The organism is Vibrio sp. 704 (assembly GCF_033339295.1).
Window position 1 is genome coordinate 344,887 of record NZ_JAWOUH010000002.1, and the last position, 115,343, is coordinate 460,229.

Annotated in this window: 109 protein-coding genes (2 of these 109 only partly in view); 55 read left to right on the plus strand and 54 right to left on the minus strand. The window is 45.0% G+C overall.

Translation table 11 applies throughout. From position 1 onward, the window contains the following. A protein-coding gene (locus tag R7R24_RS05405) for a bifunctional diguanylate cyclase/phosphodiesterase (protein WP_318119468.1) crosses the window boundary here: on the minus strand, window positions 1-890 show its start. 898 nt of this gene lie to the left of the window's left edge; the window shows 890 of its 1,788 coding nt (coding positions 1-890); its start codon is at window positions 888-890; its stop codon lies off the left edge, out of view. Between the two features lie 47 nt (window positions 891-937). Then, window positions 938-1,969 (minus strand): IS630 family transposase, encoded by a 1,032-nt coding sequence (locus tag R7R24_RS05410; RefSeq protein WP_213972059.1) that lies wholly within the window; start codon window positions 1,967-1,969, stop codon window positions 938-940. A gap of 75 nt (window positions 1,970-2,044) precedes the next feature. Between R7R24_RS05410 and R7R24_RS05415 the strand changes: the two genes are divergently transcribed. After that, window positions 2,045-3,427, plus strand: a complete 1,383-nt coding sequence (locus tag R7R24_RS05415; RefSeq protein WP_318119469.1) for an ATP-dependent RecD-like DNA helicase — start codon at window positions 2,045-2,047, stop codon at window positions 3,425-3,427. A 100-nt stretch (window positions 3,428-3,527) separates the two neighbouring features. Continuing rightward, window positions 3,528-5,267 (plus strand): LA2681 family HEPN domain-containing protein, encoded by a 1,740-nt coding sequence (locus tag R7R24_RS05420; RefSeq protein WP_318119470.1) that lies wholly within the window; start codon window positions 3,528-3,530, stop codon window positions 5,265-5,267. 365 nt (window positions 5,268-5,632) lie between these two features. On the opposite strand, the gene pdxH is transcribed toward R7R24_RS05420, so the two are convergent. Next, window positions 5,633-6,268, minus strand: a complete 636-nt coding sequence (gene pdxH / locus R7R24_RS05425; protein ID WP_005374570.1) for a pyridoxamine 5'-phosphate oxidase — start codon at window positions 6,266-6,268, stop codon at window positions 5,633-5,635. Between the two features lie 115 nt (window positions 6,269-6,383). Here pdxH and R7R24_RS05430 point away from each other — a divergent pair, with 115 nt between their 5' ends. The 8 genes from R7R24_RS05430 (at window position 6,384) to R7R24_RS05465 (ending at window position 17,693) form a co-directional block, all read left to right on the plus strand. Then, complete coding sequence (locus R7R24_RS05430; protein WP_054578584.1) at window positions 6,384-8,258, plus strand: sensor histidine kinase; 1,875 nt, start codon at window positions 6,384-6,386, stop codon at window positions 8,256-8,258. Further along, window positions 8,251-9,474 carry a sigma-54-dependent transcriptional regulator gene (locus R7R24_RS05435; RefSeq protein ID WP_017634536.1) on the plus strand — a complete coding sequence of 408 codons (1,224 nt, stop codon included), beginning with the start codon at window positions 8,251-8,253 and terminating at the stop codon, window positions 9,472-9,474. Before R7R24_RS05430 ends, R7R24_RS05435 begins: the two co-directional genes overlap by 8 nt. A gap of 173 nt (window positions 9,475-9,647) precedes the next feature. Beyond that, window positions 9,648-11,039 (plus strand): HlyD family type I secretion periplasmic adaptor subunit, encoded by a 1,392-nt coding sequence (locus tag R7R24_RS05440; RefSeq protein ID WP_005374562.1) that lies wholly within the window; start codon window positions 9,648-9,650, stop codon window positions 11,037-11,039. A gap of 114 nt (window positions 11,040-11,153) precedes the next feature. Further along, window positions 11,154-11,837, plus strand: a complete 684-nt coding sequence (locus tag R7R24_RS05445; protein WP_005374561.1) for a transglutaminase-like cysteine peptidase — start codon at window positions 11,154-11,156, stop codon at window positions 11,835-11,837. 5 nt (window positions 11,838-11,842) lie between these two features. After that, entirely contained in the window at window positions 11,843-13,756 is a 1,914-nt protein-coding gene (locus R7R24_RS05450) for an EAL domain-containing protein (RefSeq protein WP_005383568.1), read from the plus strand. Between the two features lie 15 nt (window positions 13,757-13,771). Then, the gene (locus R7R24_RS05455; RefSeq protein ID WP_005374556.1) at window positions 13,772-15,886 is read left to right on the plus strand and encodes a type I secretion system permease/ATPase; all 2,115 of its coding nucleotides are present in this window, start codon (window positions 13,772-13,774) and stop codon (window positions 15,884-15,886) included. A gap of 493 nt (window positions 15,887-16,379) precedes the next feature. Further along, entirely contained in the window at window positions 16,380-16,973 is a 594-nt protein-coding gene (locus R7R24_RS05460) for a mechanosensitive ion channel family protein (RefSeq protein WP_042522270.1), read from the plus strand. Window positions 16,974-17,108: 135 nt separating this feature from the next. Next, a complete protein-coding gene (locus R7R24_RS05465) occupies window positions 17,109-17,693 on the plus strand; it encodes a flavodoxin family protein (protein WP_053350133.1) in 585 nt (194 codons plus the stop codon). A gap of 63 nt (window positions 17,694-17,756) precedes the next feature. Here the strand turns inward: R7R24_RS05465 and R7R24_RS05470 are convergent, their stop codons facing one another. Continuing rightward, the gene (locus R7R24_RS05470; RefSeq protein WP_054578583.1) at window positions 17,757-19,382 is read right to left on the minus strand and encodes an ABC transporter substrate-binding protein; all 1,626 of its coding nucleotides are present in this window, start codon (window positions 19,380-19,382) and stop codon (window positions 17,757-17,759) included. Between the two features lie 141 nt (window positions 19,383-19,523). Here R7R24_RS05470 and mpaA point away from each other — a divergent pair, with 141 nt between their 5' ends. Beyond that, entirely contained in the window at window positions 19,524-20,234 is a 711-nt protein-coding gene (gene mpaA, locus R7R24_RS05475) for a murein tripeptide amidase MpaA (RefSeq protein WP_053350131.1), read from the plus strand. 19 nt (window positions 20,235-20,253) lie between these two features. Here mpaA and R7R24_RS05480 read toward each other — a convergent pair whose 3' ends face one another. Next, window positions 20,254-21,105 carry an SIS domain-containing protein gene (locus tag R7R24_RS05480; protein WP_005383578.1) on the minus strand — a complete coding sequence of 284 codons (852 nt, stop codon included), beginning with the start codon at window positions 21,103-21,105 and terminating at the stop codon, window positions 20,254-20,256. Window positions 21,106-21,347: 242 nt separating this feature from the next. On the opposite strand from R7R24_RS05480, the gene murQ reads away from it, so the two are divergent. The 3 genes from murQ to R7R24_RS05495 all read left to right on the plus strand — a co-directional run bounded on the left by murQ (window position 21,348) and on the right by R7R24_RS05495 (window position 24,937). After that, window positions 21,348-22,250: an N-acetylmuramic acid 6-phosphate etherase gene (gene murQ, locus R7R24_RS05485; RefSeq protein ID WP_054578582.1), complete on the plus strand. Its 903-nt coding sequence runs from the start codon at window positions 21,348-21,350 to the stop codon at window positions 22,248-22,250. A gap of 28 nt (window positions 22,251-22,278) precedes the next feature. Next, window positions 22,279-23,733 (plus strand): PTS N-acetylmuramic acid transporter subunit IIBC, encoded by a 1,455-nt coding sequence (gene murP / locus R7R24_RS05490; RefSeq protein WP_054578581.1) that lies wholly within the window; start codon window positions 22,279-22,281, stop codon window positions 23,731-23,733. 148 nt (window positions 23,734-23,881) lie between these two features. Continuing rightward, window positions 23,882-24,937: a porin gene (locus R7R24_RS05495; protein ID WP_054578580.1), complete on the plus strand. Its 1,056-nt coding sequence runs from the start codon at window positions 23,882-23,884 to the stop codon at window positions 24,935-24,937. An 89-nt stretch (window positions 24,938-25,026) separates the two neighbouring features. Here the strand turns inward: R7R24_RS05495 and R7R24_RS05500 are convergent, their stop codons facing one another. Further along, window positions 25,027-25,692: a peptidase E gene (locus tag R7R24_RS05500; protein WP_053350128.1), complete on the minus strand. Its 666-nt coding sequence runs from the start codon at window positions 25,690-25,692 to the stop codon at window positions 25,027-25,029. A gap of 37 nt (window positions 25,693-25,729) precedes the next feature. Continuing rightward, the gene (locus R7R24_RS05505; RefSeq protein ID WP_191116113.1) at window positions 25,730-26,632 is read right to left on the minus strand and encodes a LysR family transcriptional regulator; all 903 of its coding nucleotides are present in this window, start codon (window positions 26,630-26,632) and stop codon (window positions 25,730-25,732) included. Between the two features lie 88 nt (window positions 26,633-26,720). On the opposite strand from R7R24_RS05505, the gene catC reads away from it, so the two are divergent. Next, window positions 26,721-27,380, plus strand: a complete 660-nt coding sequence (gene catC, locus R7R24_RS05510) for a type C chloramphenicol O-acetyltransferase (protein ID WP_053350127.1) — start codon at window positions 26,721-26,723, stop codon at window positions 27,378-27,380. 56 nt (window positions 27,381-27,436) lie between these two features. Here the strand turns inward: catC and R7R24_RS05515 are convergent, their stop codons facing one another. From R7R24_RS05515 to R7R24_RS05530, 4 genes are all read right to left on the minus strand, one after another. Further along, window positions 27,437-29,116, minus strand: a complete 1,680-nt coding sequence (locus R7R24_RS05515) for a DUF342 domain-containing protein (protein ID WP_053350126.1) — start codon at window positions 29,114-29,116, stop codon at window positions 27,437-27,439. Window positions 29,117-29,367: 251 nt separating this feature from the next. Further along, window positions 29,368-31,395: a tRNA(Met) cytidine acetyltransferase TmcA gene (locus tag R7R24_RS05520; RefSeq protein WP_053350125.1), complete on the minus strand. Its 2,028-nt coding sequence runs from the start codon at window positions 31,393-31,395 to the stop codon at window positions 29,368-29,370. A 105-nt stretch (window positions 31,396-31,500) separates the two neighbouring features. Then, a complete protein-coding gene (locus R7R24_RS05525) occupies window positions 31,501-32,475 on the minus strand; it encodes a ParB/RepB/Spo0J family partition protein (RefSeq protein WP_005374504.1) in 975 nt (324 codons plus the stop codon). 7 nt (window positions 32,476-32,482) lie between these two features. Continuing rightward, window positions 32,483-33,700 carry an AAA family ATPase gene (locus R7R24_RS05530; protein ID WP_005374503.1) on the minus strand — a complete coding sequence of 406 codons (1,218 nt, stop codon included), beginning with the start codon at window positions 33,698-33,700 and terminating at the stop codon, window positions 32,483-32,485. 1,238 nt (window positions 33,701-34,938) lie between these two features. Between R7R24_RS05530 and R7R24_RS05535 the strand changes: the two genes are divergently transcribed. Beyond that, a complete protein-coding gene (locus tag R7R24_RS05535) occupies window positions 34,939-36,909 on the plus strand; it encodes a replication initiator protein RctB domain-containing protein (protein ID WP_017635223.1) in 1,971 nt (656 codons plus the stop codon). A 289-nt stretch (window positions 36,910-37,198) separates the two neighbouring features. On the opposite strand, the gene R7R24_RS05540 is transcribed toward R7R24_RS05535, so the two are convergent. Genes R7R24_RS05540 through R7R24_RS05550 form a run of 3 tightly spaced genes read right to left on the minus strand, consistent with a single transcriptional unit; the run spans window position 37,199 to window position 39,449 of the window. Next, complete coding sequence (locus R7R24_RS05540; protein WP_005374501.1) at window positions 37,199-37,666, minus strand: hypothetical protein; 468 nt, start codon at window positions 37,664-37,666, stop codon at window positions 37,199-37,201. Then, window positions 37,666-38,598: an ATP-binding cassette domain-containing protein gene (locus R7R24_RS05545; protein WP_054578579.1), complete on the minus strand. Its 933-nt coding sequence runs from the start codon at window positions 38,596-38,598 to the stop codon at window positions 37,666-37,668. Before R7R24_RS05545 ends, R7R24_RS05540 begins: the two co-directional genes overlap by 1 nt. 2 nt (window positions 38,599-38,600) lie before the next feature. Then, entirely contained in the window at window positions 38,601-39,449 is an 849-nt protein-coding gene (locus R7R24_RS05550) for an ABC transporter ATP-binding protein (protein WP_005374497.1), read from the minus strand. A gap of 361 nt (window positions 39,450-39,810) precedes the next feature. Here R7R24_RS05550 and R7R24_RS05555 point away from each other — a divergent pair, with 361 nt between their 5' ends. Together R7R24_RS05555 and ribA are read left to right on the plus strand one after the other, a co-directional pair. Further along, on the plus strand, window positions 39,811-40,008 hold the full coding sequence (locus R7R24_RS05555) for a PA3496 family putative envelope integrity protein (protein WP_005374493.1): 198 nt from the start codon (window positions 39,811-39,813) through the stop codon (window positions 40,006-40,008). Between the two features lie 238 nt (window positions 40,009-40,246). After that, window positions 40,247-41,308, plus strand: coding sequence for a GTP cyclohydrolase II (ribA, locus tag R7R24_RS05560; RefSeq protein WP_005374492.1), 1,062 nt, complete (start codon window positions 40,247-40,249; stop codon window positions 41,306-41,308). Window positions 41,309-41,376: 68 nt separating this feature from the next. Here ribA and R7R24_RS05565 read toward each other — a convergent pair whose 3' ends face one another. Beyond that, entirely contained in the window at window positions 41,377-42,132 is a 756-nt protein-coding gene (locus R7R24_RS05565; protein ID WP_064369544.1) for a substrate-binding periplasmic protein, read from the minus strand. A 68-nt stretch (window positions 42,133-42,200) separates the two neighbouring features. Between R7R24_RS05565 and R7R24_RS05570 the strand changes: the two genes are divergently transcribed. The 3 genes from R7R24_RS05570 (at window position 42,201) to R7R24_RS05580 (ending at window position 45,261) form a co-directional block, all read left to right on the plus strand. Beyond that, complete coding sequence (locus tag R7R24_RS05570) at window positions 42,201-44,099, plus strand: ATP-binding protein (RefSeq protein WP_042522309.1); 1,899 nt, start codon at window positions 42,201-42,203, stop codon at window positions 44,097-44,099. 100 nt (window positions 44,100-44,199) lie between these two features. Further along, entirely contained in the window at window positions 44,200-44,409 is a 210-nt protein-coding gene (locus tag R7R24_RS05575) for a DUF3283 family protein (protein ID WP_005374484.1), read from the plus strand. Between the two features lie 135 nt (window positions 44,410-44,544). Beyond that, entirely contained in the window at window positions 44,545-45,261 is a 717-nt protein-coding gene (locus R7R24_RS05580; protein ID WP_005374482.1) for a YebC/PmpR family DNA-binding transcriptional regulator, read from the plus strand. 72 nt (window positions 45,262-45,333) lie between these two features. Here the strand turns inward: R7R24_RS05580 and rodA are convergent, their stop codons facing one another. Continuing rightward, a complete protein-coding gene (gene rodA / locus R7R24_RS05585; RefSeq protein ID WP_137282927.1) occupies window positions 45,334-46,416 on the minus strand; it encodes a rod shape-determining protein RodA in 1,083 nt (360 codons plus the stop codon). Between the two features lie 393 nt (window positions 46,417-46,809). Between rodA and R7R24_RS05590 the strand changes: the two genes are divergently transcribed. Genes R7R24_RS05590 through R7R24_RS05620 form a run of 7 tightly spaced genes read left to right on the plus strand, consistent with a single transcriptional unit; the run spans window position 46,810 to window position 53,442 of the window. Beyond that, window positions 46,810-47,478: a hypothetical protein gene (locus R7R24_RS05590; protein WP_132936203.1), complete on the plus strand. Its 669-nt coding sequence runs from the start codon at window positions 46,810-46,812 to the stop codon at window positions 47,476-47,478. Between the two features lie 9 nt (window positions 47,479-47,487). Further along, on the plus strand, window positions 47,488-48,186 hold the full coding sequence (locus R7R24_RS05595) for an ABC transporter ATP-binding protein (RefSeq protein ID WP_115386886.1): 699 nt from the start codon (window positions 47,488-47,490) through the stop codon (window positions 48,184-48,186). Continuing rightward, window positions 48,174-49,442 (plus strand): ABC transporter permease, encoded by a 1,269-nt coding sequence (locus R7R24_RS05600; protein WP_206946697.1) that lies wholly within the window; start codon window positions 48,174-48,176, stop codon window positions 49,440-49,442. Before R7R24_RS05595 ends, R7R24_RS05600 begins: the two co-directional genes overlap by 13 nt. Then, window positions 49,435-50,220 (plus strand): outer membrane lipoprotein-sorting protein, encoded by a 786-nt coding sequence (locus tag R7R24_RS05605; RefSeq protein WP_085342431.1) that lies wholly within the window; start codon window positions 49,435-49,437, stop codon window positions 50,218-50,220. Before R7R24_RS05600 ends, R7R24_RS05605 begins: the two co-directional genes overlap by 8 nt. A gap of 45 nt (window positions 50,221-50,265) precedes the next feature. Next, on the plus strand, window positions 50,266-51,612 hold the full coding sequence (locus R7R24_RS05610) for a hypothetical protein (RefSeq protein WP_206946699.1): 1,347 nt from the start codon (window positions 50,266-50,268) through the stop codon (window positions 51,610-51,612). After that, on the plus strand, window positions 51,613-52,635 hold the full coding sequence (locus tag R7R24_RS05615) for a sensor histidine kinase (protein ID WP_206946701.1): 1,023 nt from the start codon (window positions 51,613-51,615) through the stop codon (window positions 52,633-52,635). It abuts the gene before it with no gap. A gap of 15 nt (window positions 52,636-52,650) precedes the next feature. Continuing rightward, window positions 52,651-53,442 carry a LytR/AlgR family response regulator transcription factor gene (locus R7R24_RS05620; protein ID WP_053303980.1) on the plus strand — a complete coding sequence of 264 codons (792 nt, stop codon included), beginning with the start codon at window positions 52,651-52,653 and terminating at the stop codon, window positions 53,440-53,442. A 139-nt stretch (window positions 53,443-53,581) separates the two neighbouring features. Here R7R24_RS05620 and R7R24_RS05625 read toward each other — a convergent pair whose 3' ends face one another. The 4 genes from R7R24_RS05625 to R7R24_RS05640 form a co-directional block, all read right to left on the minus strand. Then, window positions 53,582-54,076 (minus strand): peptidylprolyl isomerase, encoded by a 495-nt coding sequence (locus R7R24_RS05625; RefSeq protein ID WP_020195057.1) that lies wholly within the window; start codon window positions 54,074-54,076, stop codon window positions 53,582-53,584. A gap of 122 nt (window positions 54,077-54,198) precedes the next feature. Beyond that, a complete protein-coding gene (locus tag R7R24_RS05630) occupies window positions 54,199-55,860 on the minus strand; it encodes a methyl-accepting chemotaxis protein (RefSeq protein WP_171342397.1) in 1,662 nt (553 codons plus the stop codon). Between the two features lie 175 nt (window positions 55,861-56,035). Continuing rightward, window positions 56,036-56,422: a thiol-disulfide oxidoreductase DCC family protein gene (locus R7R24_RS05635; protein WP_025998548.1), complete on the minus strand. Its 387-nt coding sequence runs from the start codon at window positions 56,420-56,422 to the stop codon at window positions 56,036-56,038. Window positions 56,423-56,446: 24 nt separating this feature from the next. After that, window positions 56,447-57,241, minus strand: a complete 795-nt coding sequence (locus R7R24_RS05640) for a DUF4344 domain-containing metallopeptidase (RefSeq protein ID WP_104976353.1) — start codon at window positions 57,239-57,241, stop codon at window positions 56,447-56,449. 862 nt (window positions 57,242-58,103) lie between these two features. Between R7R24_RS05640 and gltS (R7R24_RS05645) the strand changes: the two genes are divergently transcribed. Further along, window positions 58,104-59,339, plus strand: a complete 1,236-nt coding sequence (gltS, locus tag R7R24_RS05645) for a sodium/glutamate symporter (RefSeq protein ID WP_005374448.1) — start codon at window positions 58,104-58,106, stop codon at window positions 59,337-59,339. A gap of 99 nt (window positions 59,340-59,438) precedes the next feature. On the opposite strand, the gene R7R24_RS05650 is transcribed toward gltS (R7R24_RS05645), so the two are convergent. From R7R24_RS05650 to R7R24_RS05660, 3 genes are read right to left on the minus strand one after another with little or no spacing between them, the layout of a single operon-like run. After that, the gene (locus R7R24_RS05650; protein WP_171342396.1) at window positions 59,439-60,269 is read right to left on the minus strand and encodes a hypothetical protein; all 831 of its coding nucleotides are present in this window, start codon (window positions 60,267-60,269) and stop codon (window positions 59,439-59,441) included. Beyond that, window positions 60,269-61,126, minus strand: a complete 858-nt coding sequence (locus R7R24_RS05655) for an ABC transporter ATP-binding protein (protein WP_005383221.1) — start codon at window positions 61,124-61,126, stop codon at window positions 60,269-60,271. Before R7R24_RS05655 ends, R7R24_RS05650 begins: the two co-directional genes overlap by 1 nt. Beyond that, window positions 61,123-61,494, minus strand: a complete 372-nt coding sequence (locus R7R24_RS05660; RefSeq protein WP_005374444.1) for a GntR family transcriptional regulator — start codon at window positions 61,492-61,494, stop codon at window positions 61,123-61,125. The genes R7R24_RS05655 and R7R24_RS05660 overlap by 4 nt, the downstream gene beginning before the upstream one ends. A gap of 413 nt (window positions 61,495-61,907) precedes the next feature. On the opposite strand from R7R24_RS05660, the gene gltS (R7R24_RS05665) reads away from it, so the two are divergent. Next, a complete protein-coding gene (gene gltS, locus R7R24_RS05665; RefSeq protein ID WP_191116170.1) occupies window positions 61,908-63,134 on the plus strand; it encodes a sodium/glutamate symporter in 1,227 nt (408 codons plus the stop codon). A gap of 154 nt (window positions 63,135-63,288) precedes the next feature. Next, a complete protein-coding gene (locus tag R7R24_RS05670; RefSeq protein WP_191116169.1) occupies window positions 63,289-64,155 on the plus strand; it encodes a glycerol kinase in 867 nt (288 codons plus the stop codon). A gap of 90 nt (window positions 64,156-64,245) precedes the next feature. Here R7R24_RS05670 and nagB read toward each other — a convergent pair whose 3' ends face one another. Then, window positions 64,246-65,046, minus strand: coding sequence for a glucosamine-6-phosphate deaminase (nagB, locus tag R7R24_RS05675; protein ID WP_005374441.1), 801 nt, complete (start codon window positions 65,044-65,046; stop codon window positions 64,246-64,248). A 374-nt stretch (window positions 65,047-65,420) separates the two neighbouring features. On the opposite strand from nagB, the gene R7R24_RS05680 reads away from it, so the two are divergent. Continuing rightward, a complete protein-coding gene (locus R7R24_RS05680; RefSeq protein WP_005374440.1) occupies window positions 65,421-65,672 on the plus strand; it encodes a DUF3081 domain-containing protein in 252 nt (83 codons plus the stop codon). A 147-nt stretch (window positions 65,673-65,819) separates the two neighbouring features. On the opposite strand, the gene R7R24_RS05685 is transcribed toward R7R24_RS05680, so the two are convergent. Next, complete coding sequence (locus R7R24_RS05685; RefSeq protein ID WP_005374439.1) at window positions 65,820-66,173, minus strand: DUF413 domain-containing protein; 354 nt, start codon at window positions 66,171-66,173, stop codon at window positions 65,820-65,822. A gap of 149 nt (window positions 66,174-66,322) precedes the next feature. On the opposite strand from R7R24_RS05685, the gene R7R24_RS05690 reads away from it, so the two are divergent. Next, on the plus strand, window positions 66,323-67,216 hold the full coding sequence (locus tag R7R24_RS05690) for a LysR family transcriptional regulator (protein ID WP_005374436.1): 894 nt from the start codon (window positions 66,323-66,325) through the stop codon (window positions 67,214-67,216). Window positions 67,217-67,297: 81 nt separating this feature from the next. Here the strand turns inward: R7R24_RS05690 and R7R24_RS05695 are convergent, their stop codons facing one another. The 3 genes from R7R24_RS05695 to R7R24_RS05705 all read right to left on the minus strand — a co-directional run bounded on the left by R7R24_RS05695 (window position 67,298) and on the right by R7R24_RS05705 (window position 68,977). Further along, window positions 67,298-67,993, minus strand: a complete 696-nt coding sequence (locus R7R24_RS05695; RefSeq protein WP_206946709.1) for a pirin family protein — start codon at window positions 67,991-67,993, stop codon at window positions 67,298-67,300. 9 nt (window positions 67,994-68,002) lie between these two features. Next, entirely contained in the window at window positions 68,003-68,446 is a 444-nt protein-coding gene (locus R7R24_RS05700) for a DoxX family protein (protein WP_005374434.1), read from the minus strand. Between the two features lie 327 nt (window positions 68,447-68,773). Continuing rightward, window positions 68,774-68,977, minus strand: a complete 204-nt coding sequence (locus R7R24_RS05705; protein WP_318119471.1) for a hypothetical protein — start codon at window positions 68,975-68,977, stop codon at window positions 68,774-68,776. Window positions 68,978-69,171: 194 nt separating this feature from the next. Here R7R24_RS05705 and R7R24_RS05710 point away from each other — a divergent pair, with 194 nt between their 5' ends. From R7R24_RS05710 to R7R24_RS05720, 3 genes are all read left to right on the plus strand, one after another. After that, window positions 69,172-70,539 (plus strand): AlkA N-terminal domain-containing protein, encoded by a 1,368-nt coding sequence (locus tag R7R24_RS05710; RefSeq protein ID WP_206946711.1) that lies wholly within the window; start codon window positions 69,172-69,174, stop codon window positions 70,537-70,539. Further along, the gene (locus R7R24_RS05715; RefSeq protein ID WP_206946713.1) at window positions 70,536-71,018 is read left to right on the plus strand and encodes a methylated-DNA--[protein]-cysteine S-methyltransferase; all 483 of its coding nucleotides are present in this window, start codon (window positions 70,536-70,538) and stop codon (window positions 71,016-71,018) included. The genes R7R24_RS05710 and R7R24_RS05715 overlap by 4 nt, the downstream gene beginning before the upstream one ends. 100 nt (window positions 71,019-71,118) lie before the next feature. After that, window positions 71,119-71,937 carry a hypothetical protein gene (locus R7R24_RS05720; RefSeq protein ID WP_025768737.1) on the plus strand — a complete coding sequence of 273 codons (819 nt, stop codon included), beginning with the start codon at window positions 71,119-71,121 and terminating at the stop codon, window positions 71,935-71,937. A gap of 72 nt (window positions 71,938-72,009) precedes the next feature. Here the strand turns inward: R7R24_RS05720 and R7R24_RS05725 are convergent, their stop codons facing one another. After that, window positions 72,010-72,618, minus strand: a complete 609-nt coding sequence (locus R7R24_RS05725; RefSeq protein ID WP_005374427.1) for a YitT family protein — start codon at window positions 72,616-72,618, stop codon at window positions 72,010-72,012. A gap of 201 nt (window positions 72,619-72,819) precedes the next feature. Here R7R24_RS05725 and R7R24_RS05730 point away from each other — a divergent pair, with 201 nt between their 5' ends. Continuing rightward, complete coding sequence (locus R7R24_RS05730) at window positions 72,820-73,215, plus strand: GFA family protein (protein ID WP_033907219.1); 396 nt, start codon at window positions 72,820-72,822, stop codon at window positions 73,213-73,215. 37 nt (window positions 73,216-73,252) lie between these two features. On the opposite strand, the gene nhaD is transcribed toward R7R24_RS05730, so the two are convergent. Both nhaD and R7R24_RS05740 read right to left on the minus strand, forming a co-directional pair. After that, on the minus strand, window positions 73,253-74,683 hold the full coding sequence (gene nhaD / locus R7R24_RS05735; protein WP_017633821.1) for a sodium:proton antiporter NhaD: 1,431 nt from the start codon (window positions 74,681-74,683) through the stop codon (window positions 73,253-73,255). Between the two features lie 420 nt (window positions 74,684-75,103). Next, window positions 75,104-76,129, minus strand: coding sequence for an acyltransferase (locus tag R7R24_RS05740; protein ID WP_149191664.1), 1,026 nt, complete (start codon window positions 76,127-76,129; stop codon window positions 75,104-75,106). Between the two features lie 250 nt (window positions 76,130-76,379). Between R7R24_RS05740 and R7R24_RS05745 the strand changes: the two genes are divergently transcribed. Beyond that, on the plus strand, window positions 76,380-76,970 hold the full coding sequence (locus R7R24_RS05745) for a TetR/AcrR family transcriptional regulator (protein ID WP_086047588.1): 591 nt from the start codon (window positions 76,380-76,382) through the stop codon (window positions 76,968-76,970). Between the two features lie 127 nt (window positions 76,971-77,097). Continuing rightward, on the plus strand, window positions 77,098-77,955 hold the full coding sequence (locus R7R24_RS05750; RefSeq protein WP_086047587.1) for an alpha/beta hydrolase: 858 nt from the start codon (window positions 77,098-77,100) through the stop codon (window positions 77,953-77,955). A gap of 168 nt (window positions 77,956-78,123) precedes the next feature. On the opposite strand, the gene R7R24_RS05755 is transcribed toward R7R24_RS05750, so the two are convergent. Beyond that, entirely contained in the window at window positions 78,124-80,670 is a 2,547-nt protein-coding gene (locus R7R24_RS05755; RefSeq protein ID WP_191116167.1) for a glycosyl hydrolase family 18 protein, read from the minus strand. Window positions 80,671-81,039: 369 nt separating this feature from the next. Continuing rightward, on the minus strand, window positions 81,040-81,543 hold the full coding sequence (locus R7R24_RS05760) for a DUF2850 domain-containing protein (RefSeq protein ID WP_005374408.1): 504 nt from the start codon (window positions 81,541-81,543) through the stop codon (window positions 81,040-81,042). A gap of 328 nt (window positions 81,544-81,871) precedes the next feature. On the opposite strand from R7R24_RS05760, the gene R7R24_RS05765 reads away from it, so the two are divergent. Both R7R24_RS05765 and R7R24_RS05770 read left to right on the plus strand, forming a co-directional pair. Next, window positions 81,872-82,156 carry a pyrimidine/purine nucleoside phosphorylase gene (locus R7R24_RS05765; RefSeq protein ID WP_005383244.1) on the plus strand — a complete coding sequence of 95 codons (285 nt, stop codon included), beginning with the start codon at window positions 81,872-81,874 and terminating at the stop codon, window positions 82,154-82,156. Between the two features lie 132 nt (window positions 82,157-82,288). Continuing rightward, on the plus strand, window positions 82,289-82,570 hold the full coding sequence (locus R7R24_RS05770; protein ID WP_033907216.1) for a hypothetical protein: 282 nt from the start codon (window positions 82,289-82,291) through the stop codon (window positions 82,568-82,570). Between the two features lie 3 nt (window positions 82,571-82,573). Here the strand turns inward: R7R24_RS05770 and R7R24_RS05775 are convergent, their stop codons facing one another. Then, entirely contained in the window at window positions 82,574-83,722 is a 1,149-nt protein-coding gene (locus R7R24_RS05775) for a GGDEF domain-containing protein (RefSeq protein WP_054578565.1), read from the minus strand. A 506-nt stretch (window positions 83,723-84,228) separates the two neighbouring features. Here R7R24_RS05775 and R7R24_RS05780 point away from each other — a divergent pair. Then, a complete protein-coding gene (locus tag R7R24_RS05780) occupies window positions 84,229-85,569 on the plus strand; it encodes an MATE family efflux transporter (protein WP_017633826.1) in 1,341 nt (446 codons plus the stop codon). A gap of 97 nt (window positions 85,570-85,666) precedes the next feature. Here the strand turns inward: R7R24_RS05780 and R7R24_RS05785 are convergent, their stop codons facing one another. The 3 genes from R7R24_RS05785 to R7R24_RS05795 form a co-directional block, all read right to left on the minus strand. Beyond that, complete coding sequence (locus tag R7R24_RS05785; RefSeq protein WP_033907214.1) at window positions 85,667-87,346, minus strand: RluA family pseudouridine synthase; 1,680 nt, start codon at window positions 87,344-87,346, stop codon at window positions 85,667-85,669. Window positions 87,347-87,463: 117 nt separating this feature from the next. Beyond that, a complete protein-coding gene (locus tag R7R24_RS05790; RefSeq protein ID WP_054578564.1) occupies window positions 87,464-88,084 on the minus strand; it encodes a DsbA family protein in 621 nt (206 codons plus the stop codon). Next, window positions 88,078-88,935: an MBL fold metallo-hydrolase gene (locus tag R7R24_RS05795; protein WP_169628496.1), complete on the minus strand. Its 858-nt coding sequence runs from the start codon at window positions 88,933-88,935 to the stop codon at window positions 88,078-88,080. The genes R7R24_RS05790 and R7R24_RS05795 overlap by 7 nt, the downstream gene beginning before the upstream one ends. A 126-nt stretch (window positions 88,936-89,061) precedes the next feature. Here R7R24_RS05795 and R7R24_RS05800 point away from each other — a divergent pair, with 126 nt between their 5' ends. Together R7R24_RS05800 and R7R24_RS05805 are read left to right on the plus strand one after the other, a co-directional pair. Further along, entirely contained in the window at window positions 89,062-89,949 is an 888-nt protein-coding gene (locus R7R24_RS05800) for a LysR family transcriptional regulator (RefSeq protein WP_017633830.1), read from the plus strand. A 94-nt stretch (window positions 89,950-90,043) separates the two neighbouring features. Beyond that, on the plus strand, window positions 90,044-90,847 hold the full coding sequence (locus R7R24_RS05805) for a Cof-type HAD-IIB family hydrolase (RefSeq protein ID WP_042522338.1): 804 nt from the start codon (window positions 90,044-90,046) through the stop codon (window positions 90,845-90,847). A gap of 109 nt (window positions 90,848-90,956) precedes the next feature. On the opposite strand, the gene R7R24_RS05810 is transcribed toward R7R24_RS05805, so the two are convergent. The 5 genes from R7R24_RS05810 to R7R24_RS05830 form a co-directional block, all read right to left on the minus strand. Then, on the minus strand, window positions 90,957-91,346 hold the full coding sequence (locus R7R24_RS05810; protein ID WP_017633832.1) for a hypothetical protein: 390 nt from the start codon (window positions 91,344-91,346) through the stop codon (window positions 90,957-90,959). Between the two features lie 24 nt (window positions 91,347-91,370). Continuing rightward, window positions 91,371-92,468, minus strand: coding sequence for a GGDEF domain-containing protein (locus R7R24_RS05815; protein WP_005383270.1), 1,098 nt, complete (start codon window positions 92,466-92,468; stop codon window positions 91,371-91,373). Window positions 92,469-92,473: 5 nt separating this feature from the next. Further along, window positions 92,474-92,929: a hypothetical protein gene (locus R7R24_RS05820; RefSeq protein ID WP_005374384.1), complete on the minus strand. Its 456-nt coding sequence runs from the start codon at window positions 92,927-92,929 to the stop codon at window positions 92,474-92,476. A 444-nt stretch (window positions 92,930-93,373) separates the two neighbouring features. Then, window positions 93,374-94,213 (minus strand): S-formylglutathione hydrolase, encoded by an 840-nt coding sequence (fghA, locus tag R7R24_RS05825; RefSeq protein ID WP_005374382.1) that lies wholly within the window; start codon window positions 94,211-94,213, stop codon window positions 93,374-93,376. A gap of 62 nt (window positions 94,214-94,275) precedes the next feature. After that, window positions 94,276-95,424: an S-(hydroxymethyl)glutathione dehydrogenase/class III alcohol dehydrogenase gene (locus R7R24_RS05830; protein ID WP_047102498.1), complete on the minus strand. Its 1,149-nt coding sequence runs from the start codon at window positions 95,422-95,424 to the stop codon at window positions 94,276-94,278. Between the two features lie 293 nt (window positions 95,425-95,717). Between R7R24_RS05830 and R7R24_RS05835 the strand changes: the two genes are divergently transcribed. Both R7R24_RS05835 and R7R24_RS05840 read left to right on the plus strand, forming a co-directional pair. Beyond that, complete coding sequence (locus R7R24_RS05835) at window positions 95,718-96,524, plus strand: arylamine N-acetyltransferase family protein (protein ID WP_054578562.1); 807 nt, start codon at window positions 95,718-95,720, stop codon at window positions 96,522-96,524. 80 nt (window positions 96,525-96,604) lie between these two features. Next, entirely contained in the window at window positions 96,605-97,477 is an 873-nt protein-coding gene (locus R7R24_RS05840) for a LysR family transcriptional regulator (RefSeq protein ID WP_054578561.1), read from the plus strand. 99 nt (window positions 97,478-97,576) lie between these two features. Here R7R24_RS05840 and R7R24_RS05845 read toward each other — a convergent pair whose 3' ends face one another. Further along, on the minus strand, window positions 97,577-98,350 hold the full coding sequence (locus R7R24_RS05845; protein WP_053303996.1) for a siderophore-interacting protein: 774 nt from the start codon (window positions 98,348-98,350) through the stop codon (window positions 97,577-97,579). A 179-nt stretch (window positions 98,351-98,529) separates the two neighbouring features. Next, window positions 98,530-99,114 carry a LysE family translocator gene (locus R7R24_RS05850; RefSeq protein WP_054578560.1) on the minus strand — a complete coding sequence of 195 codons (585 nt, stop codon included), beginning with the start codon at window positions 99,112-99,114 and terminating at the stop codon, window positions 98,530-98,532. Window positions 99,115-99,228: 114 nt separating this feature from the next. On the opposite strand from R7R24_RS05850, the gene R7R24_RS05855 reads away from it, so the two are divergent. Both R7R24_RS05855 and R7R24_RS05860 read left to right on the plus strand, forming a co-directional pair. After that, on the plus strand, window positions 99,229-99,669 hold the full coding sequence (locus R7R24_RS05855; RefSeq protein ID WP_191116163.1) for an Lrp/AsnC family transcriptional regulator: 441 nt from the start codon (window positions 99,229-99,231) through the stop codon (window positions 99,667-99,669). A gap of 214 nt (window positions 99,670-99,883) precedes the next feature. Beyond that, entirely contained in the window at window positions 99,884-101,062 is a 1,179-nt protein-coding gene (locus R7R24_RS05860; protein ID WP_054578559.1) for a lytic polysaccharide monooxygenase, read from the plus strand. A 116-nt stretch (window positions 101,063-101,178) separates the two neighbouring features. On the opposite strand, the gene R7R24_RS05865 is transcribed toward R7R24_RS05860, so the two are convergent. Genes R7R24_RS05865 through R7R24_RS05875 form a run of 3 tightly spaced genes read right to left on the minus strand, consistent with a single transcriptional unit; the run spans window position 101,179 to window position 102,809 of the window. Further along, on the minus strand, window positions 101,179-101,799 hold the full coding sequence (locus R7R24_RS05865) for an HAD-IB family hydrolase (RefSeq protein WP_031778857.1): 621 nt from the start codon (window positions 101,797-101,799) through the stop codon (window positions 101,179-101,181). A 38-nt stretch (window positions 101,800-101,837) separates the two neighbouring features. Beyond that, window positions 101,838-102,149, minus strand: coding sequence for a cupin domain-containing protein (locus tag R7R24_RS05870; RefSeq protein WP_005374359.1), 312 nt, complete (start codon window positions 102,147-102,149; stop codon window positions 101,838-101,840). A 9-nt stretch (window positions 102,150-102,158) separates the two neighbouring features. Beyond that, on the minus strand, window positions 102,159-102,809 hold the full coding sequence (locus tag R7R24_RS05875; RefSeq protein ID WP_005374358.1) for a Qnr family pentapeptide repeat protein: 651 nt from the start codon (window positions 102,807-102,809) through the stop codon (window positions 102,159-102,161). Between the two features lie 495 nt (window positions 102,810-103,304). Here R7R24_RS05875 and ompW point away from each other — a divergent pair, with 495 nt between their 5' ends. The 3 genes from ompW (at window position 103,305) to R7R24_RS05890 (ending at window position 106,675) form a co-directional block, all read left to right on the plus strand. Beyond that, window positions 103,305-103,949 carry an outer membrane protein OmpW gene (ompW, locus tag R7R24_RS05880; protein ID WP_005374357.1) on the plus strand — a complete coding sequence of 215 codons (645 nt, stop codon included), beginning with the start codon at window positions 103,305-103,307 and terminating at the stop codon, window positions 103,947-103,949. Between the two features lie 213 nt (window positions 103,950-104,162). Then, entirely contained in the window at window positions 104,163-105,188 is a 1,026-nt protein-coding gene (locus tag R7R24_RS05885) for an HlyD family secretion protein (protein ID WP_054578558.1), read from the plus strand. Next, entirely contained in the window at window positions 105,185-106,675 is a 1,491-nt protein-coding gene (locus R7R24_RS05890; protein WP_054578557.1) for an MDR family MFS transporter, read from the plus strand. Before R7R24_RS05885 ends, R7R24_RS05890 begins: the two co-directional genes overlap by 4 nt. A gap of 96 nt (window positions 106,676-106,771) precedes the next feature. Here R7R24_RS05890 and R7R24_RS05895 read toward each other — a convergent pair whose 3' ends face one another. Beyond that, window positions 106,772-107,017: a Rho-binding antiterminator gene (locus R7R24_RS05895; RefSeq protein WP_054578556.1), complete on the minus strand. Its 246-nt coding sequence runs from the start codon at window positions 107,015-107,017 to the stop codon at window positions 106,772-106,774. Between the two features lie 180 nt (window positions 107,018-107,197). Here R7R24_RS05895 and R7R24_RS05900 point away from each other — a divergent pair, with 180 nt between their 5' ends. Further along, window positions 107,198-108,334 (plus strand): MBL fold metallo-hydrolase, encoded by a 1,137-nt coding sequence (locus R7R24_RS05900; protein WP_054578627.1) that lies wholly within the window; start codon window positions 107,198-107,200, stop codon window positions 108,332-108,334. A gap of 78 nt (window positions 108,335-108,412) precedes the next feature. Here the strand turns inward: R7R24_RS05900 and R7R24_RS05905 are convergent, their stop codons facing one another. The 5 genes from R7R24_RS05905 to R7R24_RS05925 form a co-directional block, all read right to left on the minus strand. Continuing rightward, window positions 108,413-108,838: a VOC family protein gene (locus tag R7R24_RS05905; protein ID WP_054578555.1), complete on the minus strand. Its 426-nt coding sequence runs from the start codon at window positions 108,836-108,838 to the stop codon at window positions 108,413-108,415. A 174-nt stretch (window positions 108,839-109,012) separates the two neighbouring features. Continuing rightward, window positions 109,013-109,498, minus strand: coding sequence for a VOC family protein (locus R7R24_RS05910; RefSeq protein ID WP_025768760.1), 486 nt, complete (start codon window positions 109,496-109,498; stop codon window positions 109,013-109,015). A gap of 139 nt (window positions 109,499-109,637) precedes the next feature. Next, window positions 109,638-109,967: a DUF4144 domain-containing protein gene (locus R7R24_RS05915; protein ID WP_033907198.1), complete on the minus strand. Its 330-nt coding sequence runs from the start codon at window positions 109,965-109,967 to the stop codon at window positions 109,638-109,640. A gap of 24 nt (window positions 109,968-109,991) precedes the next feature. Continuing rightward, window positions 109,992-110,528, minus strand: a complete 537-nt coding sequence (locus R7R24_RS05920; RefSeq protein WP_191116161.1) for a DUF924 family protein — start codon at window positions 110,526-110,528, stop codon at window positions 109,992-109,994. A gap of 69 nt (window positions 110,529-110,597) precedes the next feature. Beyond that, window positions 110,598-112,445 (minus strand): M3 family metallopeptidase, encoded by a 1,848-nt coding sequence (locus R7R24_RS05925; protein ID WP_191116160.1) that lies wholly within the window; start codon window positions 112,443-112,445, stop codon window positions 110,598-110,600. Window positions 112,446-112,721: 276 nt separating this feature from the next. Between R7R24_RS05925 and R7R24_RS05930 the strand changes: the two genes are divergently transcribed. Then, complete coding sequence (locus tag R7R24_RS05930; protein ID WP_017634365.1) at window positions 112,722-113,084, plus strand: hypothetical protein; 363 nt, start codon at window positions 112,722-112,724, stop codon at window positions 113,082-113,084. 70 nt (window positions 113,085-113,154) lie between these two features. Here the strand turns inward: R7R24_RS05930 and R7R24_RS05935 are convergent, their stop codons facing one another. Then, window positions 113,155-113,328, minus strand: a complete 174-nt coding sequence (locus tag R7R24_RS05935; protein ID WP_005374332.1) for a hypothetical protein — start codon at window positions 113,326-113,328, stop codon at window positions 113,155-113,157. A 233-nt stretch (window positions 113,329-113,561) separates the two neighbouring features. Between R7R24_RS05935 and R7R24_RS05940 the strand changes: the two genes are divergently transcribed. Next, on the plus strand, window positions 113,562-114,704 hold the full coding sequence (locus tag R7R24_RS05940; protein WP_081008279.1) for a sugar diacid recognition domain-containing protein: 1,143 nt from the start codon (window positions 113,562-113,564) through the stop codon (window positions 114,702-114,704). Window positions 114,705-114,862: 158 nt separating this feature from the next. After that, window positions 114,863-115,343, plus strand: partial view of a GntP family permease gene (locus R7R24_RS05945; protein ID WP_017634362.1) — the beginning only. 872 nt of this gene lie beyond the right edge of the window; 481 of the gene's 1,353 nt are visible here — the first part of the coding sequence; its start codon is at window positions 114,863-114,865; its stop codon lies beyond the right edge, outside the window.

The window sequence follows — 115,343 nt, forward strand, 5'->3', positions numbered from 1 at the left end:
TTTAGTTCTGAAAGTTTCCTTTGAGTTCTTGCTATCCAACTGATAACACTTTCCCGTGAATTTCCTTTAACTATAATTGGCGTTAAAAAATTCCCTTTCCCTAACTCATGTAAATGGCCTTCTAATTCAGGAATAGAACAGCCGATTATCTTACGAAGCTGCACGCCAATTTTAAAAATAAAAATAGTCAGAAGTATCGAAAGTAAACATAGACTTCCTATAACTAGCATCAGCCTATTTTTTGCTATATTTACAGTGGATTGTGTCCTGTCAAAAACCATCTGTTCAGTTTCGATAATCGGTCGCATGATTTCTGCCTTTGTTGAGATAAAGAAATCATCTGCTAGCATTTCTAAAGCTTTTTCGCGTTTTTTAGGATCTGTCGGTACGTTTTCTTCAAAAAGGTCAATTGCTTTATTTTCTACCGCCACTAATAAGTCTGACTTTTCCTTAGAAAGCTTTAAATTTTGTAATTCAATTTCAGTAAAGCCAGCTCTTTGCATTAGTTCAATAATCGAAATTCCGTCATCGCTGGCGTCATGCTTCGACTCTGAAATATCGGGTGCTGCTCCATTAACATCCCAATAAGCAAGAGAATAATTCTTCGGTCGCATTCTCAACCCGTCACGTATTTCAACGACAGCCTGAAACTGATGTTTATAAAGAGGGTTACCAGTAATGATATAAGTTCTTACTAACCTTGCTAAATCGTTAGATGACTGGCGAAGCTCCGCAGCCAACTTAATAGACTTCTCTCTCGTATCAACAGCACTCTGATAACGTAATTGTTCAAAAACAAGTACAACGATACTCGTACCTAACAAGAAAACAATAGCTAGCATCGAATACAAATAAATTTTGAATGCTTTAGGTTGTTCCTTCCACTCCATGTGCTAATAAATCCTGTCTGTAATTTTGATATTAAGGTTATACCGAATCAACTTGAAGATGCAGGCTTGAGAACCTGAAAATTATCATTAATTCGAGATGCCAAAGAGCCTGCGATCTCTGGAAGAGTCACAGTAAAAAATTGGTCTATTGCTGCCTTGAAGTCCCGTTTACTTTTGAAGTAAACGTTGTTCCTCGACTTCTCATTCATTACTTTCCAAAGCCGCTCTATTGGATTGAGGTTTGGGCTGTAAGGTGGAAGATAATGCAGCTCGATATTAAGGACAAATGCCGCATCTCTGACCAAGTCACTACGGTGATATCCCGCACCATCTAAAATGATATGAAGCTTATGAGCTAACGGATAACTCTCTCTTAACTTACAGAAAAAGCGAACTATCGTTTCACTGTTAATGCTCTCATAATCATCAATAATAGTAGCTCCGATATCTGACAGGTTCAGTGCGCCAAGAATGTTCAATCGACTGCGATTTCCCGTTGTTTCAATCACTTTATCTTGACCAGTTCGTATCCAGCCATGAGATATTTTTGTTGATAGGGTTGGGTGAACAGCATCGATAAAGACTATCGATTCATCCTCGTCACAACTTGCCTTTAGCGCTTCGTAAGCATCTATGAAAGCTTGTTGTTTTGCTTCATCAAACTTATGTGGAACGCCTTTCGGTTGCTTGTAGCTAAAACCGTTATGGTGAAGCCATTTGTTCATACCAGAGACAGTGTAATCAAGTCCAAAAGTCTCTTTAACGTAGGCGACAATTTGATGAGTATGAGGATAGGTTCTCTCAGTCAAATGCTCGATTAGGTGCATGGTTTGAGTTGCAGAAAGCTTGCTTTGACTTCCGCCATTTTCAGGCTTAAGTTTTTCAGAAAGAACGTAGTCGCTAAGGTGACGTGCAACGGTGGATTCATGAATCCGAAGAGCTTGTGAAATCATGGTCTGACTCCAGCCTTCAGAAGCCAGCAAAATAGCCTTAATACGGTCGCAAACTCGACTATCACGTTCAATATCGTGCATTTGTTCGAGTTGCAGTTTCTGTTGAGGAGTCAGTGTAATTTTCATGGTTCGTAGCATGATCCTGATTCTAAAAAAATCAAGCATCTTCAATGATCACGGGTATATACCACTCATGCGAATGTGCGCCCTTATCTCAACAAGCTACTGAAAGACAAAGCACTGGTCACTCAGGCGTTCCAATCAGGTCATGATAAAGCTCAGTACATTTTAAACCCCGACACAGGAGCTTACCATCCAACTGCGCAACTTCTGATGGAGAGTGTCGTGGCTAAGCGACTTAGTACACTGATTAAGCGAAATGACTTGTTTGATGAAAAGGCCAATGCTGCGTATTGCGCTGCGGCTGGCGAGCTTCCCTACGACTTAACCAGTAAACAAATCGAAGCCGTCACAACGTGCCTAGATAATTCGGTAAGCTGTATTACAGGCGGTGCAGGAACAGGCAAGACAACGGTACTCAGAACGGCTCTCAGGGCTTACCAGCAACTCGGGTTTGAAATACACGCCGTTGCGCTCAGTGGTCGCGCTGCAATGAGACTTCATGAATCAATCGGTTTTGTTACCTCAACCATTGCCAAGTTGCTGCGTAAAGAACCCATTGAGCCAAGTGTCGATAAACCAAATCATCTATTAGTGATTGATGAAGCGAGTATGATTGACCTACCTACCATGTATCGCCTTGTGAATCACATTTACCCCTCTGTACGATTGATATTCACTGGCGATCCCGATCAACTACCACCAATTGGCTGCGGTAAGGTACTTGCAGATATCGTTGAAGCAAAAACGGTCGCCAACACCATGCTAGATATCGTCAAGAGACAAGAAGGCTCAACGGGTATCCCCGAATACTCAAAGCTCATTAATCAAGGTTTGATGCCTGACCAATTAAGCACAGGTGCAATACACTTTCACGAAACCAGTAAAACAGACATTGCCAAAGTCTGTTGCGAGCTTTACCAAGAATTCCCTGAAAGCAGTCATGTCATGGCTCCAACCAAGGCACTGGTATCAGAAATCAATATACTCATCCAGCAAGCGGTCAACCCAGACAGTGACAGCCTTGGGTTCGAAATCAATGGTGACAAGTTCTTTCTGCCACTTCGCCTCAATGATGCGGTGTTATTCACGCAGAATCATTACGACAAAGGCATTCAGAACGGCTCACTTGGCATGTTAACCAGCGTCGAACCTTCTGGTGATAGCTATGGAGAAGTCACACTGGATACTTGTGATAAGGTCGAGGTGACGCAATCCGTTCTAGATTGCATTGAGCTGGGTTACGCAATCACCTTGCACAAAGCCCAAGGTTCACAGTTCCCGCGCATCATTATCGCCCTGCAAAAAGGAAGGATAGTAGATAGAGCTTGGCTCTATACGGCAATTACGAGGGCAGAAAGTGAAACTCATATCGTCGGCAGCAGTGATGACATGAAGCAGAACACCGAAGCCCCTAGTCACTCTCATAAGCGGAATAGCTACCTGAAAGAGCTTTTGAACTAGGTATTTCAAGCTTATTATGCCCATTATGGACTTTCTATAAGTTCCAATTTAATACGCAAATAAATATATAATGCGTAATCGATATTAATAAGGGGTTATTATGGAACTTGCTGAGAATGTGCTCATCGATGATTCTGCACTCGACCTTTTCAACTTGCGTGTGGATGAGCTGACAGACGATAACGATGTTGAGGGAATGCAAAATTTCATATCAACATTTGATATGTTCACACCAGTATTTGAAGACGATTATAGAGAAGCCGAGTTTAACTATATGCTTGGCAATGCTTACTCTTTGCTTAATGTGCCGCAGCAAAAAGAGTGGTTCAGCCCTGAACTAAACAAAGTCATTATTCATTTCAAAAAAGCGCTTAGCTTGCTCAAAAAGCGTAACATCGATGATATTTATCAAATTACTCTTGAGTCTCAAATATCGACAAATTTAGGTAATTATCTATCACAGCAAGGTCGCTTTATGTGCGCCAAAAAATTTTGGCAACGTGGCATCTTATTGAATAATCAGCCCATTGCTCATACTGCTATGTATCAAAGTGAACGATATATTGCTCACTATTCACAACACGACACACCAAAAGCACATTATCACTATTATTTAGCATACCAAAGCTTAAAAAGTCGTCTAGAACTACCTAATGATCCAACTAAATTTAACGATAGTTGTTTGATTTTTGGTAATGAATGGACAGAAACTTTTAAAAGTTGGTTTGAAAAAAATTTTGATGAGAGTGAATTTGAACGGTTCTATGAACCCTATGATAAGCGCGAACTGAACGAGAAAGAGATCGACTATTTAGCATGGTGCAGTGATAGTCACTTGTTCATTGATGAACTGGAGATAAGTGAATTGAGGTATGCTAGGCACCCCGACTCTTTATCCTTACCCCCGATATCACCGAAGCTCAACCTTACTTTGTCACATAATGAGGAATTGGTTTATCACGCTAACTTTGACGAGATAAAGAACGATTTTTGCTACGCAAGGCATTTGATCTTTACAGCGTTGGATACTGATAATGATGAACAAAGTTTTTTCAATAGTACGTTCCAAAAGATCGATGATATGACTTATTGTATCGATAATATCAAAGCTCAAAACTTAAAATCAGCGTTCAAGATTCTATATTCTCTATTCGACAAAATCGCTTATTTCATCAATCACTTTTACAACTTAAATGCGCTTGAAAAAGATAGGAAAATTAGCTTTGAAAGCTTGTTCAAAAAACTTGGTTCAAATAAGCAATGGCAACCACACCCGAAACTCGCAGAAAGTAAGAACCAGTTTTTACACGCTCTGTTTTACATATTGAAAGACTTACGAGACATAAACGATCAAGAATCTGTTTCGGATTGGCTCAACCCTGAACTCACTAAAATCTGTGAGATTAGAAACTTCATTGAACATCGTTCATTTAAGATAATTGATGAACTGTACGCTGACCTCGTGTCAGCAACCAGTGTCGAGCAAATGCAGATTCAACGTTTAAAAGAAGAAAAAGAACAATACAGTAACGAATGCAAAGCGTTATTTCCATTGATTAAACAATACAAGGCCACAGAGAAGTATCAAGAGTTGGTTGATCAGAAAAATGAGTTAGAAGAGAAAATCACCAATATAGATAGTCAGTTATATGAAAAAACAAAACGCTCGCGGCATACTCTTATGATGACTGAAAAAGACTTTACTACTCAGTTAATGACACTAGCTGAGCTTGTTAGAAACTCTATTATTTACCTTTCTTTTTCTATCAATCATGAAGAGCAGAATAAGCCAAAGAACGATAACGGCTTTGTATGGAAAAGAGAAGTTCCAATTAGGTGAATTACAACCTTATGAGAAGCTCTTTAACATGCTTCTTAAATAATTCGATGGTCAAGAAAAATCATAAATGCCTAGCGAGTAGTGAGCTGTGCGAGCGTCAGGAGTGGCTTTATTATTTTACTTTACCATCATTCCCTTAAATACCCTTTTGGCAGGGTGATGGTTTCACGCAGTGAGGCCATCGCCTTGCTAAGCATTCAGGGACAAAAAAATGTACACACAATTATACATAGTGTGTACGCTTGTAAGTCTTAGTCAAAGCATTGCCAGTAAAACCCAGTCACTCACTCACTCGCTAATAGACATAGTTTTTACTGTATACTCCAGTACGGGCGGTGTTTGTTTATTCATGAGGGACCATAAGCCTATGGCGCTAGACGATCAATGTCCCAACTTCCATCATGCTGGGAGAAAAGAAAACGATCGTGAAGGCGATGTTCGCCACCTTGCCAAAATTCGATGCTCTTTGGTTTTACGCGAAAGCCACCCCAAAAGGTTGGTACTGGTATTTCACCCTTAGCAAACTTCTGTTTTAGCTCTAAAAACTTACCTTCCAACACACCTCTGGCAGAAATACGGCTACTTTGTTTGCTCGCGATTGCGGCCAACTGGCTCTCTTTAGGACGAGAAGTAAAGTATTTCATATTCTCTACGGCGGTAAGCTTTTCAGCCACACCAGTAATATGAACTTGGCGCTCTAACGGATGCCAAGGGAAGTGCAAACTAATATTGCTGTTATGCTCTAGCTGCTGGGCCTTGCGACTGCCTAGGTTTGTGTAAAACACAAAACCATCTTTGTCGACGTTTTTCAATAGAACAATGCGTTGAAACGGCATGCCATTTTCATCAACCGTTGCAACTGTCATCGCAGTCGGGTCCGTTAAACCCGCTTCAACTGCTTGCTCTAGCCACAGATTAAATTGATCAATAGGATCAGCTTTCAAATCTTTACGACGCAGCCCACCTTTGGTGTACTCACGACGAATATCAGCAAGTTCCATCTTTACTCCTTCACTCGTTTTTGTCGATTGTGCTCCCGATACTGAGGAAATACAAGGACATCATTGTGCTTGTTATCGTTGCCGCTCACAGCATCACAGTGCGTCATTTGATACCATGACACAAAAAACCAGTGAGCCGATCGTGAACTTACTCAACCCCAAAGCCCTACGTCATTTTTTACTGCTACTGTGTGCCGTTGGCATTTCAGGGCTTGCGCTTACTCATCATTACGCAACTCAATACCAACATGATCAATGGCAACAAAAGCTAGAGAGACAAGCCGCGCAAGTATCACAAGAAGTGGACTACGAACTGGCAAAGTTTGAACAGATACCAAACCTATTAAGTCACGACCCAAGACTACTCAAAGCAGTAGAGCGCGGAACGCCCTCTCAAGAGCTCAACCTACTGTTATCAGATTGGTTGAAGCAAAGTTTGGCCGATACGATTTACGTTCATGACCGCACCGGGTTAGTCATTGCCTCAAGTAACTTTCAGCAAGAAGATACGTTTGTTGGCTCTAGCTTTAGCTATCGCCCCTATTTTAAAAATGCGCGACGCGGTGAGCCCGCTCAATACGTTGGATTAGGCGTGCGCTCGAATAAACGTGGGTACTTCTTCTCATCTCCGCTGTGGGTAAATGAGGAAGTCGTTGGCGTGATCACAGTAAAAGTGAACTTGGAGCAATTAGAACAGCGCCTTTCGCAAACCACGACTGACGTACTCATTACAGATAAACACAATGTCGTGTTTATGAGCAATTTACCAGACTGGCGCTATCGTGCACTTTTCCCACTGTCATCGAGTGCAATAATTGAACTTACCGAAACGCGTCAATATGGCGATACCTTGCCCGAATATTTTGGTGAGTTGACGGCACACAGTGGTGTCACGGAGTTTGATGACAATCAATTGCTTCTATCACCAAATTACCTCGCATACGCAACACACTTATTGGATAAAGGGTTTCGCGTCGTTGCCTTAATTAACCACAACAGCGTTCTTGCCGCCGTTTTACAGGCCGATATCGTCTTCCTGATCTTATATGCGCTCATTGCTCTAATTGCGTTAGCGTGGTTCCAAACCCTAGTTAACAAAGCACGCCTTGCCCATCTTAATGTGAGCCTAGAAGAAAAAGTAGTGCAACGGACACTAGTTCTGAGTGAAGCCAACCAAAAACTACAACAGACCATCCGCCAATATGAGCAAAGCCAACAAGAGCTTAAACAAACACAACAAGAACTGACGCAAGCCGCGAAATTGGCACTGTTGGGCGAGCTATCAGCCAGTATTAATCATGAGATAAATCAGCCACTTTCCGCACTAAGAACCTATACCGAAAACTCGCAGCGTTTGTTGGCAATGGAAAAATACCCAATGGTCGCTGACAATTTGGGCAAAATGCTGACACTCAATGACACCATTTCGGAAGTCATTGCCCGCTTAAAAGTCTTTACTCGGAAAGCCACGCACGATTCACACAATGAAATCTCAGTACTGCACGACGCGGTACATACTGCCACCAGCATTTTGAGCAACAAGCTTATTAAGCAAGGAGTAACACTAAAAGTTCCGGCCATCGACTATGATGTGAAGCTGGCCATTCACAGCGTTGAATTAGAACAAGTGCTGATAAACCTCTTCCACAACGCCGCACAAGCGATGGAAAACCACTGTATCGATCCGCAAATATCCATTGCTGTTCAGTGTCATGATGACAGTTGCGACATTCTTGTTTCCGATAACGGACCAGGGATGTCAGACGAAGCCCTAGCAAAAGTGTTCGACCCATTTTTTACGACTAAGCCGGAGGGTCTTGGATTAGGTTTAACAATCTCCAAGCGGATTATAGAGAGCTATCACGGCTCCCTCTGTGCCTATAAACATCAGAACACAGAACAACAAGCAGGAGGGATGACCTTTATCGTGACGCTACCAATAGTCAATCAGAATAAACGTACCCCAGAAGTGGAAAACGACCATGAATAACCCAGTTTTCTTTGTTGATGACGAACCACACATTCGTGATGCCGTGTCTCAAGCCCTGCTGATTGAAGGTATAGACGTCACCTGCTTACCAAACGCAGTAGAAGCCTTACGCGTAATCGACTCAAATACGCCTGCGATTATCATTACCGATATCCATATGCCCGTGATGGATGGCTTGGAGTTTATGCGAACTTTGCGAAGCAAAAACGATCACTTTCAATTCATCGTACTTACTGGACATGGAGATGTGAAAACCGCGGTAGATGCGATGAAAAGCGGCGCGTACGACTTTCTAGAAAAACCGTTTTCAACGGAACAGCTCATGAAATCGCTCAACAATGCCAGCGATAAACTGAACTTGTTGCAAGAAAACATCTGGCTTAAGAAAGAGCTCGACATGCAAACTCATGTTGGTCCGAAAATGATTGGTCACAGTAAGGCCATGGTTAGTATTCGTCGCGCCTTAATCAGTGCGCCTACAAGCCAGCCGCTCATTTTTGTAGGTCAAGATGGTACAGGTCGCCGGCTCGCCGCACAATTTGCCCACGACATACATGCAACACCGGATAGTGAGCTAATCGCCGCTTCTGGTGAAGACCTCTATGAGCTTTCATTAGAAGCGCTCGACAAAGCCATACACCGCTTAAGTGAAGGAAAACGCCACTGCAGTTTGTACTTACATAGCGCAGAGCATGTATCATTTGAGCAATGGGAATACTTGTTCAAGCACCCAAAACTTGAACGTGTTTTTGGCGCGACCACCCAAGCCGAGCCGCCTCTAAAATCCCTGGCGACTCTAATTCACTTACCGACGCTCGATGAAAGAAAGGAAGATATAGGGCCTTTATACAAGCACTTTGTGCGCCACACCGCGAGCCGATATCAGTTACAGCCACCACATATCAGCCTAGAAGAAGTCAAACACCTCACCAATCTCGAATGGCCAGAAAACGTTAAGCAGCTACGCCAATTTGCTGAACTTCGTGCCCTCAAGCCAGATACTTTTAGAATGGAAGATTGGAATAGTGAGAAAAGTCTTGAAATTCAGAGTATGACTCAGCGCACAGAATACTTTGAATATTGCTTGTTATTCGATGCATTGCAAAGACATCGCGGCAGACTCAAAGAGGTTCAACTAGAATTACAGGTATCACGCAAAACCTTGTACGACAAACTAAAAAAACATCAGTTGGATAAAGCCAAGTTCAAGGCGTAATAGCTATACTCCGGCGCTAATTATGCTTTTGTTTGATTTAGAAAGTGTAAGAAAGCTCATTTGAAGAGAGAATAACCCTCTTCTCATATTTTATTAGCCGAGCATGCTGACATGATCGGTTAATAATAATAAGATCAAAAAGATAATCCGTAATTATATAAGCAGGGACTGTGATGAGCCGAGATAACTACAACAAACTCAACGATGAAGAGTTGGATTTTGTTGATGACAAAACTGCAGCATTGCTCCTCAATACCCCCAACAGCGCGCGTTTTATGCTCTGGGTTATGGTTCTATTTTTCATTGCAGCAATAGGTTGGGCATCTTGGGCTGAAATCGACAAAGTCACGGTTGGTCAAGGCAAAGTGATTCCCTCCTCACAGATACAAGTAGTCCAAAACTTAGAAGGTGGCTTAGTCAAAGAAATCTTGGTCAAAGAAGGTCAGTTGGTTGAAAAAGGCCAACAGTTACTGCTTATCGACGACACCCGCTTTCGTTCGGATTTTCGTGAACGTGAGCAACAAGTTGCCAACCTTACCGCATCTGTGCTGCAACTATCCGCTTCTATTAACAGTGTTGCCGTTAATCGTGATTTTGAAACGGAAAACTGGCGTCAAAGTGTACTACTTGATTACGGTAAACTGACCTTCCCACCAACCTTGGAAGAGACTCGACCTCAACTCACACAGCGTCAAAAAGCAGAATATCGCGAAGATCTAGATAATTTACGCAACCAACTTTCTGTTATTGACCAACAAGTGCAGCAAAAGCAGCAGGACTTGGTAGAGATCCAAGCACGAGTAAGGAACTTGCGTCAAAGCTACCAATACGCGAAAAAAGAACTCGATATCACCAAACCTTTGGCAGACGAGGGCGTTGTTCCTCGTATTGAACTGCTCAAATTACAGCGCCAAGTCAACGATACCCGTCGTGAAATGACGTCCAGTGAGCTCAAGATTCCCGTATTGCAATCAGCGATTCGAGAATCCATGCTCAACCGTATTGATGTTGCACTCAAATTCCGCTCTGAACAGCAAGAGAAACTCAACAGCGCCCAAGACCAGTTATCTGCCTTGGTTGAATCAGCGGTGGGCTTGGAAGATAGAGTAAACCGAACGGTTGTGAATTCGCCAGTAACAGGCAAAATCAAAACACTGAACATCAATACTGTCGGTGGTGTTATCCAACCTGGTATGGATATCGTCGAGATCGTACCAACAGAAGACACACTATTGGTAGAGGCGAAAATTGCGCCAAAAGACATCGCATTTTTACGCCCAGATCTTCATGCTATCGTGAAATTTACAGCTTACGACTTCACAAAGTACGGCGGTTTAGAGGGAGAGTTGGAACATATCAGCGCGGATACCACTCAAGATGAAGAAGGCAACAGCTTCTACATTGTTCGTGTACGCACCGAAAAAACAAACTTTGGTCAAGATGCAGATTTACCAATCATTCCAGGAATGACAGCATCGGTCGATATCATCACAGGGAAGCGAACCGTTTTGGAATATCTACTTAAACCGATTTTAAGTGCCAAAACGAACGCCTTGAAGGAGTAAACCACATTAAGATACTCGCGATAGGGAGTATTGAGCGATAAGTGATTAAATAAAAAGCACTTATTTCTCACTGACGAACTCTCTAGAAGAGTATACTTGTGATACGAGTCGAATATGCGATCCAATTTGCAGCGTAAAGTTACATTATTAATCAGCTTAAGTTGTTTGTCGTTCCAACTTGGTGCGCTGAACAGTAAAGAACAACGATGGGTCAATACGGTCACAGCGGTGTACGGCGAACGTGCGGGATTGCGCGTAAATACATGGCGAAAGAACCTCGACTTATTTAAACAATTAGAGACTCATGAACAGCTCGCTGGCGTTAACGACTTTTTTAATCAGCTGTATTTCGTTGACGACATAAAACTGTGGGGAAAGACAGATTATTGGGCTACGCCACTCGAATTTTTAGGGAGTAACGCAGGAGACTGTGAAGATTTCACTATTGCTAAGTACTTCTCTTTACTCGAGCTAGGAATACCAGATTCAAAGATGCGTTTAATATACGTAAAAGCCATCGAACTGAATCAGTTTCACATGGTATTAGCTTACTACCCTACCCCAAGTTCTGAGCCGCTCATTCTCGATAATATCAATCCTGACATTGTCCGAGCCTCTAAGCGTAGCGACTTGCTACCGATATACAGTTTTAATGGTACAAACCTGTGGTTGATGAAGTCATCTGCTAGCACTGGAGAGCTAGCAGGGAAAGCATCACGGTTGAGCCTTTGGAATGACTTACGCTCGCGCGAACGTAAGTTGCAGTTAAATAAACCTAAAATTAACTATGACGAGTGAGAAACATGACCCTATATAAGAAGCTTGTGGTGGGGATGGTTACGGTCTTTATACTCTTGTTGGCATCAGTATTCGTAATCCAATTCAACACGACTCGAGACAGCTTGGAGCAACAGCAACGTTCAGAGGTCAACAACACTATTAACACCGTAGGTTTGGCACTGGCTCCTTACCTAAAGGACAAAGATAAAGTCGCGGTTGAGTCCGTGATTAATGCTCTATTTGACGGCAGCACCTACTCCGTTGTTCGTCTTACAGCATTAGATTCTGACTACCAGATCGTGCGTACTTACCCAGTTAAACCAAGTACGGTGCCACAATGGTTTATCGACATGAATCTATTTAAAGCGATTCACGATAAGCGTGTTGTGACCAGTGGTTGGATGCAGCTCGCCGAAGTAGAAATCATTAGCCACCCAGGCGCAGCTTACGAGCAGCTCTGGCAAGGTTTTATTGGCTTGCTGTCTGTATTCAGTGTTATTTTTCTAGCTGGTTTAGTGGCAATTTCATACATCCTACGTCGCTCGCTAAAACCATTAACGGCCATCGTAAATAAAATGCATGAAATCGCGAATAACCAATTTGGTGAACCGCTTGCTCGTCCAAGAACCAAAGATCTTATCGCGGTGGTAGATGGCATTAACATGATGTCTGCTCAAATCGAGCTATCATTCAAAGAGCAAGCCAAAGAGGCGCAACGTCTGCGTGCTCAGGCTTACCTCGATCCTATATCTAAATTGGGTAACCGCTCATTCTACATCAACCAAATCGACCAATGGCTTGCAGAGCAAACGCAAGGGGGTATCGCGCTACTCCATGCTGAATACATTGGGGACATTTACGAGACCAAAGATTACCAACGCGCAGATGCCCACGTTAAAGAACTGTCTCAACGTTTGAAAAACACCATTGATGTACCGGGAGCCACTATTGCTCGCTTGTCTAGTGATGAGTTCGGCTTGCTTTTCCCTCATATGGATGAGAGCGAGTTACGCATTTTATCGGACAGCATCGTCAATTGTGTGAACGGCCTAAATACTGACCCAACAGGCTTAGCAAAACCTAAAGCGTCACTAGGGGTTGCACACAGCAAAGATCAGAAAACGCGCTCTGAAATCCTCTCGATGGTGGACAACGCACTATCGAAAGCCAAAGCGCAACCAGACAAGCCATACGGCTTCATTGGCAGTGATACACCTTCTAGTTTGATGGGTAAACAGCAATGGAAAGCGTTGGTTGAAGAAGCCATTCATAGTGATTGGGTTAAATTCCGTTTCCAAGCTGCGAAAAACACATGGGGTAAAGTATTCCACAACGAAGTATTTTCAAGCATCGAAAAAGATGGTGAAACGTATCGTGCGAATCAATACCTATTCGCACTAGAACAGTTAGACGCCACCAACATCTTTGACCAGTATGTCATTGAATCAATGATTAAGATGCTAGAAAGTGGTGAACTTAATGACCCAGTCGCGATTAACATCGCGCAAAGCAGCTTGTCTCAACCATCGTTTATTCGCTGGACAACTAGCATGCTGGAAAAACACGCCAAAGTGGCCTCTAAGCTACACTTTGAAATTCCAGAGGAATGCTTTATCGATCAGCCTCACCACACAGCACTGTTATGTAATGCCATTCGCCAATCAGGTGCTGAGTTCGGCGTAGATAACTACGGACGTAACTTCCAATCTTTGGAATACATCCAAGAGTTCCGCCCGAACTATGTGAAGCTCGATTACCTATTCACACACAACTTGCACGACGAAAAACAAAAATTCACGCTAACGTCGATCTCTCGTACTGCCCACAACCTTGGTATTACGACTATCGCATCGCGTATCGAAACTCAAATCCAGTTGGATTTCCTCACTGAACACTTTGTTGAGGTATTCCAAGGATTCATCGTCGACAAGGAATAAAAAGGTTTATCAACGATGAAAGACCCTTTACTGAATTCGCTCATCTACGTTAGCCGTTACTATGGGTTAGCTAACTCGCCAGAAGCGCTAGTCAACGGACTACCGCTATCTGACGGTAAACTGACCCCATTTTTGCTACCAAGAGCAGCGGAAAGGGCCGGATTGGTTGCCAAGGAAAACCGCGCAGAGCTGGAGAGCATCTCCAGCCTAATTCTGCCGGCAATCTTAGTTCTTAAAGGCGGTGACTCTTGCGTTCTCAACAGCATCAATATGGAGAAACGCGAGGCCGAAGTCACCACCCTAGAAAGTGGAATGGTGCCGATCTCTATTCCATTAGAAGACCTACTTGAGCAATACACTGGTCGGTACTTTTTAGTTAAAAAGCAATTCCGTTTCGATGAGCGCTCTCCCGAAGTGCTCAAAACCAACGAAGGCCACTGGTTCTGGTCAACCTTGTGGCAGTCAAAACGCATCTACCGCGATGTTTTAATCGCATCACTTCTCATCAACCTCTTTGCGGTTGCCGCTCCGCTATTCACTCGCTTGGTGTACGACAAAGTGGTTCCGAATCTTGCGTTTGAAACCCTATGGGTACTAGCAAGTGGCATCTTTGTCGTGTTCCTGTTCGACTTCATTCTCAAGTCGCTGAGAAATTACTTCATTGATGTGGCGGGCAAGAAGTCTGACATTCTGATTTCATCCAAACTGTTCAGCAAAGTGATGGGGATTAGAATGGAATCGAAGCCGCCTTCGGTCGGTGCCTTCGCTCGCCATTTACAAGAATTCGAATCTATTCGAGAGTTTTTTACTTCAGCGACCGTCAGTGCTCTCATTGATTTGCCTTTTGCCATTTTATTCTTAGTGATTATATGGCTAATGGCTGGCGATCTTGTGTATGTACCGATGGTGGGCGTGGTCATTTTGATTATTCACTCGCTACTGATACAAGGGCCGCTGCGCCGCTCCATTGAGGAGGGTTCACGCCTAGCATCGCAAAAATATGCCAATTTGATAGAGAGCTTGGCTGGGTTAGAAACCGTAAAAATGCTCAGTGCGCAAAGCCAATTCCAATACCGCTGGGAAGAGGCAGTTGCGCACATGGCGAACTGGAATATAAAAAGCCGCCGAATTACGGATAGCATTCAAAACGCGGCAGGTTTTGTGCAGCAAAGTAGTAACGTAGGGATGATCATCCTAGGCGTTTACTTGATTGCAGAGGGCGACTTAACCATGGGTGGTTTGATTGCCGCAACCATGCTTAGCGGCCGCGCGATTGGTCCTTTGGTTCAGTTATCCTTACTCTCTACGCGCTACAACCAAGCGAAGTCTTCTATGACAATTATCAATCAAGTCATGGAAATGCCGGATGAACAAGAAGAAGGTAAACGTTACATTCACCGTCCAATAGTACAAGGCAAAATTGAACTTGAACGCGTGACCTTCCACTACCCAGATTCACCGGTGGCGTCGATTCGAGATTTGAGCTTGACCATTAACCCAGGCGAAAAAGTAGCGATCATAGGCCGTATCGGTTCGGGTAAAACCACGTTAGAGCGTCTCATCATGGGCTTGTATCAGCCGACGGAAGGTCATGTTCGCATTGATGATACCGACATCGCACAGCTGCATCATGTCGACATTCGCCGTAATATTGGTTGTGTGCCGCAAGATTCGAATCTGTTCTTTGGTTCTATCCGCGACAACATTACGCTAGGTCGCCCATTAACCGATGACCGTGACGTACTAGACGCAGCGAATCGTGCCGGTGTTACTGCGTTTACGCAATCTGACCCAGCGGGCTTAGAACGCCAAGTTGGTGAAGGTGGAGCAATGCTTTCGGGTGGTCAACGTCAAGCAGTCACGATCGCTCGTGCATTTTTGGGTCGTCCTCCTGTTCTACTAATGGATGAACCAACCAGTGCGATGGATAATCGCTCAGAGATGCACATTAAACATCAATTAGCACAGTTGAAACCTAGTGAAACGCTGATTCTGATTACGCATAAAACGTCTATGCTCGACATCGTTGATCGCGTAATTGTGATGGAAAAAGGCAGCATCATTGCAGATGGCCCTAAAGCGCAAGTGCTGAACGATTTGAAACAAGGCAAAGTGCGTGCGGTTAGCTAGCCTGAATTCACATTGATAAAAGACAAGGGCCCCGTTTAACTTGTGTTTAACGGGGCTTATTTTATTGGGAGCCCGAGATATTTAAGTTCTTCAAGCGCGACCCAAACGAGTACAAGGCCAACAATCACGAATAAAATCATAATCGCCTTTTCATCTTCTTCCATTTTTCAACGCCCTAAAAGCTATTTCAATTAATACACCTTAGGTTATCAGGACAAAAGTCATATTCAGCTCGTTTATAAGGAACTAGCGTCATAGAATGTCGGATATGGGATACAGCTCAAAGATTGCTCTTTTCAAAATCACGTCAGCTTTGGTTGAATATAAGTAATAAAGCCAAAGAGTTCGCAATGCTCACTAAGTCTTTGATTAACCAATATAGTACTCTGTAGTACCTCAACACAGAGACAAATGGTGTAAAGAAAAATTGTGATTACTTACAGCAAAAAATCAGCTATAAAAGCCGCTTTCTAGATATCGTCGAGATGAAGAAATGAATGATTGGATCCAATTAGAGCAAGTGAGCCAGTATTTCACTACGGGCTCCCTCGGTTACAAACTATTGATGGGCATTTTTGTCCTGATCGCGTATCGCATCCTGAAGAGGATTGTAAATAGAGCCATCCTAAATTTGGCAACAACGAAAGGTGTAAAAAAGGCTCGTTTGAGTTTTATTCAGCGCTGTTTCAATGTCGCGCTGCTATTTTTGACCGCCTCTATTTTTGCCATTATCACAGGTATTGGCTATGGCGATGTGTCTTTGTTCCTATCGTCCATTTTTGCCGTATTAGGTGTGGCGTTTATTGCGCAGTGGTCAATTCTGAGCAACATCACTGCCAGCTTTTTGATCTTTTTTGTCTTCCCATACCGAGTGGGTGACCGAATTAAAGTCGTAGATAAAGATGAAGACATCTGCGGTGAGATTCAAGAAATCAGTATGTTTCACGTGTTAATTAAGCACGACAACGGAAACTTAATCACTTACCCAAACAATCAGATTTTGCAAAAAGCAGTGCTAAAGCTGGCGAAAAACAAGCCAGAGCCAAGTAAAGTAAAATCTCGGATTTATACTCGCAGAAAGAAATAACCCACTAAAAAGCCGATGTATCTACATCGGCTTTTTAATGCACTTCTTTTTAAGTTTTAGTGTTGACCTCAACTTAACTTGAGGTTTTAGCCTTAGTCGCACGATTAAAAATCAACAATGAAAAAAGGAACCATTGTGTCCAAAATTGCGATTATTTATTTCTCTAAAACCGACGTTACTGGTCAGCTTGCTCGCGCGATTGCCGCAGGCGTTGAACAACAAGGCATTAAGCAGCAAGATGACTGTGAAATCCTCTCTCACCGAATTGAAGGCAATGAGATTATTGAGGGACGTTTTGTGAACCCTAAACTAATGGATGAACTTGCTGAGTGTGATGCGATTATCTTTGGCTCACCGACCTATATGGGCGGTGTAGCAGCGCAGTTTAAAGCATTTGCAGATGCAAGCAGTGAATCTTGGTATTACCAAAAATGGGCGAGCAAAATCGCGGCTGGCTTTACCAGTGGTGGGGCAATGAATGGCGACCAATCTTGCACATTACAATATCTACAAACGCTCGCTAACCAACACGGCATGATGTGGATCGGGTTGGATAAGATCAGCAATTCTGGGGAGCAAAACCTGAATCGTTATGGTGTACAAGGTGGTATTGTTGCACAAGGTGGTGAAGGTGGTCAGTTGCATGCTTCTGATGTTGCAACGGCGGAGTATCTTGGCAAACGAGTCGCTATGCTCGTGAATAAGCTATCCACTCGCTAACAATAAAAAGAAGCCCCGTAAGATACATCTTCGGGGCTTCATATTTATCGCTTGTTTTGAGCGCTACTTCTTGATGTAGAGGTCTTTCGAGTAGATACGACCTTCTACGTTGTTCTTGGCAAAACCGCCAACCGTAGGACGAACCAAACGTGCTTGCATGTAGTAATAGATTGGCGCGATAGGCATATCTGTCGCCAGCAACTGTTCAGCTTGGTCGTAAAATCCTTGGCGTGCTTTCTCATTGGTTGCAGCCAATGCACTGTTCATCGCGTTGTCGTACGCTTCACTGCTGTAACGTGCAAAGTTACCCGAAGAACCTGAGCGAAGTAAGCTCAGGAAAGTAGACGCTTCATTGTAATCACCACACCAGGAAGCGCGCATCACATCGAAATTGCCTTGTTTACGCGCCACTAAGTACGACTTCCACTCTTGGTTTTCTAACTCCACGTGTGCACCGAGATTTTTTTGTAGCATCGACGCTATCGCAACCGCGATCGATTTGTTTGCCTCACTGGTGTTGTACAGCAATTTAAAATCGAGCGGCTTGTCTTGGCTGTAACCCGCTTCTTTTAACAACTGACGCGCTTTCTCGTCACGTTGTTGCTGACTCCACTTACTGTATTCAGGCGGCGTCGCATCAAACCCTGCGGTGTACTGATGCGCAAAAGTATAAGCAGGAAGGTTACCCACTTGCGTGACACCATTCGTAATCACATCGCGCATGATGGAGTACGACACCGCTTGACGCACTCGCACATCATCAAATGGCGGACGAGTGGTATTGAACGCGTAGTAATACGTACACAATAATGGCACCACCGTGTAAGCCTGCTTGTAATCTTGTTTAAGCTTCTGCGCCATATGAGTCGGCACATCTGACGTGATATCCAGCTCTCCTGCCGCATAGCGATTGATAGACGCGTTTTGGTTTTCAAACGGAATGTAAGTCACTCTGTTTAGATGCGTATCTGCGCTGTCCCAGTAACTTGGACTCTTAACCAGTTCAATGCGCTCATTCACGACCCACTTATCCAATGTGAATGCACCGTTGCTAACAAATTGGTCTGGATCGCTCCACGGCTTGTCGCGGTTTTCCACTGTCGCTTGATGCACTGGCATCATGGACGTGTGCCCAGTCATAGCAACAAAGTACGGCACTTGACTGTCCAACTCAAAACGTAGGGTGTATTTATCCACTGCCTTGATACCGAGATCGTCCAAAGGCTTTTTGCCCTCTGCTACATCGGCGATGTTTTTGATCTTGGTGAGTTTGAGATACCAAACATTTGGAGAAGCGGTTTTCGGATCTACCGCTCGGCGCAGTGAATAGACAAAATCATCCGCTGTCACAGGCTCGCCATTCGACCATTTCGCGTCTTTGCGCAAGTGAAAAGTAAAGGTTTGGTTGTCGTTGGTTTCCCATGATTCTGCCACACCGGGAATAATGTTTCCGTCACGATCTTGAATCACAAGCCCTTCAAATAAGTCACGAATCACATGCATTTCTGGCAGACCTTCGGCTTTCGCTGGGTCAAGCGTCGCCGCCTCTGCGTCATTCGCACGTACTAAATGCTGTTCTGCGGCAAGTTGAATGCCTTTAGGTAAGGTCTCCGCAGCAACTGATGTAGCAAGAAAAGGGGTGAATAAAGAGGAAATCAGCAACGCCGTTGAATGTTTTTTAAAATCCATATCTTTTTTCGTTCTCCTAACGCGTCTTGTGAAGCAAGTGCCACAATTAACATTTCAACCGTTGACGAGTTTAAACGGTTCAGTTTAGCTAGGTGTAATTAGCTTAGATATTGATACTACTTCATCAATCAGGAGATTACGGTGAGTCTAATTCCAAGAACGGAAAGAGCGGCATTTTTAATTCGGCCAACATCATACGGTCAATCCGTGCTTGGTGCGCCATTACTGTATTTTCCGGCTCAAGTCGAAAGTGCTTCGCGAGGTTTGATTTTGGCAGGCACTCACGGGGACGAGACGGCCTCGATTGCAGGTTTGTCCTGCGCGCTAAGAAGCTTGCCTGCTGATAACTTACGACATGATGTGATTCTGTCAATGAATCCGGACGGCAACCAACTAGGCACACGCGCAAATGCAAACCAAGTGGATCTCAATCGCGCGTTTCCAACCCAAAATTGGACTGAGCATGGCACAGTGTATCGATGGAGCTCTCACACACCCGTTCGAGACGTACAGGTGAAAACTGGCACTAAAAACCAACTAGAGCCTGAAGTTAGCGCATTAATTAACTTGATTGAACTGCGCAAGCCAAAGTTTGTGGTGTCGTTTCATGAACCGCTTGCGTTTGTGGATGATCCCAAACATTCCGACCTTGCCAAATGGCTCGGCGAGCAGTTTCAACTGCCAATCGTTGACGATGTCGACTACGAAACACCCGGCTCATTCGGCACTTGGTGTAGTGAACGTGATTTACCTTGCATCACGTTGGAGTTACCAGCGATTTCTGCCGATCTCACCATTGAAAAACATCTCTCTGCTTTTATTGCTTTGCTGAGGCACGATCCGGATCTCTAGTCCGCTGTTAAACAAGCGATCATGTGAGGATCTGTTTGATGTCGGTACTGATATCGCTGATCAACTGACGGGCACTGTCGTCTCTTTGCTGAACCAAGATGATAAACAGCAAATCGGTGATCACGTTTTGCGCGGTACGCGAAGCAATGGATGAGCTGCGATGTTCCGTTTCATTGGCAATCGTATCAAACGTAATATCGGCAATACCGCGCAAGCGACTTCTTCCAGGCGCAGATAACGCAATCACCTTCGCGCCCTGCTCTTTTGCCGCTTCTGCCGCGACGAGAATTTCTTTGCGCTCACCCGAAAACGAGATTGCGATCTGAACATCTTCTGGAGAGAGCGTGCGGGCAACAGCAATCTGCACGTGGCTGTCTTGTTCAGAAAGCGCCGTAATACCAAGTTTAAGCAGTTTAAAGCTTAAATCCTTCGCGGTCAGTGCAGAGCCCCCAATCCCGACCACTTGCACTCGACGCGCTTCACTCAACCATTTCACCGCTTGGTGACACGCTTCGTAAGACAGCGTATTGGTGGTTTGAAACATAGCGTCGGTTTTCGCTTTCACCAGTTTCTGTGAAATAACCGCAATGGGGTCGTCAGCCAAAATATCACTGTGCAGCGGTGTCGACTGCATCGCATGCTTACGGCCAATCTCTTCATTCAGAGCTAATTTAAACTCGCTGTAACCTTTAAAGCCGATACGCTGAGTAAATTTCACAATGCTCGATTGACTCACTTTTACTTGCGCCGCAAGTTCTTGGCTAGTGAGCAGCGCCGCCTTTTCTGCGTTTTCAACAATCCAATCGCCAACCAAACGACCACTTTGCGAAAGCTGAGTACGCCTCGCGACTATCCTATTGATAACTGACACAACAAAAACCTCAAAAATTTTAAATAAATTATTCCAAAACAGAAATAATAGGCGTTTGATTTAACCCCCTGATTATTCTAACCAAGACAGTTAATCCCGGATGTAATAGACGTATATTTTCTCTCATTATTCCAAATTTCTCCTGCATAAAGAATAACCTCAAGTGTGATTTTTATCACCAAACCTGAATATTTTATTCCATAAAATCGCCCTCAGATTGAACATTACAAAGAGTGCAAAACATGAAAATTGATTTAAGCAGATTGGTGACAGAAAGCCGTAACCCAGCCAGTGCCGAGATCGATACGCTTTCGACAATCGAGATGCTGCAAGTCATTAATGAAGAGGATCAAAAAGTCCCGCTCGCGGTAAAAGCGGTGCTACCACAAATTGCAGAGACAGTTGACGTAATTACCCAAGCTTTTGCAAATGGTGGCCGTTTAATTTACATGGGAGCTGGTACGTCAGGTCGCTTAGGCATTCTTGATGCAAGCGAGTGTCCTCCTACCTACGGCACGCATCCAGATATGGTGATTGGCTTAATTGCTGGTGGACATCAAGCAATTTTAAAAGCGGTAGAAAACGCAGAAGACAACGCGAAAATGGGTCAAGACGACTTAAAAGCACTTCACCTCACCAAGCATGACGTGGTTGTAGGCATTGCAGCGAGTGGCCGTACACCTTATGTACTAGGTGGTTTGGACTACGCTAAATCCATCGGAGCCACGACCGCATCTATCGCCTGTAATCCAGAATGTGCCATGGCAGAAGCGGCCGACATCGCGATTCTGCCGATAGTTGGCGCAGAGGTTGTCACTGGATCTTCTCGCATGAAAGCCGGCACCGCACAAAAACTGGTGCTAAACATGCTCACGACAGGCGCAATGATTCGTAGCGGTAAGGTATTTGGCAACTTAATGGTGGATGTAGAAGCCACTAACGCCAAGCTCATACAACGCCAAACCAACATTGTTGTGGAAGCAACCGACGCATCAAAAGAAGAAGCAGAGCGAGCATTAAATGCCTGCGGTCGCCACTGCAAAACCGCCATCTTAATGATTTTGGCCGATTTGGATGCCGAACAAGCCAAATCACGCCTCGCCGCGCACAACGGCTTTATTCGCGCAGCACTAAATAATAACTAAATAATCCGAGTTCTGAAGGATAGACCCTATGGCAAAAATAACTTCAAACACAGTATCGCAGTTGCTGTCCGCAGTGGGTGGCAGTAGCAACGTAAGCAAATGTGGTAACTGTATGACGCGTTTGCGTTTATCGCTCGCCAACAATGGCTTGGCTGATCAATCAGTTATCAAGCAAATTCCCGGCGTAATGGGTGTGGTGGAAAGCGATGAGCAGTTTCAGATCATTCTCGGTCCCGGAAAAGCTCAACAAGCGGCTGAGATGATGAATCAATTGATCGACAGCTTAACCTCTGGTGACAGTGAAGAAGCAGATATGCCGCAACAAGATCTTTCTGCCGTCGCAGCCGAGCAGAAAAAGCAGATGAAGAGCAAACAAACCAGTGCGGTTCAGCGTTTTTTAAGCAAGTTTGCCACTATCTTTACGCCGTTGATCCCTGGTTTTATTGCCGCTGGTTTGTTGCTAGGTTTTGCGACGTTATTGGAACAAATGTTTGTTCTCGACCAGACACCAAGCCAGTTTATGTTGGATTTGATCGCCTACATGAAAGTCTTTGGTAAGGGTCTGTTTGCTTTCCTAAGTATTCTGATTGGTTACAACGCGCAGCAAGCGTTTGGCGGCTCTGGTGTTAATGGTGCCATTCTCGCCTCTTTGTTTGTGCTGGGTTACAACCCAGAGGCGACATCCGGCATTTACTCTGGCATGAACGAGTTTTTCGGCTTTGCGATTGATCCGCGCGGCAACATTATCGGCGTACTTTTGGCAGCGATCATCGGTGCACAAGTCGAGCGTAAGGTTCGTCAATACATGCCTGATGATCTGGACATGATCTTAACGTCCGTTATCACTCTATTGATCATGGGTGCGGTAACCTTCTTGCTCATCATGCCGATCGGCGGCGAGTTATTTAAAGGGATGTCTTGGTTGTTCCTCAACTTAAACGATAACCCATTAGGCGCTGCAATCTTGGCAGGTTTGTTCTTAATTTCTGTGGTATTTGGCATCCACCAGGGTTTTGTTCCAGTGTACTTCGCATTGATGGAAGCACAGGGCTTTAACTCGCTATTCCCTATCCTGGCAATGGCTGGTGGCGGTCAGGTTGGCGCGTCAATGGCGCTGTATTTCAAAGCCAAAAAAGACGCTCTACTGCGCACTCAAGTTAAAGGCGCTATTATTCCGGGTCTTCTAGGCATTGGCGAACCATTGATTTACGGCGTGACATTACCACGCGTAAAACCATTCGTTACCGCTTGTATTGGTGGTGCTGCGGGCGGCTTCTTTATCGGTTTAGTTTCTTACCTTGGCTTACCAGTTGGTCTTAATACGGTGTTTGGCCCGTCCGGCATCGTGGCGATTCCTCTCATGACATCTGAAAATGGCATCTTCCCGGGCATGATGGTGTTTGTTGCCGGCCTGCTTATCTCTTACATCGTCGGCTTCCTCGCGACTTACTTCTTTGGCTGCAAAGACGTCGATTTAAGCTAAATCATTCTTCCCCTATAGGAATGGACTAGCTCGCGCCCTTGGCAAACAAGGGCGCACCCTCTCTCTACTTCACGACAATTTTTCTTATTCCGTTACTCGGAAGGGGCTTTGTCGTACCTAAAACAATAGAAATGAAAGGTCGTTAATCATGAAAAAGCACATTTTGGCTCTACTTCTCCCAACATTGATGGTATCAAACGCAATGGCAGCGCAGCTGTATCAAGCGGAAGATGGGTCAGTTTTAAATATTTACTCTCGTCTTGGTTTCAATGTCACCAGTAAAAATGATGAGCACGGCGATGCAAATGGCGAGTTTGATGGCCGTATTGGTTTAAACGGTTCACAAACCATCAACGAGTACGCGTCGATCATCGGCCAAGCGCAATACCAAGTGGGTGCCGCTGAATACGCAAACCAAGTAAACGACAAACCGTCTCTGACCGCACGTTATGTATGGGCGGGTATTGATGCGAAAGATTATGGTCGCATTACTGGTGGTCGCGTGGCATCTGGGTTGATTATGTTTACCGACATTGGTGATGTGTTCGCCTCTTCCGATGTTTCTATGGCGCGCCAAGCGAATAAAGTCGACAAAACCGCGACGCAAGTTTTCCGTCAAGATGGCACGCTGCAATATCAAAACAGCCTAGGTAATTTCGACTTTTCTGTCGCGTACATTTTAGGAAACAACACTTCTGAGCTCGACTACGGTTACAACGCTGCACTGCGTTATACGCTAGACATGGGGAATTTGGGTACCTTGGCACCAGTGATAGCGATGCAGAAGAATAAAGGTGATGCACGTGAAAGCAACGACACCGATTACACATTCTGGGGCGCAGGTACGCGTTACTACCTAGGTGATTTGATGTTGGGTGCGTTGTACTCGGAAGATGAACTAGAGGGCTATTACTCACAAACCAGTACCGACAAAGTGATGGAACTAACGGCGGTTTACAGTGTAAATGACAAATGGGTACTGCGTGCTGGTTATCGTTCTTTAGAAAACAGTGATGGTGACGAGCTAGAGCTGAAAGATACAACGCTAGAAGTACAATACAAACTGACGCCTCGTTCTTCTATCTACACAAACTACGTTGATCGTAACGGCTCGCGTGGCTACAGCAATGGACAAGAAGTCTCGTTTGGCGGTGCGCACGCAGACGAAAGCTACTACCACTTAGGTCTACGTTACGAGCTGTAAGCACGATACTTAATGTAAGTTAGCTGAATCCATGGGCTTCTTCTGTGTCCGGTCAGTAGTTATTGCCTTTAATGCTGATTTGAAGAAGCTCACCCTCGCCATATGTTTTCTTCGTTACCTGTTTTAACAAACACGCCTGCATCAGGGAAGCTGGTGACAGTAGCTAACAATTTTCCATCAACAAAGTGCAATGCCGCATAATCGTGAATGCCATAACAAGTGATGCTCGGTTGAGAACGAGCAAAGGCTTGGAAAACCTCGAACTTCTCACCTACATGAGAAAAATGCGCCGCAGCCAAACCGTCAATAAATCCAAGACAACGCATAACTTGGTATGCTTCGGGATCACTGTCTGTCACCGCAAACTCAAACCAACAAATTGCACCAGCGCTCATGCCACAAATGATGATGCCTTGTTCATAACACTGCTTGAGTATTCTATCGATTCCCCATTCGCGCCAAATGGCCAACATCGAACGCGTATTACCGCCACCGACGTAAATGATGTCTTGTTCAAATAGCGTTTCTTTCCAACCAGCTTCAAACTTAAACAGCGGAAAATGGGTCACGCTTTCACTAAGCTTCGCATCGTAAAAACGTTCAATCACTTCATCGGCATCTCCCGTGGCTGTAGGTAGAACACAAATGTTTGGATTCTCCTTACCAGACAAAGACAAAATGTATTGATCGAGCGGGCTCGGATTCTCTCCCATCATCCAGCCCCCACCGCCAATCGCAATACAGTGTTTTCGCATTCCTTTGCTTCCTCAATTGTTGCTAAGTTTGTTGTCGCTATTCTCCGACAGAATATATGTTCCTAAAGTGATCAATGAACGCTCGCGTTCTTCTTGGTAAGTGCTCACGTTTTGGGTAAAGCGGCAAAATCGCATCCGTTTGCCATTCTGGCAGCAAACTCACGAGTTGTTCTTTTTGTGCAGGGTCGAGTTTAGCCAGTGCAAATTCATCTAACATGGCTACACCACAGCCAGTCAAAGTAGCATCCAACATGGACTGGACAAGATTAAAACTCAGCGTACTTTCTAACTCAATGCTGCACTGCTGTTGAGTTTGCTTATGCGTAAACGTCCACTTGTCTAACACCAAGTCACGACTTTTATAAAGGATGTGCTCTAAGTCACCAAGCTCCTCTGGCGTACTTACATTTGGTTTATCAGCTAAATACGAGCGATGAGCGATCGGTTTACAGTGTAAAGTGCGTAGCTGATGGCCGACGTATCCCTCTGGGGGAGTATCGGTAAAGTAGAATGCGATATCAAACCCAGCCTCAATCAAGTCGAGAGGTGTCTCTGTGAAGATCACTTCAACACTCACTTGTGGATGTTGCAATCGAAACTCGATCAATGTTTGGCTGAGTAACGCAGCTCCGAAAGAAGCGGACGCCGCTATTCTCAATTTTCCCGATACGATCTCGTTTGCCATGACTTGCTCATTGATCTGCTCAGCGCCTTCGAGCAGTTGCTTTACCTGCTGATAAAACCGCAAACCATCGTAGGTCAAATTAAACTGGCGCGTAGTTCGCTGAATAAGCTGCACCGACAATATGTCTTCAAGCTGTTTAAGTTGCCGACTTACATGCGCATTCGAACAATTCAGGCGCTTTGCTGCGCCAGCAATACTTCGCTCCTCGCACAAAGCGACGTAAAGTGGTACGTAGCTGAGCCATTTTATTTCCATACAGTAATTCTGAATCTCTAAAATCAAACTACTGGAAATAATAGAAAGCCTCTAAACTCTGTACAACCTAAATTTGAAAGGATGAGTTATGAGTGTTTTCGACACGTGGTTAAAAGCTCAAGTCATTAAAGATCACATCACTAATCCCAATATCATCGTTGGCGATTACAGCTATTACTCGGGCTTCTATCATCAAAAAAGCTTCGAAGAGCAAGCAGTACGCTACTTGTTGGGTGACCCCGTCACACTTCAAGAATGGCAAAGTAGAGAACCCGATAGCATCGACAAATTAATCATTGGCAAGTTTTGTTCCATCGCTTCTGGAGCCACCTTCATGATGGCAGGAAACCAAGGTCATCGCATTGACTGGATTTCGACCTTCCCCTTCTCTCCTGAAGAATTTGGAGAAGGCGTACAAGACGGTTTCGAGCGTGCCGGAGACACGGTGGTGGGGAACGACGTTTGGATTGGCAGCGAGGCGATGATCATGCCCGGAGTAAACATCGGCGATGGAGCCGTCATCGGAGCACGCACCGTAGTGACGAAAGACGTCCAACCTTATTCGGTGGTGGTTGGAAACAACCAAGTCGTACGTCAACGATTCAGCGATAAAGAGATTGAAACTCTACTCAATATCCAATGGTGGAACTGGCCAATAGAACACATTAAACAAGCAATGAAAGTAATGTGTAGCAGCCAAGTCGGTGCGCTTGCGGACTACTATCAAGAGCACATTGTCGATTTGTAGATAAACAAAAGCCCACACATCTTGTTGCGACGTGTGGGCTCAGTGAGTAAGAAAGCTTAAACCGCAGCGACGTCCTCTTCTTCCAAGTTCGCCGAGACTTTAATTTCGTATTGATTGAAACGGAACGAACAACCGCCATGAGTACGCTTTGTCGTTACTTGCTCGTCGCCAAACTGTACCGTCACGCGAGTGAAGACACGCTCTTTGGCTTCGACAATATTTTCTTCTAACGCGACTTCAAAGTCATGTTCCGTTTGTTCTAGCTTTTGCTTTATCGCTTCAAGCTGCTCGTTGTTTTGTGTTTTCATCACATCAATCTGAGCTTGTTCTTCGTCGGTACGTTCGGCTTTAGGACGTTTCTTAAATTCGAGCTCTTTACGAATCACATCCATCGTGCCTTCTTGAGCGCGTTTGTATTGATCTTTGAGCTCTGCTAATCGCTCCTTAAATGCAGAATAGCGCGCGAACGCTTCTACCTTAGTGGCGGTGTCGCCTTCTACGCCCAATTGTAAGCACACCACCTTGTCACCGACTTTTGCATCTCCGCCGCTGAGCGTACCGTTCCTACCGTTCGCATCCAGCACCGTCAGATTGCGCCCACAAACAATATCGTTATTCATGCTGTGCACCGCCAACTCAATATCTTCGCCGGCTTGCAAATCACAATATTGGGCGTAGCTGGCACGAATCGAACCTTTGGCTTTGACGTGACAACTCTTTGGCTGGCCATCACTCACGGTGTGGCCAATGATCCCTTTACCAACTTGGATGTCGTCTTGCGCTTGTACGTCAGCCGATTCAATGAAGCCGCCTACAGTAATAGAACCCGTCGCTTTAACAATCATGCCAGATTCAATGTTGCCACCGATAATCACATTCCCTTTGAATTTCACGTGGCCTGTATTCACGCCAACGCTATTGAGGCAGAGTGCGTTATCAACTTCGATGGTTTTGTCTTTAATCAGAGGCGTACCGGATACCGATGCAATCAATAGGTTTGGGTCTTGCTTGCTTATCTCGGTGCCCTTGCCTGGCTTCATTGGGCTGTCTTTTCCGGCTTGTGGAGGAATCACTCGCCCTTGAACAGTAAAACCAGGCGTACCTTTGGTCGCAGGCGTGCGGCGCATCACCTCATCGCCTACGTCAACCGCGATAGTTTCACCGAGGTTACGTAAATCAATTTTGTCGCTAGCAGATTGGCCGTCTTTGGGTTTGAGGATGCGTTTGGTGATGTCTTTAACAAGAGGAGTAAAAAGAGCGTCTTTGCCTTTGATAGGTTGCTTACCAACCGCTACAGGTTGAGAAAAAGTTTCGCCGGGTTTGAGCTGAGTGCTGACAACCAACACTTTCTTCAAAGCCAGTTTGTTGATGCCTTTCGAAACTCGCGCTTGAGCAAGGGCTTGAACAATCTCGGGGCCACGTAAACCTCGGCCTCCGTACGCGCCGACAACGTTCATACTGGCGAGCATGTCATTATTCGATAATTCAACCTCAACTTGCGCGTTGCGTTTTTCCGCAATGACGATGCCTTCGTAGGCCTCGGCTTTACGTTCTTTGGCGCAGTTAATGAATCTCACGACTTCCCCCTCAACAACAAACATCTTTTCAGCGTTCATTGCGACGAGCTGCTCGTTTAATTCATTTTGATTTAGCTCACCACCGAGGTCCACTTCTCCCGGAAGACGGGCTATCACCTTGGTCTTATCTTCAGATAACTCAAGACACAGCTTCCACATACCCTTACCACTTTGCTTCCCATCAACACTTTCAGTCTAACCAAATCCGTTTTCTGAACAAACCTCGCATTTCTTATTATAGGGCTCACGTCACTAAAGAAAGTAATCCATCAATAACGGTTAAACAGCATATTAAGAGAAAACTCGATTTAACCTAAAGCTCAATCAAAATACACGCTGAAACAAAAAGGAGCTGGATTTACAGTGTAAAATCAGCTCCCAATAATTTCATTTACAGTGTAAATTTCCCTTTATTGTTTACAGTGTAAATCGCTCCAAATGTGTCTTACTTCGTCCCTTAACTGCTGTTCAACTTGCCTTCTTCCAGGTAAACCAAATTGCTGAGCACATTCAGTCCAACTACGGTTAAGAAAAAGCTTACTGATCATCAAGTCGGAAGCGGAGTTCAAACCTAAGTTAAGTAACCACTGCTGAAGCCACACAGACACAGACTCATAACTGTTACCACCATCAGCATAACATTCAATTAGTAATAACTTAGCGGGATGAAGTGGACTCATTCCCAAAGGTTGCGGCAATAGAGCTCGAAAAATAGGGGCTTCTAATTTTGGATAGACGTCAGCCACATTGTTAGACAACATTTCTTCAAATAGCGCCTGAGATTGGTCGACCCAAGCCGTCTGTTGGGAATCACAAGGTTTGACCATCAAGACTGAATAACAACCGCTAGCAGCATCGCGCATTGACCCTAAGCGAATTGTACGGAAGTTCGATTGTCGCCAGAAATAGAGCAACTCTTCCGTCGCACCAAAACTCGTGGATAAGTAGGCAATGTGTTTAGCAGCCATTTGCTCAAGTTGCTGCAGAATTTTTTGACCAATGCCTTTGCCTTGCAATGCTGGATGAACCGCAATTCTCATGACTCGCAGCGTCGATAGATTCGCGACATTCGGGAATCCTAGGTGGTTTGCAATCGTAATTGGGGCTAAGTGTCCTTTAGGACGACGCTTACCAAGCTGGATTTCTTCAATCAATTCATCGTCAAGGCCCCCCTCTTCGACCGCTAATATCACCCCCACAACCGCATTATCTTGCTTAGCAAAATAGAGCTGACTGTTGTCGTCTTGCAAAAGGTGAATCAAATCATTCGGCGAGGTCTGATAATGAGCATTCACCAAAAGAGCGAAGCACTCACGCAGCAAACTAGGCTGCGATATCAAATTGTTCTTATCGGCTTTAGAAAGGGAAATTGAGTCGACCTGTTTAAGTTGATGGTGCGTTAACTCCGCATCCAACAAAAACGCGTCATAGAGCCATGATTCAAGCGCATCATTCATGCTCCAGCGGATGGGCTGTGTCATGTGCCATGTTTTCATTCCCGAACGCTGTTTCTGAAGCCAATCAACAAATTTAATCGTAAAGCCCCGGCCACAACCTTCATAACCATGAACAGTCGTAGAAAAAACGAGTCGATGATAATGTTCGGTAATGCTTTTGAGCATAGGAACTGGAATTGCAGCCGCTTCATCGACAAGTAACAAATCACATTCAGCTCTGCTCGATAGAAGTTCGTCAGGAGCAATGAATTGAATGGCTCCCTGCCCTGATTCTAATCTGTCCTTCCTAATACGCTGCGCATTAGGAAGTAGCCGCAAAGCATGTTGGTAAACAGGCTCAACGGCTTTTATAGATGGTGCCGTAATTAAGATTCTAAGTGGCTTCTGCTGTAATAAGCTCGCACACGCAATGCCGAGGGCACTTGTTTTTCCGCGCCCACGATCAGCGGTCAAAACTAACGGTCGCTTTCGATGTCCAGTTACCACCTTTTCAATTAGAGAAATGGCATGTTCTTGTTCCGTGTAGTGGCTTTCTTTTTCTGCCTGCTTGATGTCTGGAGCCGTTGGCAATGGTTTGTCTTGCTCAATAACAACGAGCTTCTCCCATTGTTTATGCATCCATTGCTGAGCAAAATTCGCATTTTGTCGCAGCTCAGTAATGACAATAAGAAAACCGCCGCCAACCAATGAGCCAAGCGTGGCGGTAAAACTATTTGCGTCAAAGCCATTTCGAGCATCAAACAATAGAACGTCACACTCTCTGCCTAGCAACATGTGCCCTTGTTTAGACGAAACGCTGGATACGTTTTTCAAACCAAAATCACCAACAGAAAACCAACGTTGATGGCGCTGCGTTTTATGGAACTCTGACATCAACGCATTTTGCCAAGAAGCCTCGCCTTGAATGACAACACCAATCCTTTGGAAAGATTGGTGAGCTTGATGTTGAAGTGATGAAAGGAAATCAGATTGTGTCTGCATTTTGTCTATCCAACGTTGAACTGACGTAATGGTATCACATCTTTAATTTGACGCTTCTCAGATATAAAAAAACCGCCCGGAGGCGGTTGATTCAATCATCATTTGTTATTGCAGTTTGGTTTGTACAAACGCAAGAATCTCTTCCATTAAGCTATCGTCAACTTTCTTCAAGTTCAACGCCAGGCTGCTACCTTTTCGGCTATAGCTTGCTCGACCTTTTACTAAGTCGACTTTTTCCGTCTTCTTGCCAGGTTTTGCTGGTGCAAGTTCAGTAATCCAATTTTCGATGCTTTCCGTGACTTCTTTTGTCAGACGAGCAACGCCTTGAGCTGTGCTTCGCTGCCATAAAAACCCTTCGCTAGAGCGACATTTATCTAACAGCTCTTGCTGCTGCTCTGGCGTCAGCGTTGAAAACTGTTTGTGCAGTTTCACGATAGTTGGACGACCGAGATCGCCAACATTCGGATACGCTTGAAGCAGTTCTAACGGTAATGCTGCGGCTTTTAAAGCGCCACTTACCAACGCTTCACTGCACTGGAACATTTTTGCCAATGCTTTCTGATCCTCAGCTTCACCACTATCAAGCTTAGCCTGCATCTCTTTCCCTTTTTCATATAAAGAGAGCGGCTTGTGAGCATTTGCCACATCAGACAAAAACTTAGCATGGTCAGTATTAATGTTGTCAGCAACATAAACCAAAAAGTCTTGTTCGGCGAGGATACAAGACATGCGACGACGGCTACCATCTAAAACTTCAATCTTGCCATCTTCAGTTCTACGACCCACTGCTGGATATTGTTGGCCACGCTCTTTGAGTGTGACTAAAACATCAGATAAAGCATGTTCGTTTAAGAACGATTGCTCACGAGCGTTATCAACAAATACTGTTGTTTCTGTCGCAACTTTATTTGCAGGAATACGCACAAGTTCAAACTGAACAATATTTTCACCTGCAACTGCTAGTTCAATCGTTTGAGCTTTCTCTTTTGCCGCAGTTTGCGCTTCTTGCGGAGTCACAACACGACGCTTATTCGTTTTGCCAAATAATTTCGCGTTTAATTCAGACGTTTTCAAAGCCATTTACTTATTACCCCTGATTCAATGACGGCCAATTAGAGTGCAGCACACGCTCTAATTCCAGTGCGCTTTTATGAACAGCGTCTTGCGCGGTGGCTAGTGTCTTCTTACCGCCTTCAAAATCGCTTACTGTCAGATCAAATACTGTGCTGTAGGTATCGGCACAGGTTTCAAACGCACGGCTACGAGGAATAGTAGCCATCATAACTTGGTCACCTAGAAGATAGTTCATTTCAGTTAAAACAGAAACTTGCTTCTTATTGTCGTCCTCAAACATGGTTGGCATCAAGCGAACAAACTCAAGACCATTCCAGTCCTCCGGGAACATTTCATATACCGTAGGCAAATGCTGGAAGAAGTTTACTGTTGAAGCCCAGTCCAGACGCTTAGCCGCACAAGGAATTAGCAAGGCATTTGATGCATACATCGCATTCCATACTAATGGGTCAACGTGTGGACCGGTATCAATCATAATGATATCGAAGTCATCAGCAATTTTATCAATCAGTTGCTCTTTCAGCAGACGGACGATATCGAGTGATGGGTCTTCAGATAGCGTTTGCCATGCTTCCGCATTAAACATCGCGTCTTCTGGAAACGCTGAAATCGACTTTAAGTTCGGATATTGCGTTGGCAGCAATACGTTTTTACGTAAAAATTCACTGTCAATTTCCACACCATCAGGCACGTTACCCAACATAATGTCTACCGCAGAATAGATATTATCATGCTCTGCCATGCTGATTTGCGGGTTGAGGAATAAACGTAGCGAGCCTTGTGGGTCTAAGTCGATTAAACAAATACGGTATCGTTTATCCAAATTTAGCGCTAAACATGCCGCTAAATGAACCGCGGTCATTGATTTACCTGTACCGCCCTTTTGGTTCTGCACATTAATAATCCAAGGTTTGTTACCTGAATTCTTTTTACGCTCATGAAATTTAGGCACTTCAGCCGCATCCATGAGCATGTGTGCTTCTTCTAACGTAATTGAATAATGATTCGCGTTGTTTTTAGTAAATTGATGCCCAGCGGCTTCCATTTTACCAATCGCGTCGTCGAGCTTACGGCGAGTTAGACCAGAACGGGTTTCCATCATCGCTTTCGACATTGGTGGGAAGTAGTTATCGCTTCGCTCTTCTAAAACAATTTCAATACGGTCAGCTTGAACCTGCTGAGTCAGCTCCGCTAACTCAAGAAGGTTTTCAATCGTTTTTTCTCTTTTCATGCCAAATTCCGTTGGAAGGATTTATAATTGCAATTGTACAGCAGTAAAGACCAAAAACAACAAAAAGGTGCACGAACATTTTGAATTACCATCACATAAAAAAACACCCAAATCGACGCTTTTATGATTTATGGTCAAAAAGATAACTATTTTTAATCAAATAATCTTCTCATAAGTGGACACCTAAACTTAAAAATAAAAAGTGTTACAGCGTCACTCATTTACAATGTAAATCAATTTTCTACCGGAACGATTATAATCTTAAGCTAAATTACGGGTTATGTTAGACCAACCTAATTTAAACGATAAATAGTAAGTAATATCGGAACAATAAAGACCTGAACACCTTGATCATGTCTCCGAGCAAAATAGGGCAGTTCCAGCGAAACATCTATGGAAGTATGATCAAGGTATGCTTATGATCATGCTTCCGTGTTAATAAGCAAATCCGAAAGCATGATCATGGAAAAATAGAGCAGAGTACGGTGTAAACACGCAAATAAAATAAGATCCATTAATCGGAAATATGATCAAGCCTTAGAATCTCTCGGAAGCATGAGTTTTCTTCTCTGATTTACGGTTGAGTGCAGACAGAATGGGGGATTGAGCAGAAATTGACGTTATAGAAGCCGGAACAATGAAATTGCTCAAGTTGCTATGATAAATCACGCTCTCATGATCATGCTTCCTGTAAATAAGCAGAGACTAGGATTTACTTCTAAATATGAGCGACTTGAATGTATTTTAATCAGATGAGTGATATCTCATCAATATGGGCGCCAGAACGATAGATATATTGGCTCTTGATCATCGATCCGAGTATAAATAACATCACCAATGCACAATATAATCATCGTGAAGATCATTATTAAATACTGCATCTGTGGATAACCTGTAAAAACATCATGATCATCGTTTCAAGACTCTTTTGATCATCTTTTCATAACCTTAATGATCATGCTTACGAATAAATATGATCATGCTTTCAGGTTATTGTTGATCATACTTTCAGACTTCTTATGATCATAGTTCCGAAACACATGGAAACAATTGTCTTATAGAACAAAAGCTTAGCGAGAAATTTCAAGCCAGATCATTAGATCATATAATCAATTAAGATCAGATTAATCAAAAAGATCAGTTATTTAAAAAACAATCTTTTTTCTTTATTTATGATCTGTTTTTCTTTATTCTTCGGAACCATAGCACAACTACGGCTAGTGTGATCTGGATCTAAAATGACGGCTGATGAAAAAATTCTGATTAAAGCACCGAGAAGCCACAAAGATGGCCATCTTTTTGAGGTACATGAATCCTCTGCGGATTGGGTAGAGCAGTACCAACATTTCAAAGGGGTGACCAAAAGCATCTTAGAGTTGCTTAATCTGATCTCATTACGAGGCTTCAGCAGCAAGGATGGTTTGGTTTCAACCACAGAGATTGTGGAAGCAACAGATGGGCAACTCACACGTGCAGCTCTGCAACAACGTTTGCGCGCGGCAGTAAATATTGGTTTATTTACTCAAACTCCAGTGCGTTTTGAAGAGGGACTTGCTGGTAAAACGATGCTACATAAATTTGTGAATCCCAATCAGCTTATATCTGTGTTGGGAGCAACAAGTCTTGTTACCGACAAAGTTCGCCAGAACGAGAAACAAAAACGTTCGAAAGCATTGGCTCAGACTCAAGTAAACAAACGTTTGTTGAATGAGCACGGGTTAAACACACCTCCCACGATGAAAGATGAAGCCGATCAATTTGTTGTATCTCCAACAAATTGGGCTGGGATAATTGACCAAGCACTTGCGCCACCAAGAACTCGAAAAAGTTATCAGAAATCCATGGTGTCGATCTCTGGCACAAAAGCCGTTATTGAGACGCGATCATCCAAAAATATCATGACTGTGGATGATCTCATGACCCTGTTCGCTCTCTTCACGTTAACGGTTCAGTATCATGATCATCACAAAGATCAGTATCAGCTTGATGCTGCTCACGTACCAAACAAAACGCCGCTATACATCACTGATATTTTGTCGCTCAGAGGCAAAAAAGACAGTGGCCCAGCTCGTGATTCCATTCGCGATAGCATTGATCGCATTGAATTCACTGATTTTCAGCTCCATGAACTTACTGGACGTTGGCTAAGTGAAAACATGCCAGAGGGCTTCAAAAGTGATCGTTTTCGTTTTCTTGCACGAACCATCACAGCCTCTGAAGAGGCACCTGTGGAGGGAAGCGATGGTGAAATTCGTATCAAGCCAAACTTATATATTTTAGTTTGGGAACCTTCGTTTTATGAAGAGCTGTTAACACGCGATTATTTCTTCTTGTTTCCGCCAGAGATCTTGAAACAACATACGTTGGTGTTTCAACTGTACTCTTTCTTCCGTAGTCGCATGGTTCGTCGTCACACGGATTGCATGCTACTGAGTGAGTTAAATCAGAAGCTTGCACGTAACATTGAATGGCGACGTTTCTCCATGGATCTGATCCGAGAACTAAAGCGTTTGTCTGATGGAAAAGGGAATGATGATCTATTCGTCGTTAATTTGTGGGGTTATCACCTGACGATCGAAACCATGATCGAAAATGACAAAGTGATGGACTACCAGATCGACATCAAATGTGATGTCGAAGAGGTCTTACGTTACTCGCGAGCGCGAACGACCAACGCAGGAAAGCGTAACATGGCGCCTACGCTGCCAAATCCACTTCGTAATGAGATGGTAACCCGACAACAGCTTGAGGAGCTCTCAGGCATCATAGACGGCGAATTTGAGCCTATTCAACGCAAAGCACCGTCTCCAAGAGGAAATTTAGGGCGACGCGTGAAGCAAAGAAAGCATTTGGTAGAGATCAATGCTGATGAGATCACCATTACTCTATCTAAATACACCTCACCAGAGGCTCTAGAACGCAGTATAACGGCTTTGTCTGCGATGACAGGGCACTCGTATGCCTCAATCAAAGAAGAGTGCTCAGATTACATAGAGAAGCTCGACTGGCTAAGGGTAGGGGATGAGCCGATTCCTTATGAGACATTAAGTAAAACCGTCGAGCTGTTTAACACCCAGAACGATGTTAAGCATCTTACCATCGAGCGCTTGATTGCGGGGTTAGCGGTGCGTCGGAAAGTTTGTCGTCAAATCTTCGATGGTCACATGGATGAAATGGTATTTCGTGCCTTGGATGAAATGGCGATTTAAAAGTGTCGCTTGATGTGTATCAAGCTATAGGTGTGATGTATCGGTTTGAAATGTAACAATGTCTTTCGATGATAAAAAACAGACTTAACTCTTACAAACCACTGACATTAGAAGCCAAGCCTAATACTACTATTTATCCCGAATAGACAACCTTTTGTCCTTTCTGATGATTAATAGATTGGCTCATATTGTTACATTCATTCTGAATAGACTTCGCGAGTTTCTCCTCAGGAAACTCGCTTTTTTTTACCTAAAATTCCGCTAATTAAGCCTTGATCATTTTTCCGGACTAATGAGGCAAACCTTGATCATGCTTCTTAGGTTCATTCCAATGTAATGAACGCATCAACGCAACATGTGATTCGATTAAGCTATGGGCTTGTTCCTGCCACTTGTTTTGATCACACTGCTGATTACAAAACTCTAACGCCACAACGGTGAGATGCTGAAGTCGTCTCAAACACCAATCTTTGATCAGAATATCAGTCGAGACTTGGCATGCTGCTTGTTCAAGCTTTGCACTCGTATAAAGCAAGGTTTGATATGCTTTCTGAGGGTCTTGGTACCTTGCATGTTGAAACACGCGTAAACATCCATCCAACCAGCAAGCAATCGCTTTACTTTGAAGATCACTCAATTCGGGTCCAAACACGTCATCAGGCACCTGATATAAGATCGTTTCCAATTTTTCTACTTGATCATGTTTCCGCTGTTCGTACCACATGGCGATTTGATCTTGCCAAGTACTCAAATCCATTACGCTGCCTCAGTCCATTGTTTTACATAGTGATTTGGCCCTATTTGATCAAATTCGTCGACAATTATGCTGCTACGTTGACGAATTTCATCGGCATCTATCGAATAGTTTGGCTCATTTTTCACTAAGTTACCAAAAGGTAAGTCAGGATCAGGAACGGCAGAAATCAACAGCTTAGTATAAGGATGCTGCGGATTCTTAAGTATTGAATGAGTGTCGCCCCATTCAACGATTTGCCCTTTGTACATTACTGCGGTTTCTTCCGCGATGTAGTGCGCAGTCGCCAGATCATGAGTGATGTATAAAAAACCAATTCCCAGTTCTTGCTTCATCCGTTGCATTAAATTTAACACTCCCAAGCGAATAGAAACATCCAGCATAGACGTAGGCTCATCCGCAAGAATGATTTGCGAACCTACCGCTAAAGCCCTTGCTAAGTTTACTCGCTGACGTTGCCCACCACTGAGTTCGTGAGGGAACTTATTCAGTGTCTCTTCAGGTAGTTCCACCAGCTTTAGGAGCTCTTCCAAGCGGGCTGGGATGTCGCGCTCGTTTTTGACTTGTTTATGAATTTTTAAAGGACGTGTTAGGTGATGGCGAATGGTATGAGTTGGATTGAGAGAGCCAAACGGATCTTGAAACACCATTTGTACTTTACTGCGATATTCTTGTAGAGCCGATTGTGACGTGATCTCATTTATGTCAGTGCCATTGAAAAGGATCTCGCCTTCCGTTGCAGGATAGACTTTGGTTATTAAGCGAGCGCAAGTACTCTTACCGCAGCCTGATTCTCCAACCAAAGCCAAGGTTTTTCCTTCGTACAGATCAAAAGTCACTCCTTGAAGCGCACGAAAGGTTTCCTCTGTCGCTAAACCACCGCCCACTTTGAATTCTTTAATCACATTTTTCATTTGGATGATAGGCTGGCTCATGGTTACGCTCCTTGTAACTCTGGTTGTTTGTGGACGTCATGGATGTTTGGGAAAGAAGCCCATAGCTTTTGCGTGTAAGGGTGTTGAGGATGATTGCGTATATCGTATGCTCGATTGACTTCGACGATTTCTCCGTGACGCATGATTGCAATTCGATCACATAGTTGGCTCATGAGTGCCAGGTCATGAGTGATAAAGAGGACTGAAAAACCGAACTCATCTCTAAGCTGATAAATTTGCTGTAAAATTTCTCTCTGTACCACTACATCTAATGCTGTTGTGGGTTCATCCATAATGATCAGTTTTGGATTTAGAGACAAAGCAATGGCTATCACCAACCGCTGACGCATTCCTCCTGAAAATTGATGAGGATATTCTGCTAAGCGTTCTCGAGGAATATTGACCAAGTCCAACAACTTTTCTGCTCTATCTTTTGCTTGAGCGTTAGTGAGGCCTTGATGGTGTCGTAACACATCTGCAAATTGCTCTTGTATCGTTAAGACAGGGTTGAGTGAGTTCATCGCGCTCTGGAACACCATGGCGATTTCACTCCACCTTAGAGCGGTCAGTTCAGAGTCTGAGATACTAAGGATATCTTTGCCATCAAACCATATTTTACCGCCAGAAATGAACGCTGGCGGCTTATGAAGACGATTTATTGAGAATGCGATTGTGCTTTTACCACATCCAGATTCACCGGCAAGACCAAATACTTCGCCTTTGCCGATATCAAAGCTGACGGACTTTACCGCATTAAAATCACCATTATCAGTGATGTAATCGACGCACAAATCTCGGATCTGGATGACCGGGTCATTGTGGTATGCATGACTTAAGTTAATACCATCCATATAAACACCTTACCAATCTAAAAGATAATTATTATCATTATCAGGTGTGGCGGTTTTTAGAAAGTATCAAACTATGAATCAGTGAAGTGACTCGAAAGTTAGGTGAAACAGGAAGTGGTGTAATGCGTCGTTGATAAAACTAAAGAAGAGCAGAATTGAGAGCTAGATCAGCACACTTTTCGTAGGGGGAATTACTCAAATTTAATCGTAAATTTGTCCCTTGGCAAAACTTAAATGATGAATCTATTAAGGAGTTAGCGAAAGGGCGGGAGGGGTCACATTTCCCTACAGTTTTTCTTACCACCTTGTTCCGGTTTTGCTATAGATTACGCATCGAAAACATGGTGTGTTCGGAGGAAATATGTCCATTAATTCTATCGACCATGACGAGATGACCAACATCGCTCACAAATGGGAATTACCTGATGAGGAAACCGTTGTGAAGCCAGAGAAAACAGTGAAATCAGCAGAAGCCAGAAGACGCATTGAAGCGTTACGTGAGATCCGTGAAAGTGGGTTGACCATTGAAGAAGCAAGGGAGCTTGGCTTGATACACTGATCGCCTCAGGTTGGTTTAGCAACCCATAGGGTAGTCGACGGACTGCCCTTTTTATTTTTTCACTCTATTACTCTCTTATTCAAACTCTCCATTTATCTGTCTTGCGCCTCAAAAGCACGAGTTTCACACTCACGTCCCGTCCCGAAGAAGTTTGACAATCTGACCTTGTGTTACTAGATATATCAGTAGCGATATGCTTTTTGTTGATTATCGCAACCACAAAGCAAGGAGCGCAAGTATGGTTGATCAAATCCTTTTTTATGAGCCCGATGAGCCCCACGGTTTTCTCTCAAATTTTTGCCATGCCCCAGTCAATATCTCCTCCCAAACTTGGCCCACCAGCGAACATTATTACCAAGCCCAAAAGTTTCTCGATGCTCAGTTGCAAAGTAAAATTCAGCACGCAAGCACCCCTGACGAAGCGTTTGCTTTAAGCCGCAAATACGAACACTTTGTCAGAAGCGATTGGGACGATATAAAGTTGGCTGTTATGGCTTTCATCGTTAGGGAAAAGTTTCTACAAAATCCACCATTAGCGCAGCAATTAATGAGAACGGGTAACGCTTGCCTAACAGAGCATTCTCATAAAGATGCCTTTTGGGGAGACGGGGGAGATGGTAAAGGAGAAAATCATCTAGGAGAGATTCTGATGAATGTGCGGGCAGAGCTGAGACATGTTGAGCCTTACAATCTCGTGAAGTTTATCGATAAAGCCAAATTGCCCACCCAGTGGGGCACATTTATGATGTACGGCTTTATTGAAGCCGCGACAAATAAAGAGCATCTTGCTCTGGTCTATGGTGAGCCAACAAAAAGTGCAGCTCCACTTATTCGGTTGCATTCGGAGTGTCTTACCGGAGATGCTCTATTTAGCACGCGTTGTGACTGTGGTTTTCAGCTTAATAGAGCGCTACAAAACATCGTCAAAGAGGGATGTGGCGTGCTGCTTTATTTACGTCAAGAAGGGCGTGGAATCGGCTTGATTAATAAAATTCGTGCCTATCACTTACAAGATGATGGCGCAGATACCGTGGAAGCAAATGAGCGTTTAGGTTTTGCCGCTGATATGCGTGATTACGCGTTCTGTAAAGGAATGCTAGAGCATTTGGGGATTGACGCTGTGCGTCTAATGACGAATAACCCACGCAAGCTCGCCGCCTTAAAAGCGGTTGATATTAACGTCATTGAACGAGTGCCATTACAAGAAGGGAATAACCCAAGTAATCAACATTACCTGCAAACCAAGGCGAGTAAATTGGGGCACATGTTTGATCCTAAGTTTGTTAACCACATTAAGTAAGTGCTACAGATTTCCCAGAAACAAAAACGCCAACGTATCATCGTTGGCGTTTTTGTTAATGAGTTGATTCATTGATACTTTTGAATGATTTCATCAATTTCCCCTGAGGTTTTTAATTCAACGAGTCGTGTATTGATGTAATTTTGAGTTTCTGGTTGCATTTGAGGTGAAAAAGCCAGGTAGATTGAGTAGTCAGGAATAACCGAGCTGAAAGGCTGTATCTGAAAATTCTCTAACGGCAATTTGAGTCGCTTTAAGTTGTAAAGGACTCGGGATTCCATCTCGACAAAAGCTGTATCTCCAGGGGTTCGGCTTATCACTCGGTATGCGGCGTTGTAGTCTTTCACACGCATTTCATTGACACTGCCATTTTCAAAGAACGGTGTTAAATTTGGATAATCAAACCCCAGCAGTAATACAATAGAACGACCATGCATCGTATCCATATTTTTGAATTCTAAAGGCTTCTCGCTACTCGACACCAGTACATGTTTTACAGTGTAAATGGGCTCCTCAGATAAATTTTCCGATTGCACCTTGCCCCAGTTCGGGCTGCCATAAGTTAACCAGTTTGGCTCAGCGCCTTCTTCCAATATGGAAATCATACGTTTAAATGGATAAGTATGATAATTCACTTGGTAATCCGACTCCGCGAAGATAGCGCTGACGATATCGGTCACAATTCCGGAGTGCATTTGTCCCTGTTGTTCAATTTGAAATGGTCGAGCTTGTTCAGCAATGACGTAATAGTTCACTTGATTTGCGGTCACATGAGAACTTACAACAATTAAGCTAAAAGCCAATCTAAGTAGAAGTCTTTTCATCGTATCCTCGATTATTATTTGTGCGTAGCTATATTTAGAGTAGCGCAAGTTTATCGGAGCGGTTTCATATGGATGAAAAAGAGCGATCTCAACGTCGTTTTAGTATCGGCAACCAACTTATGTTGGCGGTATTAACGTTGAGTTTAATCTTTACGGTCATCATTTCTACAGTGAGCTTATATCGAGTTTTTCACGAAGATTTAGCCCATTTAGATGTTGAATTAAAGCAGGTTGAGTCTAGCTATTTATCGAGTTTTTCTGCGAGTTTGTGGGTAGAGGATAGGGAGCTGTTGCTGACACAAGCTCAAGGTGCAATGCGTATGCCCTCGGTGGACTACTTACGTATTGCTAGTGAAGACGAAGTTATCATTGAATTAGGTTCGGCGCTTTCTGAGGATGTTGTCGAGAGAAGCTGGCCGATGCAGTATCGGGTCGGCGATAAAACGTATGATCTCGCGATATTAACGGTTCAATCGGATCTTAGCGCGATATATGAAGATCTTTGGCAGCAGTTCTTTTTTCTACTTACGACAGAAGCGATCAAAATTCTTGTCCTCATCATTGGTGTTCTTTGGGTGGCGTTTCGCTTGTTGGTCAATCCGTTACAATTGCTGTCTGGTGCGGTGAGCGATTTTCGTGGCGGTACAGTGCCGAGTAAAGTGACTCTCCCTAAACGATGGTGCTTTGATGAAGTGAGTGTTTTGGCAGAGAAATACAACCGAAGTGTTGAGAAAGTGAAAGAGCACCAGACTGAGTTAGAGGCTGAACGCGATAGGGCAGAAGTCGCTAATCGTAAGAAAAGTGAGTTTCTTGCCACTATGAGTCATGAGATCCGCACACCGATGAATGGCATTATTGGTGTGTCGTCGTTGCTCAATGACACCGACCTCGATCCCCAGCAAAAAGAGTTTGTAGAGATCATTGACAGTTCTTCTCACTCACTAATGACGATCATCGACGACATTTTGGACTTCTCTAAAGTTGAAGCTGGCAAAGTAGAGCTAGAATACACGAGCTATGATCTTCGCGAGCTACTTGACGATGTCATCAGTTTACATAGTGTCAAAGCCAAGCAGAAAAACTTACAGCTGCTCAGCGATATTGATCCTCACTTGCCAACGGAAGTGCAAGGTGATGCCACACGATTGAAACAAGTTCTGAACAATTTGTTGAGCAACGCGATTAAATTTACCGAGCGCGGCCATGTGAAGCTTCTTGTAGCGTTATCTCGACTTGATGGAGAGACCGCTCATATCCGGTTTCGAGTTGTGGATTCTGGTATTGGTATTGCGAAAGAGCACCAACAAGCAATCTTCGAACGCTTCCAACAAGCTGATGGTAGTACCACCAGAAAGTATGGTGGGACAGGGCTTGGTTTGGCGATAGCTGCACAGTTGGTTAACTTGATGGGAGGGGAAATACAACTAACAAGTGAGCTTGGGCTGGGAAGCTGTTTTGAATTTTCGATTCCTGTTGCTGTAATAAATGCGCAATCGACCTATACCGACCAACTTAATGTATTAGATTTCCGGAAAGCGGAAGACAACGAAATCAGCCCTCAAGATAATGATAAACCTTGGGTATTGGTTGTTGAAGATACCATCGTCAATCAGAAGGTAGTTCGCATCATGTTAGAAAAACTGGGTGTGCGAGTGAGTGTCGCCAACCATGGCGAAGAAGCATTGCAGCTGTGTGATCAGCAGCCTTTCGATTTGATTTTTATGGACTGCCAAATGCCTGTGATGGATGGGTTTATTGCTACGGAGCGAATTCGAAAAATGGGAGAGTGGGGGAAACACGTTCCAATTATTGCGCTAAGTGCCAATGTCATTAAAGAGGATCAGCAACATTGCTTCGATGTCGGGATGAACGAGTTCGTGGCTAAACCCGTTACCAAGACTCGATTACAACAAATATTCGAACAGCATTTACCAAAAGCACTGAAAATCAGCGCTGTGCCTAAATAGTTAACTTGAAATCGATCAAGTTAAGTGCGTTTCTATTCTGTAATTGTAACTCTGTGTGATATAGTGCCCGGCTAGTATTTAAAGTACCTTGAGGCTGTGAATGTCGTTTAATCTATCCCTATTGCCGCCTGACGAAAAAAACAAAATCGAACTGGATAAGCAGGCGTCGTTTTTGGTTTGGAAGCTCAGAGAGGCCAAATCTGGTCCTGAAGCAATAGAAGAACAGTTGTCCAAGATTAACGATGCTGATGAAAAGGCGTTTTTCCAGCAATCGGTCGAAAAGTACAAACGAGTAATGGGTGTCGCTTAACGCGAACCGTGGCAATGGTTCAATCCAATGTGACGAATGAGGTAACCTCCCTATTCCTTTGCTAAGCGAAATTGAAAAGGTTTCGCTTTTTGCTAAAATCCTTCGCATTAAATTTGAATTTAGAGAGACATCCCGATGGGAAGAAGTTTTGAAGTGCGCAAAGCCTCTATGGCGAAAACTGCAGGCGCGAAAATTAAAGTTTATTCCAAATACGGTAAAGAAATTTACATGTGCGCGAAAAACGGTGGTGGTGATCCAGACATGAACTTGTCTTTGAAACACCTGATCGCAAAAGCGAAAAAAGACCAAGTTCCTGCGCACGTTATCGATAAAGCGATCGACAAAGCGAACGGTGGCGGTGGTGAAGACTACACTCCTGCACGTTACGAAGGCTTCGGCCCTGGCGGTACTAGCGTTATCGTTGACTGTCTAACAGACAACGGCAACCGTACTTTCCAAGATGTACGCCAATGCTTTGTGAAAGTCGGTGCGAAAATTGGTGTTGAGGGCTCGGTTTCTCACATGTTCGACCACCAAGCGGTATTCCAGTTCAAAGGCGACGATGATGAAATCATCCTAGAAACGCTAATGATGGAAGACGTAGACGTTACTGACGTTGAGCTAGAAGATGGTGTTATCACTGTATTCGCACCTCACACTGAATTCTTCAAAACAAAAACTGCGCTTAACGGTGCATTCCCAGATCTAACGATCGATGTTGAAGAAATCACATTCGTTCCGCAAACTCATACGCCTGTTTCGGGTGAAGATGCTGAGAAGTTCCAGAAATTCCTAGATCTTCTAGATGACTGTGATGATGTTCAGCAGGTTTACCACAACGCAGAGCTGTAATTAATTCGCTCATATCGTAGTAAAAAGGCTTCCTTAGGGAAGCCTTTTTTGATCGCTTTTTCTCAAGCAGAGCTATGCGTTACGATATTTGGAATAACACAGCGACATGATTGCACCAAAACAGATACCTTGAGTTAGCATCGCCGTGCCGCCATAGCTAAAGAAGGGAAGTGGGCTACCCATTACTGGCAACAAGCCACTCACCATGCCCGTATTGATAAAAGCATACAGAAAAAAGCTCATCGCTAATGCGCCACTTACCAGCCGACTAAAAAAGTGGTCAGACTGACATGCAAGCAACATAACGCGTGCAGTAATAAACAAGTACAATGCGAGTAAGACTAAACTGCCAACAAAGCCCCATTCTTCCGCATAGGTCGAAAAAATAAAGTCCGTATGACTTTCTGGAATAAACCCAAGTGTTCCCTGCGTTGCATTCATCCAACCTTTACCTTTCATACCGCCTGAGCCAATCGCAATCAAAGATTGTATGATTTGGTAGCCCGAACCCAGTGGATCGGACTCAGGGTGCAAGAACTGTGTTACACGGCTCTTTTGATAGGTTTCCATAACGAAGAACCATAAAATAGGTGCTAACGTTAAAATGCTCGCAATAAACCCGCAGATTATTTTCCAGCTCATGCCAGCCAAAAACAAAACGAACAATGCATAAATGATGGTAAAAACTGCACCGTCTAAATCCGGTTGTAGCGCGATTAACCCGGCAGGAATCATTGTAATAAGTAAGCAAAACGCAATTTTCCGACTGTCTGGTCGACCTCCTTCAATATGCAGCATCCAGGCGATCATGATTGGAATGGAAAGTTTGATTAGCTCAGACGGTTGAAAGCGGAAGAAGCCGATATCGAGCCAACGTTGAGAGCCATTGGTGCTATCACCAAATAAAGCGACAGCAAGTAGCAGCGCAACCGCAATAATGTAGAGATATGGAGCTGAGCGTTGATAGCTGGACGCTGGAATCGAGGACATGACCAAGATACAAACTAATGTCAGTCCGCAGCGCGCCAAATGTTTGAAGAGCATCGCCTCATTAAAGCTACTGGCACTCCAGAGAGTGAGCGAACTTAACAGCATGATCGGAATGATCGCCATGAGTAGTGGCAAATCAACTCTTGGGAAATAACGCTTATTCATTTTCAACGACCTAATAACGCACCTATTTTGAGTGCGAAAACAACTAAAACTCGAAGAGTTCAAACTATTCCGATGCTAAGAATCTCGATTTGGAAACAACAGACACCATGCAAAGGTGTGTAAGAAAGGAGAGTGCGACACTGTCTGTTATGGGTAGCTGTGGGATGGATAAATACACTAGCCTCAGATTTTAAGCCAGTGTTTTTATTGTGACTGCCGTAAAAATGTAGAGTTACGAATGAGCGGAATTGTATTTTCTGTTTAAGTGAATGTCATTCATCCTCTCTCAATACCATTCACTCCGCATAACTGCCATTGGTCGCATGTAAAAGCAGCGTGCGATCTTCTCCCTTAATCTGAAACCATCAAATCACGTTCAACTAAGGACAGTACATGATGGTTTCTCAATCTCGCTCAATCAAAGCTCTTAAACTGGCAAGTACGTTTATCGCCGCATTTGCACTCAGCAGCAATCTGGCTCTGGCTAACCCAAGCGAGCGCACACTCAGTCAATTCAACCAAGCGGCGCAGGGTGACTCTGGTTTAGTTGATACCGTTTACGGCGAATTATCCAAACAACTCGAAGAGCAAGGCGCAACGCCAGTGACCTTGGTGTATTTAGGCAGTGCAGAGACGTTGCAAGGTCGTGAGGCGTTTATGCCTTGGAACAAGATGAAGTTCACCGAGCGCGGTCTTGCCACAATCCAAAAAGGTTTGGATCTAATGGCGAATCAGCCAGTACCACTGCAAGAACAACAGCGCTTACAAGGCTTGCCGGAATATCAATTAGCCACCGCCATGGCAGCCACTACCTTTACTTCTCTGCCAGATATGTTCAATCACTTTGAGCGTGGCTACGAGCTGTACCTTTCTCTGCTCGATGAACCGAGTTTTAGCCAACAACCTTTCGCGGCTACTTCGTGGATTTATCGCTACGCCATTGAAGCGGCACTGCGCGCTGAAGATGTTCAACAAGCCAAAATATGGTTAGCGCAAATGGAGAAGTTGGGCGACAGCAATCTAGAAACGCAAACCGCGAAAGCGTTGCTAGCGAAATATTAGGGAGGCGTCATGATTGTTTTTAATCAACTTAGCCGCGATTACGCCCTTGGCAGCCAAACGGTGCGTGCATTACGAGACGTTTCTGGTGAAGTGTTTTCCGGCGAAATGGTGGCATTGTGCGGACCGTCTGGCTCAGGCAAAAGCACCTTACTTAACGTGCTTGGCATGCTGGATACTCAATACCAAGGTCAGGTGACATTTGCAGGCAGCCCATACCCAACCGGACAAATGCAGGCGGCGAAAATGCGTCGTGAAAAGCTTGGTTTTGTATTTCAAAAATTCAATCTTGTCCCCGTGATGACGGCGTTGGAGAACGTGGCGTATCCGTTACACCTCAACGGTTTTTCAAAAGCAGAACAAACCGAGCTCGCTACACAAATGCTAGAACACGTTGGCTTGGGTGAGTTTATTCATCACATGCCCGATAGCCTATCTGGCGGTCAGCAGCAACGCGTGGCAATTGCTCGTGCGTTAGTGCACAAACCAGCGTTGGTGATTGCTGATGAGCCAACAGCAAGTCTTGATAGCCAAACTGCCAACAAGGTCATCGACATTATGAAAGGGCTTGGACACGAGCTAGGCACCACTTTTATCGTCGCCACTCACGACCCTCGCATGGCATCCCGCTGCGATCGAACCATTGAATTGGTGGATGGCAAAATTACCCAAACGCACGCAAGTGTGGAGGAGGTTTCATGGGCAAGCTAATTCCTGTTTCGGTTCGCCTTGCTTGGTTGAATCTGCAACGCAATCGCCGTCGCAGTTTATTGTCGATGCTGATCATTGCCATTGCCGTGTTTGCGTTAACCAGTGCGGGCGGTTTTGGTCTGTACACCTATGACAGTTTGAAAGAGTCGACAGCGCGTGACACGGGGCACCTGACGTTAACCACACCGGGTTACTTTGCCAAAGAAGAAGAGATGCCGCTGAGTAACGGTTTAACTCATGCGGACGACATCACCAAGCAATTGATTGGATTGAATGAAGTGCGAGGCGTGCAGCCGCGAGTTGAATTCAGCGGTTTAATTTCCAACGGCAACAAGTCATCGATCTTTATCGGCATTGGTGTTAACGAGCGCGAATTCGATATGAAAGGGCCGTTTTTAGACGTGCGTGAAGGGCAGACGCTGTCCAACATTCATGCATCGCGTTATGACCCTACAGAGCCAGAAGTGATGCTCGGCGTTGATTTAGCGAACAACCTAAGCGTGCACGTTGGCGATTGGATTACCTTACTGGCGACCACAACCGATGGTGCATTGAACGCGTATGACTTCAAAGTTCGTGGTATCTATTCAACTGGCGTGCCTGAGCTTGATAAACGCCAACTGTACGTGCATATCAACAGCGCGCAATCGCTGCTCGGTTCAGACAAAGTCAGTGCGTTATCTGTCTTCCTGTTCGACACCAGTTTAACTAACCAAGTCGAGCAACAAGTGGCTTCGGTTCTGAGTAAGCAAAAGCAGAACTTTGGCGACCAAGATATTGAGATTACGCCTTGGCAAGAGCGCGCGTTCTTCTATCTCAAAGTGAAAGATTTGTACGACCGCATCTTCGGCATCATGGGCGCAGTAATGGCGTTGGTGGTCTTTGTCGCGCTGTTTAACACCATGACCATGTCGGTCACCGAGCGCACCCGTGAAATTGGTACCTTGTCAGCACTTGGTAGTTACCCTCGCGAAATCATTGCTGGGTTCTTGCGCGAAGCAGGGTTACTTGCGGTGATTGGCAGCTTAATCGGCGCTTTGTTTACAGGGTTAGTTACCGTCTTACTGATGGTCGTGGATGTGCAAATGCCGCCACCGCCAGGACGTACAGAAGGGTACCCATTAACGATTTACTTTTCTTGGGAGCTGGTGGCTGTCGCTGGATTCGCAGTATTAATGATTTGTTTGGTTGCGGCATTTTTCTCGGCACGCAAAGGGGTGAACAAGCCAATTACGGAGGCACTGATTTATGTTTAATTTCAAATCACTATTACCAATTGCACTGCTGACGGTAAGCGGCATGGCAAGCATGAATGCCAGTGCGAATGAAACAGCGCTAGATGCACAGCAAGTCGCGCAATTGATTGAAAAAGCGGATAGCTACCGCTTGCAAGATGATTCCTCCAAAGTGGTGTCTCTGGTGCGCTTATATCAAGACCAAGAATTAGATAAAACCCGCCTTTACCACGTGTACACGCGTCCAAACCGTGAATCGTTGGTGGTGTTTAAATCGGCAGTCGAAGCTGGGCAAAAGATGCTGATGATGGGCGACAACTACTGGCTGCAAATGCCAAAGAGCCGCCGCCCGATTCGCATTACGCCAATGCAAAAGCTGCTTGGTGAAGCGTCTATCGGCGATATTTCAACCCTGACGTGGAGCCAAGATTATCAAGGTGAATGGAAAGCGACAGAAACCGTTTCGGTGAACGGAGAGAGTGTTGCGGCTTATCACCTTGCCTTAACCGCGAAAACCAAAGGGGCGAGTTATCAGAAGATCGATTTATGGTTGTCTGAGCAAGATGCGTTTCCAATCAAAGCCGATCTTTACTTGCGCTCTGGCAAACTCGCCAAGCAAGCGCAATACGGACGTGCAACCGACAACGGTGAAGACTACGTCAGTGAGATGACCTTGCTTGATAGCATTCAGCCGAGCAAAAAAACCGTTATCGAGTACCAAGAAATCGTGCCTTGGCAACTGGATAACAAGTTCTACAACCCAAGCTATTTGCCTAAAGCCAATACGACTCAGCTTTAGCCTGAACTCCGTAAATAGATTGATGAAAACGAGCAAGGAAGTCACATGAAACCGCACCAGCCTAACCTTAACAAAAGCACCAGTTTGTTGATTGCTGCGTCGTTGTGTGTGGGCACAGCAGCCCCAGTTTTTGCCAATGATGAGCTGAGTTTTGAGTGGGATTGGGCTGTCAGCTACGAAACTGCCAAGCAGCGTGATAGCGCATTTATGCAAGCGCAGGGCAGTTCTCGTGATTCACTTAATGCACTGTTGGATGTACAGGTGAATTATCACAACTTCAGTGGCTTGTTTGCTCTGTACAGACAAGGTTTGTACCTCAATCAACAAGGAAAGAGTGATTGGTGGAGTGAAGCTGATAACCAACTGCTGATTCGAGAACTTGCTTGGCTAGGGGAGTGGCAAGTCGGTGACACCACACTTGATGTGAGCTTAGGTAAGTTGCGCATTGATTGGGGCGTGGGTTATGGCTACCGACCTTTGGATCTGTTTAAGCCTTATCGACAAAATCCTGTTGGCTTAGTAGCAGAAGAAGGTGCGGGTGTGTTTTCACTCTCACACTACGATATGGCAGGCGAGTGGACGGTTATTGCAACGGATTCAAGCTGGGGGCAACAAGACCAGAGTGCTCTTGATCAAGCCGCAGAGCAACAAGGTGTTGGTATTCGTCGTTATGCACTGGTGGGTGGCACCGAGTATCAACTTATTGGTTATTACGATGATGTGCGCCGAGGTTTGCTTGGCTCCAGTGCCATTGCCGTGTGGGATGAATCCATCGCCATGCACGGATCAATACTGTGGCAAAAGCAAAGTGTCGGCTATCAGTTTCAGCAGGATGCTCTTTACCAATCCGTTTCAGTTGAGGAGCAGGGAAGCGCATTCCAAGCTTTAGTTGGGGTGAACTGGGCAAACCAAGCCGGACACAACGTGATTGCTGAATATTGGTACGACAGCCGAGCATGGTCGAAAAGCGAATGGCAACAAGCAATAGAGCGTGGCGAATTACTCTCTCAGATCCCTGATCCTAACAACTCTCTGTTGGCTAGCAGCGCTCTACTTGCGACAAGCTACGCCCAAGGGTTTCAGCACGCCAATATCGTTCAGCATAACGTAATGCTGCACTGGAGTTGGGATTTGGAAGCGTGGGCTGCATGGAACGGTAAAGCGGATATGGGCTGGCTAAGTGATGTAACCCCTACGTTGGATGTGATGTTGGCGCCACAAGATGGCGGTGTGATTGTCACGCAGTGGCTTAACTACCAATGGATTGATACTGGCGATCAAAGTGTAGAAGTGGAAGTTGCCGCACGCTTTTTAACCGGAGACGACCAATCTGCTTACGTACAAATCAATGATAAGCATATGATTGTTTTTAACATCAAAGGGAAATTCTAAATGTGTTCAGCAAAATCAGTGGTAAAAAGTGGATGGCCGCGTAGCTTATTAGTGACCACGGCATTTTGTCTCTTTATCGCAGCAATGACGCTCTCGGTTTGGGGCGGTCCATTTTACATTCATGTGGCGGTTAGCTTTGGATTTGGCTATTCGGCTATCTTCTTCTCATGGTTGATTGACCGTTTGTTTCCAACCATCCCACGTATGATAGAAGTGGTGTGTTCGCTTGTTGCCTGTTTATTGTTTGGGGTGATTAATGCGCAATTTTGGCTCGGAGAGTATTTTGGTATCTCCGATATGATCCCTGTTGGCTTAATGGGATTACTGTTTAGCGGTATGTGCTTTTTCTATTTCTACTCACGCGAGCAACATGCGATCGCTCAAAGAGAGTTAGAGGCCATCAAACGCGAGAAAGCCGAGCAAGATCGTGCGCTGTTGCTGAGTCAGCTTAAGCAGATGCAAAGCCAGATTGAGCCGCATTTCCTATTCAATACCTTGGCAAATATCAGCGCGCTCATGTCGCAAGATGTCGATAAAGCCAAGCTGATGCTAGAACAGTTAACCGCGCTGCTGCGTGCAACGCTTAAAAGCTCACGCGAAGAGCACACCACCATAGACAATGAAACGGTGTTAATTGAAGCTTACTTGGGTATTCAACAAACTCGTTTGGGTGAACGACTCAGTTACAAGATTGAGGTTGAAGAGGGACTAGGCAGAACCGAGTTACCGCCGATGATGCTACAACCCTTAATCGAAAACGCCATCATCCATGGTATTGAGCCGAAGCGAGAGGGTGGTGAAGTCAGCTTGCTCATCAAGCGCGAACAACAGAACTTGAAGATTGAAGTCAGAGACACGGGTGTTGGCTTGAATCACGTGAGTGGTCACATGGGCTCTGGTGTGGGTCTAAGTAATCTCAAGCAGCGAGTTGAAGCTTTGTTCGCAGGGCAAGGAGAGGTCTCTATCAGTGAGTCTGTTCAGGGTGGCGTTTGTGTTCGCCTAAGTTGGCCAATGGAATCGTAATCAAGGAAGAAAGGAATGAATACAGGGTTTACTGCCATTATTGCTGATGATGAACCGCTATTGAGGCGTCATCTTGATAAAAGCCTAGCTGAAGTGTGGCCAGAGTTAGAGGTGATAGCCAAAGTCGCCGATGGTGAACAAGCGTTGCAAGCCATTGAGCAAAGTCAACCTGACATTGCGTTTCTAGATATTCGTATGCCAGTTTTGGATGGCATGACATTAGCACAAAAGCTCAATCAACTCGCCAATCCACCTTTGATTGTGTTTGTCACCGCGTACGATGATTACGCCATCAAAGCTTTTGAGCAAAATGCTGCCGATTATTTGCTTAAGCCTATCTCGGATGAGCGCCTCCTGACGACGTGTGAAAGAGTGAAAGCACGCCTTGCTAAGCGAGAGCAAGAAAGCAGTAATGTGCAGATGAGCAGCCTGTTAGAACAGTTGCAGCAATTATCCGCTCCACAAACTCCGCAATATCTTCAGTGGATCAAAGCGACGCAAGGGGAAGACATTCATCTGATCGCCACGTCTGATGTGTTGTATTTCAAAGCGGAAGAAAAATACGTTTCTGTGTATGCCCAGCAAGGACAAGGCAAAGTGCAGGAGTATTTGATTCGTACATCGTTGAAAGAGTTGATAGGGCAGCTTAACCCAGAACAGTTCTGGCAAGTGCACCGTTCAAGCGTGGTGCAAGTGTGCAAAATTAGCAAAGTAAACAAAGACTTTGCAGGCAGAATGTTTGTTCACGTTGGAGAAACTAAGCTTCCTGTGAGCCGTGCATCTCAAAGTTTGTTCAAAGGGATGTAATCGCTAGAACTGCTCACTCTTTACACTGTAAACTAGCTGCTCATTTTTTCAGCAACAAAAACAAAAAGCGCCTAAGTCATCAGACGTTAGGCGCTTTCTTCGTTTTGTAGCGACGATTTCTCTGCAGAGGTGAATGGGCTTATTCGCTGATCGTCACTTTCTCGATAATGATTGGATCGCATGGCACATCATCGTGACCAAGTTTAGAGGTCGTTTTCACTTTCGCGATGCGATTTACGACATCCATACCCGCGGTCACTTTACCAAACACGGCGTAGCCCCAGCCTAGGTTGGTGGTTGCGGTGTGGTCTAGGAAATCATTGTCTTCTAAGTTAATGAAGAATTGTGCCGTTGCAGAGTGCGGTGCATCGGTTCGTGCCATTGCGATAGTGCCAACAAGGTTCTTAAGACCACGGTTTGCTTCGTTCGCGATTGGTGCGCGCGTTGGCTTTTCTGCCATGTCTTCGGTATGACCGCCACCTTGAATCATAAAGCCGTCGATAACGCGGTGGAAAATGGTGCCGTTGTAGAAGCCATCTTCACAGTATTTTTTGAAGTTCTTTGAGCTAACTGGCGCTCGTTCTAGGTTCAGTTCAATCTCGATATCACCGAAATTGGTGGTCATAATAATCATCTGGTTTTGCCCTTATGGGTGCTAAGTTGGTGGCATTATAGCTAAGACTTCTGAGGATAGCAGAAATAAAAACAGCGACGTTTTGGCGTCGCTGTTTGCATGGTGAATTGGTGAGGAAAGCGTTAAACCGTAAAGCGGCCGACCAAGTCGTACAGCTCGTTAGCTTTGTGGTTTAGGTTGCCACTACCTGCGCGGTTTTGATTCGCAAGGTGTGCCGATTGGCTGCTTTGTTGAGAGATGACTTCGATGCGTTGTGAAATCTCTTGGCCAACTTGGCTTTGCTCTTCGGTTGCTGTTGCGATCAGGGTGTTCATGTCCATGATGTTAGCAATTGCGGCTTGGATTTCTTGCAGTGCGGCAGAGGCAGCTCGAGCTTCCTCAACCGTTGCTTCACCACGCGCTTGGCTTGAGCCCATGGCTTTCACTGCTGCATCCGAGCCAGACTTCAACTGCTCAATCATTTGGTGAATTTCGCCTGTGCTGTCTTGAGTGCGACTTGCCAGTTTACGAACCTCATCGGCAACGACTGCGAAGCCTCGACCTTGTTCGCCTGCACGGGCTGCTTCAATGGCTGCGTTTAGTGCCAATAGGTTGGTTTGCTCGGCAATGTCTTGAATCACTTCTAGCGAAGAAGAAATGTTTTGTACGTCGCTCTCTAAACGAGAAATTACCGTGCTGGCTTCCGACACCTCTAGCGCGAGCGCTTCGACGGAGTTTGCTGCGGAATCAACAATGTGTTTCGCTTGCTGTGAATTTTCATCGGCGTCTTTGGCGGATTGCGCCGCTTGGTTAGCGTTGTTTGAAATCTCGTGCGCCGTTGCCGTCATCTCGGTCATTGCTGCTGCGACTTGTTCGGTCTCTTCACGTTGACCAGAAGCTAATTCATCCACTTGCGATGCACGCTGTGACATCTCGTTGGTCTCTGAAACCACTTCTTGTCCTACGTGGCTAACGCTCTTGATTATGCCTTGTAGGCTTTCAACGAAGATATTGAAGTTACGGCTAAGTTGGGTGAACTCCGGCACGCTTGATTCTTCCATGCGTGCTGTTAAATCTGCATCGCCTTGCGCGAAAGAGTGAATTGAAGCATCAAACTGCTCAATAGGCTTCATGATGCTGCGGTTAACAAACACGGCAAAGACTGCAACTATCGCTGTAATCGAGGCACAAAACAGGGCTATCGCAGTTAGTGTGGTGTTGAGATCTTCGTGTGCGGCTTTTTCCATGTCTGCCACAATGGCGTCGATATCGTCCGTGTAGAAACCCGTTCCTAACATCAAGTCCCATTCAGGAATAAAGACTGAGTAGCTGAGTTTCGGTAGTGCTTCACTCTGACCGAGTTTCGGGAAGTAATAAGTCGTGAACTCACCAGTTTTGGCATTTTTTAGCAAATCCTGAATCAGGTAATTGCCTTTCTTGTCCTGCAAGTTATAGAAGTTTTCCCCGATGCCTTTGGTGTTTTTACCCACTACGACGCGAACGCCTTTTGAATCATAACCAAAGATGTAGCCGGATTGACCAAACTCTAGTTGTTTCAAGATAGGCAGAGCCTCTTCCAGTGGGGCATTTTGTGCGAGTAGCGGTTCGACAGCGGAACGCGCCATTTGTACGTAACTTTTGAGTTCGGCTTTTTTCATCTCCATCATTCGACTTCGAGTTTGCTCAATCTCGTGCTCGTTGTAGGCCGTGGTTTGTACGTAGGTGAACCACATCATGCCTATTGCCATAGTTAGAATTGGAATTATTGAAAGGATATATAGTCGTTTTCTGATCGTCAGATTCATAGAGACGTCCTTCTCTCGGCGCAGCGTTACAAGTGACAAGCTGAATAAGCTTGCCTGATAAAAGTGTTAATACTTATTGTTGTAATGCTTAGAGATTAACCGAGTTAATCAATCAGAAGTACTGGAAATTTGTAAATCTAGACGAAGGTCGTAGCATTTTTAAGCGGGATCACAATTAACGTGAACACGACCCACTATTGCAACGAGAAGTCCCTGTTAACCAATATGAGACGCGATACCTATTCTTTGCGAATTTGAGGTAAAGCCAGTCAGCAACAGGTTTAACGAGGCGCCAACGCAGTGGAGCGTAGAGCCAACCGCGACCAACTAATTGCCACGCACGATGAGTCACGTCCAACCCAAGCAGAAGCTCCCCCTTTTCGTTGAGGGCGTGCAAAATGGTGTTAGCTTGTTCAGGAGCGATCTGAGGATAATCTGCGAATGCATCACTATAGATATCGACGGTTTTGATGTGCTGCTTGGCATCGCGTTGTTTTAGCGCCTTCATCTCTTTGGCACAAAGCGGGCAGGTTCCGTCATAAAATATGGTGAGTTTTGTCATTGCGGTCTTCTTGTTTGAGATTTTCTAATCGCTTTTACGTGGCGAATTTTCTTTTGGTTCATTGTTTTGCAAGTAATGCAGCCAATTGTCGCGAATGTTGCCGTAATTGAATTGGCAGAACTCTTTGCGATCACGCAGGTAGTCTTTTTCTACTTCATCGAGTAAGGCTTTGTATTGCTTAGGATCACTACCGTACACCAAACATAACGTTGAAAAGTAACGCTGCAAATCAAAGCTGTGTTCGTCAATGTACTCGCCAAAATCGTAGTAGTCCGGTCTGTCGTCGGATTCGAATGCGAACATGTCGGCGGCGCTAATGGCCATATCTGCGCCATCTTCTAGGAAGTCAATCATTAAAATAGTGGCAAAATTATCGACCGCATCTTCTTCTTTTCCGAGAACAGGGATGCTTTGATCTTCGATGTAAGCATGTCCAGCTTCATGAAGTAAAGTGTGCAATAACGTATCTAGCGCCCCTGTTTTTGGGGATTTTCCGAAGCGTTCTTCATACTGATTATTGGAGAAGTAATTGAGCGACTCCAAATAAAAAGTGTAAGGAACGTATATTGTGTGTGTATCAGGATCATACATTGGACCATCTTCTCCGCCGTAAACCAGCGTGAGAGCTTTATCAAATGGAAAGTAGGCCTGAGATAGCTCAGCAAAGATGGTGTTTACATCGCTGCTTTGAATAGATTGTTGGGCGATTTTTTCATGAGTTGTCTCTACGGGAGAATATTGAATACGAATGTTTTCAGCTGCTGTAGCTGATGAGACGACGCTGAGTAATAGTGCAGGGCAAAGCGAATGAATGTTCATGTGGGACTCTTGTTATTGAATAACTTGTATAAAAAATTATACATGTTTTTGTCTGATGCATAGTTGGGGTTGTACTCATTAGCCAAAGTCGGGACGTCGGTCTCGAAAAGCAATCATGATAACATCGCATATTTCGGCTGCTTGGTTCTCTAGGGCGTTTATCAAGACCTCCTGGATAAGAACGGCGGTGAAGTTATTAGCTATGCATCGTATTCTAAGAAGCTTACTGAGTAACTGTGCTTCGATCTTTATCTGTGAAAATGATAATAGGCAGTTAATCATTGCAAGGTTTAACTATGGGGTTGGTGAATGTCACTGAATTGAAGAAAATTATCAGCGATATGTTATAATCCTGCTCCGTTGTGACGAAAACGTTTGTTGCAGCCTGAGAGTTTCCTTGGATTCGGCTCGTTTATACACCATGAGCCAGAGTTGAAAAGCTACGACAGGAACAGGCAAACCCAATTGTTTTGAACGCGCTCTCGGCGTTTAGCGGTTACAACGGGAAGGAACTTTGTTTGATAGTAATTGACACATTCTGTTTAAGTAAGGGAGCCCGAAGTGGTTCAGAAAGTGTCACCCAGAATTTACTCACAACACGACAGCCCAAGCGATAACGCACAGGTATTGCGAGGGGCCATTTGAAGGAGCTGTATCAGCTCCTTTCACATTTAAGGGCTTGCTAACAGCGTAAAAACTGACACATCGCTTAAGGAGCGCCCCTTAAACTAGCCTAAGGCGCATCTACACCAACTTTTTGAGTATTTTCGAAACAATAAAGCGAGAAAATTTGCTATTGAACGAAGGTTAAACTAACACTCATTCATTACGGAGAATGAAGAGAACAATAATAAGAGGCGATATGAATCATTTAATATCTGTAGGTGCACTGGAGTCCTTCTTGGTCGCAATTAGTGTGCTTTTCCTGGGGCATTTTATTAATGCTAAGCTACCGATTTTAAAGAAATTCAACATACCTGAGCCGATTGTAGGTGGTCTTATTGTAGCCTGCATGATTACTGCTCTTCATTTCAACGGCATCGATTTAGAGTTCGACTTGCCATTACAAAATACGTTTATGTTAATGTTTTTTGCGACAGTTGGTTTGGCCGCAAATTACACTCAGTTGATGAAAGGAGGTGCGAAGGTTTTTATCTTCTTAGCTGTCGCATCGTTTTACATCATCATACAAAATGGCGTTGGCGTTTCACTTGCGGCGGCGCTCGGTTTAGATCCTTTGATGGGGTTAATTGCTGGCTCGATTACTCTGTCTGGTGGTCATGGTACAGGTGCTGCGTGGTCACAAACCTTTCAAGACGTGTATGGATTGGATAACGTCTTAGAAATTGCAATGGCATCAGCGACTTTTGGTTTGATCATCGGCGGTATCATTGGTAGCCCTGTAGCGCAGCGCCTAGTCGAAAAGAACAGCATAGAGTCTGAGTATGGTCGTGGTGGTCGAGATGCCAAAACTCACGAGAAATTCCCGGAGTTGGTGACTTACAATGAATACGAAGAAGATAAAGTAACGGCGAAAAAAGTGGTGGAGAAACTCTTCTTCCTACTGATCTGTGTTACTGGGGCCAAGTATGTCGAGCAATGGGTAAGCACGTATGAAATCTCATGGCTGATGATTCCAGACTTCGTATATGCGCTATTCATTGGTGTGATCATTACGAATTTCTTGGAAGTGACCAAGATTCGTAAGTTAGATGCCGAAACGGTAGATATGTTAGGTACGGTATCGCTATCTCTGTTCTTAGCGATGGCTCTGATGAGCTTGAAGTTATGGAATATCTTCGATCTAGCGATTCCATTCTTGGTTATTTTAGCTGTGCAGTCTGTCGTCTTAGCAATCTTTACGTACTATGTTACGTTCAAAGTGATGGGAAGCAACTACGATGCTGCTGTTATTGCAGGGGGGCACTGCGGTTTTGGCTTGGGGGCAACCCCAACAGCCGTAATGAACATGGGTTCGATCGTTAACCGATTTGGCCCGTCGCCACAAGCATTTATGGTGGTGCCAATTGTGGGCGCTTTCTTTATCGACATCGTCAACTTAATTATCTTGCAAGGCTACATTTCATTCCTTGGTTAAAGTTAAGTGGATGAGCTCCTAGAGGCGAAATAAAACGGTCACAACACTGGTTGTGACCGTTTTTTTATGACTTGGTTTGGTCGTTTATTGAACGAAGCATTATTGGATAGTTCGGCTGAACTTGAGGCTAGCTGTCCAACCAAGAATACCAATGAAGGCGTAAATGCCAACGTTTAACCAACCCGCTTGAGGAATGGCATTGAATGGGTTTGGTGTAATAATGGCGTGCAGCGGGAGGTAAAGCACTTCGGAGAAAAACTGATCTAGCCCGTAGAAACCAAAAAGTGCGATAGGCATCCAACGCAGCGCATAAATGGCGATAAACAAAATGACCAGTGGTGAGTTCACTTTTTGTGAAATAGCCATCGCAGTTAATGCCAGCGGTAACAGCAGAATACCGGTGAACAACATTCTGATTAAAAACTCTCCCCAATGCAGCAGCACGTAACCTAACGAGGCTTGGCGGTACAATAAAGCCAATTGGTGATCAGTAGAGATGTTCAGCAACCACAACATTAAATTTGCAGCGAGTACGAGCACCGAGCAGACAAGCGGAATCACCAATAAGCCAAATCCTAGCTTCACTAAATGGGTTTTTATGTCACTGACAGGCATACTGCGCCAAAACATAATGCTGCCTTCCGCCCGTTCTTTGCGTAGCGTTCTTGGGAAGTACTGAACGGCTAACAAGATAGACAGCAGCCCTGCTCCTCCGGAAATCAACATATTGACGTCATCACCAAGCTCTTTGTGAATGTCACTGACATCGCCACCAAAGCTCATTTGGAAAAACATATTGTGTTGTAGAGTATCGTTACTCATTAAACTCACAAAGAGAATAACTCCACACGCCAACACAAACAGTGGAATACGTAAAACAAGAGGGTTTTCTAACCACTCTTTTTGCAACATCGCGACAACTGAACGCATTACGCTGCCTCCTTCTGCAATGCTAAAAATAGATCCGCTAACTTCACCCCATGGATGGAACCCATTGTTTCTGCTTGTTGGGCATACTGGGCTTTGAGTAACCATTTCGTTGAACCGAGGCCTTTTTGTGACGAGAGTGGGTTCATCGCTTCAATTTGTGTGCGGTGCTCGTCGTTGGCTTCAAGAATGAAATAGTCTTCACTGATACTGTCCATCGAGGTTTGCAGAACGGGGCGACCATGCTTAAGAATCAGAACATCTGTCAGCAAGTGCTCAATCTCTGATACTTCATGACTGGCGATGATCAACACGCGCTCGCCGTCGTGAAACCATTCCAATAAGTGACGATAAAACGTCTCGCGATACACGAGATCTAACCCGAGTGTCGGTTCATCCAATATGAGGATTTGGGTGTTGGTCGCGATCACAATCGCGAGGTGTAATTGCACCTTCATCCCTTTGGATAAAGATTTGATGCGCGCACGAGGTTTGATGTCCGTTTGACGAAGTAGCGTATCTGCTTGGGCGCGATTGAACCCTGGATGCACGCCCTCGGTATAGTTAAGCAGTTGAGCAACGGTCATCCAATCTGGCAGAACGTTGACATCCGAGATGTAGGATAAGCTCTGCATTATCTTGTCGCGTTGCATAATAGGTTCAAATCCGTTGATACGAATAGTGCCCTGATATTCATGTGCACCGAGTAGGGCATTAATAAGCGTTGATTTACCTGCGCCATTATGGCCGAGTAAGCCAAGTACTTGTCCTGCATGTAGGTCGAAACTCACTTCATGCAGTGCTTCTCCTTGTTGCTGATATTGCTTGGAGACGTTGTTTACACTGACTAATGCGCTCATTGGTCACCTTTCAAGTGTGGTTTTAGTTGTTGAATGAATTCGTCGAGTGACATATCCAGACGCTGTATTGTGTCGGCTATCTGCGGAATTTGTTGCTGAAGAAAACGTGCCTTCTCGTCTGCGAGTAATTTGAGCTTTGCTCCTGAAGCGACAAACATACCTTGACCGCGTTTTTTCTCCACTAGCCCGTCATCAACAAGCAATTGATAGCCTTTCATAACGGTGAGGTGGTTAATTTTCATATCTGCAGAGATGCTACGGACGGAGGGCAGAGCATCGCCTTCTTGCCAGACACCTTGCAGTATTTGCTGCGTGATCTGGTCTGCCAACTGTCGAAATATCGGTTGGCGATCATGCCAATTAGTCATGAGTGAATCTCTTGGTTGAGATGGTGTTATATATATGTATAACACCTAGTGCATTAGAGAGAAAGTAATAATTTAAAACCTAGTGTATCCGCCTGTCTCATTCGCTCTAAATATCCACCTATGTGGTCGTTGTTTTGAGGTTTTGTTTTATATGGAAATTAATTGCTTCTCATAAGTTGAGAAGTGTTGTTTTTCTCTTCCCATCAATACACTTATCACCTGTTCTAAATGAATATTCTCACTGAATGATAATTAGCATAATTTTAGGTCTGCCTATTTCTTACTTGATGAGAATTGATGGTCAAAGAGGCCTAGAAAACAAAAGTTTCGAGAGGCAATCTGACTGGCTTAGGCACCTATCTCACGTTGAGCGCGTGCTCAATGAATGAGAAAGAGTAGAGTAAAGAGGTCTCATGAATCAGGTAATATCTATCGGCCCACAGGAGTCGTTCCTCGTCGCAATTTGCGTGTTGTTTTTAGGGCAGTTCATCAATACCAAGTTACCAACCTTAAAAAAATTTAATATTCCAGAGCCAATTGTTGGTGGTCTAGTGGTCGCTTGCGTCATCACGACGATGCACTTAAACGGTGTGGATGTTTCCTTTGGTTTACCACTGCAAAACGTCTTTATGCTGATGTTTTTTGCAACCGTTGGCTTAGCGGCAAATTACACCCAACTGATTAAAGGCGGTGCGAAGGTTTTCATCTTCCTAGTTGTGGCATCGGTCTACATTCTTATCCAAAATGCGGTCGGCGTGTCCTTAGCAACAGCGTTGGGGTTAGATCCACTCATGGGGTTGATCGCCGGATCCATTACGCTTTCTGGCGGACATGGAACTGGAGCTGCGTGGTCGCAAACTTTTCAAGAAATGTATGGTTTGCATAATGTTCTAGAGGTGGCAATGGCTTCTGCTACATTTGGCTTGGTGATGGGAGGGATTATTGGCAGCCCTGTTGCACAAAAGCTACTAAACAAACACAACTTGGAATCGGAATACGGACGCACCAATCAAAGTCATCAGAGTTTCCCTGAACTGGTGACGTACAACGAACATGAGGAAGATCGTGTCACAGCGAAAAGAGTCGTTGAAAGCTTGTCCATCATTCTACTTTGCGTGACAGGCGCGAAGTATCTCGAGAGTTGGGTAAGCAGTTTTGACATCAAGTGGTTAATGATTCCCGATTTTGTTTATGCGCTGTTTATTGGTGTTGTTATCACTAACATCATGGAAGTGACGAAGGCGCGCAAGGTTGATTTAGAAACCGTTGATATTCTTGGCACGGTTGCACTATCTCTATTTCTTGCCATGGCCTTGATGAGTTTGAAATTGTGGAATATTTTCGATCTTGCGATCCCATTCCTTATTATTCTTGCTATTCAGTCGGCAGTGTTGGCGATGTTCACTTACTACGTAACATTCCGAATGATGGGAAGCAACTACGATGCGGCGGTGATCGCTAGCGGACACTGCGGTTTTGGATTAGGTGCTACACCGACTGCGGTCATGAATATGGGCTCCATCGTGAGTCGATATGGTCCATCACCACAAGCATTTATGGTGGTTCCAATTGTCGGTGCATTCTTCATCGACATTGTGAATTTAGTGATTTTGCAAGGATGCATCGCTTTTATTCGATAACATTCGCTTTTTTACCGAAATAACAAAGCCAGCACCTATACGCTGGCTTTGCTATTTGTAACACGAAATCTTGTTTGCCTGACTTCAAGCCGTGAAATCAATGCGTTACTATGACGACATAGTGTTCAATTTTGCAGCAGCATGAGGTACCCACATGTCTGAAAAAATATCGACGTCGGCATTAGCGAAAATGCGCAAGGTAGAAGCTAAGCTGCTGTTTGCCGATCTCAAACGTGCAGGCTACATCGTTCGCCAAGATGAAAAGTGGATTTTGACCGAAGAAGGGGCAAAGTTTGGCGGTGAGTATGTGGATCACCCTAAATTTGGCCAGTTCATCGTCTGGCCGGCCAACTTACATATTGAGCTGACTCCCAGCTCAGGGAAAACATTGAGCGCGACACAACTGGGTGAAAAGCTGAAATTGAATGCGAAGCGCATGAACCAGCTTTTGAGTGAACTGGGTTGGTTGACCAAATCCGAAGAGGGATGGAGTGTCACAGAAGCTGGTGTGCGCGCTGGTGGGCAGCAAAGAACCGATAAAGAAACACAAAATACCTTTGTCGTATGGCACGATGTGGTGCTGCGTAACAAGCGTCTTAAGCAGTCTGTCATTGAGTTTTTAGGGCAAGACGCGGAGTCACATTCTACGGATAAATCGTACTCAAGCTTTCGCCAAAAATTTGAAGCCAAGCACCGAACATTAGATGGGCATTACGTGCGCTCTAAGGGGGAGTTGCTCATCGACAACTGGCTGTACTTGGCTGGTGTTGTGCACGCTTATGAGCGTCAGTTGCCGATTGACCAAGATGTCACTAGCGATTTTTACTTGCCAGGTGGCAAAGTCTATTTGCAATTTTGGGGAAGTGACGATGGGGAGATGGCTCAGGCCGACCGTGAGACCATTCGTACTGTTTATGAGCAGCATCATTTCAATCTTATCGAAGTCGAACCGAGTGAACTAGACAAGTTGGATGAAGTGCTTCCTAAGCGTCTTCGTCAGTTTGGTATTAAAGCTTATTGACGACTTAAGCCCGCTGTTCAGATAAGAAAAAACCCGTGTTCAACACGGGTTTTGTATTTTTAGTGTATTTCTAGGCTGCAATCCTATGGGTTAAAAGCCTTTGATGTTTTCTGCTTCTAGCTCAGAGAAGTACTTCACTGTCTTCACTTTCAGTTCTTGTTGAGCTGGTTCGTCGCATACGATCACCGCTTTAGGGTGAAGCTGAAGAGCAGAAACTGTCCATAGATGGTTTACACAACCTTCCACGGCTGCTTCAAGTGCCTGAGCTTTGTTATGACCAGTGACCAAGATCATCACTTCTTCTGAGTCTAGAAGCGTACCAACACCGATAGTCAGCGCGTATTTAGGCACTTGGTTGATATCGCCGTCAAAGAAGCGAGAGTTCGCAATGCGAGTGTCTTCAGTGAGGGTCTTGATGCGAGTACGAGAAGAAAGAGATGACGCTGGCTCGTTGAACGCGATGTGACCGTCGTTACCCACGCCGCCCATGAACAGGTTGATCTTGCCGTAAGACTTAATTTTGTCTTCGTAACGCTTACATTCTGCGTCGTGATCGTCTGTGTTACCGTTCAGTAGGTTGATATTTTCTTCTTGAATATCAATGTGATTAAAGAAGTTGTTGTACATGAACGAGCGGTAAGATTCTGGGTGATCCGCAGGGATGCCAATGTACTCATCCATGTTAAAAGTCACGACGTTTTTGAAGCTGACTTCGCCGGCTTGGTAAAGCTCGATTAGGGCTTTGTAGGTTGCTAGAGGAGTGCCACCAGTTGGTAGACCCAGAACGAATGGACGCTCAGCAGTAGGTTTAAAGTCGTTGATACGCTTAGCGATATGCGCAGCTGCCCACTTACCTACTTGTGCTGCTCGAGTTAACGGGATAAGTCTCATTTTGTGCCCCTAGTTATTGGAATTGACGATGTACTGAAACATTAATTCGCATTATAAAATAAGTAATGGCGAACTGCTATTGTTTTAGGTCAAAATTTTGCTTTTTCTTTAACCAATGTTGGTTTTGTCGACGATTTTTATATCTAAATGCTTTTATAAGACGATTTTTTACAAAGAAATTGCATTATGAAACTGACGAATCAATAGATAAAATTTATGATCTAAATTAAGTTCTGCCTTCGCACTTAACCTTGTTTTTTAACAACCTACAGAGTGCGAAATCGCACACGAACTTCAAATATTATGGGTTAGATATGGCATGGCGCTCATTCTTTAACCATAATTGAAATGTGTAAACCAGTGAGGAATTCGGTATGAAAAATGAGTTAGATCCGAGCAAAGTACTACAGGCTTACGAATGTGTGATGAACAACGGTACACCAACCGAATTTGGTAAAATGTATGAAGGTGTAGAAGCGTTTTCTGACTACGATGGGTACAACGTTTTCTTGAGAGGGAATGGTGTTGAGCTAAAAATTGGCTTCCACAACACCTATCACTTGGAATATGACCAAGAGCATTTGAAAGAGAGCTTTCTGAAAAAGATTGCGACGCTCGCCAAGTAAACGGTCATCACCCAAATATTAAAAAAGCCCTTGGGAGAATGCCCCCTTGGGCTTTAGGAGAAGAAATGAGCTTGTCTTGCTCGCTCAGTAAAGTCAAACGAGCTTTCGCCTACTGCTAGAAAAAGGCGAGAACTAGGTTATTGGTTATTAATCGTCTTCAACCAAACTCTCTTCAATGTATTCTTCTGTGGCGTCAGGCTTGTTACGACCATTTAGCGTATGGAAGCGCTTGCGACCACGAGCAAGTTGGGTGTACTTTAGCCACGTACGCTCAAGTTTTGTTTTTGCTTTGCCCGGGTTTTCTAACACCTTGATGAAGTGTTTCTCTTCGCTGTTTTCAGGTGTTAATTCGCCTGACTCTAAGCCAAGCATTGTATCCCCATAAATTGTTAGGATTTCCTCTTCTGAAAGAGTAAAATCGCCAGACTTTGCAAAGCCGCGTGGGAATTTTACGTTATCGTAAAAACGTTTTTTGCCATGACGGAATTCAGTGTCAGACATGTCAACAGCCTCTGTAACCGTTATTGATGAATGTAGTGAACTTACGGCGAAAATTAGGCTTAAATCTAACAAAAGAAAAACAAAACTTTTTTGTCGTCATGATTTTAATTAGTTGTTAATCTGGTTTTATATTAACCAGGAGATGGTTTATGGATGTAAAAGTCTTTCGAACATTTTTAGAGCTGGCAAGAGTTCGTCACTTTGGACGTGCTGCTGAGAACCTTTATATTACCCAAGCCGCTGTGAGCGCACGTATCAAACAATTGGAAAGTTACTTCGATACGCAATTGTTTATTCGTGATCGAAATAACATAAAGTTGACCTCTGCAGGTGAGCGCTTAATCAGCTATGCCGAGGTAATGGTCACTACATTGCAACAAGCGAAGCTAGAATTATCGCTTGAAGATGGCAAAGCGCTGCAACTAACGTTAGGTGGCACGCCAAACATTTGGGACGCTTATTTACAGAATTGTTTAAGTGTCGTCACAGATTCGTTTGGTGGTTATGGCTTCATGGCAGAAGTGATGGGACGTGAGATGCTCAGTCGTAGCTTGCTAGAGCGCACGTTAGATATGGCATTTGCGTTCGATCAGATCAAAGCTGATGAGCTTAACTGTAAAAAAGTGGCAGATGTTGTTCTCGTTCTGGTATCAACTGAGAAAGATTCTTTAGACACCGTTTTCGAAAACAAATATGTGTACGTTGACTGGGGGACGCGTTTCTCCTCAGAGCATTCTGAGCGTCACCCTAAGATTCCGGCTCCATATTTACGCACTTCAACAGCGCGTATCGCATTGGACTTTATTTTAGAGAAGGGTGGAGCCGCGTACTTACCAATCTCTCTCGTGGAGCCATTTATCGCTAATGGGCAGCTTCACAAGGTGTCTGGAGTAGAAGATTGGTGTCGCCCTATCTATTTGAGCTATCGTAAAGCTAGCTCGTCTGTAGACGCGATTAAGCAAGTGGAAGAAATTGTCAAAGAGATCGATCCACTGACCGCTTACAGTTTTCAGCAAATTGGTTCTGGCACTTCCGACGAATAGCGTTGAATGAAAAGTCAGAAAAACGAAAAAGCCGCCTTGAGAAATCAAGGCGGCTTTGTTTTTATCTCGATGAATCGATAGTTATGGTAAGTCAAACAACAGGGCTGTTGTGCTTTCGTTTGATGTATTGCGCAAAACAACCTTACTCTGGTGTTCAACCTTCGCGCCGTCGCCAGCCGTCAAAGTGGTATTGTCGACACTAAGGCTGCCTGTCACTTGATGGATGAATAGCTTTCGGCCCGACTCAATCTCAAAGTTTAGTTCGCTACTTGGCTCAAGAATTAACTGATGCAAAGTCGCATCTTGCTTAATAAGTAGCGTGCCGTTTTCTCCAGTTGGAGTTGCGATAGTCGTTAACCCAGGATTGCGCCCAAAATCTTTTTGCTGATAACCTGGTTTGGTTCCAAATGTGTTCGGTTGAATCCAAATCTGTAGAAACCGCAGCGTATCTTGGTTCGATGCATTGTACTCACTGTGGTAAATCCCTTTCCCTGCCGACATGAGTTGGAATTCACCTGCAGGTAGTGTTTTGACGTTACCTTCACTGTCTTTGTGTGCGATAACACCTTCCAACACATAGCTGATGATCTCCATATCACGGTGGCCATGTGTATCAAAACCCGCGCCAGGCTTGACTACATCGTCATTAATGACTCTCAGCTCAGAAAAGCCCATATGTTGAGGATCGTAGTAGCTACCAAAAGAAAACGTATGTTTGCTATCAAGCCAGCCAAAGTTTGCTCGACCTCGGTCTGCTGCATGTCTTACCGTAATCATAAGGCCTCCTTAAGAGAGCTTTTTGTTTAAAAAGTTATCTAACGCTGCTTTACCTGCGCCAGAGAACGCCAGAGAAACGCTTGCTGCCAGTAATGCTAAGCCAAACTCGTAACCGTTGTTTGCCATGAATAGGCCATTTTCAAAGTGGACAGAGAATATCGCTACCACCATCGTGAACGCCAAAGCAACCGCTGCTGGTCGAGTTAGCAGACCAAGTAAAATGAACAAGCCGCCAAAGAACTCTGCGCTGCCCGCAAGTAACGCCATGAGCACGCCAGGACCTAAACCGATAGATGCCATCCACTGACCTGTGCCTTCTAGCCCGTAGCCACCAAACCAGCCAAATAGTTTTTGTGCGCCGTGCGCCATAAAGATAATGCCGATTGGAACGCGAAGTGATAGTGCGCTGTAACCTGCGTTTGATGTGGTAATTTTCTGTAATAGTGCTTTCATGATTCTGTCCTCTGACTCTTTTCAATGAGTGGGAAGCGTGTGCTCCCGTGCTGTTGAGAACAGTTTAGGTAGAGGCGAACATAAAAATAACGGGAGGATTTTGATAAACTCGTTCTAAAAAATTGAATGATTGGTTTTTATTTATTTAAATCAATGTCTTGATTTTTATATTCGGGTGTTTATTTGCCGATTATTGTCTGTTTTAAATCAAGGTCTGTCATTATTTTCGATAAACATTTTTGCTGTTAAACAAAAAAAAAGAGCACATGTACTGTGCTCTATTGCTTTCGCTTTTAACAAGGGAGAAAGGTGTGTTAAAGAAAACCGTCAGAGGTTCATTAAGCTCTCTAATGACTCCTCTACATTGTTGTAGTGATAAGTTCGAATATTACGTCCATCCGTCGTATTAATCTGAATTTCTGAGATCTCGTTATCTGAGTCTCGTTCGATAATTCCAATAGAATGATCTACGGATTTACTGGTAATAACCTTTTGGTTTCTTAATACAATTACGCAAGTATGTAAGTCCATGCCAATTCCCTTTAGCCGACGTTGTTGTGATGTTCTGGATCTAACTTTAGTGTACAAAAGCGCTAATGCCAATAAATCTCAATATTGAGTTCCGAAAATGGCTAATTGTGGGCGCTTAAGCAAGCTACAATAACACTATATTGAACGATGCCTATGAACAATAAATGACAAAAGGCATGAGCAAGGAAAGCACTATGTTTATTCACCCCCATACCTCACTGACCTTCGAGCAGTGTCACAAGGCGCGAGTCGCGCGAGACAGTCGTTTTGATGGGCGATTTTATGTGGCGGTAAAAACAACGGGAATCTTTTGTCGTCCGATTTGCCCGGCAAATTTGCCTAAAGAAGAAAATGTTGAGTATTTCGCTGATAAGACGCAAGCCCTTCAAGCAGGGTACCGTCCGTGTTTACGCTGTCGACCTGATAGCGCGCCTGGATCTTGGGCATGGAAAGGTGTCGAGACGACCTTTCAACGAGCGATTTCGTTAATTGATAGAGGGGAGTTGCATCACCATTCGGTGTCTGAGTTGGCTGAGCGTGTTGGGATTTCTGACCGTTACTTACGTATGTTGTTTGAGCAGTATCTAGGTATGTCACCCAAGCAGTATGCGCAATATCAGCAACTAATGTTCGCCAAACAGTTGCTTCACTCCAGCTCTATGTCGGTCACCGACGTGGGGTTTGCATCAGGTTTTAACAGTACGCGCCGCTTTAACGATGCTTTTCAAAAGTTTCTCAAATTAACGCCTTCTCAAGTACGCCGTAAAGAGTTTGATGGTGCGGGTTGCAATCGAATTGCCTTACCTTATCGAGGTGAGTTGAATTGGTCGCACATGTTGGACTTCTATCGTTTGCGAGCGGTTGAGGGAGTTGAGCTAGTGAGTGATGAGAGTTATCAGCGCAACGTTTTTTTGGATAACAGCAAAGCCTGGTTTAAAGCGACAAAAGATGAAGGATACTTAGAACTGGCGTTTGAAATTGAAGACGTAACGAAGCTGCAAAACTTGGTGTCTGACATTCGTCGTATGTTCGATCTTGACGCTGATATTTGTACTGTTGAGCAGCATTTGGAGTATGTCGCGCCTGGGCTCGTGTCGAGTAAAGGTATTCGTATTCCTGGTGTATGGAATGCATGGGAAGCAGGGGTTAGAGCGATTTTAGGCCAGCAGGTGTCGGTTAAAGCGGCGATTGGTCAACTTAACTTATTGGTGGCCACACTTAGCGGAGAGTCAGAAAAACGTTTTTTCCCGACTCCCAGTGATATTGCGAACTCCGACGTGAGCTTTTTGCGCATGCCGCAAAGCCGTAAAGAGACGCTAGTGCGCTTCGCCCAGTTTATGCAGGACAACTCAGAAGCTGACCCCCAGCAGTGGCTAGCTTTGAAAGGCATTGGACCTTGGACCGTCAGTTATGCTCAACTGCGAGGGCAATCTCAACCCGATTGCTTTCTAGATAAAGACTTAGTGGTGAAAAAGGCGATGCAGCGTTACCCATCACTGAATACGCACACTGCGGCCCCTTGGGGAAGCTACGCGACGTTTCACTTATGGAATCAATCATGAAAACATTTTATACCGAAATGCCGAGTCCACTAGGAACGGTGACTATCCAATCGAACGCTGAGGGCTTACTTGGCATTTGGTTTGAAACATGCACCACTAAGCCGATTGAGCTGGGGGTGCGAGACGAGCAGCATCCGGTCTTGCGCCAAGCTGTCACCCAACTGGATGAATACTTTGCTGGTCTGCGCAACGAATTCGACTTGCCCCTTGCAGCGACAGGCACTGATTTTCAAAATCAAGTTTGGCAGGCACTAACGACCATTCCATATGGGGAAACGTGGAGCTATCAAGATCTCGCGAATGCGATAGGTAACCCTAAAGCTGTGCGTGCTGTTGGGTTAGCAAATGGGAAGAATCCGATTTCTATCGTGGTGCCTTGTCATCGCGTTATTGGCAAAAGCGGAAAACTGATTGGGTATGCAGGTGGAGTGGAGCGCAAGCAACGTTTGCTCGCGTTGGAGCAAGGTACACCGCTTTAAGTGAGGCGATTCTCATATTGGGATTAAGCGTGCTACACAGGGGGAACGATAGTGTAGAGTTTCATATTCGTTATACGAACAGAAAAAGGACAATAAGGACATGCCTTTCAAAACGGATTTTGATGCCTTCATGAGTGAGTGTTGGCAGCATCACGAGGAAAATCCCGAACAAATTTATGCTCAGTTAGAAACGGCTCTGAGCGAGGTGGAAGATGTTACCCAAATCGAGCGAATATTCGCATTGATGCTGCATACCGCTATTGGGCATCTCCAGTGCCCAGAACAGTTTCTTACTTGTTTAGAGCACTTTGATGAACGCAAGGTTGCCGAGAGTTTGGCATTTCAACGCAGTATTGCCGTTGCGCGCTATTTCGTAGATGGCACTGACAATATGGAATTATTGGAAGAGCAAGAGCAACGCCGAGTTTACGCTTTGATTTCGAATGAACTTTCTGCACTTGTTCAGCTTGAACTGGCGAGTCAATGGTTGGTGAAGGCAGCGTTAGGAATGACGCCGAACGATGCAGAAGGGCCATTAGCGCGCGCTATCGCGATCACTGCAAACAACTTAGCATGTCAGTACGAAGCGCTGGCTGAGCGCACGTGCATGGAAAAATCGAAGATGTTAGAAGCAGCAACACTCGCGCTAGACTATTGGAAAGTGGCAGGGGGTTGGATGCAAGAAGAGCGCGCAGAGTATCGCTTAGCGATGAGCTTGCTTAAAGCGGATAAACCGCAAGAAGCCAAAGTGCATGCTGAGCGCTGTGAGGCTATTTGTCAGCAAAATGGTAGCGACGCGTTTGAGCTGTTCCACGCACATGACTTGTTGATGCAAGTACACTTCCATCTTAGCCAGAAATATAAAGCTAAATTGGATGAAGAGATGCAGCAGCACTGCAAAACGAGCTCGTTGACGTGATCTTAGCGTTGAATGAAAAAAGCCCCGAGCGACTGGCTGGGGGCTTTAGGGTTGTTGACTATGCAGCGATGATTATGCTGCTTGCGCTTTTGCTTGGTATCGTCCTGGTTTATGGTTCATCGCCAAAATCAAGTTTGTTGCGATGGCACCTAGAACAGATAGAGCGATAAGGTGCACATCTACAATGAACAGTGACATCACCACGATGGCACAATCTAACGCCATTTGAACTTTACCCGCTCGAACTCCAAAACGTTCCTGAAGGTACAACGCAAGAATGTTAAAGCCACCCAAACTCATTTTGTGACGGAAAATTACCAACATACCGATTCCAATCAGCCCACCACCCAAAAGTGCCGCATAGAAAGGTTCGATTCGTGAAATCTCAATCACATGATGCAGATGATCGACCGCAAAAGAGACAATCGAAACCGCAATAAAGGTATTGATAGTGAAGCGCCAACCCATGCGCATCACAGATAAAATATAAAAAGGGAGGTTAAGAGCGAAAAATATCTGACCAAAACTGAAGTCACTCACTTTGGTTAGGAAGATCGCCAAACCAGCCGTACCACCAGTGAGCAATCCTACTTTGCTAAAAAATATCACCCCAAGTGACACCAACGCACTGCCGAGCGTCAGAGCCAAGAGGTTCTCTCTTAGGCTATGATCTTTGTCCATAAATTAATTTCCTTGGTTTAAAAACCGCGCCGGAGACAACACGTCTCACGGACGCGATAGACAGTCGCCAAAATAGCAACTAACAAATCGGCCAATAAAATGTCGCGAAAAGTGATGGATGTCGAGTTTTTGGACGAGATTATGATGATATTAACCTGTTTAACATAATGTACACAGATAGAAAAACAACAAGGAAAAGTTATGATTAAGAAAGTTGGCAACACCCAAATCAGCACATTACATCGACTGAGTTGTCACTGTGGAAAAGTTGAGCTGGAACTGGCGTTACCCAATGGTATTGAGAAGCCGAGACGGTGTGACTGTTCTATGTGTCGACGTCGTGGCGCGATTGTCGCGTCTGTACCTTTGAACGGTATTCGTATTGTGCAAGGCGAAGAAGTCTTGAAGCAGTATCAATTTAATACACACACTGCGAAGCACTTTTTCTGTGGCGAGTGCGGTATTTATACGCACCATCAGCGTCGTTCTGACCCGAGTGAGTATGGCTATAATGTCGGCTGCTTAGAGGGCGTCAACCCATATGAGTTGGGAGCGATTGAAGTGATGGATGGCGTTAACCATCCATCTGACCGCTAGGTTGTGTTGCAAGTTAAGCACCTGATTATCGGTGCTTTTAAGTAAATAAGCCGCTATTCATCCACAAGTGTACCGCAATACTGGCGGCATAACCCAAGGCGATGACGGGAGCCCACTTTAGGTGGCCAAAGAAGGTGTATTGTCCACGCGCGGCTCCCATTAAAGCGACGCCTGCCGCGGAGCCAATGGAAAGCAAACTGCCCCCGACACCTGCGGTTAATGTGACCAGTAGCCAGTTGCCCATCGACATGCTTGGTTCCATGGTCAGTACAGCAAACATAACCGGAATGTTATCGACGATTGCAGATAGCACACCAACCATTACGTTTGCCCAGACTGGGTTCCATTGCGTGTACATGACGTTTGAAACCAGTTCGAGGTAGCCAAGTAAACTTAAACCGCCAACACACATTACAACACCGTAGAAGAACAACAAGGTGTCCCATTCGGCTCGAGACACACGATGAAACACATCAAACGGAACCACTGAGCCTAAGCGCTTCAATGCCTGATCATCGCCATTGGCAATTGCCATAGCTGCTTTTTTTGCGAGTGAGTGTTTAAGAGTTTGACGCAAAAAATATCCGAAAAACTGTAAGTACGCCAAGCCCATCATCATGCCCATAACGGGTGGGAAGTGCAGCAAGGCGTGGAAAGAGACCGCAGTGGCAATCGTCAGAATGAATAATGCGACAATACGCCTTGCCCCGCGTTTTAGCTCAACGTGTTGGTGAATCGTATTCGGTTTTGTGTTTGGAACAAACAGTGACATCAAAAACGCGGGAACCAAGTAGTTCACCAATGACGGTACAAACAACGGAATGAACTCAGCAAAGCTGACATGACCGGCTTGCCACACCATCAGGGTTGTAATATCCCCAAATGGGCTGAATGCACCGCCAGCGTTGGCTGCGATAACAATGTTGATACAAGCAAGATTGACGAACTTAGGATTATCACCAGAGACTTTCATCACTACAGCGCACATCAAAAGGGCCGTAGTTAAGTTATCGGCAATCGGTGAAATGACAAAAGCGAGAAACCCCGTCAGCCAGAACAACTTTTTGAATCCAAAACCTTTACCGACCATCCACGCTTGTAAGGCATCGAAGAGTTTGCGTTCTTCCATTGCGTTGATGTAAGTCATCGCCACGAGCAAAAACAGCAGCAACTCGGCATATTCCAACAAGTTGTGTTCTAGTGCGGATTTGGCGATTTCAGGCTGGTTGTGCTGAGCAAAGGTGTAGCCAATCAGAATCCAAATTAACCCTGCAGCGAGCAGCACTGGCTTGGATTTTCTCATTTTCAGATACTCTTCCAACATAACCAGTATGTAAGCGATCGAAAAGATAATCAGAGCCGCGTAACCGACACCAGAATTAACAAGATTCAGTTCATTGGTTGATGCAGCAAAGGTGGCGCTAGAGAACAACAAACAGCAGAAAGCCACAATTGGATAGATTGGCATAGACATTTCTCCTTTGTCTGGTTGGAGAAATATTAGCCACAAATGAATGAGTTAGTTGTGAGAGAGCTCGAATTAACAGTAGGAGTTAGGAAATGATAGTGTGCGCCACTATTTTCTGAGTGACGCAATGCTTGCTGCGCCGAATAAAACCGCAGCGGCATATAAACCGTAAGTTAACCAGTGACTAATCTCTAAAAAAGGAACGAGCCCTTGACCTGCCCACATACAGCCTCCGTTTAATGAGCAATGTTGTAATAGTCGAGCCAATTTAAAGGAAATGAACAATGTTTTTTGTGAGTGAAAGCAAATTCTGAAGGATTAGAAAGTCAAAAATTGGTCAGTGAGAGAGAAATCTCATTTTTAACTGGCTAGCTCTAACCCTTTTGAGTTAAAGCTAGCTATATCTAGAGCTGAATGCATTTAGCGTAGGAGCCATTTTTTCAACGGTGAAGCGTCAATTGCTTTCACAAGCAGTATGGTTGCAACAATCGTTGCAGGATAAATAAACACATCTTTCGCGAGGTGTTGCAGCCCGATAAATCCAGCGACATTCATCATGACAATTATGATAAGCAGATGGCTAACATATATTCCTAACACGCTAGGAGATAGTTTGAAGACCCAAGGCATGTCGCCAAAATGAGGGTGAGCCAAAAGCCACATAAAGACACCTACAGCCCAGATAACGGTACCGAATAGGAAGTCGTGCGAGTTGAAAGCGATGTCATGTTGCATCAGCCAGTAAGCTTCACCAAAATGCAGTGCTATGCCAAGAATAATGCATCGAACCGTATTGTTTCGCGACCACCGCCACTGCGCTTCTCGTGCGAAATAACCCAGAACAACTAGCAACGTGCTGAAAAAAGGCCCGTTACGAGTAAAGAAAGGCGCTGGCAGGTCGGTAATGGTCGCGTAACTGCCAGCAAAGACCCCGTATATGTATAACAATACTGCAGTTGGCAGTATCAGTTGCACCATATTGATATGCACGAGAAAGGCAATTAACGCTACGGCAATGACCAGAGCCGGAATAAACCACAGATGAACGAGTCCGCCTTCGATGAGTGAATTGATCGGGGTTGACATTAAGTACCCCCAATAACCTTGCCTTTCGGCGAGATACCCAGCCTCAGCGACCGTCTGCCATTGGAATGGCATCAGTAAACAGATCATGCTCCAAATGAGCCAAACCTTCATTAACGGTTTGGCGTAGTTCTTAAGAGTATCGATAGGTGAGTGACTCAACTTCGGCTGGATTAGATAACCCGAGATGAGAAAGAACAGCGGAACAGCAAAACGAGCCAGTTGGTTGAGCATATAGCCAACCCATGGTATCCCATTCCACTGCCAGTACGTCAGTGCCATCTGGCAATGCAAACCCACAATCGCAAGCATCGCAATGATACGTGCAAACTCTAAGCTGGCTATTTTTTGTTTCTTTGCCATTACATTGTTTACCTAAATAAAAAACTTAGGTGAAAATAGCAGGTTGTTGTTGAAGTAATACGTGAAAAAGTCAACAGACTTGCGCTTACATTGAAGCTGTTTCGAAAATTAAGACTTACTTCAAACTTCTTAATTATTAACCTATTAACGCAATCAATACCTGATTCGTGAGTCGAAAATAGCACTGAATAATGGTTAGACCAGTTAACTCTAGATTGCAAAAAAGAACGATCGTGCTAAAAATAAGATTATGCAAAAAGGAAAAGTGACAAAAGAGTTTATTCTGCAGCGGGCTTTTGAGATCGCCAGCGAAGACGGATTAGAAAGTCTTACGATTGGAGAGTTAGCCAAGCAATGCGGTATGTCGAAAAGTGGTCTGTTTGCCCACTTTAATTCGAAGTTGAATTTACAGCTATCGGTGCTTGATCACGCCAATAAAGTGTTCGCTGATCGGGTTATTGAGCCTGCTCGAGAACTCGGGGATGGCAATATCGAGCGTAAAATTCGAGGGTTGCTCGACTCTTGGATGACTTGGAATCACGCATTCCAAGGAAGTTGTATGTTTCTTGACGCTTGGAATGATACGGCAGATAAAGATTGCCCGCTTCAGGCCGGACTGCGTAAATCCATAGACACTTGGCTGAGTTATTTGGAGATCCAAATAGCGAAAGGCAAAGAGAAGCAAGAATTTGCAGCAGACTTAGATACACGCCAAGCAACGTTTGATTTGTACGGTCTCTATTTGAGTGCGCATGTTTTTTACTCAATTAAAGGTGAGCAAGAAAGCTTGCGTCTGTTTTGGCAAGGGATCGACAACTTATTTTCTCGCTGGAAAGACTAATATCGGTTAATCGCTTCCCAGATTCGTAGACATAAAATCACAAGAGCGGCTGAGTTCGCTCTTTCTTATCAGCATAAAAAGCACGACCGTTCTATTTTGTGCAAAGCTGATAGTTAAGGACATGATTATGAGTGAAAAAATTTACTTTAATACATCGCAACGTTTCAGTATTAAGCGCAGTTTGGTGAACATTAGTACTCGGTTACACCATACACTGGCCCCGTCACATGCAAAGAAGACCGCGCGCAAGCTTCTTCTGACACCTGCTCGTACGCAACCTAAAAATATTGAACCTCAAGGGCTTATCAAAGGTGAAATTAAAGGGCATGCAGGCATCATCAAAACCTATACTTTGGGCTCTGGACCTATTTGGGTGCTAACTCATGGTTGGTCTGGAACGGCAAGTCAGTTTTATCCACTGATGGAACATATTGCGTCGAAAGGGTTTACTGCTTTGGCGTACGATCATCCGGCACATGGTGAGAGTGAGGGGCAGTATGGGCACATTCCGGGGTTTGTCAGAGGATTAGAAGATGTGTTGGATACGGTCGAGGATATTGTTGGCCTAGTTGGGCACAGCATGGGCACCGCTTCTGCTCTTGAGTGTAGGCACAGTAAATTAGAAAACAAGCCTTTGCTGCTTATTGCTCCGGTATTAAATTACGTAGAGAACTTATTCGGTAGCATTGCACGTTCCGGTTACTCGATGAAGCTTTTTAATGCTGTGGTTTCAGAAGTTGAAGACCAATTTGGTTATCCGTTACAGTCCATTGATCCGATGAAGCGTTTGTCTGAGCGTCCGTCTCACACCATTATTATTCACGATGAGCAAGACAAGTTCACCAAATACAGTGTCTCGGCAAAAGCGGCTGAAGAGATTAAAAACGTTGAGTTAGTGACAACACAAGGTCAGGGGCATGGTCGAGTGATGAAGTGTGGGCAAGTCTTCAGTAGTTTTGACCGTTTGCTCGATAGTGCTTGGTAACCCTTACTTTTACTGATTGACTCGCTCCGTTTTGCGCTAATTCGATTTGAAAGTAACACCTCAGATTTTTTCGTCTCTGGTGTTGCTCTCCTCGTTAAGAGGTTAAATCCAAAAAGGACAGCCGAAGCTGTCCTTTGTTTATTTAGCAGAACGTCTGCAAGGCTGAAATTAGTTACAGTTAGCTACGCCAACTTCTTTCCAAACGCCCCATTCGCCAGATTGGCTAGGATCGTCACCCTGAGTCCACCATTTCGCTTCCCACGTTTTACCTGCGTGAGTCACTTGGTTACCACCTGTGTACACTGCGCTCGCATCCCATGCGTTGTCACAAGTACCAGGGTTCGGATCGGTTGTGTGCTGTGCAACAACCACTGTCGCGCTTGCCGATGAAGAAGCTTTACCGTCGCTCACACTTACAGTGAAGCTTAAGCTTGTGTCTTGCGGGTATTCCGCAGCAGTGAACGTGACTTTAGAGCCTTCAACCGTTGCATTCAGACCTTGAGGTAGAGTCCAGTTGAATGTCAGGGTATCGTTGTCTGCATCGCTAGACGCAGCTGCATCTACAACCACAACGTCACCAGCGTTTGCTGTTGCTGGAGCAACAACTTGCGCTACTGGTGCGTTGTTCACTGGGTCAACAACACCTGCTGGTTTCACTGTTACTACAACGAGGTCAGATGCCGTTGCACCTTCGTTATCAGTCACCGTCAGCTTGAAAGTTAATTGCTCTTCAACAGTAACTTCTGCTGCATCAAAGCTTGCTTTCGCTGTGTTTGCACCTGTTAGTACCACTGCTGTGCCAGATACTTGTTCCCAAGCGTAGCTTGCGATGGTGCCGTCAGAGTCTTTTGACAGGCTGCCATCTAGAACCACATTTGCAGGACCTGTTACCGATTGATCTGCGCCAGCTGCGGCTGTTGGTTTACGGTTTGGTTGAGGAACCACACCACCAGCCATACCTTCGTGCATCGCGTTTAGAATGTCACCGTTATCCGCGTCAATTTCCCAAGAGAATAGACCAGCAAGACCAAGAGACTTCGCGTAGCTACCTTTTGCTAGCACTGAACGGTGGTCATCAAATGTGATCAACTCGCCCGTAGTACGGTTCCATACCCATGGTGCTTCTGCTTGTGCATCGTAGCCGTACTCGAAGCCGTTAATACCAGTGTTGTTTGCACCTAGCATGAATGACTTAATGCCTTTGTAGTCAATTACGCCATCTTCCCAAACACCTTGCGCTGTGCTGCCCTTCAGTTTACCTGTAGCAGTACCTGTCATTGGGTCGTTTGGATCGGTTAGCGTATCTGGAGTTACGCCTTCCCAGCCACGACCGTACATTGCTGTACCAAGTACTAGCTTGTTCGCAGGAACGCCTTGAGCAAGAAGAAGTTGGATGCCGTTATCTGCTGTGTAAGCAGGACCTTTGTACGGTTCGCCGTTCTCATCAACGCCACTACCGTCACACTGACCAGGACGCATGAATGAACCACAGTAAAGCGCAGTCTGGTGACCAGGAACGTTGTTCCAGCCGCCGTAGAAGTCGTAAGTCATTGCGAAGATGTAATCCATGTACTGAACCGCATCTGCGTAGTCTACGTCTTCAATCTTGTCGTAACCGACACCGATAGCGGACGTTAGCTCGTAAGTACGGCCTGTCTCAGCTTCTAATTCATCAAGCATTACGCGCAGTTCACGCATCAGTGCGATGTATGCTGGGCCATCGTTTACAGGGTCGCCCTTATCGGCTGCTGCACCGCCGCCGCCAGGGAATTCCCAGTCGATATCAACACCATCGTAGAATTTCCAAGTTTTCAGGAACTTCTTAACTGATGCGACGAATGTGTCTCGGTTTTTCTTGTCCACGAAATCGAAGAATGGGTCAGACAGTGTCCAACCACCGATCGATGGGATGATTTTTAGATCAGGGTTACGTTGTTTCAATGCCATTAGCATTGCGTAGTTACCCTTGATAGGCGTGCTGTATTCATGACCAGCTTGTGGGAAGCTCTTCTGATAAGCAGCCCAAGGGTCATGGATAACGACTTCATAATCAGGCACACCTGTACAAGCAGTTTGTAGCGCGTTGAAACTGTTGCCGCCAACAGACTTCACAGACTCATTTGGGCCACAAATTGGGATAAAACCGTAAAGGATGTGAGTCAAGTTGTCGACCGGCATATTATCGACTGTGTAGTCACGGCCATAGATGCCCCATTCAACAAAATACGTACCCATCACGACGCTTGGATCGGTATTGTAGGTTTTGTTGTTTGGATCAACATTCATCGTTAGTGGCTTCAGGTGAGAACCATCGGTATCTGCAATTGTGATTTCAGCTGGTGCGCTTTTCGCACAACCTGTCGCATCACATGCTTCGATTTCCATTTGGTATAAGCCACCTTGGCCGTATTCAAACGAAGCTGTCGTTTGGCTACCAGTGATAGGGCCGCTTGCTACTTTTACACCATCAAAATAGACGTTGTAAGTGTCACCAGGTGTGCCACTCCACTGGTTAAATTTAACAGTAATCTTCGCTTGCTCATGGTATTTCACCATGTCGTAGTAGCCTGACGTGGTTTCCATCGCGAGTTCAATTTTAGAAAACTGAAGGTTGTTGGAACCGTACATATCGATACTTGGTGCGGTTGGAGCCGCAACTGCAGCGCCTGATAGCGCTAAAGCAACTCCAGCTGCACATAGGTTAAATCGAATCATAACTTCTCTCTCAATCCTTGGATTCATGTTCTACCTAGAACATAGGCTGCTCTTGCACCAGATAAGATGATTGGATTTACTCCACGTGCAAAAGCATCACACTCAGCATTTCAGAGAGTTTTTTTTCGTCAAAAAAAATTAAGACGGTTTTCGAGGCACTTGAGAGAACTTAACTAAAACTAGCACTCTGTTACACAGAAAGTGTCAGACTGAGTCAATAATTTATAAAATCTCAGCAGAAACTAAAATTATTGTTTACTCAGTAACGAGTTAGTTAAATGCGATGAAGGCCTTATTTTGTTGTTTATTAAGGTTTTGTTTCATTGATATAGAAAGAGAATTGAAAGGAAAAATAGCCGTGAAGACGTATTAGTCACGGCTGAAGTGTTCACTCAACGCGGCGCGACGTTTAGAGGCTGCACCGGTTTCTGAGCCCTGAACGGTATGCTCAAATCCTTTACGAATGAATCGCTGATCTGGAATAAGAGGCTCAATACGGCGTATTTGAGGTGAAAGATGAGAGCCCGAGATCTGATACGCTGTCTTTCCTAATCCGGTATTCAACGTGATGACCTTGCCATCGAATTCAAATTCCGTCGTAATAAGTCGATGGTTTCGGTATACCCCATCTTCAGTGAAAACGAGACGTTCTGTTTGGTAGGGTGGCGCGCCAATCTCAATCCATTCGCCGTACACCTTTTCCGGATCAATGTGGTCTTGATAGGAGAGGTGGATTTGATAGCCAAAAAACGTCAACAGACCCATCCCGAAGCAGACAAATGTACTCTTGAGGATTTTGGATTGGTGGCGAGCCAAAAATGAAAGTTTTGGTTCTTGTCGTGCTTTTCGCCTTCGGCGAGTCGAGTCCGTCATAGATCTAATTTTCTCCACTTTTTTAACATGGTGGAAACCTTCCTTTTTAAAAACAAACAATCCCGCCATTGAGACGACGAAACTATGATCTAATGTCCACTTTTACATTCAGATACACATCTTATTGATGGTTTTGTTGTTTGCTCACATTCATTACTTCGCAGGTTTTCTTGCTCGGTTTAGGTCGCCTGATTAATCCTCGCGAAAAAAGGTTCTCGCTCAGTAGCAAAGGATGTGCGTTATTACGTTGAGTTTAATGGCTTTCAAAGCTTGAGTAACGGAAAGAAACAAGGTAAAAAAGAGCGGACTTTTGATAAGGAAACCAATAATGAATATTAAGGAAAATAGCTATTTTGCTGGTAGTGTAAAATCACTAGGCTTTAACCAGAAAGATCAGGATGTTAGCGTTGGTGTGATGCTTCCTGGTGAGTACACGTTTGGTACTCAAGCACCAGAGCGTATGACGGTTGTAAAAGGTGCGCTTGTGGTCAAGCGTGTTGGCGAGAGCGATTGGACGACTTATCAAAGTGGTGAGTTTTTTGAAGTGGAAGGTAATTCTTCATTTGAGCTTCAAGTGAAAGAAGCGACTGCGTATTTATGTGAGTACTTCTAGCGTTCATTTGTTGCTCGTCATAAAACCACCTTCGGGTGGTTTTTTCGTCTATGTGCTTCACTTATAACGCATCTTTTTGGTTATTTGGGTATATACTTAATAAAAATGTACCCATCGACCAGGGAGGAAGTGATGGCAGTACAACGCAAGCATTCTGATCTCCCTCCTCGTTACGAGGATAAAGATCTCACCAATGAGCAAAGACAGCGCTTTACCGAAGTTGCCAACGCCGCTCATAAGAGACGTGAATTTTATCGACGTGCTCTAGGAAAGAGCTTAATGGGCAAAATGAAGGGCCGTGCGTTTAAAGATCACCCCACTCGTCAGCAAGGCAAGCCGAACAGAACGTTGCAAGTAGTGTGGTTAATCGTATTTCTCGTTGTGGGGCTTTGGGTGATGCATGTGTTCGCTTAGTCATTAGCAAGCTTCTGGTACCGCTGGTGCATCAGATGTTGACTGTTCTTCCGTATTGCAGTGCTCATAAAAGGCGTACTGGTTTTTACCAGTATGTTTAGCTGCGTACATTGCTTTATCTGCACATCGAGTCAATTCAGACAAATCCTTTGCATCTTGCTTATAGATAGCAGCACCTACACTCATTGTTAACTCGTTAATCATATCGTAGCTTCGGTAACCTGTCGGAAACAGATGCACGATCCGTTTTAGGATGCTGTCGAGGTCACCTTTACTTTTTACATCGTAAAGCATGATTACAAATTCATCGCCCGCAAATCGAGCGATGGAGTAGTCGTGTTTATCGGTTTTTCTGTCTTTGTTGCGAATGTTATTTTTTAATCGAGTTGCGAAGGCTTGAAGTACTTGGTCACCAATATCGTGCCCGTAGGTGTCGTTGATGTGCTTGAAGTTATCGATATCGAGAAAAACCAATGCGGTGATGCTGTCATCAGATGAGTGCTTGATTTCATCGAGCTTTGCGCGCGCCCAAGTCTCAAAGCTCCAGCGATTGGCAAGCCCAGTGAGCTGGTCAAAATATGCTAACTCCTCAATCCCCTCACGATACAGTGTTTGAATGTAATTGAGGACTTTCGTGTAGTAATACGAGAACGTGTGACACACAAACGCGGTCGCTATCAGGGTCAGCATCAATCTCCGCTCTATGATTTCTGTGGCTGTTGGCAGTCGATCTAAAAAAGCGCCCCCAAAAAAGATCAGTAAAATGTAGGTGCCACTGAACAACAGACCGACCTTAAACTCATTAATTAACACCAGAGTGGCGACAATAGGATATAGCCATAACATTTTGCCTGACGGAGCGTCGTTATACAGAAGTAACAATAACCCTTCGAACATTAAGACAGCACTTAGCCATAAGTCGGCGTATTGATGGTGCCGCTGGACTTTTATTACATAACTGATTGCTAAGCATGCCAAGGCACACAAAGCATGGAAAAAGCTTAAACCCCAGTTATTCTCAAGTGATTGAGCAATGGAACCATAAGTTAAACAGGCAGCGGCGATACTGGAGCATAAAAAGACAATTTTCTTTTTTCTTGTTGAGCGGATGTCCGCCATTTCTTCTAAGCGCGCCCCAGCCAATGTCGACATTATGTATCCTTGCTTAATTAACGTGTACGCTTATTCTAGGCGGTATTTTCGCGATAAATAGAACAACAAAGTTTCCAAATGTGATATCAGTCATTTTTAGTGCAAAGCCATCAGTGTGATTTGGTGCGAGTGTTCAAAGAGGAATGGTGGCGCATGCAGGTTTTCATGACGGTTCTTCATGGCTCTATATGGTTGGACTGATAACTCAAAGTAATGTATCTAGTTAGACACATTTCTATTGATTATCCTGATTCTGTTCGGTGCTCGTTGATTGAGAGTATTGTTCACCAATCTCTGCTCTACGTATCGTCAAGGCATATGTCGTTTCGAAAATGCATTAGAAATATTTTTCCGAAACAGGGCGAAATATTGTTGTCGTTATGACCAATATGCGACTAGAATCCGCGCTAAATCACAACCTCATATCGAGCTTCGTTCGAGTCACTATTTTTAAACTGCTTCACAAAATTGTGAGGCAGTTTTTAGTTGTAGGAAAGGTTACAAGCATGCCTAAAAGCCAAAACATCAACCAACGAATGTCCATCGTGGCATTAGCTTGGCCAATTCTTGTCGAAATTTTGCTACGGACGGCTTTAGGAACCAGTGACGTGTTCATGCTGAGTGGCTACTCAGACAAAGCCGTATCCGCTGTTGGTGTGATCACGCAGATTACCTTCTTTTTAATCATCGTTTCGACGTTTGTCAGTAGCGGTACGGGGATTTTGATTGCCCAATACAATGGCGCTGGACGCGAGCAAGAGTCAGTGAGCGTTGGTGTTGCGAGTATTGCGTTGTCTGTGCTCGTCGGTGTGCTATTGAGTGTGATTGCCGTGCTTGGTGCGATATATCTACTCCCGTATTACGGCTTGGAAGCGCAAGTCGAGCAGTACGCTCATGAATATCTGCTGATAAGCGGTGCGATGACGTTTAACGTTACGATTGGCGTTGTTTTTACAACTATTCTGCGTAGTCATGGTTATTCACGTTCCCCAATGGTGGTGAATTTGATCTCGGGTGTGTTCAACATCATTGGTAACTATATTGCGCTTTACCAGCCATTCGGTTTACCTGTGTATGGTGTGCAAGGCGTGGCAATAGCAACCGTCGTCAGCCAAGTCATCGGTACGTTAATGTTATGGTTTATTCTCGCTCGCAGTAGCATTGAACTACCAATGTCGACTATGAAACAAGTACCGGCAGAGATTTACAAAAAAATCTTAAAAATCGGCGGTATGAACGCGGGTGAAGTGCTGTCTTACAACGTGGCGCAAATCTGCATTGTGTACTTTGTGGTGCAAATGGGGACGGCATCGTTAGCGGCTTTCACTTATGCGCAAAACATTGCCCGTTTCTCGTTTGCTTTCGCGCTGGCAATTGGTCAGGCTGCGCAAATTCAGACCGGTTACTACATCGGTAAAGGTTGGGTGAGTAGCATTTTAAAACGCGTACAAATCTACTTCTTAGTGGGGTTTGTGGCATCAACGGCGGCAACCACACTGATTTACCTGTTTAGAGAAGAGATTCTACGCGTGTTTACCGATCAACCGGAAATACTCGCATTGGCAAGCTCGTTAGTCATGGGCTCAATTTTGCTCGAAGCCGGACGTGTGTTTAACCTGATTTTTATCGCGGGGCTCAAAGGCGCGGGTGACATCAAGTTCCCAGTGCAAATGGGGATTTTGAGTATGTGGGGATTAGGCGTGCTTTTCTCTTACATCTTTGGCATCCACTTGGGTTATGGCGTTTTAGGGGCTTGGATGGCAATCGCACTCGATGAATGGGTACGTGGTATCATCATGGCAAGACGTTGGCGCTCTCAGGTGTGGACCAAGTTTAAGGTGAGCTAACGGTTTTCGGTATTGCGCATCACGCTTATTCTGTTGTTAGAAAACAAAAAAGGCACTGTTAGTCAGTGCCTTTTTGTTATTTAAAATCGGGAAGACGTTAGAATTCGCACTCAGCTTTGAACACCATGCGCTCTTTGCTGTATGGATGATCCAGCTCTAGCATCTCAGCATGCAGGTGCAAGCGATTCGCTTTTTCGCCGTATAAACCATCACCAACCATCGGCATGTTTAACCCCATGTGATGAGCACTGTGTACACGTAGTTGGTGAGTTCTCCCTGTTTTCGGATACATGTATACCTTGCTGCGTCCATCTTTGACTTCAATCAGTTGCCAGTAGGTTTCTGCATGTTTCCCGTGTTCAAAACACACCAGTTGACGTGGGCGGTCGTCGGGGTCACCACGCATTGGCAGTGAAATTTCCCCTTCAGGCTCGTTTAATACGCCTTCGAGCAGTGCCATATAACGTTTTTTTACGTCGCGAGCCATAAACTGTTTCTGCAGACTTTTGTTCGCGCGCTTGGTTAAGGCAAACACTAAGATGCCAGAGGTCGCCATGTCGAGGCGATGAATCACAAACGGCCCTTCCACATCAGGGTACATCGCTTGTAGGCGCGTATAAGCAGAGTCCTTGATAGTTTTACCAGGCACTGAAAGTAAGCCCGAGGGCTTGTTGACGACGACCATAGCGTCGTCTTGGTAGATTATCTCTAGTTCTTTGTCTTCTGCCCAATTCTCCGCCAATGGATTAGGTTCGACATCCAGCCCTTGCATCATATGGCCCAAAATCGGCTGACATTTGCTGTTGCACGATGGGTAGAATTTTTTGTGTTGGCGAACTTCAGACTTTGGCGACACACCCCACCAAAATTCTGCCAGCGCCAGCGGTTTGAATCCGTGTTTAAACGCGTATTGAAGCAGTTTTGGCGCAGCACATTCCCCCGCACCTGCTGGTGGAACTGGGTTTGTGGTGTCCGCAAAAATGTCCACCAAGTCGCGTGTTTTGCCATGGTTGTTTAGGAAGCGGTATTGTTTATGCAATTTGTGCTGCAAAGCGTTGGAGAGCGTTTTGCGCTGTTCTTTCAGATGAGCAAGTTGCTGCTCTAACTCAGCCAAGCGCGCTTCTTTGATTGCAAGCTTTTCATCCCACGCTTGCTTTAAGTATTTGAGAACATTTTTCTCGGCGACACTTTGCTTACCCAACTCATCCAACAAGATTTTGAGATCATCGGCATTGAGCGTTTGCTCGCCCTGTTGGCGCTGTCGTTTGCGTGCGGCGCGGCCGTCAATCATCACTTGGCGCTGTGTTTGCTCCTCTTGCTGATAAGCGGCTCGGTCGGCTTGGATTTGCGCTTTAAGATCCGCCAATTCCGGATTCGCAGCACAGGTTTTGTACTCCGCATTGGCGGCGTTGATGGCATCCGTTTCTGCGCGGAAGAATCCTTCATCGGTCAGCATGTCGTACACAGGAGGGACAAATCCTGGAATCAAGTTTTGGTCAGCAATTTTGCCAGAAAATGCACTTAAAAAGCCGAGCTCGCCTTGAGGGCTTTTTACCAGCAATACGCCAAACATTTTGCCTCGCCCCGTTTCTTCATTAACCAAACCAAAATCGTGTTCGAAGTCGGTTTGCGCTAATAAATGCTGTTCCAATTGCTTTGCGGCTATAACGCAAAGAGGATGCGGCGTGTAGTAGAACGGAAACGTAAACTGCGTTGGCAATTCATAGCCAGAAATATCAGCAGTAAAACGAGTAAAATAATGTTCAGGCGAGTGCATGGTGGGTATCCGCGAGAGTAAAAAATCGAGCGAGGATTGTACCTGTTTGAGTCAGGATTGCCATGTCGGTGTTGGCACTCGCTCTTGGATTAAGAACAAGAGCGAGTGGGGAAGAGCTTATTGCAGTTTTTGTAATGCAAGCTTCCACTGTGCCGGTTTGTCGTAGTAGGTCGAGTGCGGCAAGGTCAAGTACTCGCCATTTACTTCTGCAATCATGGTTGGATAACCACCAACGTGTAACTGGCGCATCAACTGTCGGCTAGAGTGAATTCTCTCGTTTAGCTCGGCTTCGCTTAACGCCATGTTTTGCTCCCACGCATCACTTGTTAAACCTAGCGATTCTGCAATGGCTTTGAGCGTCGATGCTTCATTCACTTTTAACCCGAGCTGATAATGCGCAGATTGGATGGCCTTTAGCATGTGCCATGGATTCAGCCCCATTTTCTCCGCACTCAAGATCGCTTGTGTGGGTAGATAAGAATCAAGAACAAACGCATCTTCGCTTTTCACGCGTTGCAGATATGCTTCACCAAACGTTGCTCCGGTTTCGGTTGCGATACGAGCGTCACTGTTGATGATGTGCTGACGAAATTCAGGTTCAATCGCGCGTTTCTCAATCATACCGCCGGGATGAAGCTCTACCTTAAATTGAGAGGTGTCCATCAAGGCTTCGATGAGTGGTGATGCCCCGTAGCACCAACCACACATGGGATCGAAGAAGTAATGCACGGTTACCATGACATTTCACCAGTATGCACTTTCGCACCGATTTCTAGCGCGATTGGCAATTGAGCTTCTGGGTATTTCGCAGACATGGTGTCAATGAGTTGAACGCTGTTATTGCTGTGTTTTTTCGCTTGCTGAAAATCCTGCAAGTATTGTTGCGAGTAGCGAATGGTGTCTGCGTTCAGCTTTGTGCCTGCTTTCATGTGACCAGGAATGACCACTTGAGGTTTAAGCGCAAGCATCTCGCTAAGTTGCTGCTCCCAAGCATTGATGGCGGTCTGGTCAGCGGCATCTGCCATCCACAAATGTACGTTTGAGTACACGGCTACGTTACCTAGAATCGCTTTGTTATCTGGAATCCATAGGTAAGGGCGGTGTGCTGATGTGCCATGGTTACCACGAATTTCAATCTTATGACCTTCTAGCTCCAATGATGCTTTATCGTACGCGACAGGGATCACTGGTTTTACCGGTGCGTTTGCGCCAAGCTTTGGTCCCCAGTACGCCAGCTTTCCAGCCAATTTCTCTTTAATAATTTTTTGAACCGCAGGCGTTGTGATGATCTGCGCATCAGGGAACTGTTGGTGTAAGGCCTCTGCGCCAAAGTAGTAGTCTGGGTCCGCTTGGCTGATAAAAATGGTTTTAAGCGTTTTGCCTGAGTCCAGCACTTTAGCGGCAATGCGCATCGCGTCAGCTTTGGTGAAGCCAGTGTCGATAACCATGGCGTCAGTCTCACCGTATACCAAGGTTGAGTTTACGTGGAAGCTGTTACCGTCGGCGTTGTAAACCTCAAGAGTAAGGGGAGAGGCTAGGACAGGGCTTGCCATTAAAATGGATGCAGCAATCAAAGTTAATTTTTTCATAATAAGCTCCTAAAGAATTTGGGGCCAAGCGACCATGGCTTGGGAACGGGAGCTATATTAGGAAATTGATACGCTCGGAAAAATACACAATAATGTGCATCACTATTTCTTATTTCGATCAAATGTATGGATAGAGTAACGGCAGCAAAAGTGTTTGTGGATGTGGTGTATTCTGGCAGTTTTACCGCGACCGCAGAGCGGTTAGACATGTCTCGGCCAATGGTGACTCGTTATGTAGAGGCGATGGAGAACTGGCTGCAAACTCGTTTGTTACACCGCACCACGCGCAAGGTGTCCCTCACCACCGCAGGGGAGCGCAGCTTGCCTCAGATTGAGCGCTGGTTAAAACAGGCCGATACATTAACGTCGAACATTGCCGTTGATGGTGAGCTGTCCGGAAAAATCCGTCTTGCGTCTAGTACTTCATTTGGATTCTCACAGTTGATCCCCGTAGTAAACAGTTTTATGCAAAAGCACCCCAAAGTGTATATCGACATAGATCTGCAAGATTCAGTGAGTGATCTAACCGAACAACGCATCGATCTGGCGATCCGAATTGCGTCAGATCCCGATCCTTCTTTGATTGGTAAGCCGATTGCGGTGTGCGAATCGGTGTTGGTAGCATCACCGCAATATTTACAAACTCACCACGCGATCGCGCATCCGCGAGATTTATCTTCACACGACTGTTTGGGATACAAAAACTTTGAGCGTCACGTGTGGCATTTGTCTCAGGGCGACCAGTTCGAATCGGTGGGAATTGAGTGTCGCCTAACCAGCAATGAGGCCACGGCGTTATTGCATGGCGCTTTACAAGGCATGGGTATTTCGATGTTGCCAACTTACTTGAGCAATATCTATCTCAAATCGGGTCAGCTTGAGTCGGTGTTGCCGGATTGGAAGCCAAATGATCTCAACATTTACGCGCTGTATTCATCACGTAAACACTTGTCTCCTGCGGTGAGAGCTTTCATCGATCACAGTGAAGATTACTTTAAACAGCACCCTTGGTGAATGCGAAAAGCGTCGTCATCCCGACTTGAGATTCATACAAGATCCTGTACCTTACATGGATATATTTTCGCAGCATCATTTAGAGTTTTCGTTAATGTCACAAGTTTGCATCAAATTTATTGCTTCCGATATGGATGGCACATTGCTTGACCAGTACGGTCGTTTGGATCCAGAGTTTTTCGATCTGTTTTTGCAACTGGAAGAGCAAGGCATTTTGTTCTCCGCTGCGTCTGGTCGTCAGTATTACAGCCTACGAGACACGTTCGCGCCAATCAAAGACAGACTGTTGTATGTGGCTGAAAACGGCACCTTGGTGATGTACCAAGACAAAGAGCTCTACAGTTGTACCATTCCTAAAGCGGAAGTGTTGGAGATTGTGAAAGCGGCTCGTGAGATTGACGGGGCGAACATCGTATTGTGTGGCAAGCGCTCGGCGTACATCGAAACGCATGATCAGCAATCGCTGGAAGAATTTCAAAAGTACTACCACCGCTGTGAATATGTGCCGGATTTGCTTGAGGTCGAAGACGAGTTTATTAAGGTAGCAATTTGTCACTTTGACGGTTCGGAAGAGCTCCTGTTTCCGACCATGAACGCGAAGTTTGGCGCAACGCATAAAGTCGTAGTGAGTGCAAAAATCTGGCTGGATGTGATGAATGCCGAGGCCTCTAAAGGTGCGGCCATTCAGCATCTTCAAGAGACGATGAATTTTACTCCGGCAGAAACCATGACGTTTGGTGATTACCTCAATGACCTCGAAATGCTGCAAGTCAGTGAGCATTCGTACGCGGTTGCCAACGCGCACGAAGAGATTAAGAAAATTGCTCGTTATTCTGCGCCAAGCAACCAAGAGGCTGGGGTACTCAAAGTGATTAAAGAGAAAGTGTTAGCGAAGTAACGCTCATTTATTCGATGTTATTTTCTTCTTCACGTAAAAAGCCCCGCAGTGTATGCGGGGCTTCGTTTTTTTTGTGTGTGTGGTGGGAGGGGGTAGTAATGTTCCCGTTTTAGCGTACGTACTTGGCGGTTGCGCTGACTAAAAAGTGTTGCAATTTCCCGTCTGATTTTGGCACCCACAAGTCGTTATGATAATGGTAAATACGGCCATTGATGGTCACAGACAAGGTATTATCACCCGTTTGCTCCATGCGAATAAACTGATCCGAAGTGACCAAAAACGGCTCTTGCTCTTCAATGCTCTGGCCCGTTGCCAATACGAAGTAGCCGAATCGGTTGCCAGCATCCGGATCGGTTGAGTAGATTCGATGTCCAACGAGGCTGTAGTCGTCGTTGAGTGCCTGCTCAAGCGTTTTTTGCCCGATGGTTTCGTGCGATGGAATAAATACCCAAGCCAACACACCTGCCGCAATGACTGCCAGTAGAAGCAGTACTTGCATGAACTTTCTCATCATATATACCGTTTAACGTTGAAATTTCATTTTGTACATGCGCTTATCCGCTATGCTGATAAGAAAGTCAACATTGTCACTGTCTTTAGGGTATTGCGCTAAGCCCATGCTTGTTGAAAGTGTTGAGACTTTATCGGAGTTTAATATTTGTGCATCAAAGACGGTATTTATCTGCTCACGTACGTTCTCTTCATTGAGATGTTCACCTTCAAGGATAACCGCGAACTCATCTCCTCCCATGCGATAAACAGTAAAATCATTGAGTGCCATAGAATTAAGCCGCCTAGCGATTTCCCGCAGTACAGTGTCGCCAACTTGGTGTCCGTGTGTGTCGTTGACTTCTTTAAAACCATTTAAATCTAGAATCCAGAGAGAAAAGGGCCTTTTTTCTTGAGTAAATTTGTTTAGGGTTATGAATAGTGCATTGCGGTTCCCTAGGTTCGTCAAAGGGTCGCTGAGCGCCAATTTTCTATGAAAATGGGATTCACGATAAAAGAAATAAGTTAGAGAGATAATCGACAAAACGAACGTCGCAAACAACATATATTGTGCTTGCATTAAGCGCTGGGTTTGACCTTTTTGTGCTTCATAAGCTTTACTGCTTAGGCGGAAGTTTTGATTAACGAAGTCTATTAAGCCTAAATATAGTGTTTGAGTTGAACGATAAAATGCAGCAGCAGCTTGGCTGTCACCTGTTCTAGCTTCTACTAGTTGTTTTTCTAGCTCTTTGAACTCTTCAAAAAGATTAATGAAGTAAAGGTGCATGTTGTTCCGAGAAAAGAACTTATTGGCTTTCGTGCTACTGGTCAATAAGTCAAAGCGACTCCACGCTAACTCGTATTGAAGCTCTGCACCATCAATATTCAATACGTTTTCATCTAACCGTCTGGCCTCGCCGACAAGTTCTGATAGTTCTTTGGAGAGTTGGAATAAAAACCAAGTCGCTTGTTTTTGTTCGTTATTAAAATTTTGTGAGAGTGAACGTGTTTGCTGTAAAAGCACGACATTCGCGAGAAGCAAAGAAACGGCAAACACCACCAGCAGCATTTTGCTGGTGGTAGAATATTGCAATATTCTTTGTTTCTTAGAATAGGGTTCTGATAACTTCATTCTTATTATTTTTCTTTTATTTCATTTACTTGCCATACCATTTGCGCATGATATTTATTGTAGTTTAGCTCTGGATAGAGATTGAGTGGATATATCACCCAGAAAGGGCCTTTATTCCTGACTTTTATGTAATTCTGATCTTGTTGATAAGCCAGTATTGGTTGATATCGAAGAATATCTTGTCGGGACAATGTCGAGTGATAGTCGTTTAAGCTGCTGATATCAACCTGCTCTGGTACCTTTCCATAGACGTGTGTAAGAAGCGTGCTGAGTTTAACGCCTAAAAACTCTGACGAGGCAGGAAGCCAAGGCAATGTCATCGTGTAGCTAGTGGTAGGTAAAGCTTGGATCTCTTCCAGTTCCAGTATGACACTAGGCTGCTGGCTACTACTAAATACGATCGTATTTGCAGACAAGAATGGCGCAACAAAAAACAGACCTAGCGCGACTATCTTTTTCATCATATGCCCTTTTGAGTTTTATTCTTTTTTCTTAGCTAGGACAAAGGTGCTAGCGGTAATTTATTTATAATTATAGAGCCAACCGGATGAGATTTTATAATACGTTATGTTTCAAAAATAACTGTCGGTTTACGTCACGTCAAGGTTATTAAGTTGCTTCTTAATTAAAAGCTCAGAGTATTGGGATGATGGTAGAGTTTCGTAGTGATTTCGCGGTATTTAATTGGTTTTTAGTGCAACTTTGTGTCATTTTTAATAAAGATACTGTGTCGGAAATGAGAATTTAATAAGGCGAGAAATGGATGTCGAATTTGTTCTTAAGTTACATTATTTTACATATTTAAATCATCGATATTCAGATATGTATTTGTTAGTACGTAAAGAAAATAAAGTCACCTAGTTTTGGTGACTTTATTTTTTATTTCATGAGCTTACTTAAATTAACTATGCAAACAAATATTTTGCATGGAAGTTGAGGTGCTCTTCAATAAAGCTTGAGATGAAGTAATAGCTATGGTCATAGCCTGGTTGCATTCTCAAGGTTAGGTTTGAATCGTGTATTTTTGCCGCAGCAATCAGCGCTTCCGGTCTAAGCTGCTCATTTAAGAAGCCATCAGCATCACCTTGATCAACCAAAATTGGTAATGGTGATTGTTGTTGTTTTAGAAGTTCACTTGCATCGTATTGCTTCCAGCTTTCAAGCTCCTTGCCTAAGTAAGCAGTAAAGGCTTTTTGTCCCCAAGGGCATTGCATTGGGTTACTGATTGGACTGAACGCTGAAATAGAACGGTACTGTTCTGAATTTTTCAGACCAATGGTGAGCGCTCCGTGGCCGCCCATACTGTGACCGGAAATTGACTTCACGTCAGAGACTGGGAAGTTACTTTCGATGATCGCAGGCAACTCCTCAGTCACATAGTCGTACATACAGTAATGCAGTGACCAAGGTGCTTGCGTCGCATTAAGGTAAAAGCCAGCTCCTTTTCCTAGGTCATAGCTTTCGTCGTCAGCGATACCTTCGCCTCTCGGACTTGTGTCTGGTGCAATGATCGCAATGCCAAGCTCGGCCGCCATACGAAATGCGCCCGCTTTCTGCATAAAGTTCTCATCGGTACACGTTAAACCAGAGAGCCAGTATAGCGCGGGTACGGGATTTGATTTCGTTGCGTTAGGTGGCAAGAATATCGCGAAGCGCATGGTGCAGTTTAGGGCATTGGATTCGTGTGTATATTGCTTGTGCCAACCGCCAAACACTTTGGCTTGGCTTACATTTTCAATGGTCATGAATAAACTCTCTAATTAGCAGAAGGAATTCAGGCTCCCCAAAAGGAGAGCCTGAGGCAGCATTATTGATCCATATGGATAACTGTTCGGATGCTCTTACCTTCATGCATCAGATCAAACGCTTTGTTGACGTTGGCTAATCCCATTGTGTGGGTAATGAACTCCTGTAAGCCGAATTCACCAGCCATGTAACGGTTTACGATTTCTGGAAGCTCAGAGCGACCTTTAACGCCACCGAAAGCGCTGCCACGCCATACACGACCAGTTACCAGTTGGAATGGACGAGTTGAGATCTCTTGACCTGCACCAGCAACACCAATGATGACTGACTCACCCCAACCTTTGTGACAGCACTCAAGTGCTTGGCGCATCACGTTTACGTTACCGATACATTCGAATGAGTAGTCAACACCACCGTCTGTCATTTCAACAATCACTTCTTGAATTGGCTTGTCGAATTTTTGTGGGTTGATGCAATCAGTTGCACCAAGTTGTTTCGCTAGGTCGAATTTGCTTTCGTTGATGTCTACACCGATGATGCGGCTGGCACCAGCCATGCGAGCACCGATGATTGCAGAAAGACCGATACCGCCGAGACCAAAGATTGCCACTGTGTCGCCTTTTTCAACTTTAGCTGTGTTTAATACCGCACCCATACCAGTGGTTACGCCACAACCTAGAAGACAAACTTCTTCAAGTGGTGCTTCTTTGTTTACTTTCGCTAGTGAGATTTCTGGAAGAACCGTGTACTCAGAGAAAGTAGAACAACCCATGTAGTGGAAGATAGTTTCGCCGTTGATAGAGAATCGGCTTGTGCCATCTGGCATTAGGCCTTTACCTTGCGTTTCACGAACGGCCTGACATAGGTTCGTTTTGCCAGATTTACAGAACTTACACTCACCACATTCAGCAGTGTAAAGTGGGATAACGTGGTCGCCAACTTCAACGCTTGTTACGCCTTCGCCAACCATTTCAACGATACCGCCACCTTCGTGACCAAGGATTGAAGGGAAGATACCTTCTGGATCGTCACCTGATAGTGTGAATGCGTCAGTGTGACAAACACCAGTTGCTACGATGCGTACTAGCACTTCGCCGGCTTTTGGAAGTTGTACATCCACTTCTTCCATTTTAAGCGGCTCACCTGCAGCCCAAGCGACCATTGCTTTTGATTTTATGTGAGTTTGACCAGGTTTGATTTCAAGCGACATTGGATGTTTCCTTTATATTTTCAGTATATGGAGTGACGTAATAAGCGTAGTTAAGGTTTGCTTACCGCGCTTCGTCGTTTTGTTGGTGCTCATTTTAGGTGTTTCAGTAAAAATGATAATCCGTCCATTTTGAAAATGATTTTTACATATGCGTAATAATGATAAGGTGAGCGTGTAAAAAGAGTGCGATGCCTCCTTAAAGCGGAAGGGAAATGGAAAAGGTGATTGACCTGAAGTTAGATAGAGGGGCTAAAGTAGAAAACTGTCAAACCATCAGCTAAGTAAGAGTGATTATGAATAAGACGGATCTGAGTGCCTATTTAACCAAGCTAGGCTTGCCTAGTGAATTGCCCGCCGATTTGGAGTCATTGAACAGAATTCACGTGGCGCAGCATCGTTGCCTGCCGTTTGAGAATTTTGACATCGCATTGCAGCGAGGCGTCTCTGTTGAGATTGAAGATATTATTCAAAAAACCGTGTACCACTCTCGCGGTGGTTACTGCTTTGAATTAAATGGTTTAATGCTTGATGTGCTCAACACTCTTGGGTTTGAAGCGCGAAGTTTGCTAGGGCGTGTACATGTGTCTGGTACACCAACAGGTCGTAGTCATCAAATCACGTTAGTGACGTTAGAGGAACAAACATGGATTGTCGATGTGGGTTTTGGCTCCAATACCCCTCGAGCGCCATTGCCATTTATCCTTGACCAAGTGATTCAGACGGATTTACAAACCTTCCGTTTTGTCAAAGATGCTCAGTTTGGTTATTTCCTCCAAGTGCTTTCAACCGATGGAACGGACACGTGGAACAATCTATACAGCTTTGACCTAGAGTTTGTGTTTGCTGGTGACATTGCATGTAGCAACTTCTTTACCTCGACTTCGCCTAATTCGCGTTTTACTAGCGCAAGGGTCGCTGCTAGAGCGACAGAAAGTGGGTTGGTGACGCTGCTTAACTACACACTCAGATGCACCAATCATGAAGCGCTAACAGAAATAGAGCTAGAGCCAGGTCAAGCCTACCTGGATGCGTTGAAAGAATATTTTGGTATTGAGCTTGATGCGCAATACGACGATCTTCGTCCGTTACCTGACGCGTAAAGTTCTCCAGTTTTCAAAGCGTAGCGCGACGAGAACAATGTAATCACTATTTGTCTAGAAGAGGTCGACAGGAATACAGCATGGCGAATTGGGAAGGAGTCAGCGAGTTTGTTGCCGTAGCGGAAACTAACAGCTTTACAGCTGCCGCGGCTAAACTGAAAACGTCAGTGGCACAAATCAGTCGCCGCGTATCGGCACTTGAAGAGCGTCTTGCGGTTAAGTTACTGCATCGCACGACGCGAAAAGTTTCTCTGTCTGAAGCTGGACAGCTTTATTATCAGCAGTGCAAACATTTGGTCGAAGGGCTAGAACTGGCTGAGCTTGCTGTAACGCAAATGCAGACCGAACCGCGAGGTTTGCTGCGTGTGACAGCGCCTGTGACCTATGGGGAAATGAACCTCGCGCCGCTCTTGCATCAGTTTTTGGAGAAGTACCCGTGTGTGGACCTCGATTTAGTGCTGACCAATCAAAAACTGGATTTGATAGAGCAAGGGGTAGACGTGGCGATTCGTCTTGGCCGCCTGCAAGATTCCAGCATGATCGCAAAGCGTCTTTCGTCGCGTCAAAATTACGTGTGTGCTAGCCCTATGTATTTGGAGCGATTTGGCGAGCCTCACACATTATCCGAACTGGCTCGACATCAGTGCCTAGTTGGTTCGGTCGATTATTGGCATTTTAAGGAAAATAAACGTGATAAGTCTTTGCGCGTATCGGGGAGAATTAAATGCAATAGTGGTTTTGCGCTAATGGGCGCCGCCAAACGTGGTTTGGGTTTAGTGCAGTTGCCGGACTATTACGTTCAAGAAGCTCTAGATAACGGTGAGCTAGTCGAGGTGCTGACCGATTACCGAGACGACCGTGAAGGCATTTGGGCACTGTATCCACAAAGCCGAAATTTATCGCCCAAAGTGAGGTTGTTGATCGACTTTTTAGCGCAGGAACTAGCGGATTAGAGTTTTCATGAACTTTAATACAACTGAAGTTGCTAAAACGCCCGGTGATGCCGGGCGTTTTTATTAGGATGAGAGCTGGAATCGAAAAGACATGAATCACTATTGGTTGGATTCCGCGTCTTCACGTTTAATCACTTTGTGCCCATCTTCAGATACGCCTTGCTTCCAATAGCTGCTGATGTAGATATTCTCGCGATCGACTTCTTTTTCGTTGCGGAAATATTGGCGCAGCGCACGCATTGAATCGAACTCACACGCACACCATACCGAAGCGTTACCATCTAACCACTCGAGTTCGCGAACGCTATCAGCCAAGGTTTGCTGTTCGGTTAGCCAAATCAACTCCATACCGGCTGGCGTGTTTAGGGGTTGAATGTCGGCTGGAGACATCACGCTGATCACAGCGTAGCCTTTGGCCTCTTCTGGCAGCGTACGAATTTTCGCAGAAAGTGCTGGAAGTGCTGTCATATCGGCAGCCATGAAGAACCAATCCGCCTCAGTATTTAAGTTGGAGATGCTACCTGGCCCAACAATGCTGATCGTGTCGCCTTTTTGCGCGGCCATTGCCCAACGCGCTGCAAATCCGCATTGCAGATCTTGCGTTACGTGTCGGACGAAATCCACTTCGATTGAACTGGTTTCTGGATGAAAGCGTCGAATAGTGTAGGTGCGCATGATTGGTCGGTCGTCTTCTGACAGGATGCTCAGATCCGCGCCGCCCATATCGTTAAACAGTAATTTGATGTAACTGCCTTCGCAGTCACGAGGAAAGTGGCTCAGCGCCTCACCTTGCAAGGTAATGCGCTGCATGTTTGGAGTGATGGTTTCTGTGTCTGTGACAACAAGCGTTTTAGGTTGAGGCTTCTTTTTCATTGTTACTTTACTCGATAATTATTCTCTTTCTCATTTAAAGATTATCAAGTTCCCTAACAAGAGGGTAGCGTCTTTAAACAAATTTACACTGTGAATTAACGCCAAAGCCTCAAGAAAAATATTACCTCTATCCTTTCTCTAACCACGTAAAGTGAGTCGTTTTTTAACCATAAATGGACTTATATCATTGGAATCGTAGACAAAAGCAACAGCGCAGCCATACTGTAGTTGAACCCCTTAACGCGTTTATCGGTGGTCAACCAACGCTGCAATTGCATACCTGCCGCCGTCCAAAATGTCACCGATGGCAAGTTAGCTAAACAGAAGATACCGGCGATAAAAGTCAGTTCGAGCCATGCACCGCCACTGCTGTATACCGTAATGGCCGTCAACGCCATCGACCAACCCTTCGGGTTCACCCATTGGAATGCGACAGCCCCTAAAAAAGACATTGGGCGAAAATCGTGTTTTGCTTCGGTTTTGTCGCTGGTGGCGATTTTGTACGTCAAGTACAGCAAATAACTCAAGCTCAATACTTTCAAAATGGAGTGGGTTAGCGGGTAGGCATGGAACAGGCTCATCAAGCCAATACCCACCAAAATTAGCATGGCACCAAAGCCGAAGGTAATGCCCAACATGTGTGGGATAGTGCGTTTAAAGCCGACATTTGCCCCTGAGGTCATCAACATAATGTTATTGGGACCCGGCGTAAAAGTGGAGACAAAAGCGAACAACGCCAAAGCACCCAGTTGATGATATTCCATAGATTGTTCCTTGAATCAGTTCTCGATAAGTTGAGAACAACTATAAGTAGAACTGAGGTCAATATTGTGCTTTTATTTGATGATTAGAAACTAAATAAGCAATAAAACATCATCATGGATAGATTTGACGAAAGAATATTGCAAGTGCTCAAACGAGATGGAAGAGTCTCCAATGTAGAGCTGTCGGAACGCGTTGGTTTATCTCCATCTGCAACCTTACGCCGAGTGCAAGATTTAGAGCGTAAAGGCGTGATCAAAGGCTACCGAGCAGTACTGGATAATCAGCAACTTGGCGTGGGTTTTGTCGCTTATGTGTCGATTGGTTTGGCCTCGCACTCTAAGCAGGCGCAGCTGGGTTTCGAAGAGCATGTGCGTTTTGTAAACGAGGTGGTGGAATGTCACAACATTACGGGATCTAACGAATATCTCATACGCGTAGAGACGCAAGATCTCGCCGCTTATAAAGCGTTCCATGCTGATGTGTTGGGTGAGTGCGAACACGTCAAGTCGATTACAACGATGGTGGTGATGGACACACCAAAAGACGAGCGATAGCCAAACGAGAGTGACAGTTTTTGTGGCACATGAATTTGAAGTGACTCGAAAGAGTCAGTCGAGTATGAGATAAGTACACAACAAATGCTGGAAAGCAGATGGCACTCTTACAATTTCCACCTTTATTCTCACCTTCGAAATAATCTCATCCTGCTAGTTTTGCTTAAACCGCTTGTGTTCATGAGCGGCGAGTCAGCAAATTTAAGGATGAACGATGAAATCACATGTAACACTTCCTCTTTTGAGCTTAAGCGCTGTTGCCGCATTGAGCTCATTTAACGTCAACGCCCACGGCTGGGTAGAATTTCCAAGTGCTCGTCAGAATACGTGTTATTTAGACGGTGGTTTTTGGACCAATGAGATCCCCAACCAAGCGTGTAAAGCGGCTTTTGAAGAATCTGGTGCTTACCCGTTTGTGCAACGCAGTGAAATTGCAGCAAACGTACCAAATTACCGAGATATGGAGCATGTTAAAGCCGTAGTCCGTGACGGCGAACTGTGTTCTGCCGGCGATGCCGCTAAGAAAGGTTTGAACATTCCTTCTCCAAACTGGCAGCGCACCAATGTTACGCCAGATGCAAACAACCAGATTGAATTGGTGTTTTACGGCAAGGCGCCGCACAACCCATCGTACTGGGAATTCTATCTCACCAAGCCGACTTATGATGATTCAAAACCGCTTACTTGGAGTGATTTAGAGCTGATCGACACCGCAGGTGACGTGTATGTTGATGCGGAAAAACGCTACCGTATTCAGGTGACTTTCCCTGCTGATCGTTCCGGCGATGCAGTGCTTTATACTCGTTGGCAGCGCATTGATGTGGCTGGTGAAGGTTTCTACAACTGTAGTGACATTACGTTAAACGGAACAGGTACGACGCCGCCGACTGACCCCGTTGATCCAACCGAACCGGGCAATAATCTGACATCTCTAGGCTACTTTGTTCAGCAAGGTTTCGGACCAGTAGAAGCGGGTGACACCATTCGTTTCCGTACGTTTAATGCGACAGGCAATGAAATTGTCGATATTTCACTGCCAATCAGCGCAAACAATACGACGACTTGGGCGGCAGAAATTGCTGATCAATTTAACGCGCAGCAAACGGGCGATTGGTATGTGGGTATTTGGCATCAAGAGATGAATCACTACATGTTCGACAGTAACAACGTGAATGCGAATCAAGTATTAGCGCCAAGTGCAGACTTCAGTTATGCGTTGTCACTGCTCAAAGCGGATGTCACGCCACCAGTTGAACCAACCAATTTGTGGGACAAGACAGCCGTTTACAACCAAGGTGATGTGGTGACGCACAACGGCAAAGAATGGACTGCCCAGTGGTGGACGTCTGGTGAGGAACCTGGCACAACGGGTCAATGGGGTGTATGGCGTTAAGCCATTTATTCTGGCTCTGAACAATAAAACCCTTCTCATGTGAGAAGGGTTTGTTTTTTCAGTCTAAAACGACCACTTTGGTCGAGTGGTTGTCTTGAAAATCAGAGCACATATCGTTATTCGCTTGCTCTCCACTCGTTCCAGTTGAGCATCGCGTAGTCTGCCAGTTTGAGCATCGGAATGTCTTCGTGCGTATCACCGTAGGCATAAACAGACGCAAATTCGTCGAGCGAAAACGTGGCCCTAACGCGCGAGACTTTTTTTTCTAAACTGCAATCACCTTGCTGGTAAAAGCCACTCAGTTTTGGCTGTTCTGAGATCAGTTCACTGCACAGCAAGTGGTAACCGTTCGCTTCACACCAAGGCTTGAGATACGCATTGAGTGATGCCGACACCACCACAATGGTATCGCCTCTGTGCTGATGCCACGCCAACCTTTCCATCGCTTCTGGCCGTAAGTACAGCGGGATCACTTCGTGGGCAAACTGAGCGCCAATCGCTTCAATTTTCTGCGTTTCTTTCCCTGAAAATGCAATAAAACTGCTGAGAGGACGCATAACACGAGCGGGTAACACTCCGAGTTTGTACAGCGCATAAAATGGCATGATAGCGACCTTTCCCACTCGTTTGCGCAGGCCATAAGCAGAATAGTGGAGGAAAAGGCTAAACATATCCTCTCGGGTGATGGTGCCATCAAAATCAAACAGTGCCAGTGACGGCTTAGTAGTATCGAGCAAACTCAGCGCCTATTTTTTGGTTTAAGATCGTTTTGTGTTTATTGATAAAACACCGCCAACCAGATGGTTTCTTGCGTTGGGTCAGTCCAGCTCACTTTGTGTTTGGTATGAGCTGGAATCGTAACGTGATCGCCTGCCTCAAGTCGTTGCACGACACCTGATTCAAAAGTCAGCTCACCTGCTCCTTTAAGAACCAAGACCCATTCATGTTCTTCTTGATCGTACCAGCCACTTTCGGGCGAGGTTTGCCCCGTTGAGAGAATGCGTTCTATACGCAGGTTTTTGTGGGTCAGCAGGTCTTCGAACACTTCCTCGTCGAGGTTATTCGGTAAGTCTTTAAACAGGTTCATGGCCTTTCCTTAGAGAATGATCAGTCCAAAAGGCGCAAGCAATTGCTCTTGTTGCCAATCACAAATTTTAACACCAAACAGAGAAACGCGGCGAACATCCAGCCCGTCTAGTTCGACATGAGTCAGATCACACTGCTCAACGTTAAAGGTTCCCCATTGTTCTGGCGAGAATTCGCAGCGAGATAAATCCGAGCCTTTGAGAGTTGCCCCTGCGAGGTTCGCACCGTTCCAACGGTTTTCAAAGAGGTCACATTTTTCTAGTAACACTCGCTCGAAGTTACAGTAGGTGAGGTTGCAGCCAGTAATAAAAGCAGAACAGAAAAACATGGTGTTACTGACGCGATTAGCAAAGTTCGCACCTTGGAAGTTTGCCCCTTTGAGATCGCACTTACGTAGCTCCAAGCCCATACAATTTGCGCCGTTAAACAGGCTCATCGCCAACATGCAGTTCGTAAAGCTAGCGTCTTTTAAGTTCGCGAAGCGAAAACTACACCCTTCTAGCGCTTTGGATTCGATAAAGCGACAGTCGATGAACTTAGCATCGCGCAGATCGGCATGGTCGAAACAGCACATATAAAAGTGGCAGTTTTTAAAGGTAGCATTCTGAAAATCGTGATGAGAAAAGTTTTCTCGTTCAAAAATGAGATCGGTTTTTAACATGTCTTCTCCTTAGTTGCGAGCAGACTAGCACTCCAAGTGACTGATTTTCCAGAAAAATAACTTCTTGTATTTCAGTGTTTTACAAACCCCTCAAATCGCGATTTTAAGGGGTCAAACGAGCTTTTTAAGTGGGTTGTTTTTTGAAAATAGAAGACGTAGAGGACGAAAAAAGTTTTTGCTGGCTACGAGCCTTAACGAGAGGATTCGCATTTATGGGTATGCATGGCAACTCACACGCACAGTTTGCATTACAGAATTGTATCCTATTTGCATAATTTGTTGATCAATATGGCGTTTCTCCATACAAAAAACCTATATTTTTCACAAATTGATTTCCATCAAAATAGTAGGGTTTCTATGTGCTAGATTGCGCACAGCTCAAAAAGATATAGATACCCGTGTGCTTCAAGGCGCTGAGTTTACTTGAAATCTCAGATCAGTTAGCAGGCACCCCTTTGGGTACGACATAACGAAGCCCTACGAAAGGAAATAAAAATGAAAAAAACAATCTGCAGTCTAGCAGTGGTTGCTGCACTCGTGTCACCAAGTGTTTTCGCTCATAAACAAGGTGACTTCGTTCTTCGTGTTGGTGCGGCGTCTGTCGTTCCAAATGACAGCAGTGATAAGATTCTTGGTTCTCAAGAAGAGTTAGAAGTTGACTCAAATACGCAGCTTGGTTTGACGTTTGGCTACATGTTTACAGACAACATCAGTTTAGAGCTTCTAGCAGCAACACCATTCAGCCACGATATTTCAACAGACTTGTTAGGTCTTGGTGATATCGCGGACACCAAACACCTTCCACCAACGCTTATGGTGCAGTACTACTTTGGCGAGCCACAAAGTAAGTTCCGTCCATACGTGGGTGCAGGTCTCAACTACACCATGTTCTTTGATGAGGGCTTCAATAGCACGGGTAAAGGCGCTGGTCTTTCAGATCTTAAGTTGGATGATTCATTCGGTCTAGCAGCGAATATTGGTGTGGACTACATGATCAACGATCAATGGTTCCTCAACGCTGCTGCGTGGTACGCAAACATTGAAACAGAAGCAACTTACAAAGCAGGTGGAGAGAAGCAAAAAACCGACGTCAAAATTAACCCTTGGGTATTTATGATCAGCGGCGGTTACAAGTTCTAAGAAAAACCAGTAGTTACACGCACATTACTATTATTGGCATGACTTTGGGGGCGGTTACGGGGACTGCCCCTCTTTTTATCCTCGTTTTGATTGCACATCATTTACTCCACTTAGCAACATGCAAAATTGGATCTTTACCTTGCAGATCATTTTATTGTCGGAAGATCGAAAAGTCCTACACTGATCACATAATTGAACAAGTGGACAATATAAATGAGCGACGACATCGCAAAGCATTCCTCCTCCAGATCTAAGCTGGTAAAAACTCTTTTCTTTACTCTCTGTGTTATCGCATTTGGTGCGATGTATTGGTCTTGGCAGTATTCAGACAGTCACCCAAGCACGGAAGATGCCTACGTTAGGGCAAAAATTTTGTCGGTAGCGCCTCAGGTAAAAGGCCAAGTGGTTTCTGTGGATGTCAAAGACTTCCAATCTGTTAACAAAGGTGACCTACTGCTGAAGATAGATTCACGCCCATATTTGTTGGCAGTGAAGCAAGCAAAAGCGGCATACCAATTGGCGGTCCAGCAACATGACGTTGCCGATAAGCAGGTAACTGAAGCTGTTGCGGGCTTAGATGCGGCGCGCTCTAACCTGATAGAAGCGCAAGTAGAGTACAAACGTACGGATTCCCTAGTGAAACGCAAACTGGCGTCGGACCAAGATTTAGATACGGCGAAAAACAAACTCGCCAATGCCCAAGCGAGCCTAGAGCAAGCGCGCGCGACGGTAGAAAAAGCCATTGCGAACCGTGGTGAAGAAGGCGCAGAGGCTGCGGTCGTTCAACAAGCTGCAGCACAGTTAGCGCAAGCGGAGCTGAACTTGAGCTACACCGACATTACGTCACCAGTGGATGGCATTGCCGGTGAAATCAATACGCACGTAGGCTCGGTCGTTAGCGTGGGTCAAACGCTGTTCCCTGTGATTTTAAAAGGCAGCTATTGGGTACGCGCGAATTTTAAAGAAACCGATCTTACGCATATCAAACCTGGCATGCATGCGGATGTGGTGATTGATATGTACCCAGACGTGGTGTGGAAAGCAACGGTAGAACAGCTGTCGCCTGCGAGTGGTACATCGTTCTCTTTGATGCCACCAGAAAACGCAACGGGTAACTGGGTTAAAATCAAACAGCGTTTCCCTGTACGTTTGGCATTAGAAGTACCGGCCGATGCGCCGCAACTTCGCGTGGGTGCGAGCTCAGAAGTCACCATTGATTTGCAAAGTAGCGTGCAATGAGCCATCAAATTACGGCAGACAAACGGGGGATTGCCACCGTCGCCGTGATGCTTTCTGCCATCATGGTGTTAATCGATATGACCGTTGCGAACGTGTCGCTATCGCACATGATGGGCGCGTTGGGCGCAACGGCAGACCAAATTACTTGGGTGCTGACGGGTTACAGCATGGCGGAAGCGATCTTCATTCCGATGACCAGTTTCTGGGTGTCGCGCTTTGGTGAACGCAAAGTCATGCTGGTTGCCGTGGTCGGTTTTGTGATTGCCAGTGCGCTTTGTGGGCAAGCACAGTCTCTTGAAGAGATGGTGCTATTTCGCATTATCCAAGGCGCTTTCGGCGCGTCGGTGATTCCATTGGCGCAGTCGACGTTAGTGCAGATTTATCCGTATGAGCAAAAAGGCAAAGCGATGGCGATTTTCTCCATCGGTATTTTGCTTGGTCCTATTTTGGGCCCAGTTGTAGGTGGTGTGATCACCGACAACATTAACTGGCGCTGGATTTTTTACATCAACTTGCCATTCGGTTTGCTCTGTACCTCTTTGATTTATCGCTATATTCATATCGACAACAAATCCAAACCTAACTTTGACTGGTGGATCATCGGTTACATGGCGTTAGGTGTGGGCGCGTTGCAGTTTGTGTTGGATAAAGGGAATGAAGACGACTGGCTCAACTCACGCATGATCCAGACGGCGATATTGCTCGCAGTTATGGGATTGGTGATGTGGATCTATCGTAGTTGGAAAACCAAAAGCCCAATAGCGCCATTGTGGCTACTGAAAGACCGAAACCTTATGGTCTCGTCATTGATGATTGCCGTGGTGTCGATGGCGATGTTTGGTCTGACGACTCAACAACCAATGCTGTTGGAAAGCTTGCTGGATTATCCGGTCTCAACCACTGGCTTATTAATGGCACCGCGTGGGTTGGCGTCAGCGGCGATGTTGATTTTGGTGATTAAGCTCAATCCGCAATTCGATCCCAGAATCAAAATAGTCTTTGGCTTGAGCTGCATCGGGATTGGTAGTTATTTGATGACGCAGTACTCACTGCAGATCGATACATTTTGGATTGTGATGCCGAGTATGATTCAGGGGATGGGGCTTGGTTTAACTTTCTCGACGCTATCCACCTTGGCGTATTTAACGATTCCGAAAGAGCAATCTGTTGCGGCGGCGAGTATTTACAATCTGTTCCGTACCATTGGTAGTTCGTTTGGTATCTCTATCGCAACCACGTTCCAATATCGTGATAGTCAGCAGCAATGGCATGCGCTGGGAGAGGGTATTAATCCTTATAATCCTAACTTGCATGACTGGGCGGCCAATCAGGGGCTTTCTATTACCGACCCGGTTGCGTTAGACCAATACCAACAGATGTTGCAGCAGCAATCGCAAATGGTCGCGTTTGTGCACACCTTCCAGCTTGTGGGAGTGATGTTCGTGATCATGATGCCGATGCTGGTTTTCATTCGGTCGCGTGAATAACATGAAGTTCCGGTGAATAGTGTAAGAGAACGCCTCTCAAGTTGTGTCAGCTTGAGAGGCGTTTTTTATTGGACAGTGCCAGTGAAAGAAGGGCGTTTACTCAAACGTCACTTCGTCAAAATGCGGATTGGTTTTGAGCGCGCGCATTGCGACTAATTGCTCAGTCGGGAAGGCGGTGTGCTCACCATCCATATCTAAAAACAAGCACTCTTGTCGCTGCATGTCGTAGCCTGTGTCGAACGCGTTGCCCTGATGAGCTTCACCATTTTTTAGCGTGATCTCGATAGGGAGCTTAAACATACAGGCGATTTCAATAAAATCGTATTGGCTGCAAGTCACCATAGTTTTCTCCTTTCAAACCGACGCAGTATTCAGAAGGTTTGAGAACCGCTTCCTTAAATAGAAGACGTTTGATTGAAACTGAATCTTCATCTTACACCTCATTTTGGTCACGAAATAGACATACACGCACGTTTTAATAAACCTACTGTTGAGCGTTCACAAGCGAGACAAAACTACGATATGTCTGAGACGATACTTAAGCGCACATACCTAACGAGTGAACAAAAGACACAAAAGCCAAGTTCACTGATTTCCCCTCAAACCTACCATGCGCAGTTGGCGCACCGTGTTCACCACTCGCCTCAATTTGAAAACGGCCGCGTTAAAAACGAGATGCCAAATGTCCCTAGCCCGCAATCATTCTGGCAGGTGTGTTGGAGCTATCTTGGTGGTAGAACGCCATTGAGTCCTAACGAACATTTGCCACATTTCCCAATTCAACCTACGCAGTTTGCACAGCGAAGTGAATCGATGCGCGTTACTTGGCTGGGCCATTCCACCATGCTGGTGGAGGTCGATGGCATTCGAATTCTGACCGATCCGGTATTTGATTACGCTTCTCCGTTCGTCGCAAAAGCGTGGTTTGAACGCAATATTCCCAATACCTACGCCAGAGATTGTTTGCCGATTCCTGAAATTATCGTGATTTCGCACGATCATTACGACCATTTAGAAGCATCGACCATACGTTTCTACGCTGATAAATCCGTGACGTTTTATGTGCCCTTAGGGGTTGGCAAGCATCTGATAAAGTGGGGCGTTTGCGCAGACAACATCGTGGAATTCGATTGGTGGGATAGCGTGCACTATGCCGGAATCGAACTGATTTGTACGCCTGCTAACCATAATTCGGGTCGTACTTATTTCGATAAAAACGCGACCCTGTGGGCTTCTTGGGTCATCAAAGGAAAAGAAGAGACGCTCTATTTTAGTGGCGATTCAGCTTACGATTCGCATTTTTCCGAGATAGCACAGCGATGTGGACCAATCGACATTGCCTGTTTGGAAGTGGCTGCCGATGTGAAAGGCCAAGGTTATCCGGTCGAAAACTGGGGGCACATGCAGGCTCATCATACCGTGCAAGCGTTTCGCGATTTAAATGCGAAAAAACTGTTGCCAGTACATTGGGCTACATACGAGCTGTTTACTCACCGCTGGGACGAACCGATTTTAGATTTGCTTGCCCATTGTCAAAAAGAACATATAACGCTGCTGACGCCAATGCCGGGGGAGAGTTTTTTCGTTCATAAAAAACAGATAAATAAACAATGGTGGCGAGAAAAAGAAACAGGTGAGCCAGCTAGAATTTTGACTTAATAATATGTTCTTACTTCAATAATTATTTTAGAAGTTAACCTTGTTATTTTCAGAATATAACAAGGTTTTTTTACTCGCTTACTCATCAATCACTTGAGGTTTTAACTCGACGATATTTCCTTCCGGATCATGAATATAGAGTGAGCGACCGAATCCTTGTGCGCCGTAGCGTTTCGCAAACTCTTCGGTTTCAATGCCGTTCGAACGCAGATATTCCAGTAATTCATCCTCGGAAAAAGGCGCCAATTGCAGGCAAAAATGATCAATATTACGACCATTTTGAACTGGTGGCTTTCCGCCGAGTTGACCCAATTCGCTGTCTACCGTCACTACATCAATCAATGCGTTACCTGCCCTAAGTTGAGTTAAACCAAGTTCCGTTACTTGGCGCTCGACAGGGCAGCCCAAAATGTCTCGATAGAAATGCAACATAGCATCGAGGTTACAGGTCCTTAAAACAACATGATCAAGCGCTTTGATGGCGATTGGATTTTTGGTGGGCATGCTTCACTCCTTTTTGCATTGTGTTGAGGTAAGTATAAAGTGACCTTAAAAGTGGTGAGAGAAATGATCAAATTCCAGACGTTTTTTTGCTAGAGCGAGTGCAGAAACACTGCAACTTAAAGCAAACAAAAAAGGCTAGCGTATTGCTAGCCTTTTGGTATATGGATGGGGCTATTACTCGTAATCAGAAGCGTAAGTTTCTTCGTAAGAGTGTGAGTAAAGCTCGAATAGGTTACCGAATGGGTCTTCTAGGTAAACCATTTTCGCAGGCTTATTATCGTCTTCTGGGTGGTAACGCATGATGTCCATGCGAACTTTGCCACCTAGTGCTTCGGTGCGTTTGATAGCACCTTCAAAATCGTCTGTCTGCAAACAGAAATGGAAGATACCGATGCGAGAAAAATCCACTTCATGGCGCTCTTGACGCTCTTTCATTTCGAATAACTCAAGGCCGATGCCATCACTTGTCACAAGGTGCGCAATGTTGAAGCCTTTAAAGCCTTCCCCAAAGACCGCAATACACATTCTGCCAATTGCCGTTTCGCGTTCTTCAATCACTTTCGTGTTGCCCATAACGACTTTTAGACCTAGCGCTTGCGTGTAAAACTCAACCGCTTTGTCCATATCTCCGACCATAATACCGACATGATTCATTTTCATTTGTTTGCTCCCAACATGTGTGTTTGAACGTTGTCTTGTTTCGATGTGGGAGAGTATATGGCGTGATATTGATTACATGAAATTATCATAAATTATAAAAATGATAATTTTATTTAATGATGTGCGTATTGGGATTGATTTAGTGAGCTAAGGCCTCAACAGCTTGCCTCACCGAGGTGAAATGAATCTTGATAATGCACCGTTGCGCGAGGCTGAATTCATGCGATTGGATTAATGACGTAACCTCTTCTACGGACAGCGTTCGTTCTTTTGGGTGTAAAAGAGTGGTGTTCGAACCATTGTTTTTCAATTCGAACGTGTTGCCATTTGAGTCAATAACGTAATCATCTTGCCCAAAAATGAGGGCTTCGCATTCAGAGTCTAAGTCGGACTGGGAATGCGTGTAGATCAGCTCATCGTCGCCGTCTAGTTTTAGCAAGCATGGCCAGCATACTGCGTGGTCTCTCATGGTTAACTCATTATTCATTGTTATTTAGAAACTTGACCCAGGTTGTTGCAAAAACGCTAACTCTTCGGGAGTGCTCTTTCTTCCCAGTATCGCATTGCGATGAGGATAGCGCCCAAACTGGTCGATGATGGCTTTGTGTTTTAGCTCAAAATCGTAGTTATTTTCAAGCCCTGATGCGCGAAACAATTTTTCAGCTTCGACATGAATGAGGCGAGATTCGCTATGCATAAATGGCATGTACAAAAAACTTAGCTGCTCAGGCGCTAATTCTTTGTCGTGACCTAACCGAATTGCCTCTTGAGCCAATGCTAATGCGAGTGGGTCTTGTGCAAACGCTTTTGGGGTGTTGCGATACACATTACGTGAAAACTGGTCGAGGACGATGATTTCGGCCAATCGTCCTTGTGCGCTGTTACGCCAATTAAACAGTTCACAACGAGCGGCTTGTTCTAATACCGAGGCAAATCGCGATGCAATACGCTTGTCCAGTTCTGGGTTGTTTTCAAACCAATTTTGGGGCGATAGCTCCTCGAACCAAAATTTGATGACTTCTTGGTACATGGATCTTCCTTCCTATTGCATTAGCTAAAGAATAAAAAGCCAGAAGGCGAGCTCCTGGCTTTCTGCGTGTTATCGACCGTAAGTCTCTACGATGTAACGTTCAAAATCGTCACACATTTGTTCGTCAGAGATGGTGTTGCTTGCCAGCTCTTTACTGCCGTCGACGACTTTAATCGCGGCGTTCAGTGAAGCGACTGATGCTCGCTCTCGCGTCGCAAGTGAGTCGATTTTCTTCTGCTGCACTTCCCATGCCTGTTCTGGCGACAGGTTACACACGTCTGCAAGGTATTTGGCATTGAAGCCTTCGCCAGTCAGGCTGACAATGGTTTCGTTGTGCGACAAGTGATTGCCTGCGTGCCAGTAGTGTTTTGCCAGCAGTGGGCCAATTTCTGGGTTATCCGTCAGGTAACCAAACTTCTCAAGGAAGTATGCACGGGTCTGATACACCGCCATGTGCGCGAGTAGATAACCTTGATACGCACAAGCTGCTTCGTCGGATAGCAAATGTGGAATCGCCATCAGTGGGCGAGGGCTGCATTCCAAACCAAGGATCTGTTTTTCACAATCGCGAGCGAGCTTAGTGATGCGCTCTGGCGTTAACTCGTCATCGCTCAATTGATACAACGCGCGCTCAAAATATGGCACAACCAAGATGCTACGTTCTTCATAAGCTTTGAATGGCTGACGACTGTTGATCATCGCTTGAATGATCTCATTAGGAACCGAATTCCCTTCATCATCCAGTGCGTACTGTTTTAGCCAATCGGCATCGGTTAACAGGCTGTCACAGAACATCGACTGAGTTTCTGCATAAGCCATCGACGTCGGCGCAAACTCCTGCGAAAAACAAGGCGCGTTCATTTTTACGTTCGCAAAGTGTGCTGCGTGACCACCTTCGTGGAACAGCGTGTTTATGCCATCGTAGCCGCTGCCCACTTGGTCTGGTTTGGCATTGCTGGTGAAGTTCACCTGTGCTGCGCCCCATTCGCCTTGATTGTAGAATGAAGGGATAGGGCCGTGGCAGAACCCGTTCGGGTACTTACCTTTGCGGTCTAACAAATCCAGCGTTAGCGTCGCGCCAGAGTAATCAATATTCAGACGACCAAACGATTCTACCCAGCGTCTCAGAGATTTAGAGAACGGCACGTATGGGTCAAGGTCACGCATGACGTCACCCGCGAACGAGTAAACAAAGTTGAAGCCGGTGAGTGCGCTTGCGCCTTTCTCTTTCGCCAAGTTTTCTAAGCTGTTGAGGTGCGCATCTCGCGTGCGTTGTTCGAAATCTTCCAAAATCTCGAATAGCTGCTCAGAGCTCATCTTTTCCGTTTTTTGCACGGAGTAATCAAAGAAGGTCGCATAACCCAGTGAGCGAGCGAACTGGTTGCGTAGTTTGATCAGTTCTATAAAGCCGTTTTGCAGTAGCCATTGTTCAAGGTTCAGCAACGCTTGATGAGCCGATTGGCGAACTTCTTCATGATTGTTGGTGCGAATGGTTGAGCTCAATACTGGCAGTGAACCTTCCACTTGCTCGCCGTTTTCATCGGTAAACGTTTGTACGTGGTTCTGTTTTTTCTCGAACAGCTCAGCTTCAAAGGCAATGAGCTGATTTTTCAACGCTTGTGCTTTTTCGCCCTCGATAGCGTGAGATTCAAACATCGCCAGCCAACCAGATAGACCCGTCATGGTTTGTTGTTTCTCTTGTGGGTCGGTAATTGAGTCCGCGGCTTCAAGCTGTTGTTTGATGGCAGTAATTTGCTCGGCGTTGCTTAAAAAGCTTGTCCATGCCGTTTGTGCTTGCGTCGAGCCATCATGGTCATCGCTGATCCCCATGTAAGTTTCCCAAAAGAAATCTTCTTTGGTGCGGTGAATCGCAAGGTAACGTTGATTGAGGTCGTTGAGGTAATCCGTTGCGGTCATTTTGATCCTTCAAATGGTTTCGTTATGTAGACAGTTGATTATTGCACGCTTGGTCGCGAGAAAGGAACGCTAATCTCATTTGTCGATTTTGCATCGCGTAAAGGTGATTTTACTATTTGTTTACCTTTGGGTGAGTTAATAGGAGTTCTGAGCTTGCAGTATTAAGACTGGTATGGAGTTTACAGTTTATTAAGTAATTAATCCGCGATGCGCTATCGATGATCCTTATCAGGTGTAATAAGATTTCCATATCGTGGCGATACAGTTGGAAACAATATGATAAATAAAACAAAAGTTACGTTATTGGCGGTAGGTACGATTTTAGTTGGATGTTCTACAGTCGCGCCACCAAGAAATGATGCGGTTGAAAGCATTCAACAAAAGTGTTCTGTGATTTTAAGCAATGATGTTGCTGGCGACCAGCGCTGGCAGACTTATAACGGCTTGCTTGTAGAATATGCCGTGCATGGCGTTAAGAGTCAGGCGCAACTGGAACGTTTTGAAGCGTTTGTGCAGAGAGTGCAAGATGATGAGTCTGGACAGTTAGTTACAGAGTTGATTGAGGTCACCGACTGGGGATGCTCAAACGGCAACTATCTTGAAGAGATGAGCTTGTTTATTCAAGAAGTTCAAAAGTAAAAAACCGAGCGTTAAGTCGCTCGGCTTTTCTGTTTGTGGAGCGCTTTTTTGCGCTGGTTCGTCAGGACGTTTACTCCTCTGGATACTCGCCCATACCTTGCGTTTTACCTTCCGCTTTCCAATGCTCTCCAGGAGCAAATGCTTCATCGCATAAATCTACGGTGTAGCCCATTTCTGTGATTTCCTTCAAAGTGAGGTTATCAGCAATATTTGCAACTTCCCCCGATTTATTCCGTAACTCCATGTTGATCTCTCCTCTGTAGGTAGACGAGTGGCATCAATGCACAGTGAAGAATGCATTGGTAACCTTTGTTCTAAGTATATAACCCGCTGCTAAAAATGAAGGTTAATCCACTTTTTAAATATGGGTAATTGGATAATGCTTTGAGCTGCTTCCGTTATTTAGAACCGCAGCATCGCGATAGTTTGCCATTTGTGATTTATTGAGTGATTAAACGGTCAATTTGGAAACTCGAAATGGTGATTCTCGACCACGCTTTAGCACAACAAATTGTTGATCGAACCATGTCCATCATTGGTCACAATGTGAATGTGATGAACTCGGCAGGCATCATCATTGGCAGTGGCGACCCTAAACGTGTTGGGCAAGTGCATGATGGCGCGGTACTGGCGCTGAATCATGGCGATTCGCTAGAGCTTAATGAGCAGCAATGTTTGACGTTGCAGGGTGTCAAACCCGGTATCAATATGTTGTTGAAATTACATGGCGACGTGGTCGGTATTGTTGGCGTCACAGGAGAGCCGGAGAAAATCCGAGATTTTGCAAAACTGGTTAAAATGACCGCTGAACTAACAATCGAGCAAGCTGCGCTGGTGGAAAAATTTCAGTGGGACAGACGTCATCGTGAAGAGTTTATTCTGGCTTGGATCAATGGCAAATTGACCGATGAAGAGCTGAAAGATTGGGCGATGCGTCTTTCTATCGATGTTACTCAACCACGGGTGGCAACGGTGATTGAAGTCTCGACGCCGTCCGCCTCGAAAAGCATGAAGAGTGTGCGCAATATTGTTGAGCTGCTTGAATACCCAGAGCGTAACAACCTGGTTGCGATTGTCTCGGTGAATGAAATTGTGGTGTTGAAACCGTGTCATTCCGCCAAGCAGTGGGATAGCCAAATCGAAAGTGAACGCATTGATAAGTTGATGTCGCGTTTAAGCGATCACGATTCGCATACGTTTCACATTGCGCTAGGACAGCTGTTTAATGAGCCTAAAGATGTCGCGTTGTCATACCAAAGCGCGAAGCAGGTATTAGCCATTGGCAAGCAGTTCTACCCAGAGAAACGTAAGTACCTGTTCGATGAACTTCGTTTGCCTGTTTTGTTAGCGCCGTTGGCGGATATTTGGCAAGGTGAACAAATTATTGATGGCGTGAAACGGTTGAAAGAGAAAGACAAATCTGGGCAATTACTGAAAACCCTAGATGCGTTGTTTGAATGCAATGGCAATGTAACAGAATGCTCTAAAATGCTGTTTATTCACCGGAACACTCTGCGCTATCGGTTAGAGAAAATCACCGAGATAACAGGGCTACCAACTACCAATTTTGTGGGGTTAGCGGAGCTTTATATTGCGACTCGGCTCTCAAAAATGGCGTGATATTGTGCATTTGCACAATACGCGTCATTTTTTGACCACATCATTTGTCACTCCGCCTAAAGGAATTCGAAAGCAAACGATTAATAATTCATGCGTCCCTACATGTTGAGTGAGCCAACACGGACTCGTTCAGCAAAATAAGAATAAATGGAGTTATCATGAACCTTATATTAATCCTGCTCGGGGTGATCGCATTTATTGTGCTCACGACCACCAAATTCAAATTACATCCCTTTTTAGCGCTGATCATCGCGGCGTTCCTTGCGGCATTTGCTTACGGCTTACCGGCAGATAGCATTGCCAAAACCATTGCTTCTGGCTTTGGCGGCATCCTTGGTTACATTGGTTTGGTTATCGTTTTAGGTACCATCATCGGTGTTATTTTGGAAAAAAGTGGTGCAGCGATCACTATGGCCGATACGGTCATCAAAGTGTTGGGTGAGCGTTTCCCAACATTGACCATGAGTATCATCGGTTACATCGTTTCTGTTCCGGTATTTTGTGATTCAGGCTTTGTCATTCTGAACTCGCTCAAAGAATCACTCGCGAAGCGTTTAAAAACTTCAAGCGTTGCGATGAGTGTGGCGTTGGCAACTGGCCTATACGCAACGCACACGTTTGTGCCGCCAACTCCTGGAC

What these genes read in the sequence shown, in the direction of transcription:
- R7R24_RS05410 (WP_213972059.1), bottom strand. Translation starts at nt 1,969, where the DNA reads ATGAAAATTACACTGACTCCTCAACAGAAACTGCAACTCGAACAAATG.
- R7R24_RS05420 (WP_318119470.1), top strand. Translation starts at nt 3,528, where the DNA reads ATGGAACTTGCTGAGAATGTGCTCATCGATGATTCTGCACTCGACCTT.
- pdxH (WP_005374570.1), bottom strand. Translation starts at nt 6,268, where the DNA reads ATGGAACTTGCTGATATTCGTCGTGAGTACACCAAAGGTGGGCTGCGT.
- R7R24_RS05430 (WP_054578584.1), top strand. Translation starts at nt 6,384, where the DNA reads ATGACACAAAAAACCAGTGAGCCGATCGTGAACTTACTCAACCCCAAA.
- R7R24_RS05435 (WP_017634536.1), top strand. Translation starts at nt 8,251, where the DNA reads ATGAATAACCCAGTTTTCTTTGTTGATGACGAACCACACATTCGTGAT.
- R7R24_RS05440 (WP_005374562.1), top strand. Translation starts at nt 9,648, where the DNA reads ATGAGCCGAGATAACTACAACAAACTCAACGATGAAGAGTTGGATTTT.
- R7R24_RS05445 (WP_005374561.1), top strand. Translation starts at nt 11,154, where the DNA reads ATGCGATCCAATTTGCAGCGTAAAGTTACATTATTAATCAGCTTAAGT.
- R7R24_RS05450 (WP_005383568.1), top strand. Translation starts at nt 11,843, where the DNA reads ATGACCCTATATAAGAAGCTTGTGGTGGGGATGGTTACGGTCTTTATA.
- R7R24_RS05455 (WP_005374556.1), top strand. Translation starts at nt 13,772, where the DNA reads ATGAAAGACCCTTTACTGAATTCGCTCATCTACGTTAGCCGTTACTAT.
- R7R24_RS05460 (WP_042522270.1), top strand. Translation starts at nt 16,380, where the DNA reads ATGAATGATTGGATCCAATTAGAGCAAGTGAGCCAGTATTTCACTACG.
- R7R24_RS05470 (WP_054578583.1), bottom strand. Translation starts at nt 19,382, where the DNA reads ATGGATTTTAAAAAACATTCAACGGCGTTGCTGATTTCCTCTTTATTC.
- murQ (WP_054578582.1), top strand. Translation starts at nt 21,348, where the DNA reads ATGAAAATTGATTTAAGCAGATTGGTGACAGAAAGCCGTAACCCAGCC.
- murP (WP_054578581.1), top strand. Translation starts at nt 22,279, where the DNA reads ATGGCAAAAATAACTTCAAACACAGTATCGCAGTTGCTGTCCGCAGTG.
- R7R24_RS05495 (WP_054578580.1), top strand. Translation starts at nt 23,882, where the DNA reads ATGAAAAAGCACATTTTGGCTCTACTTCTCCCAACATTGATGGTATCA.
- R7R24_RS05500 (WP_053350128.1), bottom strand. Translation starts at nt 25,692, where the DNA reads ATGCGAAAACACTGTATTGCGATTGGCGGTGGGGGCTGGATGATGGGA.
- R7R24_RS05505 (WP_191116113.1), bottom strand. Translation starts at nt 26,632, where the DNA reads ATGGAAATAAAATGGCTCAGCTACGTACCACTTTACGTCGCTTTGTGC.
- catC (WP_053350127.1), top strand. Translation starts at nt 26,721, where the DNA reads ATGAGTGTTTTCGACACGTGGTTAAAAGCTCAAGTCATTAAAGATCAC.
- R7R24_RS05515 (WP_053350126.1), bottom strand. Translation starts at nt 29,116, where the DNA reads ATGTGGAAGCTGTGTCTTGAGTTATCTGAAGATAAGACCAAGGTGATA.
- R7R24_RS05520 (WP_053350125.1), bottom strand. Translation starts at nt 31,395, where the DNA reads ATGCAGACACAATCTGATTTCCTTTCATCACTTCAACATCAAGCTCAC.
- R7R24_RS05525 (WP_005374504.1), bottom strand. Translation starts at nt 32,475, where the DNA reads ATGGCTTTGAAAACGTCTGAATTAAACGCGAAATTATTTGGCAAAACG.
- R7R24_RS05530 (WP_005374503.1), bottom strand. Translation starts at nt 33,700, where the DNA reads ATGAAAAGAGAAAAAACGATTGAAAACCTTCTTGAGTTAGCGGAGCTG.
- R7R24_RS05535 (WP_017635223.1), top strand. Translation starts at nt 34,939, where the DNA reads ATGACGGCTGATGAAAAAATTCTGATTAAAGCACCGAGAAGCCACAAA.
- R7R24_RS05540 (WP_005374501.1), bottom strand. Translation starts at nt 37,666, where the DNA reads ATGGATTTGAGTACTTGGCAAGATCAAATCGCCATGTGGTACGAACAG.
- R7R24_RS05545 (WP_054578579.1), bottom strand. Translation starts at nt 38,598, where the DNA reads ATGAGCCAGCCTATCATCCAAATGAAAAATGTGATTAAAGAATTCAAA.
- R7R24_RS05550 (WP_005374497.1), bottom strand. Translation starts at nt 39,449, where the DNA reads ATGGATGGTATTAACTTAAGTCATGCATACCACAATGACCCGGTCATC.
- R7R24_RS05555 (WP_005374493.1), top strand. Translation starts at nt 39,811, where the DNA reads ATGTCCATTAATTCTATCGACCATGACGAGATGACCAACATCGCTCAC.
- ribA (WP_005374492.1), top strand. Translation starts at nt 40,247, where the DNA reads ATGGTTGATCAAATCCTTTTTTATGAGCCCGATGAGCCCCACGGTTTT.
- R7R24_RS05565 (WP_064369544.1), bottom strand. Translation starts at nt 42,132, where the DNA reads ATGAAAAGACTTCTACTTAGATTGGCTTTTAGCTTAATTGTTGTAAGT.
- R7R24_RS05570 (WP_042522309.1), top strand. Translation starts at nt 42,201, where the DNA reads ATGGATGAAAAAGAGCGATCTCAACGTCGTTTTAGTATCGGCAACCAA.
- R7R24_RS05575 (WP_005374484.1), top strand. Translation starts at nt 44,200, where the DNA reads ATGTCGTTTAATCTATCCCTATTGCCGCCTGACGAAAAAAACAAAATC.
- R7R24_RS05580 (WP_005374482.1), top strand. Translation starts at nt 44,545, where the DNA reads ATGGGAAGAAGTTTTGAAGTGCGCAAAGCCTCTATGGCGAAAACTGCA.
- rodA (WP_137282927.1), bottom strand. Translation starts at nt 46,416, where the DNA reads ATGAATAAGCGTTATTTCCCAAGAGTTGATTTGCCACTACTCATGGCG.
- R7R24_RS05590 (WP_132936203.1), top strand. Translation starts at nt 46,810, where the DNA reads ATGATGGTTTCTCAATCTCGCTCAATCAAAGCTCTTAAACTGGCAAGT.
- R7R24_RS05595 (WP_115386886.1), top strand. Translation starts at nt 47,488, where the DNA reads ATGATTGTTTTTAATCAACTTAGCCGCGATTACGCCCTTGGCAGCCAA.
- R7R24_RS05600 (WP_206946697.1), top strand. Translation starts at nt 48,174, where the DNA reads ATGGGCAAGCTAATTCCTGTTTCGGTTCGCCTTGCTTGGTTGAATCTG.
- R7R24_RS05605 (WP_085342431.1), top strand. Translation starts at nt 49,435, where the DNA reads ATGTTTAATTTCAAATCACTATTACCAATTGCACTGCTGACGGTAAGC.
- R7R24_RS05610 (WP_206946699.1), top strand. Translation starts at nt 50,266, where the DNA reads ATGAAACCGCACCAGCCTAACCTTAACAAAAGCACCAGTTTGTTGATT.
- R7R24_RS05615 (WP_206946701.1), top strand. Translation starts at nt 51,613, where the DNA reads ATGTGTTCAGCAAAATCAGTGGTAAAAAGTGGATGGCCGCGTAGCTTA.
- R7R24_RS05620 (WP_053303980.1), top strand. Translation starts at nt 52,651, where the DNA reads ATGAATACAGGGTTTACTGCCATTATTGCTGATGATGAACCGCTATTG.
- R7R24_RS05625 (WP_020195057.1), bottom strand. Translation starts at nt 54,076, where the DNA reads ATGATTATTATGACCACCAATTTCGGTGATATCGAGATTGAACTGAAC.
- R7R24_RS05630 (WP_171342397.1), bottom strand. Translation starts at nt 55,860, where the DNA reads ATGAATCTGACGATCAGAAAACGACTATATATCCTTTCAATAATTCCA.
- R7R24_RS05635 (WP_025998548.1), bottom strand. Translation starts at nt 56,422, where the DNA reads ATGACAAAACTCACCATATTTTATGACGGAACCTGCCCGCTTTGTGCC.
- R7R24_RS05640 (WP_104976353.1), bottom strand. Translation starts at nt 57,241, where the DNA reads ATGAACATTCATTCGCTTTGCCCTGCACTATTACTCAGCGTCGTCTCA.
- gltS (WP_005374448.1), top strand. Translation starts at nt 58,104, where the DNA reads ATGAATCATTTAATATCTGTAGGTGCACTGGAGTCCTTCTTGGTCGCA.
- R7R24_RS05650 (WP_171342396.1), bottom strand. Translation starts at nt 60,269, where the DNA reads ATGCGTTCAGTTGTCGCGATGTTGCAAAAAGAGTGGTTAGAAAACCCT.
- R7R24_RS05655 (WP_005383221.1), bottom strand. Translation starts at nt 61,126, where the DNA reads ATGAGCGCATTAGTCAGTGTAAACAACGTCTCCAAGCAATATCAGCAA.
- R7R24_RS05660 (WP_005374444.1), bottom strand. Translation starts at nt 61,494, where the DNA reads ATGACTAATTGGCATGATCGCCAACCGATATTTCGACAGTTGGCAGAC.
- gltS (WP_191116170.1), top strand. Translation starts at nt 61,908, where the DNA reads ATGAATCAGGTAATATCTATCGGCCCACAGGAGTCGTTCCTCGTCGCA.
- R7R24_RS05670 (WP_191116169.1), top strand. Translation starts at nt 63,289, where the DNA reads ATGTCTGAAAAAATATCGACGTCGGCATTAGCGAAAATGCGCAAGGTA.
- nagB (WP_005374441.1), bottom strand. Translation starts at nt 65,046, where the DNA reads ATGAGACTTATCCCGTTAACTCGAGCAGCACAAGTAGGTAAGTGGGCA.
- R7R24_RS05680 (WP_005374440.1), top strand. Translation starts at nt 65,421, where the DNA reads ATGAAAAATGAGTTAGATCCGAGCAAAGTACTACAGGCTTACGAATGT.
- R7R24_RS05685 (WP_005374439.1), bottom strand. Translation starts at nt 66,173, where the DNA reads ATGTCTGACACTGAATTCCGTCATGGCAAAAAACGTTTTTACGATAAC.
- R7R24_RS05690 (WP_005374436.1), top strand. Translation starts at nt 66,323, where the DNA reads ATGGATGTAAAAGTCTTTCGAACATTTTTAGAGCTGGCAAGAGTTCGT.
- R7R24_RS05695 (WP_206946709.1), bottom strand. Translation starts at nt 67,993, where the DNA reads ATGATTACGGTAAGACATGCAGCAGACCGAGGTCGAGCAAACTTTGGC.
- R7R24_RS05700 (WP_005374434.1), bottom strand. Translation starts at nt 68,446, where the DNA reads ATGAAAGCACTATTACAGAAAATTACCACATCAAACGCAGGTTACAGC.
- R7R24_RS05705 (WP_318119471.1), bottom strand. Translation starts at nt 68,977, where the DNA reads ATGGACTTACATACTTGCGTAATTGTATTAAGAAACCAAAAGGTTATT.
- R7R24_RS05710 (WP_206946711.1), top strand. Translation starts at nt 69,172, where the DNA reads ATGTTTATTCACCCCCATACCTCACTGACCTTCGAGCAGTGTCACAAG.
- R7R24_RS05715 (WP_206946713.1), top strand. Translation starts at nt 70,536, where the DNA reads ATGAAAACATTTTATACCGAAATGCCGAGTCCACTAGGAACGGTGACT.
- R7R24_RS05720 (WP_025768737.1), top strand. Translation starts at nt 71,119, where the DNA reads ATGCCTTTCAAAACGGATTTTGATGCCTTCATGAGTGAGTGTTGGCAG.
- R7R24_RS05725 (WP_005374427.1), bottom strand. Translation starts at nt 72,618, where the DNA reads ATGGACAAAGATCATAGCCTAAGAGAGAACCTCTTGGCTCTGACGCTC.
- R7R24_RS05730 (WP_033907219.1), top strand. Translation starts at nt 72,820, where the DNA reads ATGATTAAGAAAGTTGGCAACACCCAAATCAGCACATTACATCGACTG.
- nhaD (WP_017633821.1), bottom strand. Translation starts at nt 74,683, where the DNA reads ATGCCAATCTATCCAATTGTGGCTTTCTGCTGTTTGTTGTTCTCTAGC.
- R7R24_RS05740 (WP_149191664.1), bottom strand. Translation starts at nt 76,129, where the DNA reads ATGGCAAAGAAACAAAAAATAGCCAGCTTAGAGTTTGCACGTATCATT.
- R7R24_RS05745 (WP_086047588.1), top strand. Translation starts at nt 76,380, where the DNA reads ATGCAAAAAGGAAAAGTGACAAAAGAGTTTATTCTGCAGCGGGCTTTT.
- R7R24_RS05750 (WP_086047587.1), top strand. Translation starts at nt 77,098, where the DNA reads ATGAGTGAAAAAATTTACTTTAATACATCGCAACGTTTCAGTATTAAG.
- R7R24_RS05755 (WP_191116167.1), bottom strand. Translation starts at nt 80,670, where the DNA reads ATGATTCGATTTAACCTATGTGCAGCTGGAGTTGCTTTAGCGCTATCA.
- R7R24_RS05760 (WP_005374408.1), bottom strand. Translation starts at nt 81,543, where the DNA reads ATGACGGACTCGACTCGCCGAAGGCGAAAAGCACGACAAGAACCAAAA.
- R7R24_RS05765 (WP_005383244.1), top strand. Translation starts at nt 81,872, where the DNA reads ATGAATATTAAGGAAAATAGCTATTTTGCTGGTAGTGTAAAATCACTA.
- R7R24_RS05770 (WP_033907216.1), top strand. Translation starts at nt 82,289, where the DNA reads ATGGCAGTACAACGCAAGCATTCTGATCTCCCTCCTCGTTACGAGGAT.
- R7R24_RS05775 (WP_054578565.1), bottom strand. Translation starts at nt 83,722, where the DNA reads ATGTCGACATTGGCTGGGGCGCGCTTAGAAGAAATGGCGGACATCCGC.
- R7R24_RS05780 (WP_017633826.1), top strand. Translation starts at nt 84,229, where the DNA reads ATGCCTAAAAGCCAAAACATCAACCAACGAATGTCCATCGTGGCATTA.
- R7R24_RS05785 (WP_033907214.1), bottom strand. Translation starts at nt 87,346, where the DNA reads ATGCACTCGCCTGAACATTATTTTACTCGTTTTACTGCTGATATTTCT.
- R7R24_RS05790 (WP_054578564.1), bottom strand. Translation starts at nt 88,084, where the DNA reads ATGGTAACCGTGCATTACTTCTTCGATCCCATGTGTGGTTGGTGCTAC.
- R7R24_RS05795 (WP_169628496.1), bottom strand. Translation starts at nt 88,935, where the DNA reads ATGAAAAAATTAACTTTGATTGCTGCATCCATTTTAATGGCAAGCCCT.
- R7R24_RS05800 (WP_017633830.1), top strand. Translation starts at nt 89,062, where the DNA reads ATGGATAGAGTAACGGCAGCAAAAGTGTTTGTGGATGTGGTGTATTCT.
- R7R24_RS05805 (WP_042522338.1), top strand. Translation starts at nt 90,044, where the DNA reads ATGTCACAAGTTTGCATCAAATTTATTGCTTCCGATATGGATGGCACA.
- R7R24_RS05810 (WP_017633832.1), bottom strand. Translation starts at nt 91,346, where the DNA reads ATGCAAGTACTGCTTCTACTGGCAGTCATTGCGGCAGGTGTGTTGGCT.
- R7R24_RS05815 (WP_005383270.1), bottom strand. Translation starts at nt 92,468, where the DNA reads ATGAAGTTATCAGAACCCTATTCTAAGAAACAAAGAATATTGCAATAT.
- R7R24_RS05820 (WP_005374384.1), bottom strand. Translation starts at nt 92,929, where the DNA reads ATGAAAAAGATAGTCGCGCTAGGTCTGTTTTTTGTTGCGCCATTCTTG.
- fghA (WP_005374382.1), bottom strand. Translation starts at nt 94,213, where the DNA reads ATGACCATTGAAAATGTAAGCCAAGCCAAAGTGTTTGGCGGTTGGCAC.
- R7R24_RS05830 (WP_047102498.1), bottom strand. Translation starts at nt 95,424, where the DNA reads ATGTCGCTTGAAATCAAACCTGGTCAAACTCACATAAAATCAAAAGCA.
- R7R24_RS05835 (WP_054578562.1), top strand. Translation starts at nt 95,718, where the DNA reads ATGAATAAGACGGATCTGAGTGCCTATTTAACCAAGCTAGGCTTGCCT.
- R7R24_RS05840 (WP_054578561.1), top strand. Translation starts at nt 96,605, where the DNA reads ATGGCGAATTGGGAAGGAGTCAGCGAGTTTGTTGCCGTAGCGGAAACT.
- R7R24_RS05845 (WP_053303996.1), bottom strand. Translation starts at nt 98,350, where the DNA reads ATGAAAAAGAAGCCTCAACCTAAAACGCTTGTTGTCACAGACACAGAA.
- R7R24_RS05850 (WP_054578560.1), bottom strand. Translation starts at nt 99,114, where the DNA reads ATGGAATATCATCAACTGGGTGCTTTGGCGTTGTTCGCTTTTGTCTCC.
- R7R24_RS05855 (WP_191116163.1), top strand. Translation starts at nt 99,229, where the DNA reads ATGGATAGATTTGACGAAAGAATATTGCAAGTGCTCAAACGAGATGGA.
- R7R24_RS05860 (WP_054578559.1), top strand. Translation starts at nt 99,884, where the DNA reads ATGAAATCACATGTAACACTTCCTCTTTTGAGCTTAAGCGCTGTTGCC.
- R7R24_RS05870 (WP_005374359.1), bottom strand. Translation starts at nt 102,149, where the DNA reads ATGAACCTGTTTAAAGACTTACCGAATAACCTCGACGAGGAAGTGTTC.
- R7R24_RS05875 (WP_005374358.1), bottom strand. Translation starts at nt 102,809, where the DNA reads ATGTTAAAAACCGATCTCATTTTTGAACGAGAAAACTTTTCTCATCAC.
- ompW (WP_005374357.1), top strand. Translation starts at nt 103,305, where the DNA reads ATGAAAAAAACAATCTGCAGTCTAGCAGTGGTTGCTGCACTCGTGTCA.
- R7R24_RS05885 (WP_054578558.1), top strand. Translation starts at nt 104,163, where the DNA reads ATGAGCGACGACATCGCAAAGCATTCCTCCTCCAGATCTAAGCTGGTA.
- R7R24_RS05890 (WP_054578557.1), top strand. Translation starts at nt 105,185, where the DNA reads ATGAGCCATCAAATTACGGCAGACAAACGGGGGATTGCCACCGTCGCC.
- R7R24_RS05895 (WP_054578556.1), bottom strand. Translation starts at nt 107,017, where the DNA reads ATGGTGACTTGCAGCCAATACGATTTTATTGAAATCGCCTGTATGTTT.
- R7R24_RS05900 (WP_054578627.1), top strand. Translation starts at nt 107,198, where the DNA reads ATGTCTGAGACGATACTTAAGCGCACATACCTAACGAGTGAACAAAAG.
- R7R24_RS05905 (WP_054578555.1), bottom strand. Translation starts at nt 108,838, where the DNA reads ATGCCCACCAAAAATCCAATCGCCATCAAAGCGCTTGATCATGTTGTT.
- R7R24_RS05910 (WP_025768760.1), bottom strand. Translation starts at nt 109,498, where the DNA reads ATGAAAATGAATCATGTCGGTATTATGGTCGGAGATATGGACAAAGCG.
- R7R24_RS05915 (WP_033907198.1), bottom strand. Translation starts at nt 109,967, where the DNA reads ATGAGAGACCACGCAGTATGCTGGCCATGCTTGCTAAAACTAGACGGC.
- R7R24_RS05920 (WP_191116161.1), bottom strand. Translation starts at nt 110,528, where the DNA reads ATGTACCAAGAAGTCATCAAATTTTGGTTCGAGGAGCTATCGCCCCAA.
- R7R24_RS05925 (WP_191116160.1), bottom strand. Translation starts at nt 112,445, where the DNA reads ATGACCGCAACGGATTACCTCAACGACCTCAATCAACGTTACCTTGCG.
- R7R24_RS05930 (WP_017634365.1), top strand. Translation starts at nt 112,722, where the DNA reads ATGATAAATAAAACAAAAGTTACGTTATTGGCGGTAGGTACGATTTTA.
- R7R24_RS05935 (WP_005374332.1), bottom strand. Translation starts at nt 113,328, where the DNA reads ATGGAGTTACGGAATAAATCGGGGGAAGTTGCAAATATTGCTGATAAC.
- R7R24_RS05940 (WP_081008279.1), top strand. Translation starts at nt 113,562, where the DNA reads ATGGTGATTCTCGACCACGCTTTAGCACAACAAATTGTTGATCGAACC.